The sequence below is a fragment of the Bradyrhizobium sp. LB13.1 genome (genome assembly GCF_054056815.1).
Map to the genome: position 1 here is coordinate 1 of NZ_JBSRYQ010000002.1, position 115,343 is coordinate 115,343.

75 protein-coding genes, 2 tRNA genes, 31 pseudogenes and 2 other annotated features (1 of these 110 running past the window's edge) are annotated in these 115,343 nt (G+C 59.0%); of the genes and pseudogenes, 40 read left to right on the forward strand and 68 right to left on the reverse strand.

Annotated features, from left to right (window positions below; genetic code table 11):
• Window positions 1-1,057: 1,057 nt before the first annotated feature.
• From ACVWYI_RS37340 to ACVWYI_RS37355, 4 genes and pseudogenes are all read right to left on the reverse strand, one after another.
• Window positions 1,058-1,743 (reverse strand): annotated as a pseudogene (locus ACVWYI_RS37340) (glycosyltransferase family 2 protein); the annotation flags it as partial.
• 70 nt (window positions 1,744-1,813) lie between these two features.
• The gene (locus tag ACVWYI_RS37345; RefSeq protein ID WP_456664643.1) at window positions 1,814-1,960 is read right to left on the reverse strand and encodes a hypothetical protein; all 147 of its coding nucleotides are present in this window, start codon (window positions 1,958-1,960) and stop codon (window positions 1,814-1,816) included.
• A gap of 40 nt (window positions 1,961-2,000) precedes the next feature.
• Entirely contained in the window at window positions 2,001-2,258 is a 258-nt protein-coding gene (locus ACVWYI_RS37350; protein ID WP_456664644.1) for a DUF1842 domain-containing protein, read from the reverse strand.
• A 49-nt stretch (window positions 2,259-2,307) separates the two neighbouring features.
• Window positions 2,308-2,745, reverse strand: coding sequence for a hypothetical protein (locus tag ACVWYI_RS37355; RefSeq protein ID WP_456664645.1), 438 nt, complete (start codon window positions 2,743-2,745; stop codon window positions 2,308-2,310).
• A gap of 540 nt (window positions 2,746-3,285) precedes the next feature.
• On the opposite strand from ACVWYI_RS37355, the gene ACVWYI_RS37360 reads away from it, so the two are divergent.
• Together ACVWYI_RS37360 and ACVWYI_RS37365 are read left to right on the forward strand one after the other, a co-directional pair.
• Window positions 3,286-4,569 carry an IS256 family transposase gene (locus tag ACVWYI_RS37360; RefSeq protein WP_456664646.1) on the forward strand — a complete coding sequence of 428 codons (1,284 nt, stop codon included), beginning with the start codon at window positions 3,286-3,288 and terminating at the stop codon, window positions 4,567-4,569.
• 127 nt (window positions 4,570-4,696) lie between these two features.
• A pseudogene (locus ACVWYI_RS37365) lies at window positions 4,697-4,901 on the forward strand (cold-shock protein).
• A gap of 1,292 nt (window positions 4,902-6,193) precedes the next feature.
• Here ACVWYI_RS37365 and ACVWYI_RS37370 read toward each other — a convergent pair.
• The 6 genes and pseudogenes from ACVWYI_RS37370 to ACVWYI_RS37395 all read right to left on the reverse strand — a co-directional run bounded on the left by ACVWYI_RS37370 (window position 6,194) and on the right by ACVWYI_RS37395 (window position 9,761).
• Window positions 6,194-6,349 carry a hypothetical protein gene (locus ACVWYI_RS37370; RefSeq protein WP_456664825.1) on the reverse strand — a complete coding sequence of 52 codons (156 nt, stop codon included), beginning with the start codon at window positions 6,347-6,349 and terminating at the stop codon, window positions 6,194-6,196.
• Between the two features lie 29 nt (window positions 6,350-6,378).
• Window positions 6,379-6,621 (reverse strand): annotated as a pseudogene (locus ACVWYI_RS37375) (IS110 family transposase); the annotation flags it as partial.
• Between the two features lie 167 nt (window positions 6,622-6,788).
• Window positions 6,789-8,332: pseudogene (gene tnpC / locus ACVWYI_RS37380) on the reverse strand (IS66 family transposase).
• A gap of 93 nt (window positions 8,333-8,425) precedes the next feature.
• A pseudogene (gene tnpB, locus ACVWYI_RS37385) lies at window positions 8,426-8,823 on the reverse strand (IS66 family insertion sequence element accessory protein TnpB).
• On the reverse strand, window positions 8,820-9,218 hold the full coding sequence (locus tag ACVWYI_RS37390) for a transposase (protein WP_456664647.1): 399 nt from the start codon (window positions 9,216-9,218) through the stop codon (window positions 8,820-8,822). The pseudogene tnpB and the gene ACVWYI_RS37390 overlap by 4 nt, the downstream one beginning before the upstream one ends.
• 468 nt (window positions 9,219-9,686) lie before the next feature.
• Window positions 9,687-9,761 (reverse strand) — tRNA-Ile (locus ACVWYI_RS37395).
• 220 nt (window positions 9,762-9,981) lie between these two features.
• Here ACVWYI_RS37395 and ACVWYI_RS37400 point away from each other — a divergent pair.
• Window positions 9,982-10,293, forward strand: coding sequence for a transposase (locus ACVWYI_RS37400; RefSeq protein ID WP_456664648.1), 312 nt, complete (start codon window positions 9,982-9,984; stop codon window positions 10,291-10,293).
• A gap of 1,081 nt (window positions 10,294-11,374) precedes the next feature.
• Here ACVWYI_RS37400 and ACVWYI_RS37405 read toward each other — a convergent pair.
• From ACVWYI_RS37405 to ACVWYI_RS37455, 11 genes and pseudogenes are all read right to left on the reverse strand, one after another.
• A complete protein-coding gene (locus tag ACVWYI_RS37405) occupies window positions 11,375-12,766 on the reverse strand; it encodes a M16 family metallopeptidase (protein ID WP_456664649.1) in 1,392 nt (463 codons plus the stop codon).
• Window positions 12,763-14,154 carry a M16 family metallopeptidase gene (locus ACVWYI_RS37410; RefSeq protein WP_456664826.1) on the reverse strand — a complete coding sequence of 464 codons (1,392 nt, stop codon included), beginning with the start codon at window positions 14,152-14,154 and terminating at the stop codon, window positions 12,763-12,765. Before ACVWYI_RS37410 ends, ACVWYI_RS37405 begins: the two co-directional genes overlap by 4 nt.
• Window positions 14,155-14,687: 533 nt before the next feature.
• A complete protein-coding gene (locus ACVWYI_RS37415) occupies window positions 14,688-14,993 on the reverse strand; it encodes an ATP-binding cassette domain-containing protein (RefSeq protein ID WP_456664827.1) in 306 nt (101 codons plus the stop codon).
• Between the two features lie 64 nt (window positions 14,994-15,057).
• Complete coding sequence (locus ACVWYI_RS37420; protein ID WP_456664828.1) at window positions 15,058-15,420, reverse strand: alpha-D-ribose 1-methylphosphonate 5-phosphate C-P-lyase PhnJ; 363 nt, start codon at window positions 15,418-15,420, stop codon at window positions 15,058-15,060.
• Between the two features lie 159 nt (window positions 15,421-15,579).
• Window positions 15,580-16,859: pseudogene (locus ACVWYI_RS37425) on the reverse strand (IS256 family transposase).
• A 221-nt stretch (window positions 16,860-17,080) separates the two neighbouring features.
• The gene (locus ACVWYI_RS37430) at window positions 17,081-19,237 is read right to left on the reverse strand and encodes a peptidase domain-containing ABC transporter (protein WP_456664650.1); all 2,157 of its coding nucleotides are present in this window, start codon (window positions 19,235-19,237) and stop codon (window positions 17,081-17,083) included.
• Between the two features lie 31 nt (window positions 19,238-19,268).
• Window positions 19,269-20,432, reverse strand: a complete 1,164-nt coding sequence (locus ACVWYI_RS37435; RefSeq protein WP_456664651.1) for an HlyD family secretion protein — start codon at window positions 20,430-20,432, stop codon at window positions 19,269-19,271.
• A gap of 1,172 nt (window positions 20,433-21,604) precedes the next feature.
• Complete coding sequence (locus ACVWYI_RS37440) at window positions 21,605-21,766, reverse strand: hypothetical protein (protein WP_456664652.1); 162 nt, start codon at window positions 21,764-21,766, stop codon at window positions 21,605-21,607.
• A gap of 415 nt (window positions 21,767-22,181) precedes the next feature.
• Window positions 22,182-22,340, reverse strand: coding sequence for a hypothetical protein (locus tag ACVWYI_RS37445; protein ID WP_456664653.1), 159 nt, complete (start codon window positions 22,338-22,340; stop codon window positions 22,182-22,184).
• A 578-nt stretch (window positions 22,341-22,918) separates the two neighbouring features.
• Window positions 22,919-24,180, reverse strand: a pseudogene (locus ACVWYI_RS37450) (IS256 family transposase).
• Between the two features lie 297 nt (window positions 24,181-24,477).
• A pseudogene (locus tag ACVWYI_RS37455) lies at window positions 24,478-25,232 on the reverse strand (peptidase S10); the annotation flags it as partial.
• A gap of 7 nt (window positions 25,233-25,239) precedes the next feature.
• Between ACVWYI_RS37455 and ACVWYI_RS37460 the strand changes: the two are divergent.
• Window positions 25,240-25,516, forward strand: a pseudogene (locus ACVWYI_RS37460) (transposase); the annotation flags it as partial.
• Window positions 25,517-25,563: 47 nt separating this feature from the next.
• Here ACVWYI_RS37460 and ACVWYI_RS37465 read toward each other — a convergent pair.
• Window positions 25,564-25,863 (reverse strand): annotated as a pseudogene (locus tag ACVWYI_RS37465) (integrase core domain-containing protein); the annotation flags it as partial.
• Window positions 25,864-25,909: 46 nt separating this feature from the next.
• Here ACVWYI_RS37465 and ACVWYI_RS37470 point away from each other — a divergent pair.
• A complete protein-coding gene (locus tag ACVWYI_RS37470) occupies window positions 25,910-27,316 on the forward strand; it encodes an IS30 family transposase (protein ID WP_456663005.1) in 1,407 nt (468 codons plus the stop codon).
• A gap of 7 nt (window positions 27,317-27,323) precedes the next feature.
• On the opposite strand, the pseudogene ACVWYI_RS37475 reads toward ACVWYI_RS37470, so the two are convergent.
• The 8 genes and pseudogenes from ACVWYI_RS37475 to ACVWYI_RS37510 all read right to left on the reverse strand — a co-directional run.
• Window positions 27,324-28,258: pseudogene (locus ACVWYI_RS37475) on the reverse strand (IS3 family transposase); the annotation flags it as partial.
• Window positions 27,858-27,974, reverse strand: a sequence feature (AL1L pseudoknot). It overlaps the preceding pseudogene by 117 nt.
• A gap of 543 nt (window positions 28,259-28,801) precedes the next feature.
• Window positions 28,802-29,107, reverse strand: a complete 306-nt coding sequence (locus tag ACVWYI_RS37480; protein WP_456664654.1) for a hypothetical protein — start codon at window positions 29,105-29,107, stop codon at window positions 28,802-28,804.
• A 328-nt stretch (window positions 29,108-29,435) separates the two neighbouring features.
• A pseudogene (locus ACVWYI_RS37485) lies at window positions 29,436-30,567 on the reverse strand (IS3 family transposase).
• 496 nt (window positions 30,568-31,063) lie between these two features.
• On the reverse strand, window positions 31,064-31,339 hold the full coding sequence (locus ACVWYI_RS37490; protein WP_456664655.1) for a hypothetical protein: 276 nt from the start codon (window positions 31,337-31,339) through the stop codon (window positions 31,064-31,066).
• A 335-nt stretch (window positions 31,340-31,674) separates the two neighbouring features.
• Window positions 31,675-32,703: an LLM class flavin-dependent oxidoreductase gene (locus ACVWYI_RS37495; protein WP_456664656.1), complete on the reverse strand. Its 1,029-nt coding sequence runs from the start codon at window positions 32,701-32,703 to the stop codon at window positions 31,675-31,677.
• Window positions 32,704-32,919: 216 nt separating this feature from the next.
• Entirely contained in the window at window positions 32,920-33,996 is a 1,077-nt protein-coding gene (gene hisC, locus ACVWYI_RS37500; protein WP_456664829.1) for a histidinol-phosphate transaminase, read from the reverse strand.
• A gap of 1,347 nt (window positions 33,997-35,343) precedes the next feature.
• The gene (locus tag ACVWYI_RS37505) at window positions 35,344-36,063 is read right to left on the reverse strand and encodes a MerR family transcriptional regulator (RefSeq protein WP_456664657.1); all 720 of its coding nucleotides are present in this window, start codon (window positions 36,061-36,063) and stop codon (window positions 35,344-35,346) included.
• A 2,363-nt stretch (window positions 36,064-38,426) separates the two neighbouring features.
• On the reverse strand, window positions 38,427-39,371 hold the full coding sequence (locus ACVWYI_RS37510; RefSeq protein WP_456664658.1) for a LysR family transcriptional regulator: 945 nt from the start codon (window positions 39,369-39,371) through the stop codon (window positions 38,427-38,429).
• A 457-nt stretch (window positions 39,372-39,828) separates the two neighbouring features.
• Here ACVWYI_RS37510 and ACVWYI_RS37515 point away from each other — a divergent pair, with 457 nt between their 5' ends.
• The 13 genes and pseudogenes from ACVWYI_RS37515 (at window position 39,829) to ACVWYI_RS37575 (ending at window position 55,400) form a co-directional block, all read left to right on the forward strand.
• Window positions 39,829-40,227, forward strand: a complete 399-nt coding sequence (locus ACVWYI_RS37515; protein WP_456664659.1) for a response regulator transcription factor — start codon at window positions 39,829-39,831, stop codon at window positions 40,225-40,227.
• Window positions 40,224-40,857, forward strand: a pseudogene (locus tag ACVWYI_RS37520) (NodA family N-acyltransferase). Before ACVWYI_RS37515 ends, ACVWYI_RS37520 begins: the two are co-directional and overlap by 4 nt.
• Complete coding sequence (gene nodB, locus ACVWYI_RS37525; RefSeq protein ID WP_456664660.1) at window positions 40,854-41,513, forward strand: chitooligosaccharide deacetylase NodB; 660 nt, start codon at window positions 40,854-40,856, stop codon at window positions 41,511-41,513. Before ACVWYI_RS37520 ends, nodB begins: the two are co-directional and overlap by 4 nt.
• A gap of 14 nt (window positions 41,514-41,527) precedes the next feature.
• Window positions 41,528-42,886, forward strand: a complete 1,359-nt coding sequence (gene nodC / locus ACVWYI_RS37530; RefSeq protein ID WP_456664661.1) for a chitooligosaccharide synthase NodC — start codon at window positions 41,528-41,530, stop codon at window positions 42,884-42,886.
• The gene (gene nodS, locus ACVWYI_RS37535) at window positions 42,861-43,514 is read left to right on the forward strand and encodes a nodulation methyltransferase NodS (protein ID WP_456664662.1); all 654 of its coding nucleotides are present in this window, start codon (window positions 42,861-42,863) and stop codon (window positions 43,512-43,514) included. The genes nodC and nodS overlap by 26 nt, the downstream gene beginning before the upstream one ends.
• A gap of 35 nt (window positions 43,515-43,549) precedes the next feature.
• Window positions 43,550-45,262, forward strand: coding sequence for a nodulation protein NodU (nodU, locus tag ACVWYI_RS37540; RefSeq protein WP_456664663.1), 1,713 nt, complete (start codon window positions 43,550-43,552; stop codon window positions 45,260-45,262).
• 4 nt (window positions 45,263-45,266) lie between these two features.
• Entirely contained in the window at window positions 45,267-46,181 is a 915-nt protein-coding gene (nodI, locus tag ACVWYI_RS37545) for a nodulation factor ABC transporter ATP-binding protein NodI (protein WP_456664664.1), read from the forward strand.
• Between the two features lie 3 nt (window positions 46,182-46,184).
• On the forward strand, window positions 46,185-46,973 hold the full coding sequence (locus tag ACVWYI_RS37550; RefSeq protein WP_456664665.1) for an ABC transporter permease: 789 nt from the start codon (window positions 46,185-46,187) through the stop codon (window positions 46,971-46,973).
• A gap of 195 nt (window positions 46,974-47,168) precedes the next feature.
• Complete coding sequence (locus ACVWYI_RS37555; RefSeq protein ID WP_456664666.1) at window positions 47,169-49,175, forward strand: carbamoyltransferase family protein; 2,007 nt, start codon at window positions 47,169-47,171, stop codon at window positions 49,173-49,175.
• Between the two features lie 199 nt (window positions 49,176-49,374).
• Window positions 49,375-50,349 (forward strand): nodulation protein NodZ, encoded by a 975-nt coding sequence (locus ACVWYI_RS37560; protein WP_456664667.1) that lies wholly within the window; start codon window positions 49,375-49,377, stop codon window positions 50,347-50,349.
• 986 nt (window positions 50,350-51,335) lie between these two features.
• A pseudogene (locus tag ACVWYI_RS37565) lies at window positions 51,336-52,104 on the forward strand (SDR family NAD(P)-dependent oxidoreductase).
• 260 nt (window positions 52,105-52,364) lie between these two features.
• The gene (gene nifA, locus ACVWYI_RS37570) at window positions 52,365-54,122 is read left to right on the forward strand and encodes a nif-specific transcriptional activator NifA (RefSeq protein ID WP_456664668.1); all 1,758 of its coding nucleotides are present in this window, start codon (window positions 52,365-52,367) and stop codon (window positions 54,120-54,122) included.
• A 411-nt stretch (window positions 54,123-54,533) separates the two neighbouring features.
• Window positions 54,534-55,400 carry an electron transfer flavoprotein subunit beta/FixA family protein gene (locus ACVWYI_RS37575; RefSeq protein WP_456664669.1) on the forward strand — a complete coding sequence of 289 codons (867 nt, stop codon included), beginning with the start codon at window positions 54,534-54,536 and terminating at the stop codon, window positions 55,398-55,400.
• Between the two features lie 486 nt (window positions 55,401-55,886).
• Here ACVWYI_RS37575 and tcuC read toward each other — a convergent pair whose 3' ends face one another.
• From tcuC to gmd, 4 genes and pseudogenes are all read right to left on the reverse strand, one after another.
• Window positions 55,887-57,236 carry a tricarballylate/proton symporter TcuC gene (gene tcuC / locus ACVWYI_RS37580; protein ID WP_456664670.1) on the reverse strand — a complete coding sequence of 450 codons (1,350 nt, stop codon included), beginning with the start codon at window positions 57,234-57,236 and terminating at the stop codon, window positions 55,887-55,889.
• A gap of 980 nt (window positions 57,237-58,216) precedes the next feature.
• Window positions 58,217-60,043, reverse strand: a complete 1,827-nt coding sequence (gene glmS, locus ACVWYI_RS37585; RefSeq protein ID WP_456664671.1) for a glutamine--fructose-6-phosphate transaminase (isomerizing) — start codon at window positions 60,041-60,043, stop codon at window positions 58,217-58,219.
• A gap of 220 nt (window positions 60,044-60,263) precedes the next feature.
• On the reverse strand, window positions 60,264-61,241 hold the full coding sequence (fcl, locus tag ACVWYI_RS37590; RefSeq protein WP_456664672.1) for a GDP-L-fucose synthase: 978 nt from the start codon (window positions 61,239-61,241) through the stop codon (window positions 60,264-60,266).
• Window positions 61,222-62,308, reverse strand: a pseudogene (gmd, locus tag ACVWYI_RS37595) (GDP-mannose 4,6-dehydratase). The gene fcl and the pseudogene gmd overlap by 20 nt, the downstream one beginning before the upstream one ends.
• A 389-nt stretch (window positions 62,309-62,697) precedes the next feature.
• Between gmd and ACVWYI_RS37600 the strand changes: the two are divergent.
• Complete coding sequence (locus ACVWYI_RS37600; protein WP_456664673.1) at window positions 62,698-62,877, forward strand: hypothetical protein; 180 nt, start codon at window positions 62,698-62,700, stop codon at window positions 62,875-62,877.
• Window positions 62,878-62,913: 36 nt separating this feature from the next.
• Here ACVWYI_RS37600 and ACVWYI_RS37605 read toward each other — a convergent pair.
• Window positions 62,914-63,213, reverse strand: a pseudogene (locus ACVWYI_RS37605) (integrase core domain-containing protein); the annotation flags it as partial.
• A gap of 46 nt (window positions 63,214-63,259) precedes the next feature.
• Between ACVWYI_RS37605 and ACVWYI_RS37610 the strand changes: the two are divergent.
• On the forward strand, window positions 63,260-64,666 hold the full coding sequence (locus ACVWYI_RS37610; RefSeq protein ID WP_456663005.1) for an IS30 family transposase: 1,407 nt from the start codon (window positions 63,260-63,262) through the stop codon (window positions 64,664-64,666).
• A gap of 7 nt (window positions 64,667-64,673) precedes the next feature.
• On the opposite strand, the pseudogene ACVWYI_RS37615 reads toward ACVWYI_RS37610, so the two are convergent.
• The 5 genes and pseudogenes from ACVWYI_RS37615 to ACVWYI_RS37635 form a co-directional block, all read right to left on the reverse strand.
• Window positions 64,674-65,608: pseudogene (locus tag ACVWYI_RS37615) on the reverse strand (IS3 family transposase); the annotation flags it as partial.
• Window positions 65,208-65,324, reverse strand: a sequence feature (AL1L pseudoknot). It overlaps the preceding pseudogene by 117 nt.
• A gap of 187 nt (window positions 65,609-65,795) precedes the next feature.
• The gene (gene nolL, locus ACVWYI_RS37620; protein WP_456664674.1) at window positions 65,796-66,917 is read right to left on the reverse strand and encodes a nodulation factor fucose acetyltransferase NolL; all 1,122 of its coding nucleotides are present in this window, start codon (window positions 66,915-66,917) and stop codon (window positions 65,796-65,798) included.
• 1,240 nt (window positions 66,918-68,157) lie between these two features.
• The gene (locus tag ACVWYI_RS37625) at window positions 68,158-68,547 is read right to left on the reverse strand and encodes a response regulator transcription factor (protein ID WP_456664675.1); all 390 of its coding nucleotides are present in this window, start codon (window positions 68,545-68,547) and stop codon (window positions 68,158-68,160) included.
• An 88-nt stretch (window positions 68,548-68,635) separates the two neighbouring features.
• Window positions 68,636-69,265 (reverse strand): response regulator transcription factor, encoded by a 630-nt coding sequence (locus ACVWYI_RS37630; protein WP_456664830.1) that lies wholly within the window; start codon window positions 69,263-69,265, stop codon window positions 68,636-68,638.
• Window positions 69,266-70,744: 1,479 nt separating this feature from the next.
• A pseudogene (locus ACVWYI_RS37635) lies at window positions 70,745-71,878 on the reverse strand (IS3 family transposase).
• 219 nt (window positions 71,879-72,097) lie between these two features.
• On the opposite strand from ACVWYI_RS37635, the gene ACVWYI_RS37640 reads away from it, so the two are divergent.
• From ACVWYI_RS37640 to ACVWYI_RS37660, 5 genes and pseudogenes are all read left to right on the forward strand, one after another.
• The gene (locus ACVWYI_RS37640; RefSeq protein ID WP_456664676.1) at window positions 72,098-77,719 is read left to right on the forward strand and encodes a trifunctional serine/threonine-protein kinase/ATP-binding protein/sensor histidine kinase; all 5,622 of its coding nucleotides are present in this window, start codon (window positions 72,098-72,100) and stop codon (window positions 77,717-77,719) included.
• A gap of 327 nt (window positions 77,720-78,046) precedes the next feature.
• A pseudogene (locus tag ACVWYI_RS37645) lies at window positions 78,047-78,856 on the forward strand (type IV secretory system conjugative DNA transfer family protein); the annotation flags it as partial.
• Window positions 78,857-78,866: 10 nt separating this feature from the next.
• The gene (locus ACVWYI_RS37650; protein ID WP_456664677.1) at window positions 78,867-79,301 is read left to right on the forward strand and encodes a CopG family transcriptional regulator; all 435 of its coding nucleotides are present in this window, start codon (window positions 78,867-78,869) and stop codon (window positions 79,299-79,301) included.
• 168 nt (window positions 79,302-79,469) lie between these two features.
• Entirely contained in the window at window positions 79,470-80,462 is a 993-nt protein-coding gene (trbB, locus tag ACVWYI_RS37655; RefSeq protein WP_456664678.1) for a P-type conjugative transfer ATPase TrbB, read from the forward strand.
• A gap of 44 nt (window positions 80,463-80,506) precedes the next feature.
• Window positions 80,507-80,632 (forward strand): annotated as a pseudogene (locus ACVWYI_RS37660) (TrbC/VirB2 family protein); the annotation flags it as partial.
• Here ACVWYI_RS37660 and ACVWYI_RS37665 read toward each other — a convergent pair.
• From ACVWYI_RS37665 to ACVWYI_RS37690, 6 genes and pseudogenes are all read right to left on the reverse strand, one after another.
• A pseudogene (locus tag ACVWYI_RS37665) lies at window positions 80,623-82,837 on the reverse strand (strawberry notch C-terminal domain-containing protein); the annotation flags it as partial. The pseudogenes ACVWYI_RS37660 and ACVWYI_RS37665 overlap by 10 nt on opposite strands.
• Window positions 82,833-84,225, reverse strand: a pseudogene (locus tag ACVWYI_RS37670) (ParB/RepB/Spo0J family partition protein); the annotation flags it as partial. The pseudogenes ACVWYI_RS37665 and ACVWYI_RS37670, both read right to left, overlap by 5 nt.
• A gap of 82 nt (window positions 84,226-84,307) precedes the next feature.
• Entirely contained in the window at window positions 84,308-85,282 is a 975-nt protein-coding gene (locus ACVWYI_RS37675; protein ID WP_456664679.1) for an addiction module antidote protein, read from the reverse strand.
• Window positions 85,279-85,872 carry a ComF family protein gene (locus ACVWYI_RS37680; RefSeq protein WP_456664680.1) on the reverse strand — a complete coding sequence of 198 codons (594 nt, stop codon included), beginning with the start codon at window positions 85,870-85,872 and terminating at the stop codon, window positions 85,279-85,281. The genes ACVWYI_RS37675 and ACVWYI_RS37680 overlap by 4 nt, the downstream gene beginning before the upstream one ends.
• A 79-nt stretch (window positions 85,873-85,951) precedes the next feature.
• Window positions 85,952-86,260: pseudogene (locus tag ACVWYI_RS37685) on the reverse strand (zincin-like metallopeptidase domain-containing protein); the annotation flags it as partial.
• 118 nt (window positions 86,261-86,378) lie between these two features.
• Window positions 86,379-86,564: pseudogene (locus ACVWYI_RS37690) on the reverse strand (hypothetical protein); the annotation flags it as partial.
• A 40-nt stretch (window positions 86,565-86,604) separates the two neighbouring features.
• Between ACVWYI_RS37690 and ACVWYI_RS37695 the strand changes: the two are divergent.
• From ACVWYI_RS37695 to ACVWYI_RS37705, 3 genes and pseudogenes are all read left to right on the forward strand, one after another.
• A pseudogene (locus ACVWYI_RS37695) lies at window positions 86,605-86,921 on the forward strand (SOS response-associated peptidase family protein); the annotation flags it as partial.
• Window positions 86,922-87,478: 557 nt separating this feature from the next.
• A pseudogene (locus tag ACVWYI_RS37700) lies at window positions 87,479-88,786 on the forward strand (DUF2130 domain-containing protein).
• 54 nt (window positions 88,787-88,840) lie between these two features.
• Window positions 88,841-88,913: transfer RNA gene (locus tag ACVWYI_RS37705), tRNA-Ile, on the forward strand.
• A 149-nt stretch (window positions 88,914-89,062) separates the two neighbouring features.
• Here ACVWYI_RS37705 and ACVWYI_RS37710 read toward each other — a convergent pair.
• Window positions 89,063-90,139, reverse strand: a pseudogene (locus ACVWYI_RS37710) (tyrosine-type recombinase/integrase); the annotation flags it as partial.
• A 278-nt stretch (window positions 90,140-90,417) separates the two neighbouring features.
• Here ACVWYI_RS37710 and ACVWYI_RS37715 point away from each other — a divergent pair.
• Complete coding sequence (locus ACVWYI_RS37715; protein ID WP_456664681.1) at window positions 90,418-90,690, forward strand: helix-turn-helix domain-containing protein; 273 nt, start codon at window positions 90,418-90,420, stop codon at window positions 90,688-90,690.
• A 3-nt stretch (window positions 90,691-90,693) separates the two neighbouring features.
• The gene (locus ACVWYI_RS37720; protein ID WP_456664682.1) at window positions 90,694-91,428 is read left to right on the forward strand and encodes a hypothetical protein; all 735 of its coding nucleotides are present in this window, start codon (window positions 90,694-90,696) and stop codon (window positions 91,426-91,428) included.
• A gap of 39 nt (window positions 91,429-91,467) precedes the next feature.
• Here ACVWYI_RS37720 and ACVWYI_RS37725 read toward each other — a convergent pair whose 3' ends face one another.
• The 5 genes from ACVWYI_RS37725 to ACVWYI_RS37745 all read right to left on the reverse strand — a co-directional run bounded on the left by ACVWYI_RS37725 (window position 91,468) and on the right by ACVWYI_RS37745 (window position 94,440).
• Window positions 91,468-91,707, reverse strand: a complete 240-nt coding sequence (locus tag ACVWYI_RS37725; RefSeq protein WP_456664683.1) for a helix-turn-helix transcriptional regulator — start codon at window positions 91,705-91,707, stop codon at window positions 91,468-91,470.
• A 1-nt stretch (window position 91,708) separates the two neighbouring features.
• The gene (locus ACVWYI_RS37730) at window positions 91,709-91,990 is read right to left on the reverse strand and encodes a hypothetical protein (RefSeq protein ID WP_456664684.1); all 282 of its coding nucleotides are present in this window, start codon (window positions 91,988-91,990) and stop codon (window positions 91,709-91,711) included.
• 331 nt (window positions 91,991-92,321) lie between these two features.
• Window positions 92,322-92,741 (reverse strand): hypothetical protein, encoded by a 420-nt coding sequence (locus ACVWYI_RS37735; RefSeq protein ID WP_456664685.1) that lies wholly within the window; start codon window positions 92,739-92,741, stop codon window positions 92,322-92,324.
• A 174-nt stretch (window positions 92,742-92,915) separates the two neighbouring features.
• A complete protein-coding gene (locus ACVWYI_RS37740) occupies window positions 92,916-93,341 on the reverse strand; it encodes a hypothetical protein (protein WP_456664686.1) in 426 nt (141 codons plus the stop codon).
• Window positions 93,334-94,440, reverse strand: coding sequence for an ImmA/IrrE family metallo-endopeptidase (locus ACVWYI_RS37745; RefSeq protein ID WP_456664687.1), 1,107 nt, complete (start codon window positions 94,438-94,440; stop codon window positions 93,334-93,336). Before ACVWYI_RS37745 ends, ACVWYI_RS37740 begins: the two co-directional genes overlap by 8 nt.
• An 89-nt stretch (window positions 94,441-94,529) precedes the next feature.
• Here ACVWYI_RS37745 and ACVWYI_RS37750 point away from each other — a divergent pair, with 89 nt between their 5' ends.
• Window positions 94,530-95,021 (forward strand): hypothetical protein, encoded by a 492-nt coding sequence (locus ACVWYI_RS37750; protein ID WP_456664688.1) that lies wholly within the window; start codon window positions 94,530-94,532, stop codon window positions 95,019-95,021.
• Window positions 95,022-95,055: 34 nt separating this feature from the next.
• On the opposite strand, the gene ACVWYI_RS37755 is transcribed toward ACVWYI_RS37750, so the two are convergent.
• Both ACVWYI_RS37755 and ACVWYI_RS37760 read right to left on the reverse strand, forming a co-directional pair.
• Window positions 95,056-97,206, reverse strand: a complete 2,151-nt coding sequence (locus ACVWYI_RS37755) for a hypothetical protein (RefSeq protein WP_456664689.1) — start codon at window positions 97,204-97,206, stop codon at window positions 95,056-95,058.
• A gap of 128 nt (window positions 97,207-97,334) precedes the next feature.
• Window positions 97,335-97,910, reverse strand: coding sequence for a hypothetical protein (locus ACVWYI_RS37760; RefSeq protein WP_456664690.1), 576 nt, complete (start codon window positions 97,908-97,910; stop codon window positions 97,335-97,337).
• A 51-nt stretch (window positions 97,911-97,961) separates the two neighbouring features.
• On the opposite strand from ACVWYI_RS37760, the gene ACVWYI_RS37765 reads away from it, so the two are divergent.
• Both ACVWYI_RS37765 and ACVWYI_RS37770 read left to right on the forward strand, forming a co-directional pair.
• Complete coding sequence (locus ACVWYI_RS37765; RefSeq protein WP_456664691.1) at window positions 97,962-98,123, forward strand: hypothetical protein; 162 nt, start codon at window positions 97,962-97,964, stop codon at window positions 98,121-98,123.
• A gap of 1,270 nt (window positions 98,124-99,393) precedes the next feature.
• Window positions 99,394-99,576: a hypothetical protein gene (locus ACVWYI_RS37770; RefSeq protein ID WP_456664692.1), complete on the forward strand. Its 183-nt coding sequence runs from the start codon at window positions 99,394-99,396 to the stop codon at window positions 99,574-99,576.
• A 954-nt stretch (window positions 99,577-100,530) separates the two neighbouring features.
• Here ACVWYI_RS37770 and ACVWYI_RS37775 read toward each other — a convergent pair.
• From ACVWYI_RS37775 to ACVWYI_RS37820, 10 genes are all read right to left on the reverse strand, one after another.
• Entirely contained in the window at window positions 100,531-100,986 is a 456-nt protein-coding gene (locus ACVWYI_RS37775; RefSeq protein WP_456664693.1) for a hypothetical protein, read from the reverse strand.
• A gap of 130 nt (window positions 100,987-101,116) precedes the next feature.
• Window positions 101,117-101,800 (reverse strand): HK97 family phage prohead protease, encoded by a 684-nt coding sequence (locus ACVWYI_RS37780; protein ID WP_456664694.1) that lies wholly within the window; start codon window positions 101,798-101,800, stop codon window positions 101,117-101,119.
• An 80-nt stretch (window positions 101,801-101,880) separates the two neighbouring features.
• Window positions 101,881-102,462, reverse strand: a complete 582-nt coding sequence (locus tag ACVWYI_RS37785; RefSeq protein ID WP_456664695.1) for a hypothetical protein — start codon at window positions 102,460-102,462, stop codon at window positions 101,881-101,883.
• Window positions 102,459-102,902, reverse strand: coding sequence for a hypothetical protein (locus tag ACVWYI_RS37790; RefSeq protein WP_456664696.1), 444 nt, complete (start codon window positions 102,900-102,902; stop codon window positions 102,459-102,461). Before ACVWYI_RS37790 ends, ACVWYI_RS37785 begins: the two co-directional genes overlap by 4 nt.
• Window positions 102,903-103,408: 506 nt before the next feature.
• Window positions 103,409-104,188: a hypothetical protein gene (locus tag ACVWYI_RS37795; protein WP_456664697.1), complete on the reverse strand. Its 780-nt coding sequence runs from the start codon at window positions 104,186-104,188 to the stop codon at window positions 103,409-103,411.
• A gap of 255 nt (window positions 104,189-104,443) precedes the next feature.
• Entirely contained in the window at window positions 104,444-105,349 is a 906-nt protein-coding gene (locus ACVWYI_RS37800) for a DUF2971 domain-containing protein (protein ID WP_456664698.1), read from the reverse strand.
• 147 nt (window positions 105,350-105,496) lie between these two features.
• Window positions 105,497-106,729, reverse strand: a complete 1,233-nt coding sequence (locus ACVWYI_RS37805) for an AAA family ATPase (protein WP_456664699.1) — start codon at window positions 106,727-106,729, stop codon at window positions 105,497-105,499.
• A complete protein-coding gene (locus tag ACVWYI_RS37810) occupies window positions 106,723-107,382 on the reverse strand; it encodes a hypothetical protein (protein ID WP_456664700.1) in 660 nt (219 codons plus the stop codon). Before ACVWYI_RS37810 ends, ACVWYI_RS37805 begins: the two co-directional genes overlap by 7 nt.
• The gene (locus ACVWYI_RS37815) at window positions 107,383-107,724 is read right to left on the reverse strand and encodes a hypothetical protein (RefSeq protein WP_456664701.1); all 342 of its coding nucleotides are present in this window, start codon (window positions 107,722-107,724) and stop codon (window positions 107,383-107,385) included.
• Window positions 107,725-107,786: 62 nt separating this feature from the next.
• Window positions 107,787-108,089 carry a hypothetical protein gene (locus ACVWYI_RS37820; RefSeq protein ID WP_456664702.1) on the reverse strand — a complete coding sequence of 101 codons (303 nt, stop codon included), beginning with the start codon at window positions 108,087-108,089 and terminating at the stop codon, window positions 107,787-107,789.
• A 148-nt stretch (window positions 108,090-108,237) separates the two neighbouring features.
• Between ACVWYI_RS37820 and ACVWYI_RS37825 the strand changes: the two genes are divergently transcribed.
• Both ACVWYI_RS37825 and ACVWYI_RS37830 read left to right on the forward strand, forming a co-directional pair.
• Window positions 108,238-108,540, forward strand: coding sequence for a hypothetical protein (locus ACVWYI_RS37825; protein WP_456664703.1), 303 nt, complete (start codon window positions 108,238-108,240; stop codon window positions 108,538-108,540).
• Window positions 108,541-108,883: 343 nt separating this feature from the next.
• Window positions 108,884-109,141: pseudogene (locus ACVWYI_RS37830) on the forward strand (transposase); the annotation flags it as partial.
• Window positions 109,142-109,143: 2 nt separating this feature from the next.
• Here the strand turns inward: ACVWYI_RS37830 and ACVWYI_RS37835 are convergent.
• Window positions 109,144-110,527: pseudogene (locus ACVWYI_RS37835) on the reverse strand (IS110 family RNA-guided transposase).
• A gap of 222 nt (window positions 110,528-110,749) precedes the next feature.
• Between ACVWYI_RS37835 and ACVWYI_RS37840 the strand changes: the two are divergent.
• Window positions 110,750-111,631 (forward strand): annotated as a pseudogene (locus ACVWYI_RS37840) (IS3 family transposase); the annotation flags it as partial.
• Window positions 111,632-111,833: 202 nt separating this feature from the next.
• Here ACVWYI_RS37840 and ACVWYI_RS37845 read toward each other — a convergent pair.
• Both ACVWYI_RS37845 and ACVWYI_RS37850 read right to left on the reverse strand, forming a co-directional pair.
• Window positions 111,834-112,502: a hypothetical protein gene (locus ACVWYI_RS37845; RefSeq protein ID WP_456664704.1), complete on the reverse strand. Its 669-nt coding sequence runs from the start codon at window positions 112,500-112,502 to the stop codon at window positions 111,834-111,836.
• Window positions 112,484-112,903 (reverse strand): hypothetical protein, encoded by a 420-nt coding sequence (locus ACVWYI_RS37850; protein ID WP_456664705.1) that lies wholly within the window; start codon window positions 112,901-112,903, stop codon window positions 112,484-112,486. Before ACVWYI_RS37850 ends, ACVWYI_RS37845 begins: the two co-directional genes overlap by 19 nt.
• Window positions 112,904-113,521: 618 nt before the next feature.
• On the opposite strand from ACVWYI_RS37850, the gene ACVWYI_RS37855 reads away from it, so the two are divergent.
• Together ACVWYI_RS37855 and ACVWYI_RS37860 are read left to right on the forward strand one after the other, a co-directional pair.
• The gene (locus tag ACVWYI_RS37855; protein ID WP_354052021.1) at window positions 113,522-113,731 is read left to right on the forward strand and encodes a GDCCVxC domain-containing (seleno)protein; all 210 of its coding nucleotides are present in this window, start codon (window positions 113,522-113,524) and stop codon (window positions 113,729-113,731) included.
• Window positions 113,732-114,284: 553 nt separating this feature from the next.
• Window positions 114,285-114,692, forward strand: a pseudogene (locus ACVWYI_RS37860) (N-acetyltransferase family protein); the annotation flags it as partial.
• 15 nt (window positions 114,693-114,707) lie between these two features.
• Here ACVWYI_RS37860 and ACVWYI_RS37865 read toward each other — a convergent pair.
• Entirely contained in the window at window positions 114,708-114,902 is a 195-nt protein-coding gene (locus ACVWYI_RS37865; RefSeq protein WP_456664706.1) for a hypothetical protein, read from the reverse strand.
• Here ACVWYI_RS37865 and ACVWYI_RS37870 point away from each other — a divergent pair.
• Window positions 114,892-115,047, forward strand: coding sequence for a hypothetical protein (locus tag ACVWYI_RS37870; protein WP_456664707.1), 156 nt, complete (start codon window positions 114,892-114,894; stop codon window positions 115,045-115,047). The two genes, ACVWYI_RS37865 and ACVWYI_RS37870, sit on opposite strands and share 11 nt — an antisense overlap.
• Window positions 115,048-115,069: 22 nt before the next feature.
• A protein-coding gene (locus ACVWYI_RS37875; protein WP_354052024.1) for a helix-turn-helix domain-containing protein crosses the window boundary here: on the forward strand, window positions 115,070-115,343 show its 5' portion. It continues 11 nt past the right edge of the window; 274 of the gene's 285 nt are visible here — the first part of the coding sequence; its start codon is at window positions 115,070-115,072; the stop codon falls past the right edge of the window.

Sequence of the window (115,343 nt, forward strand, 5' to 3'; positions counted from 1 at the left end):
AAGAGAAGCGGTGTCGTCATCTCGATATCTAACCGGAGGATAGCTTTGATGTGTTACGTCACACTCCCGCCATCGGTCGTTGACTAGTTGGTCGGCACGAGGCGGCGGATGCCTGGTTCCTACAACGTGACGCTACGTACGAGTCAAATCCCTTCGACAACTATAGCGCGACAATCTGGATGGGACGCACTTCCATCCTGATTTGCCGCGTCGCAAGCTACTCCCTGCCACTTGAGATGGCCTCCAGCAGCAGTGTGCGCGGAGCCAGGCATAGTATGCTGATCCGCGGAGTGGCCACGCCGTGATCGTTGCAGGAAAACGACATTCGTGATGGCTGACACCTGTGGTGCTTCTCTGGGCGGCATTGCCCCACCCGCTGCGGGCAACGAAGGAGACTTTCGGTCGCAGCTGAAACGTGGACGAGACTAGCCGTCTCGCGGCGCACTCGGAGTGCCGTTAGGACCTGGACTATTTGCGCGTCGCTGCGACCGGCAGGCCGTCGCATTGCAGTGCAAGTGGTAGCGTACCCATCCTCTGAGACCGAGGGCTTGAACACACGGTTCTTGCCTTGAGGATGAAGCAGAAGTGGTCCTGCCACCTGTCCCGCGGCCTGTCTGCTGACGAGACGAAACTGTTAGCAAGAGCAGGCGGCCTGTATACCCATCGCTGGGCGATCTCGAAAGAACCGCTGGTTCTCAAAACCAGGACGATGTCTTCTTATTGCCCCATCGAGTGATCTAACCTACGCCTTATGCAGAATTCCGCCAGGTGCTGGGCCGAACCGCGATTCGGTTAGACGAGTAAGAGTTGAACGTCTGATCGAGCAAATCGCCAAGAACGCAGGCGCCATGAATCGGGTCGGACTTGGCTTCACGTGTCGTTCCCTGAGCTAGAACAAGTTTGGCGATGTGCGTACGATTGGCGATAGTTTGGCGATCTGGCGGTAAAGCTGCAACTGCCTGGTCGAAAATATTAGCTAGGATGCGGAGGTCTTCTGGATAGAAGAGGTCACCGTATTGTTTCGCCGGGACTGTTCGTTTGCTGGTGCTCGCCTCGCCTATTGCGCCGAGTTCCGGCTTCGCCGCGACCAGTTCGCTTGTGAGTTCGTCAAGCAGCTTTGACCGCTCGGAGCGCGAATTTGTCCTGGCAGATCAGTTGAGCAACGACCAATCTCCTTCGGCTTGTCGGTTGTCGGGGCCGGGCACAAAAGCTTGCCATTCGTTCCATTTCCGTCGAGCAAACCGGCTGGTCTGCGCGAGAGCCAGTCGCTGTTGCTCAAGGTACAGAGCGCATAGACTTTCATCGGGAGCAGGAGGAAGATGTTGATCGGGGTGTGCAGCGAGAAGCCGATGAATCGAAGCTCGCCGGCACGAAGGGCCGCCACGCTGCATCGAATTATGGTCATTGCGACGATGGTCAGACCGGTCCACCAGGGCACGGTGCCGGTGAGCGCGAGCTGAGCGAGCGCGGCAATCGATGAGATGGCGAGCAGCAGCGGCCCGAGAGCACGTCGAGCGTAAGGTACCGGTCGAGGCCGGGCAACAGGTGCAAACCCAGCAGCGTGTCGCGGTAGGTGCTCCGCGCCCAGCGGAGCTGTTGCCGCAGATACGGCAAGAGCCTGTCCGGGACCACCATGGCGGCGATGGCGTCCGGAACGTACTCGGTTCGAAACCCTGCCTTGAGCATGAGGATCGTCAGATGGCGGTCCTCACCGAAGTCGCTCGGCTTTCCCCGGAAGAACTGTCAATCGGCATTCGACTGGATGCCGATAGGGGGTCCCAGTCGAATGCCGATTGACAAGGCCTAGATCCGTTCATGCGATGGCTGGAGACACCAGCTTGACCGGCGCGGCCTCGATCTGCTGCCAATCGCCGTGGCCGCTACGATACTGGTAGGAGGCGATTCCCGATTGCCAGTTCGGGACCAGGGTCATGCGCAGATCGACGTTGGGCAGAATCACCGGTCCAAGCCCGCCATGCGTCGGCCAGTGGATCGGCGGGTTAGCCAGTAAGGAGTACTAGAAGTAGTGCCGGCGCCGGCGGGAGCGTCGGCAGCTGGCTGTAATTGCCCTGCAGGGAGGTGGCGACATCGAGCGGCGGCTTAACAGCTTGGGTGATGCTGCCGAAGCCTTGGATCCGCCTGTTCGGCGTGTCGACGACCAGATCCAGCTTGAAGATTATGCCTCCGGGGCGGCTTTCGCCAATCTGATAGCAGGCGTGAAACAATCCGACGTGGTCTTTGGTTGTCGTATCGGGCATAGAGCTATCCTTTCCAATTTAAGAGGATTGATCGGGTGATCGGCCGCGGTCATCCGGCCAACTGCCGCACGTAGTCGTCAGATTCTTCCGCCGGGATCGCCTTCACCGGAATCAGGCGCGTGCCATTGCTACCGGACACGACGATTTGCGGCACGTAATGGCCGGGGAAGCTGCCCTTGACCGCGAAGGGCGTGGACCCTTCAGCGAGCGGTCCCGTCCAGCCCATCACGTCGATCTTCAGGCCGCCGACCCAATGCGGATCGCGCACTAGGGTAGTTCCTGTCGCGAAGTTCGGCGCATCAGCCTCAACCTCGACCAGAAATAGCCTGAATCCGTCGGGTCCGTGGATAAAGCTGGCCTTTGCCGTGTTAAACGGCTCGTCTGATAGAAACTCATGATTCTCCTCCTGCTGAGCTGACGACGCTAAGCGTCCCCGCACGCCTGATGACCAGTGCGGTGCTGGGCTGATGTCCGCCGGCGGCCGCAACGCGTTCTCCCCGGCAGGGATCGATCTGGGACCTAACTAGCAATGAGTGTGCCACCAGAAAAGTTGCGCAGTGAAAGCTTTAATGGCGATAGAAAGGTGCGCCTCGCTGGTGCGAGCCCCGCGGCTCAGCGTCGAGTTGCGGATATCGTGTCATCGACCTGACACGGATGAATACGACTACACCGGCGTCAACCTTCTGCGCGACCAGTCTAAGACAACCCGGTTATATGCGAGCTAATCGGGTCGAGCACTTTCAAGCTGCAGCACACGGCTGCTCGCATCATGCCGTTGCAGAACCTAACGATCCCGCCGCGTGATGCCTTCGCGTAGTTCAAACTGATTGAGCTAGCCTGAGAATGTTAGCAGTCACACACGGTTGTCAGCTTTGCGTCCATTGACGTCGACCCGATGCTCACCATCACTGTGGGATCAGCATTTTCGGGAGCTATCGCCCAAAGTTGGTGACGGCGGGAATCGGAAAGGCGGCATATCGTGGGGGTGCTTGACGCCTCCACTTCTCCACCGAAGGAGCGATATGCCGTGTCCAACGATAACGTCATCCATCTGATTCAGCCAGGAATCTTCGACGATCAACTCACAGAAGTCTTGCGCAACGGAGCGCGTGCCCTGCTGGCCCAGGCGGTCGAGGCCGAGGTTGCAGACTTTCTAGGCCAGCATGCCGATTTGAAGACCCGGGACGGCCACCAGCGCGTCGTCCGCCACGGTCACCTGCCGGAGCGCGAGGTGATGACCGGCATCGGTCCGGTCGCCGTCCGCCAGCCGCGTGTACGCGATCGCGAAGCGGACGCCGCCGATCCTGGCCGCATCCGGTTCCCGCCGTCGATCCTGCCGCCCTACATGCGCCGGTCGAAGTCGATCGAGACGCTGCTGCCGATCCTTTACCTGAAGGGTATCTCGACCGGCGACTTCTCTGAGGCGCTGGCTGCGCTGCTCGGCAAGGATGCTGCCGGGTTGTCGGCATCCGCCATCGGTCGCCTGAAGGATGGCTGGCTCGACGAGCACGCCGCGTGGCAGAGGCGCGATCTGTCGGCGAAGCGCTACGTCTACATCTGGGCCGATGGCATCCATCTTCAAGCGCGCCTCGAAGACGAAAAGCAGTGCATCCTGGTGCTGATCGGCGCGACCCTGGAAGGCCGCAAGGAACTGGTCGGCTTCACCGATGGCGCCCGCGAGAGCGCGCAGGACTGGCGCGATCTGCTGCTCGATCTGAAGCGGCGCGGGCTCGACGTGGCGCCGCAGCTTACCATCGCCGATGGCGCACTCGGGTTCTGGAAGGCGGCCGGCGAGGTCTGGCCGAAAACGCGCGAGCAGCGCTGCTGGGTGCACAAGACCGCCAACGTGCTCGCCAAGTTGCCGAAGAGCCAGCAGCCGAAGGCCAAACGCGCGTTGCAGGAGATCTGGATGGCTGAAACGAAGCTCGCCGCCGAGCTGGCGTTCGACGCCTTCATCGAGAGCTACGCGCTGAAGTACGAGAAGGCCGCCGATTGCCTGAGCAAGGATCGAGACACGCTACTGGCGTTCTACGACTTCCCGGCCGAGCACTGGAAACACTTGCGGACGACCAACCCCATCGAAAGCACCTTCGCCACCGTTCGCCACCGCACCATCCGATCGAAGGGCTGCCTGTCCAACAAGACCGCACTCGCGATGGTCTTCAAACTGCTCGAGGCCGCGCAGAGAAGCTGGCGTCGTCTCGATGGCCACAACCAGTTGCCAAAACTCGTTGTCGGTGTGACATTCAATGATGGGATCGAGGTCATCGCCAAGCCGACCGACCGCCAGCCCATAACCGCCGCCGCCTGACCGGCTCCGGCCGTCACCAAAATTTGGCGATAGCTCCATTTTCGGTCCGGCACGCCGGTTGCTCTGTTTCTCGGCACCATTACCCACCAGCGCGCGGACTGGGCGCGGCGGCAAAGGAAGTGATCGTATGGCAACAGGTACTGTGAAGTGGTTCAATGATCAAAAGGGGTACGGATTTATCGCTCCAGACGACGGCGGAAACGACATTTTGTCCACATTAGCGCCGTAGAACGCGCTGGACTCTCTCGTTTGGCAGAAGGCCGAAAGATTTCTTACGAAGTCAAAGTCGACCCCAGCGTGGCAAGAGCTGCGCTGAAAACCTGCGAGTCTGATCACGCCCGCCGGTGATAGGTCTCCAGCAAAAATTGGCAGGACGAATAGGCTGCGTTCTTTTCAGAGATGACGTAGCGAATTAGGAGTTCGGCACGTCTTTGGACTGACCGTGTTCGCCGCTTTTGCGTCTATGTCCGTGTCGGGCTTTTGATCGTAAGTGCAGTAGAGCCACGGCAGCACGGTTTGCAGGTTCGTTGTCACCGCTTTCGGGAGGAGCTTGAGTAATTCGGGTTTGTAAGACCGAGCGCAGCCGTGGGCAGGAAAACCCAGGGAATCACGAACCATGCCTCGTCGAGCAACGTGTCTTCCGTCAGCGTCGAGCCTTGCAACCGTTTTACGGGAGCGCGCGGTTTCGTCGCGCCACGAGTAGAAAATGGCTGTTGCAAACGTTTAGGTAGTATGCAACCGTAGGCTTGGGCTTCAGGAACCCAAGATAGCATCAGTGGCCATCAGCGTTCTAACAGCCCCGTTCGGCGGGGACGGTGCGCCCATGTCCAAGGGGCACCCCAAAAGCACATTGCCCGCTCACGATTACCGTTTCTGAGCCTCGGCAGTCAGTCCGCTACCGGCATCAGAGCGAAAAGCAAAATCCATGAACCATCAGCGAATCTCGCGCCGCGCCGTGGCGATCGCTCGCGTCTGCAACCTTGAGCATTGCACGACAACGAACATCTCAGCAGAGAGCCGACCGGTTGCTGGCGCCGCACAAGCGGCGCAACCGTTCTCCGTCGTCAAATGATTTGAGGCTTAATTAGGCGGCTCGCGAAGCGAAGGGCCTGGCTCCTCAGGGGTAGATTTTAAGCGGCCCGCACTCGTTGCTGCGAGCGACGGTTTGCATTTCATCGGCGCCATCCTGCTCGAGCAGCGCCCATACTTGGAACGGCCCGCGTGGCAAGAGCTTTTTCAGTCGATTTCACACATTGGAACGGTGCGGTCATATATCCGGCCTTTGCGCGCGGCGCATGGCCGCTGGCCTCGATGAGATCCGCGGAACGAGGAGCTAAATCAAGTTTACGCGCTTGAGCGCATTGGGTGCAGTAGCTTCACTCATTTCGGGATTTCGTCGCATGGGTTCATCGCCTGTTGTTGCACCTTGCCCTCTGACGGCCTGCGCCGGTCCAGATCGTTTGCCGGTCACTGGCGTACATCAGACGGCGACCGCGGTAATCGCCACTGGGTCGGGACGCCGATAAATTCCGCCCTTGTTCAGAAGCGCCCAGATGATCCGCGCTGTCTTATTGGCCTGCGCGACAGCGGCAACCTTGAAGGGGCCGTCTGGCGAGAAGCGCCCTCAGCCACGGCCGCGCCCGCGCGTCATTTCGGATACTCCGCACGACGGCCGTTGCCCAGACAACGAGGAGACAGCGGAGCTCCGGATTTCCCATCCTCGATACTCGTCCCAACCACTCTTGCCTCCGCTTGAATGAGACCGCGGCGTCAATCCCAGCCAGGCGGCGAAGTGGCGAGCCGACTTGGCTCGGCTGTCTTAATCGGCACGAAGCGCATGGTCTTTCGGGTCACCGCTTCGTTGACGGCCTCAGCGTCCGCCCCATCCGACTTGCCGCGCTTCACGAAGGGTTTGACATAAGCCGGCGGAATGAGCCGGACCTCATGACCGAGAGCTGCGATCTCGCGTGCGCAATAGTGGGCGCTACCGCATGCTTCCATCGCCACCAGGCATGCTGGCAGCTTTTCAAAGAAACGCATAACTTGGCCCTTCAAGCTCACCACGATCGCATAACCAATGTCGGCCCGACATAGTTCAACACCGATCGGGACATCCGTAAGCGACGTTCGCGTCCCATTTGCAAAGGTTTGGCGTGGGGGGGTGATCAACGTGTTTGCAAATCGTTGGCGGCGGGTATGGAGGCGGCAACGACGGAGAATCACGAGGTGCGGCCGAACGACCAGGGCAGGAGTTTGTCGATCCGGGACTGCGGGTGACCGGTTGCGATCGCTTTGAGCGTCGCTTTCATCGAGGCGTATGGCTCCACGCTGTTGATCTTGCAGGTGGCGATGAGCGAGGCTAGGCGCGCCCATGAACGACCTCCTTCATCGTGACCAGCAAATAAACTATTTTTGCGCGTCAGAGTCAGCGGCCTGATTTGATTTTCGACGGGATTGGTGTCCATCTCGACGCAACCATCGTCAAGAAACAAGGTGAGGCCATCCCAATGGTTCAGGAGATAGGCGATTGCCTTGCCCATCTCGCTGCCCGGCGACAGGCGGGCGGCTTGCTCGCGCAGGAATCTCTCGAGTTCAGTGACCAGCGGCCGTGATCGCTGGTTACGGGTCTTTTGCCGAGCCGGGGCGTCGGCGCCACGGATCTTCTTCTCGATTGCATAGAGTGCGGCGATGCGCGCGAGAACGGCTTCGGCGATCGGCGAGCCAGCTTTCGGAGTTGCTGCGATGATCTCACGCCTTGAGTGGGACCAACATGCGGCCAGCCGCAGTGGCACGCCGCCTTTGCGCTCGGGCCGTGCGAGCCGATGATAGCCCTGGTATCCGTCGACCTGAAGGATGCCGTCGAAGCCCTCGAGGATGCGCTCAGCATGTCCACCACCGCGTCCTGGTGCGTAGTGGTAGACCACGATTGGTGGATCAGCGCCGCCGTGGCCGCGATCGTCGCGCAGGACAGCCCACAGATAACCGGTCTTTGTTCGACCCCGGCCCGGATCGAGCACGGGCGCCCTGGTCTCGTCCATGAACAAGCGGCCTGATTGCTTCATCACAACGCTCATGCGCTCGACCAGCGGCGCGAGGTGGAAGGCGACCGTTCCCATCCTGTCTGCCAGAACGGCGCGATCGATGAAGATGCCATGCCGGGCCAGAACCTGCGACTGGCGATAGAGTGGCATGTGCTCGCTGAACTGGGCGACCGCCACCTGCGCCAGCAGCGCCTCGGTGGGGATGCCACCCTCCACGAGATGGGCGGGCGCCGGCGCCTGAGCAACACCGGCGCAGCCCTTTGCGCAGGCGTAGCGCGGTCGCACCGTCTCGATCACCCGATACTGGGCGGCCATGACATCGAGACGGCGTGAGCGATCCTCGCCGATCTGGACCATCCGCCCGCAGCCGCAGGGACACTCAAGGTTCTCGGGTTCGATCACCTGCTCGATGCGCGGCAGGTGCGCGGGAAAGGCACGGGCAGCGCGGCCGGTCCGCCGGCTGGACGGCGCCGTGCCGGCGCGGCGCGCACGATCGTCCTGGCGCTCCTGGACCTCGGCGATGGCATCTCGACGTCTTCGAGAACCAGTTGCATCTGATCGGGATTGAACTTCTCCGAGCGTTTGCCGAAACGTGCGCGCTCGTACTCCTTCACGAGCAGTTCGAGGCGTTCGACGGTCTCTTTGGACGCAGCCAGTTCGCTCTCGACATGAAGGCGCGCCGAGCATTCATCGTCAGCGCGACGACGCTCGGCTTCAATCATCGCTTACTGCGCGCGGAAGAGCGCTCGCAAATCGGCGGGCAGCGTTGCAAGATGGGCGGGGTCAATCGGGGTCGGCGACACATCCGCAAGCTATCATCCCAAATCCCCGCGCGAAACAGGTTGTCGGGTCTGAGTCAGTTTGCCGCAGCTGGCGTCGCGACAATCCGTTTCGCCCACTCGCTTCCAGTTCAGCCCTTCAAACAGCGCTTCGAACTGCACGCGCGTCAGATGCACGACGCCGTCGCTGATCTGCGGCCACTCGAAACGACCATCGCGGCCAAGTCGCTTGTAGACCAAAACGAGGCCGGTGCCGTCCCATAGCAAAATCTTCAGCCGGTCCGCGCGCTTCGAACGAAAACCACGATCAGGCCCGAATGCGGATCAAGCCCAAGCGTGTTTTGCACCAAGCCGGCCAGCGCGTCGTGCCCACACCGGAAATCAACAGGACGCACAGCAAGCACGATCCGCAGTCCCTGCGTCGGAATGATCATGCGCCGCGCTCGATTGCAGTCACGATCTCCGCGATCCGCACCGCCGACACGTCCGCATCCAGGCGGACCGAAACCTTGCCAATCGTAATCTCGACGGGCCCCTCGCTCTTGCCTGACGCCGCTGGATCGTTCAGCTCGATCGACACGAAATCCGCCGCGTCGTCCGTGACCAATGCGAGCCGGCCAGCACGCGCCAATCTGCGCCACGTCGTCAACTGCTGGGCCTTCACACCATAACGCCGTGCGACATCACATACGCGGGCGTCGGGCTTCATGCTCTCGAAAACAGCCCGCCCCTTGATCTCCGCAGACCACAACCGGCCTCCAGAACGCGTCCGGCGCGTAAGCTTCCCTACAAAGCCATCAGCCTCGGCTTGCTCATCCGATTGCTCCATCGTCTTCAGTCTCCTCTTGGCTCTCTGACCAGCCAAGAATCGCAGAGCGAAAGCCGAAGGGAAACCAATTAATCAAATGGGAGAAAAGCTCCGCTTACGATTGATCGGGGTCGTTTTTCGTCTACTCCTGTATGTTTCGCTCACCAAACGCCGCATCGCGGAGAGCCTTGTGCCACTCCTCGTCCGTAATTGGATGCGACCGTGTAATTGAAAACCCCATGCCGCTAGATTTCGAACCGTTGTTTTCGTTAAAACTCGCCGACCTCGTATAAGATTGGGTCATATGAATGCCTCTCTTTTCGGAGCTGGCATCCTGCCATAGCGTGACTGGAAAACTGTGACACCACCGATCGAGATGAGAACATCCCTGAACCCAAAACACGAACAAAACGCGATAGTTTCTGTTGGCATTTCTGACGGAAAGAAAAAAGCGCCGAGCGATCTTCCGTGAGAAGTTGTTGAAATCATTGGTGGGCCCGGCAGACTCGAACCTGCAACCAGACCGTTATGAGCGGCCGGCTCTAACCCTTGAGCTACAGGCCCGTCCCAATCGTTATGCTGACGCGGCAGGGAAGGGAGGCAATCGTCTAGTGAAAACTAGCTCACCTTGCGTTCGGGCTCATTACCAGCTTCTAGCAAGGGAGGCGCCAAACTGGGAATTTCAGGCATCGACTTGCCGGCTATCGCTTGGAGGTCGCCCACCATCCCGACGGTCGAATCTATCACAGATACAATCTGCGTTTGGCGTTTCGTCGCGGAGATCGTGGCGAGTGGCGACTCGCTGTGTTCCGTAGCTCGACGGCATGGATTGTCGCCGCGGCAGCTGTTTGGCTGGCGACGTCAGTTGCGAGAAGCGGCAGGCGGTCATTCCGAAGCTGACGAAGTACAGTTTGTGCCGGCGGTGGTGGCGGCAGTGGTACCGGCGCCAAGTGCTCACCGGGAGCGCAAAGCGGTGCGCAAGGCAGATAGCGGGATCATCGAGATTGAAGTCGACGGCATCACGATCCGAGCCGGTCGTGGAGCGGATACGGCGATGATTGCGTCGATTGTCCAGGCGCTGAAGGCGAGCCGGTGATCGGTCCGTCAGGTGCGGTCCGGGTGATGGTGGCGACCAAGCCGGTAGACTAGTTTCTTCTCACACTACGTCGTACTCAATCGGGCATGCCTGAGCGAAAGATCGTCGGTTCGAGGCCGCCTCGTTCCTACCGCCGCGACAGGCGGCGTCCGGCGACCATCGGCACCTTCACATCGACCGGCAGTCGCTTCACATCACCCTCGCGCTCACTGCCAAAGCCAAGCTGCTCGGGATCGAGAACCCTCCGACAAAGGACCGCACTTTCATCTTCGCCGGTAATCTCGAACTGGAAACGGCTTGGCAGAACACTGCCGGGGACACTGAGCGCGATTACCTCCCTTCAGCTGGATGACGCGAGCCACCCGGCTCCGAACTACGCCACTCAGATCGAGGTGGAAGTCCAGGAAGGTCTGCAGCTAAGCGACCTGGCCGTCTAGCTAAGCGGCGCATTTCATTTTGAATATCCTGAGTGAGGCAAACAAGGCACCGAGTGCTCTCATCTCGTCCTTGATCTATTTTTTTGCTGCTCTGGTATATTTCTTTCATTTTGCCTGCAATGGCGCATCAATCGCGCGTTTTTCGCAGCTCGGACCTCTTCCCGGCGTAGCTGGCTGCAAAGGTCTTTAGAGTTCTCTCCGTTCGGGAGGGAGAAGAAATTGGCTGAAACGCCAATCGAGCAAGCGATGAAGAACTATCGCGAAATACGTGGCGTCTTGCTCTTTGTATATGTGTGCTATTGATCGTCGTGCTCCTTGCTGCCGGTGTGCATACTTTCTGAAAGGCCTGTGTCTTTTGCCTTTAGGGCTGGCGTCAACCCTGGTGTTCATCAGCAGTTCCGACGGTTCCGACTAAGCCACCGTAGGATTTCAAATCTCGATTTCTTTCGGGCGTCTTGGAAGCTAGGCTTGCGGCAAACAGAGTTGGAGTGGTGGCGATTGGATAACCCCGCGGGGCGGGTCATCAGCTACACCACGCCATGGGGAACGATCGCGCTTAGGTACCGACTGCTCGTCGTCGCGGTGCAGCATCATCAAAGAGATCGATGGCCGGGACGAGCCCGGCCATGATGAAGGACGTATAATCAATTCGACTTCGGTACCGTCGGGGTAGCGGGCTGCGCTGCGGCTTGCGGGGCGCGCCCGACGACAACGGTCAGAAGCCCCTGAGCCCATAGCCGCCTCGCAACCTTTCGGGCGTCGTCCAGTGTCACCGCATCGACGATGGCGTTGCGCTTCTCGATACAATCGATCGGGAGCTTGTCCTGCTGATATTGCAGCAGCGCCTGCGCGAGCTTCGAGGAGGTATCGAGCGCCAGCATCTGCGAGCCCTTGAGGTAGGACTTGGCCTCGTCGAGCTCCTTCTGCGTCGGGCCCTCCTCGGCGATGCGGCGGACCTCCTTGTCGATGACGTCGATGGTGTCGCCGGCACGGTCGGCGCGGGTGCCGGTGTTGCCGATGAAGACCGCCGAATGTTCCATCCAGAGCAGCGATTCGAACACGGAATAAGCCAGCCCGCGCTTCTCGCGGATTTCATGGTAGAGCCGGGAGGACAATCCACCGCCGCCTAGGATGTGGTTGACGATATAGGCGGCCATGAAGTTCGGATCGCTGCGCTTCACGCCGGGCCCGCCGAAGGTGATCACGGTCTGGGGCACCTCGAGCGTCACGAAAGCGCGTTGCGGCGGCTTGGCGGCCTCGACGTCGGGGACCGGCACGAGATTGGCCTTGGCGGGCAGGCTACCAAAGGTGTGGTCGAGCAGCTTGCCGAGGGTTGCCGGATCGACATTACCAACTACCGCGATCTTCAGCGTGTCCTTGGCGAGCACGCGGCCGACATAATCCTTCATGTCGGCAACCGTGATGGTCGGAACGCTGTCGAGGTTGCCGTTGGACTGCCGACCGTAGGGATGATCGCCAAAGGCAACCTCCAGGAATTTGCGGATCGCCAGCGAGGTCGGGTTGGTGGTCTCGTGGCGTAGGCCCGAGACTACCTGCGAGCGAATGCGTTCGACGTCGGCGGTTTCGAAATGCGGCGAGGTCAGCGCGCTTCGCAGCAGGTCGAAGGCCTCGTCCTTGTTGTCGCGCAGCATGCGCAGGCTGCCGCGGAACGTGTCGCGGGTGGCGCTGAAGGAGAGCTCGATGGCGCGGCGGTCGAGCCGCTCGTGGAAGGTCTTGGAATCGAGATCGCCGGAGCCTTCGTCGAGGAGGTCGCCGACCAGATTGGCGACGCCCGACTTGTCCTTGGGATCCTGTGCCGAGCCGCCGGCGAAGGAATATTCCATGGCGATCAGCGGCACGGTCGCATCCTGCACGAACCAGGCCTCGATGCCGCCCGGCGAGGTCAAATGCTGGATCTTTGCAGCCGCCTGCGACGGCGAAACGGTAGCGAGCGCGAGTGCCGCGCCGGTGACGGCGGACAGCGCGAGGTATCTTGTGCGCAGGAACTGTCTTGCACGAAGGAAGGGATAGGTCACGAACGCTTCTCCTGGAGCTTAGTGGTCGCGGTGTCCTTGATCAGATAGCCCGTCACCGAGCGCTTCTTCTCGAGCCATTTCTGCGCGACGGTGCGGACCTGCTCGGCGGTGACGGCCCGAATACGGTCGGGCCAGCTCCTGATGTCCTCGATCGAGAGGCCCGTGGTCAGCGCGCCGCCATACCAGCCCGCCAGCACCGCCTGGTTGTCCTGGGCGTAGATCGCTTCCGCAATGAGTTGGGTCTTGACCCGCTCCAGATCCTCGGCCCGGATCGGGTTCTGCACGATGTCGGCGATGACGCCGTCGATCACCTGCTCGACTTCGGCGAAGCTGACGCCGGATTTCGGCGAAGCCGAGATCGCGAACTGGGTCGGGTCGAGCGAGATGCTCGAATAGCTGGCGCTGGCGGAGACCGCGAGCGGCTTGTCGACCACCAGCGCGCGGTAGAGATAGGAATTGCTGCCGCTGCCCATCAGCTGCGCCAGCACGTCGAGGGCCGCGCTTTCGCCGGCCGTGGCCGTGGTCGCCGAGGGCACCAGGTAATAGCGCCGCAGGCCGGGCCGCTCGACGCGTGGGTCGGACAGCGTGACGGTGCGCGGTGCCGCGGTCTCCGGCTCCTGCGGGCGGATGCGTTGCGCCGGGATCGCGGGCTGCGCCGGGATGGAACCGAAATTGCGCTCGACCAACGGACGGATGTCGGCGGCGTCGAAGTCGCCGGCGATCACCAGGATGGCGTTGTTCGGCGCATAGAAGCGGCGGTAGAAGGCGAGTGCGTCTTCGCGATTGAGCTTCTCGATCTCCTGGTGCCAGCCGATCACCGGACGGCCATAGGGATGGTTGAGATAGAGCGCGGCCATGATCTGCTCGTTGAGGCGCGCGTCGGGGCAGTTGGCGACGCGCATGTTGTACTCTTCAAGCACGACGTCGCGCTCAGGCAGCACGTTCTCGTCCTTGAGGATCAGGCCGGTCATGCGATCGGCCTCGAACTCCATCATGGTCGGCAGCTGCTCTTTCGGCACGCGCTCGTAGTAGATGGTGTAGTCGACCGAGGTCGAGGCGTTCGCATTGCCCCCGACGCGAACCACGGTTTGAAGGAATTCGTCGAGTGGATGCTTGTCGGTGCCCTTGAACATGAGATGTTCGAGGAAGTGCGCGAGTCCGGACTTGCCCGGCGTCTCGTCGGCCGAGCCAACCTTGTACCAGATCATCTCCGTCACCACCGGCGTGCGATGGTCTGGGATCACGACCACCTGTAGGCCGTTACTGAGCGTGAAGCTGGTGGGCGGAGCCGATTTGACCGTGGTTGTGGCGAACAGGCCGCCAGTGGAGAGCGCGCAAGTCGTGAGCAGTACGGCAAGAGGGCGAGCCGCCCATCGATATGAGAACATCGCAATCCTTGTAGAGGCTCGGCCCCAGACGTCAGGGTAGAACGTACGATAGGGCGGCGGGCATTTGGCCCCGGCGTTGTCATCGAGAAGGTTCGTCAGCTGCTGGTTCGGCATGGTTAGATCTCCATAGTAGTTCGTTGGCATGAGGAGCGAGGTTGTGATCGACATCTATTTTCGGCTGCTATCTCTCCCATGAATGCAATGGAACGGCTTTTTACGCGCCACTACTGTCGGTCCGACGCGCTTGCGCATAACCCAGAGCATTAGTCGTGCCAAAGAAACTTCGTTTAAATACAATGGGAGACATCCAGAACAGCGATGTCGCATGTCCAACATCGTCGGATATCGCACACTCTGAATCGACATTGACGTGTTGCGTGCCGCGTCGACAAAAGTGTTCTGCTCATCGAAATGATTGATCAGGCGTGCGAGCATAGTCGTGACCAGCCACACGACATGCGGCATTATGCGGAGCACATGATTGCGCAGAGCGGGTTTTAAGCTGACCGCAGTTTTTCCTTGCTATGAACAGCTTACACCGAAGCCGGATGTGTTTCGGCATGAAGGGCCCCGTTTTCGGGGTGATCGGCATCCAACATATTCCATGCCGAAACACACTGGTGGATGAGCGAGACCGTCGTCGGCAGGAACTGCTCGCGCGAGGCTTCGTCCATCGCCCAGAGATCGACGACGTGATCATCTGACGCAATCATAACTGTGCCATCATCCGGCTGGATCCGGCCGGCAAGGCAGCGGAGAAGCGTCGACTTGCCCGAGCCGCTCTCCCCGACTATGCCGAGAACCTCCCCTGACGTAGCGAGAACGATACCGCGCTGCAGGCTGGTACCCGTCCGAAGGCCTTGGAGAGGCGCTCAGCCCGCAGAATTTCCCTCACCCTTGGCTTCATGCGTCGGTCCTTTCGCCGCGTCGTTCAGCGCAATAGGCGGTATCTGAGCAGATAAAGGCCCGGGTACCGCGATCATCGAGGAGAATTTCATCGAGATAGCTGTGCTTCGAGCCGCAAAGCGAGCAGCACATCTCGAAGTGCTGCACCATGAAGGGATAGTCGGCGAAATCGAGGCTCTTAACGTCCGTGAAGGGCGGGATGGCGTGGATGCGCCGCTCGCGACCGGCGCCAAAGATCGCAAGCGCTCGGCTTTGGTGCAGCTTCGGGTTGTCGAATTTCGGGATCGGCGACGGCGAGGCGAGGTAGCGCCCGTTGACGATGACCTGATAATCGTTCGATAGCTGAACCGGTCGTAACATGGCCCCATCACTTGTATGAGCAAGCCGCCTCATCGCCGCAGCATGGCAATTGCCAAACAGAGCCAACGCAAGCATCGGATCTCAACAAGGAGCAGAAGAAGCTCTTAGGGGAAGTTTGCTGGGGAGCTATCGCCAGATTTTGGTGACGGCCGGAGCCGGTCAGGCGGCGGCGGTTATGGGCTGGCGGTCGGTCGGCTTGGCGATGACCTCGATCCCATCATTGAATGTCACACCGACAACGAGTTTTGGCAACTGGTTGTGGCCATCGAGACGACGCCAGCTTCTCTGCGCGGCCTCGAGCAGTTTGAAGACCATCGCGAGTGCGGTCTTGTTGGACAGGCAGCCCTTCGATCGGATGGTGCGGTGGCGAACGGTGGCGAAGGTGCTTTCGATGGGGTTGGTCGTCCGCAAGTGTTTCCAGTGCTCGGCCGGGAAGTCGTAGAACGCCAGTAGCGTGTCTCGATCCTTGCTCAGGCAATCGGCGGCCTTCTCGTACTTCAGCGCGTAGCTCTCGATGAAGGCGTCGAACGCCAGGCGGCGAACTTCGTTTCAGCCATCCAGATCTCCTGCAACGCGCGTTTGGCCTTCGGCTGCTGGCTCTTCGGCAACTTGGCGAGCACGTTGGCGGTCTTGTGCACCCAGCAGCGCTGCTCGCGCGTTTTCGGCCAGACCTCGCCGGCCGCCTTCCAGAACCCGAGTGCGCCATCGGCGATGGTAAGCTGCGGCGCCACGTCGAGCCCGCGCCGCTTCAGATCGAGCAGCAGATCGCGCCAGTCCTGCGCGCTCTCGCGGGCGCCATCGGTGAAGCCGACCAGTTCCTTGCGGCCTTCCAGGGTCGCGCCGATCAGCACCAGGATGCACTGCTTTTCGTCTTCGAGGCGCGCTTGAAGATGGATGCCATCGGCCCAGATGTAGACGTAGCGCTTCGCCGACAGATCGCGCCTCTGCCACGCGGCGTGCTCGTCGAGCCAGCCATCCTTCAGGCGACCGATGGCGGATGCCGACAACCCGGCAGCATCCTTGCCGAGCAGCGCAGCCAGCGCCTCAGAGAAGTCGCCGGTCGAGATACCCTTCAGGTAAAGGATCGGCAGCAGCGTCTCGATCGACTTCGACCGGCGCATGTAGGGCGGCAGGATCGACGGCGGGAACCGGATGCGGCCAGGATCGGCGGCGTCCGCTTCGCGATCGCGTACACGCGGCTGGCGGACGGCGACCGGACCGATGCCGGTCATCACCTCGCGCTCCGGCAGGTGACCGTGGCGGACGACGCGCTGGTGGCCGTCCCGGGTCTTCAAATCGGCATGCTGGCCTAGAAAGTCTGCAACCTCGGCCTCGACCGCCTGGGCCAGCAGGGCACGCGCTCCGTTGCGCAAGACTTCTGTGAGTTGATCGTCGAAGATTCCTGGCTGAATCAGATGGATGACGTTATCGTTGGACACGGCATATCGCTCCTTCGGTGGAGAAGTGGAGGCGTCAAGCACCCCACGATATGCCGCCTTTCCGATTCCCGCCGTCACCAACTTTGGGCGATAGCTCTTTGCTGGGCGCGGTCGCTGTAGCGAACTAGCACAACAGACGTCACCATCCTGAAGCGCCGCCAGCGCGATCGGTTTATCATAAGATGTCGGAAAAACTCTGCGATGACCCCTCACCCGAACCGTTAGCTGACTCCGGTTTGCGCTCGCCACAAACGCGTGTAAGCGCCGTCAGCTCTGAGCAGTTCAGCATGTCTTCCCTGCGCAATAACCCGCCCCTTGTCCAAGACGACGATCTTGTCGGCCTCGCAGATGGTGCTGAGACGATGGGAGATGACGATGATGATCTTACCGGCTCGACGCAATTCCTCAACCACCCCTACGACAAGCGCCTCGGCGACCGAATCGAGAGAGGAGGTCGCCTCGTCGAGGATCAGGATTTCCGGGGCCCGGTACAGGGCGCGAGCAAGGGCTAGACGCTGCTTCTCGCCGCCGGACAGGCGTACGCCGTTCTCGCCCAGATAGGCCTGGAAGCCACCGGGCCAGCGCTCGACCACCGACCGCAGCCCTATTTGATCGCAGATTTGCAGTATCTTCTCGATGTCAGGCTCGAAATCGCCAAGGGCGATGTTCTCGATCACCGAGCCGGAGAACACGTCGACCGACTGCGGTACCGCAGCGACAACTTTACGCAGGGATTCAGTCGAGAGGTCCTGGAGGTCATGCGGGCCGATCCGGATACATCCACGCTCAAGCGGATAGAGATTCTGCACCAGCGCTGCAAGGGAGCTCTTGCCTGAGCCGCTTTTCCCCACCACGGCCGTCATTTCGCCTCGGCGGAAGGTGATGCTGAGATCCAGGAAAAGCTTAGGCTGCGCGCCATGGCGAAACGTGACGTTCTCCAGGCAGATATCGCCAAGTTCGGACTTGGTGGCATCGATGCTGCCACCGCTTGCCGGCTCCAGGTCGAAGATCTCGAACAGGCGATCCGCCGCGATAAACGCATCCTGGACGATCCGATTGGTTTGGATCAGGCTCGCAACCGGCCGGGTAATATAGCCAAGCAGCGTATAGCAGGACAGTAGTTCGCCGGGCGTGACGCTCTGATCGAGGACAAGCGTCGTACCGAACCACATCAGCACGACGGTGAATAGGCTCGAGAGGAAGGTTGAGGCATTGTCTCCGAAGACCGAGATAAGGCCGGAGCTATAGACGGAGTGCAGCATCTTGATGAAGCGGGTCTCAATGTTAAGATTGGCCAAGCTCTCTATACCGAATGTCTTGATCGTGGAGACCGCTCCTAGTGATTCAACCAATTGTGCCTCCAGATCGGCGGCATTTTCCATAATGGTGCGCTGGCGCTTCCTATTCAGCCAATTGATGGTCCAATAGACCAATAAGTATAGTGGGATAGAGGTCGCCACGACCAAGGCGATCTTCCACGAGTAGACGAACATCAGCCCGAACGAGAACAGTATCACGAGCACGTTAACCAACATGGTGATCGAGACGTCGTTCAGGAAGCTTCTGATCTTCATTGCGTCGTTCATACGGGAGGCGATTTCACCTATACGCATGCTGTCGAAGAACTTCTGAGGCAGGCTTAGGACGTGATTGTAATAGCCGAGGATCAAGCAGACATCGATCTTCTGTCCCGTTTGCAGGAGGAGCCGATTTCTGAGGAGATTGATCAGAGTCTGCGGCACTAGGATCAGCAGCATGGCGACACTCATCAGGTTGAGTAGGTTGTGGTTGCCTGCTGTGATCACATGATCGACGATCTTCTGGACGTAGATAGCCGTCGAGAGGCCAAGGATCGTCGTCACCAGTGACCCGATGAGAGCCTGCACCATCAGCTCCCTATGTGGAGCAAGCAGACGGGCGAAGCGGACGAAGGATGCGGTGGTCTCGTCGCGGCGCTGGAATATGTCTGCCGGAACCAGAAGCACTAAGACGCCAGTCCATTGCGTCTTAAATTCCTGGTGTGACAGCTTGCGGATTTCGCCATAGGCCGGGTCCATGACGACGACCCACCTCGCGTCGATGGCCTGGATGACGACAAAGTGGTGCTGGGCCTTCTTGACGATGACGTGCGCGATGGCGGGCTTGGGAATCTTGTACAGGCTGTCGAACCCACCCTTCACCCCTTTGGCGATGAACCCCAGTTTGTGAGCCGCTTCCGTGAGGCCTGACACCGTGGTGCCGGAGCGGTCTGTCGAGGCATACTGGCGGATGCGCGACAGGGGCAGCTTGTAACCGTAGAAGGCTGCGACAGAAGCAAGACTGGCGGCCCCGCAATCTGTGATGTCGCGCTGCTTGAATTTGATGACGTTGCTGGACATAAAGCTCGCGGGCTATTTGGAAACGGAACAACTAACGGGTTGCAAGGAGCGGATTGAGCCAATCATCGACCTCATTGTAGAGGAGTTGAAGGAGGCTGCGGTCGGTCACGAGGAAGCGGGCTCGCACGGTCATGCCTTTTTTCAACTGACCGATGACCCCGTTCTTGAGCGTGAGATGACTGGCAGAGAGCGCGCAGCGGACCTTAAAGATCGGGTTCTTATCGTGGAGGGTGAAGTCCTGGGCCACGGCGAGCACTGTCGCCTCTAGAACACCCCACTGATTGTAGTTGAAGGCATCCACCTGGAGCCGCACTGACTGGCCGGTTCGCACGAAGCCAATATCGTTGGGGGAGACGTAGATCTCCGCCACCAGTTCGCCATCCGGCGAGACGCGAGCGACAGTTTGCCCCGCCTGGACGTAGCCACCGGGGGTGAGGCCGGAGAATTGCTCTAGAGCACCGGACACGGGAGCTCGAATCCGGGTCAAATCTCGTTCGTTCTCGAGCTGATGCAAGCTGGCAGTCAGTTCCTTCAGGCGCAGGTTCGTGTCGAAGAGCTGTTGGTTCCACTCGGCGGCTTTGCGCCGGGCGAGGATCTCGCCTTTGACCTCAATGCTCTGGAGAGCGAAAGCTCGTTCGTCGACGGCCTTTGCAGGCGCTGCAGCAACGGAGAGCAGCCGCTTGGCGCGCTCGAGTTCTGCCGCGGCGTTACTGCGGGCATATTCGTTCTCCCGCAGCAGGCTCAGAAAATGCAGCCGCTCGGCCGTGGCGGACTCGGTCAGCAGGTGGATCGGGTCCTTGGCTTCTGTTCCGGAGGAGATCAGGCTTTCGAGGTCACGGGCTAGATCGCCCTTCGCGCGAATTTCGCCTGTAACTGCCCTGAGCTTCTCCTCAACCACCACGTCATCGAGGGTGAGGATCTCTTGCCCCAGGGCAACCACATCGTTCTCAACGGCAAGGATACGCGAAATGCGTCCTGAGACGGGCGAGATCAGAGGAGTCTTCTCGATGGTGGGGCGAATGGCGCCGGCACTTTGAACAGAGACCGTTATGGTAATGAGTGGCAACGCCACCAACGCCGCGACCAGAGAAAGCACAATAATCTTGTAAATGAGAAAAGATCGTCCTGACCTTCGTGAGAGGATGCTCTCCGCGGTGTAGCTGAAAATTTCAGCAGGAAGTATGACATTGGTCATATAACAGGTTCATTTCCTGACGACGATTAGCAGTTTCCATGGAAACTGCTAATCTGCGGAGAATGGAGAGTTTGAGCCGCTTACGGTTCAGTAGCGCGGCTTATTGCCAATCCCCCTATAGTTGCAGCTGCAAGGCCTAATATCCCCACAACAGCGAAAGCGATTGCCCAAAAGATCCCTCCTGAAGTTGCGGACGCCTCTTCAGAAGTTAGTTCGGTCACACCATAGGCTGACATATCCATTTTATTGTTGTTTCCATCTATGATTAATTAGTCAGCAACTGCCGCTCAGCAGCTCCTGCCGCCGCAAAAGTAAGAATATCAAGAATCGTGCCAGCGCAGAAGGAGTTCTGGAAAACCGTTCTGTGGTTTGTTCAACGGTTGATTGTGAGCCCGCGGTACGCCGGCCGAACATGACCGTGTCGCGAACGCGACAAATCCGACACCAGGAAGCAAAGGTACGTCGGGAGCGGCTACGGGTAACTCGACTTCCAGCTTGAACGCCTCTCGAGCAAGTTTAAGATCTCGTATCGATATACGATGGGCTCGGTCGGTACGGGCTCCAACGCGAACCGACCAAGACCCGTCTCGTAGACTTCCCGTTCAAGCCAGGTAGGCGTCATCCCGTGATGGCCCGGACCACATTTAACTTTCCTGGCTTTATATGTATGCGGATGAAGGGATGAATGATCCAGCTGCAATGGCTGCCGCTAGCCCCGCCAAAACTCCCGCAAACGCCCAGAACCACCCTCCCGAAGTTGCGGATGCCTCTTCAGGAGTTAATTCGGTTACACCATAGACTGACAAATCAGTCTTCATTGTCGTCTCCTCTTCAAATGAATGGATCAGTCAGCGGTACCGGTCGGCAGCCGCTGTCGTTGAGCGAAGAGAGACTCAAAAGGCGTGCCAACTGCACAGAAGTGATCGAGAAAAGTCATCCTATCGATATTCAACAGCTGAACTGCCAGCACGACGCCACGCCTCATCGTGCTGTCTTGGACGCGACAAACCCGGTAACCGGGGCAACGCAAATGCACGTCGGGCAACGAACAGATCGAGGAAGTCCAGCGCAATGAAGAACGTGCAATCCGGCAATGTCACAGTCATGCGCAGCAGCCCGCGTCGCACGATCGCTGGGTGAACGCGCGACGCGGAAAGTTTGCGCCTTATGTTCTATCCACGCGTGTTACCCAATATCGCTTCCGCGATGGCTGAAGCTGCTAGAGCTAATACCCCCAAAACTCCGAGAGCCACTGCCCAAAACCCTCCTGAAGTTGCAAATGCTTCCTCATGCGTTAACTCGGTTAGACCATAGGCTGACAAATCAGTCTTCATTGTCGTCTCCTCTTCAATGAACGGATCAGTCAGCAACTGCCGCTCAGCAGCTCCTGCCGCCGCAAAAGTAAGAATATCAAGAATCGTGCCAGCGCAGAAGGAGTTCTGGAAAACCGTTCTGTGGTTTGTTCAACGGTTGATTGTGAGCCCGCGGTACGCCGGCCGAACATGACCGTGTCGCGAACGCGACAAATCCGACACCAGGAAGCAAAGGTACGTCGGGAGCGGCTACGGGTAACTCGACTTCCAGCTTGAACGCCTCTCGAGCAAGTTTAAGATCTCGTATCGATATACGATGGGCTCGGTCGGTACGGGCTCCAACGCGAACCGACCAAGACCCGTCTCGTAGACTTCCCGTTCAAGCCAGGTAGGCGTCATCCCGTGATGGCCCGGACCACATTTAACTTTCCTGGCTTTATATGTATGCGGATGAAGGGATGAATGATCCAGCTGCAATGGCTGCCGCTAGCCCCGCCAAAACTCCCGCAAACGCCCAGAACCACCCTCCCGAAGTTGCGGATGCTTCTTCAGGAGTTAATTCGGTTACACCATAGACTGACAAATCAGTCTTCATTGTCGTCTCCTCTTCAAATGAATGGATCAGTCAGCGGTACCGGTCGGCAGCCGCTGTCGTTGAGCGAAGAGAGACTCAAAAGGCGTGCCAACTGCACAGAAGTGATCGAGAAAAGTCATCCTATCGATATTCAACAGCTGAACTGCCAGCACGACGCCACGCCTCATCGTGCTGTCTTGGACGCGACAAACCCGGTAACCGGGGCAACGCAAATGCACGTCGGGCAACGAACAGATCGAGGAAGTCCAGCGCAATGAAGAACGTGCAATCCGGCAATGTCACAGTCATGCGCAGCAGCCCGCGTCGCACGATCGCTGGGTGAACGCGCGACGCGGAAAGTTTGCGCCTTATGTTCTATCCACGCGTGTTAGCCAATACCACTTCCGCGATGCCCGCAGCTGCTAGGGCTACTAGCCCCAAAACTCCGAGAGCCGCTCCCCAAAACATCCCTCCTGAAGTTGCAAATGCTTCCTCATGCGTTAACTCGGTTAGACCATAGGCTGACGTATCGATCGGTGCCGTCCGGGATGTGGTTGGAATCCGGAGTGGGCAATCTCCGACATTGTGGAGCTATCTGATTACGCGGCGAGGTCAATTGGCTGATCGATGGGTTTGGTGGCCAGCGTTTTCCAGCCGTCGACCTTGCACATGTTGATCTGGCCGGAAGCGAGCAAAGCCCAGAACAACATTGCCGCCGTGTCCGCTGATGGCAACACGGTCTGCGTCTTGATCCGTCGCTTGAACTCTTCGTGCAGCCGCTCGATTGCATTCGTGGTGCGTGCGCTCTTCCATTGACTCGGCGGCAGTCGCGTGAAGGTGAAGAGCCGGTCGCCGGCTTCCTGCAGGCTGTCGGCCACCGCACGATGCTTGAGCCGCCATTTGCGGATGAAGGCCTTGCGCCACCTCGATCTCCTCGCGAGTCGCCCCGTAGATCATGTCGTTGTAGTCGGCGGTGATCTCCTCATGCAGGCGCTCGGGCGCATGCGCCAACAGGTTGCGGTGCTTGTGGACCGTGCAGCGCTGCACTGGCACGCCGTCCCATACCGCGGCGATCGCAGCCTCAAGCCCTGGCGCGCCGTCGACGATGAGGAACTCGGGCCGCCGCAGCCCACGCCGGATAAGATCGTCGAGCACGGCACACCAGGCTTCGGTGCTCTCGCCACCCATACTCTTGATCGCGAGCAACACTTTCAGACCGTCCGCACGCACACCGATGATGACCAGCAGCGAAATGGCGGTCGCCTTGGGGTCGAGCCTCACCCGCACCACGGTGCCGTCGAGGAACAATCGCACGATCGGCTCCGCGGCCAGCGAGCGGGCATTCCAGGCGTCCCAGTCGCTCTTCACCTTGCGCCACACCCGGCTCACCGTGTCCTTGCCGACTGCGCCAGCGAACAGAGCGCTGAGCGCCCGGCGCACACGGCGCGTGTTGATGCCGGCCAGGTAGCAGCTGGCGATCAGCGCGTCGGCGGCCAGCGTGCGGCGCTGGTAGGCCCGCAGCGATTGGCTCTTCCACTCGGGGGTCTTGCCGTCGGCCGTGTTGAGCCGCGCGCGCGGACCGCGTCTCAATCGGCCCGAAGCTGCCGGTCGGCGACCGCGGCCGGCTGCCATGCCGATGCCCCGTAATGCCGGCCGTTCCCTCGCGGCCGGCCATCTTGCTGCGCTCGTAGCGCGGGCGCGCAAGGGCCACATCGAGCTCGCTGCGGATCAATTCTTCAATGAATTCCCGCGCTCGTTCCCGCACCGCAGCTTCGATCGGATCGAACCAATCGTCGAAAAGCTGGGGAGCCGTCTCGTCTCCACACTGCGGCGAATGAGTCTTCGTGATATTGCTGCTCATGGCGTGGTCTCCGGTCCGGCGCTCCAACGCCGGATGATTCGAGGTTGATCACCTCGGAGACTACGCCACCTTCAATTCCAACCAACCCCGCGACGGGACCAGCGCGGCCGCGCGATGGACAAACTGCCAGCAGGCTATTGTGCCGCGGTGACGCAGCCTAAGAAGCCGGCCGGCCCTCGAACAAGGTCGATCGCGGCCGGAAATCTCCAAAAATCGCAAGCTCGCGCTAGGATTTCAGTTGCGGTCTTCCGCTAAGAAAGCGGTGAAATACTGCACACGCGAGCGCTTACCTGTGACTTAATTCGCCGCCAGCTTCATCATCGCTTCGACTTCTGCGCGAAAAGCCTGGCGCGATGCGTCACGCGAGTAGAACATGTGGCCGCCCGGATAGACCGCGAGTTTGAGGCGCGGCGCCGACGCAAAGGCGGGCAACTGATCGAGCACGATCTGCGAGCCGAAATAGAGGGCGTTACGAGGTCGAACAGGCCGCGCCCAACCAGCACCTTCATTTTCGGATCCGCCGCAAGGATCTGGCGCAGCTCAAACAGGGGCTGCGGGGGACCGGCGCCAAAATCCCAGGCCCGCCAAACCGCGGCGTTGATCAACCCATAGCAGCCATCCGGCCGCCAGTTCATCTTGCGCGTCAGGAGATCGACGGCGGCACTGGTCAGCGGCGCCTTAAGCGTGTCGCCCGAAGGATCGCCAAATCCGGGGCTACCGAAATCCGGATAGGGATCGAAGCCACGCACGGAGGCGTCGTAGCCGCCGGTCACCTTGCCGTTTTGCGGTCGAGCTCGCGGCTGAATTCGGTGATACCGAAGCGGCCCGCGAGCCTGCGGCTCACCGTCTGGCGACCTTGTCAGCCAGCCGCGTGGCGCCTCCTTGTCCACCTTGCCTTTGACGAGCTCGGTCAGGAACTCGCCGCGCGCGTAAGCTTCGACGTCGGCGAAATCGACTCGCTTCACCGGTCCCTTGGCTTCGCGTACGGTTGCGACATAGCTCGGCAGCGTTGCGACGTATTGAAGAAGGCTCGTGCCGGACTCGCGGTAGTCAAACACGGTCGGCATCATCGACTGGGCGAGCCGTGCGGTTCTGGCGTGGCGGTTGTCGAACACGATGGACGTCTCGTTCTGCGTGGCGGCTCTGGAAGAGGCGCTGGCGAAGTACGGCACGCCGGAGATTTTCAACACCGATAAAGGCAGCCAGTTCGCCAGTGCGGCCTTCACCGGGCGCGTTGGCGGGCGCTGGGATCAAGATCTCCATGGATGGCCGTGGTCGTTGGATGGACAACGTCTTCATCGAGCGGCTGTGGCGGTCGCTTAAGCATGAGGACATCGTGTGCTGTGAACCGCCCCGGGTTTGCCGGAGGCCATTTGGTTTAAGTTATGCCGCCATGGCCGGTTGTTCCAGCATGGCGTAGTAGCGTTGCTCGGCTTCGGCCGGCGGGATGTTGCCGATGGGCTCCAGGAGCCGCCGGTTGTTGAACCAGTCCACCCATTCCAGCGTCGCGAACTCGACGGCCTCGAAGCTGCGCCATGGTCCGCGCCGATGGATCACCTCGGCTTTGTAGAGACCGTTGATGGTTTCGGCGAGAGCATTGTCATAGGAATCTCCGACGCTGCCGACAGAAGGCTCCACGCCTGCTTCAGCCAGGCGCTCGGTGTACTTAATGGATACATATTGGGCGGATTCAAACGGTCGTCGCAACACCAGGAGTTTGGAGGTTGCGATGAACGTTGTAAGGCGCAGATCGGCGCGGTCAGGACGAGCCCCATTGCCGTCGCCAGGACGGCCCTCTGTTGCCGGGCGCGATGAACAGAATAAATTTTGGCGGGCGATTGCCGCTGGGTTAAGCAGCGAAGATGCTGCACTCGAAGCCGGATTGTCACAACCTGTCGGAAGCAGATTATTCCGAAAGGCGGGCGGCATGCCACCAGCGATGTTCAGATCTTCGGCAAAGGCTCTCTCCGGGCGGTATCTCTCGTTGAATGAGCGCGAGGAGATCGCACTTCTCAAGGTGCAGGGCCATTCCATACAGGAGATTGGACGTCGCCTGGGGCGGGCTGCTTCCACAGTCTCCCGTGAACTGCGGCGCAACGCGGCCACTCGCGGCGGCGGGTTGGGGTATCGGGCAATAACTGCCCAATGGCATGCGGATCGATCCGCCCGCCGGCCTAAGCCGACCAAGCTTGCGCTCAATGCAACCTTGCGCACTTATGTGGAGGAAAGACTTGCTGGCGGCGTCGTAGCCCCGACCGGCGCGCCCGTTCCTGGTCCCGCCGTTCCGTGGAAGGGGCGGCGGCATGGCCCGCGCAAGGATCGGCGATGGGCCAAAGCCTGGAGCCCTGAGCAGATTGCCCGACGCTTGCCGATCGACTTCCCGGACGACAAGACGATGCGCATCAGCCACGAAGCTATCTATCAAGCCCTCTTCGTTCAGGGCCGTGGCGCGCTACGCCGCGAGCTGACGGCCTGCTTGCGAACAGGGCGTGTGTTACGGATGCCCAGAGCGCGCGTACGCAGGCGAGGCAAGGGCTTTGTCTCGCCGGAGATCATGATCAGTGAGCGCCCTGCTGAAGCTGCCGATCGAGCAGTGCCGGGACATTGGGAGGGAGACCTCATCCTCGGTGTTGGCAGCTCAGCAATCGGCACGCTGGTCGAGCGCACGACGCGCTTTACGATGCTCTTGCACCTTCCACGGTTGGCGGGGCATGGCGAAGCTCCGCGCGTCAAAAACGGACCAGCCCTTGCGGGACATGGGGCCGAAGCCGTGCGCGACGCGATCACGCGCACCATCATCACTTTGCCCGAAGAGCTGCGCCGTTCGCTAACCTGGGATCAGGGAGCCGAAATGGCTCAGCACGATCGTCTCAAGATCGATGCGGGTATCCAGGTCTACTTCTGCGACCCGCAAAGCCCATGGCAGCGCGGCACTAACGAGAACACCAACGGGTTGCTGCGGCAGTACTTCCCGAAAGGCACGGACCTGAGCATCCACAGCGCCGAGGAGATATCCGCTGTGGCAGCGGCCCTCAATGCCCGACCGCGGAAGACACTAGGCTGGAAAACGCCGGCGGAGGCGCTTGACGATCTTCTGTTATCAGTGAAAGTAACTGGTGTTGCGACGACCGTTTGAATCCGCCTTGGCTGCCCCTGTCGCTGTGGTGCACCAGCCCGCTACGATGGACCGGCCGTCGATCATGCAGTGCCTGCTCCAGCGCATCGAGCACGAAGCCTGCATGCGCCGTGCGAGAGGCTCGCCAGCCCACGATCCTGCGGGCATAGGCGTCGATGACGAAGGCGACGTAGACGAAGCCGGTCCAGGTCGCGACATAGGTGAAGTCGGAGAGCCAAAGGACGTTTGGCCTTGGCGCCTTGAACTGGCGGTTGACGTGATCCAGCGGGCATGGCGCAGCCTTGTCGCTGATCGTGGTCTTGACGGGTTTGCCGCGGATGACCCCTTGCAAACCCATATCCCGCATCAGTCGCGACACCGTGCAACGGGCAACATCGAAGCCCTCACGTTTGAGCTGCCGCCAGACCTTGCGCGCGCCGTAGACGCGGAAGTTCTGATCGAAGACGCGCCGGACCTCGATCTTCAGCGCAACATCCTGCCTGGCGCGCGCCGACAGCCTGGCGGGATCCCGCCGCTTGGCCACATGGGCGTGATAGGTCGAGGGGGCGATCGGCAGGACCTTGCAGATCGGCTCGACCCCATGCGCCCCACGATGATCGTCGATGAAGGCGATCATGGCTTGGACCGGCGGTCGAGCTCCGCCATCGCAAAATAAGCGCTTGCCTTGCGCAGAATCTCGTTGGCCTGCCGAAGCTCCCGGTTCTCCCGCTCGAGCGCCTTCAGCTTCTCGGCCATGTCGGTCGGAACGCCAGCCCGCTGCCCGCTGTCGACTTCAGCTTTCTTGACCCAGTCATGCAGCGTCTGCGGCGTGCAGCCGATCTTGGCCGCAATCGACGTCACCGCCGCCCAGCGCGAGGGATGCTCACTCGCGTGATCCAAAACCATCCGAACCGCACGCGCCCGGACCTCGGGTGAAAACTTGTTCGTTGTCTTGCTCGTCATGGCTCCACCTTCTCAAGAGTTGGAGCCTCCGGCAATCCCGGGGCGGTTCAACCGTCCATTCGGTGAAGGTCCTAGCCAGGCATCGAAGCCATCTTGGAAACGCGAATCATGATGCTTGAGCTGGATCAACTCAAGCACTCAAGCGCTGCTTTCCACGAGCAGAGTCGAGCGTACGCCGCTGCCTAATGACGACACCTGGCCGGTCCTTTCGATGATCAACTTACAGAGCTGGACTCGCACATTGGCTCCACGCAGCGGACCGTTAAAGATGGCGAGAGAAGCTGGTTCGGGATGCTCGAGAAAAACAGCCTGCAGCATTTCGGCAGGTGCCCACCCAAGCCTGCGGGCCGGCAGGACAGATTAGATTGATCAACTAGCGAGGTGCTGTCGCTCCATTCCCATCAGCTTCATAGCTGCTCAGGAGCTCAATCGAAGCCCCTCCGCTAACATCAACCCTGCACAGCCAAGTGTCCGGGCAAGTGATCGCTGGAGCGGGGCATGCATCAATGCATCTTGGGATGAGCGCTGCAGATACCGACTTCGTTAAGAAGGATCCTGAGGGCGGCGCGGTTCGGTGGTCATGAACATTTTCATTGCAAAGTCGAGCGACCTATATGCTCGATCGCGGACCGCCTGCGGCAAGTCAGGAGTTGCGTCAATCGCAGCGCGCGCGTCGCTCATAATCTTATCCTCTGCGGAAAGAAGCTTTGCATCTAACATTACATGAAGCGTCTCTCGAACTTCAGGTGAGATCGCGCAATCGCCATCGATCAATTCTCGAAGTTTCCAAAATATACGCTCGACTGCTACCATCGACCCGAGAACTGACATCAGTCTTGGTGACATCATTGGCGATCTCCTTCTCCAGCCAGACTCTGACGACCATCCCAGCGAAATCGGACCTGTCCCTCTTTGACACCGACGCGCGAGGCGACCCTGAACAGGCGAATGACTGGGATTCATGTACGCTGCTAGCCCCAGCGGGCGTGAGACGGACGTTCAAGATATGCTCAGGGGAACTCGCAAACTGTGCGATTTGCGAGCAAGGCATTTATCTTTTCTGTGCTCCAGGCCGTAACCCGGTAGCGTGCGGTGGCTCACGTGCAAAACTGACATGAGAGCTGGTCCCGGTTGTCTGAACAGAGTTTCCGCGTCGATAGGTGGAGCCTCTGCCGGGTTAGGCTGCCATGCGGAGTGGCAGTGGGGTGAAGTAGGCTTGATCCGGCGTGGTGCCGTCAAGGCTCGAATGGGGACGCCTGGTGTTATAGAAGTCGAGATATCGGCCGATCGAACTGCGAGCCTCGCTGACGCTGTCATAGGCCCGCAGATACACCTCTTCGTATTTGACGCTGCGCCAGAGCCGTTCGACAAACACGTTGTCTCGCCATGCGCCCTTGCCGTCCATGCTGATCGCGATGCCGTTGTCGGCGAGCACGCCGGTAAAAGCCTGTCCGGTGAACTGCGAGCCCTGGTCGGTGTTGACAATCTCCGGCTTGCCGTGACGGGCCAAGGCATCCTCCAGCGTCTCGACGCAGAAGGCTGCTTCCATGGTGATCGACAGCCGCCACGACAGAACACGACGTGTTGCCCAGTCCAGCCCACGGCGAGATAGACGAAGCCCCTCGCCATCGGGATGTAGGTGATGTCCATCGCCCAGACCTGGTTCGGCCGTGTGATCTCCATGCCGCGCAGCAGATACGGATGGATCTTGTGGCCGGGTTCCGGCTTCGTCGCGCGCGGACGGCGGTAGAGCGCCTCTATCCCCATCCGCCGCATCAGCGTTTTGACATGCCGGCGGCCGATCTTGCACCCCTCGGCAGCCAGCAGGCCTCTCAACATTCGCGAACCGGCGAAGGGAAACTCCAGATGCAGCCGGTCGAGACACCGCATGATCGCGAGATCGGCGTCCGGCACCGGACGCGGCAGGTAATAAATGCTGCCGCGGCTGATCTGCAGTACCTCCGCCTGACTGGTGATCGACAGCTCGTGCTCACGGTCGATCATCGCTTTGCGCTCAGAAATCCCGCCTTGGTGAGCGCTCCTTCTAAAAAATCGTTCTCCAGCGTCAGCTCTCCGATCTTGGCGTGCAGCGACTTCACGTCGATCGCAGGCGCGGCCGGCGCAGCGCTGCCAGGTCCAAAAACTCCGCACGCGCCGCCTTCCAGCTGCGCCTTCCACGCCGTGATCTGATTGGGGTGGACGTCGAACTGCTCGGCCAGTTGAGCGATCGTCCGGTCGCCCTTGACGGCGGCAAGCGCCACCTTCGCCTTGAAGGCCGGTGTGTGGTTCCGGCGTGCTCGTCTGCTCATCGTCGCTCCTGATTCGCAGGCATCAGCGTGCCCGCTGTCAGGCAGAAGTCCACTTATCGACCTGTTCAAATTTGCGAAGCCGGCTCTCATGGGGGGCGTGCGCCGCTTTCCATTTGCCACAATACATGCAGCGGCATCGGAGTTGGACTTCTGCCACGCGTCCGTGCTCTTCCGCTTTCTCACTCGGATCGCTCTGTTGACGAGCCCGTATTGAGTGAGTGATCCCGGTCACGCAAAGGTGGTCATCCGATACACCGGTGCTCGGGGCGCCCACCCGTTTTGTGATTGCGTGGACGCATCGACATCGAGCCTCCCGATCTGGAATGGTGTGTTGGTCGTGCGCCGTCGACCTCGATCGCTCTCTTGATTCTCCATCGGCCGTCCGATCGAGCTCAAGAAAACGAGCAACTTGAACGCGCAGATGATTTCCATGTGCTGGATTTCCTATCTCGGGTTGGTTCATTTCGTCTGTCTTACTGTCCTCGCCACTGCACGGCTATGCTGTGCAAACCGTGCATTTCACCCACCAGCGGCCACCGCGCTTCTCCGCGCGCAACTTGCCGCGACGGATCCGAGAGAGCACGCCTTCGGGGCTTATGTGGTTCATCGCTGCGAATCGCTGAACAGTGAGGTAGTCCTCATGCAGAGGTGGAGGGGTGCTAATTCCGTGCGCAGCCAGCAGAATGCGCAGCGAAGCCAACTCCGCCAGCACGATCTCGAGCTTACGCGCGATCTCCTCCGTCTGGTCGGAGCGCTGCCGGAACCGCGTCACGACAGGCCCGCACGTGCGATAAGCCACATCTTGGAGCCGTGTGGAATGCGATCGACGAACTGGCGCGCCAAAGCGGGATGAGCGTGAGCCACCTCATCTGTCCAAGCAAACCAATGCTCGGGCAATGTCAACGCACGCAAAATGAGAGACAGGGCATTTATTGCCGTTGAGACGACTGTTTGGTGATGTAGTCGAAAGGGTCTCATGCGCGTAAGAGCCATTTGAACCATAAGAGAGGTCTGACAAATGCATCCGGTTGCGGTGCTCATGGGCCTCGGTGTTCCCATTTATCGCCTGGTCAAGGACGACTTATTGCAATCGCTGTTGGCTCATCGTCAGTGCTCTGCCGCTATGAGTTCGGAGTGAATCGCAGTTGCTGTGTTGAGGCAGGCATCCAGTGACAGAGATCCAAAGGCGAGCTGGCAAAGGAGATAATTGGCGCCTGCCTCTTCCACGTGATTGAGAAGAGTTTGGCGTACCGAAGCGCGCGTTCCGACAACGCACAGTTCACTCTCAATTGCGGCATCCAAGGTTAGGGGCAGGTTGGATGGAGGCGAGATGTCATTGAGCTCGTACAGGAACTTAAAGCTCTTGAGCCATGTTTCGTAGGCTGGCGCGGCGAGGGAGTGGGCGGCTGCTTCAGAGCTGGCAACTACGATCATGCGGAGTAATGCGAGAAATGGTGCTAAACCGTTGGCGTCATGCTTGGCGTTTCGATGAGCGCGATAGCGATCTGTCACCTTGCGAACGGCAGAAGAGGGCCCCATGCACGCCAGATGAGCGCCATTCGCCGCCGCCCAATGCGCGGACTCTGGCCGATTTGTAGCAATCCATGTCGGGGGACAAGGACGCTGGTGAGGTGAAAGCGTCAAAGGAACGTTGCTCAGCGCAAAATGTTGCCCTTCGTACGAGAGCGGGCCGCCATTCATCGCGTTAACGAAGATTTGGGAAGCTTCCTCGTAACGGCTTGAGGCAACATCGGCTCCAACCCCAAAATAACCCAGTTCGATCGGTAGGGAGCCGCGGCCAAGACCGACCTCGACCCTGCCGCTGCTCAGGTGATCCAACATGCAGATCTCCTCGAATGCTCGCAACGGGTGGTAAAGGTTGAGCAGCATGACCAACGGACCAACGCGAAGTCGCCGTGTGCGTTGTATCACGCTTGACAGAAACAAGTTCGGCGATGGACCTCGTCCATGCGGGGTGCAATGATGCTCCGCCAGATGATAGGCATAGAAGCCGAGCCGGTCGTAGGCCTCCGCCAGCGCGAGGCGGTCCGCATATTGCCGGGCGATATCGGGGCCGTCCTCGTCAAGATGATCAAAGATGCCGCAGGTCAGGTTTGTGGGAAGAACGTTTCTCACTCAGTTATCTCCTACAGAGGGGACCGGAGTCCGCCGGGTTTTGGGGTGCAAGAGGCGCTCGCTGGCACTGCGGTGCATATGCTGCGAAGCCGTTCTCAACAGCTCGTAATGCGCCGACCGGACAAAAACTGACTCCGGCTGCGTCGCGAAGCTGCATTCATGTGTGGGTCCGGATCGATTACGAACGGGGATCTGTGACCTGAGTGGAAGGGGTCATTAGCCACGGCATTCCACTTTCTTAAGAATGCTGCCGACAGCCGCAAGAAACGTATCCATCTGGCGCGTTGTACCGATGCTAACCCGAATGCACTCTTGCAGACCGGCATCCGGAAAGAAGGCAACGAGGACGCTCTGGTCTTGCAACGCCGCCTGCCACCATCTGCCACCCTGACCTACCGGCACACGGGCGAGGAGGAAGTTCGCGTGGGAAGGCGTTACGGAGAACCCAAATTCCGAGAGGGCGGCCGCTACCCGCTGACGCTCAAGCCTGACGTGGCGATGGTTCTCCTCGTAGGCGTCGCGATGCGCAAGGACGCTCATGCCAACGGCATGAGCGACCACATTCATGTTGAAAACATTCTGGATGTTACGAAGCCGCCCAATCAGCTCGGGATGGCCGAAACCGAAGCCCACGCGAATGCCAGCCGCGGAATGACTCTTGGAAAGCGTGCGCAGGACCAGAAGATTCGAATGGCGCTCAATGAGGCGTAGGCCATCCTCAGGTGCGAAATCAACATAAGCTTCGTCCAATACGATCAATCGGTCAGACCGTATAACGAGGCGCTCGATCTCAGCGACCGGAACGAAGGTTCCGGTCGGATTGTTCGGATTGGCCAACAGAATGAACTTGGCATGTTTAGCCGGACCGAAAAGCAGCTCGTCCATCGGCAAGCAGTCGGGTTCAGACCAGGGAATTTCAATGAACCGGGCCCCTTGCAACATGGCAAGCTTGCGATTGAAGGAGAAGCCGGGCGACATCATTGCGATGCCGTCGCCCGGGGCAAGAAAGGCTCTGTAAATGAGACTGAGGAGTTCAGACGATCCATTGCCAGCCATCACGCGATCAGTGGCAATCCCGTAGGCCGCTGCGGCCGCTTGTCTCAAGCTGATATTGTCGTCTTCCGGATAGCGGTATTGCACCTCAAGAGCTGCAATTGCGCTTCGCATCACGATGGCTGGCAAAGGAAATGGATTCTCATTCGTATTCAGTTTCACGCAAGTATTGTCGGGGGTGGGCCGCCCGGACGGCAGAGCATCCAATTGGCGAGCCACCGGCGAGAGCGAGGAAAGCATAGTTTGCAGTTTTGCATCCAATGTGATGTTCTCCCTTTTGTCGACCAGAGCAGTTGACCGCCTTCATCGAGCCTACGTGATGCGCGCGCTGTGTTAGGAGCCTGGAAGCGCAAGGCCTGCATGAATGTGAGGGTGGGGTGCCATAGGCGGGCTCAGATCTAAGCGCCGCACCGGATCAGAGTCCGTCTCAAAGTCCGGCAGCGATCAGCACGGATCAGGCGGCGCACGGGGTTGTCCCAGCGAATACCTGTTTCACGAGGGAGGGATCGCCACGTTCACTCGGCCGAACAGCGCTGCTAACGCTCGGCTTGAACTCGCGTAATCCGCAGACAGACTGCGCACCACTGACATCTTGCCACAAGCTACGTTCCTTCTAAAGAGGTCCTGGCAGCTCACTCCCGAGAGCGAGGTGCGCATCAGTTTCACTAGGTGGAAGAAGTCACCGATGTTCGTCGGCCTTACGAATATGAAAGTGATGCTCACTGTAGTGGCACCAGGCGAATGGGAACGTACTCTTCGGGCGGCCGTTCGGGCGTGCACGACAGCTGTGATAGCGTTGCCGCCAGGGCGAGAAATGCCGCGACTGCGGCGACTGCGGCGCACGTGACCAGCGCGTAATCGCCAGGCCGAGGATGGTTCATCATTCAACGCTCCGTGCGGTGTTGGTGCGGGCGGTCAGGTCTGCGCGACCACTTCGACGGTATTGTCGCGCCAGCGGTAAACGATGAACCCAGGAGCGGCATTGTCTCCCTTGTCGAATCGAACCGTGGCAATGGCCCTTTCGATTGAGCCCGAGGTTCGGCCGCAGCGACCCGCGTGGCATCGACCGTGCCCGCCCGTCTGACCGAGCCCGCCCATGCTTGAACTGCGGCATAAGCGTAGCGTGCAACCTGCGGCAGATTGGCTTGAACCCCTGAGCTTGGCGACATCGGCTGCCCCTGCAGCATTCTTCGTCGAGTGCGGCATGAAGGTAAAGAGCGTGCCGTTTGCGGAGCCGCAGGCAATGGCCAAAAACGTTCATCCACCGACTTGTTCTCGCCCAGCGCTCTCACGGGAACTTCCGAAAGTGGTGCAGATCATTGGAGTCTCCATCGCCTAGCCGGCGCTCTGTCCGTCGCCCCGCCGCTGCGTCGATGCTTTTAGAAGGTACAATCTGACGCTACGTACGAATCAAGTACTTCGAAGCGTTCTCGTCGAGGTCGGCAGAGCGAAAGTCCCCCAAGAGTGCCGACAACGCACATTCGCAGGCGAATTGCTACGGGCCAACGATCCTCAGTCAGACAAGGATCAGCATCAGCTCATTGAGTTGGAGACATTCGAGCTACCGAGTCCGGCGAGCCGCGTGCGTCAACTCTTTCCGAGCTGGTTCTCCAGCGCGGCGAGGGCGAGATCGAGGTATCGCATGAGGCTCGCATCCCAGCCGGCGAGATTGTGTGGTTCAGTCAATCGCGTCAGCACCTTCAGTATCATCGAGACAGTCGAGTCAACTCCTGTGATCTCAGTCAGCAGCGAACGGGCTTGACGGGCGACCGCATTTGGTCGCTCACTGCATGGCGGCTCGCCCCGATCCATGCAGCTTCGTAGCTCGTCCCGAATCTTGCGCCACCGATCTTCGCGGCTAGCGTTAGAGGCGCATGTGCAGATGGCCGAGGGGGTACGCTCCTCAATCCGCGACATTGCATCTAACGTTGCCGGCAGCTCGTCGACACTAACTTCTGTCTCACCTTGCGTCGTCATAATGCGCAATCGATCCCGTAGTAATGTCGCCCGCGCGACTTGAACTTCAATTCGCTCCAGATGGTTGCGCCATAGGTCCGTGAGAGACGTCCGTCCCTCGATAGCTTTGCGGATCTCAGGAAGCGAGAAGCCGAGCTCACGTAGCGCCAGTATCTGAGAGACGCGTTGTAGGCTTTCACGATCGTACATGCGGTGACCGCCATTGGTACGTTCCGCGACCGTCAACAACCCGGTATGTTCGTAATGATGCAGAGTGCGTACCGTTACGCCGGTCGCCTCTGCAAGTTCTCCAATGCGCCACCGGCGCCGTCGTGGTGTGGCGTTTGTCATGGTCCTCAGTTTGCAAGCCTACAACCTCACGTCACGTGAGAATCAAGCTATTTCAATGATCTAGATGATGGTCTCTTGCTGCGAACCCCCGGGAGCACTGACCGCATGCTGTTGATCAACCAGCCGAGACAAGTGCAAGCATCAAGTGCGCCAGCGACGTCAGTTCGTCCCTCGCTGCGCGTTGCATCACAAGTCTGGCGATCGCCGCGCGATTCTCGCTGGTTCGCATGCATGTCGGTAAAGACGCGATTGCTCGATCAAAAAGGTTTCCCAAGCTCGCGAGATCCTCGGGGTCGTAGACTCCGCTCGGCTTCTTCAACAGTAAGCTCCTTTGATTGCCGCACCTTCGCTGCACGTGACGAAGCCGTTTGGCTGTGGTGGGGCAAAAAGGAGACGGAGCGGCGACGTGCGCGAAAGAATGTGACAGGTGCGTTCGTGTGGTGCCGTTGTGCAACACCGGCTTTGCTTCCCTTTTGTCCAACATTGCCCTACCGAAACTGTGCAATTTCTGCTGGACGCTGCCGCAGCAGTGGCCATCTGCTATCTGATCGCCACGCGGAGCGAACAGATACATGCAGCCCCCGCTTGCTCTTGCGACACAGCTTCACGAACGGCGGCGCGGACACAGTACTGATCTGATCAGGTGGGCCTCTTTCGGTCGCGACCGTTGCTGTGATCCATCGTCGAGCCGAGCGTTGATTGGTCAATCATCGCAGAGTGGTCCTACCAGCACATCGTGGCGTGGCCGCCCGCTCGCTAACAGCGTTTTCGACGCGCTGCTAGTCCTGTTGTGAGACGGCTTTTTGGGCGCGAAGGCGTTGTTCGCGCGTGGCAACATCGGGTTTTGGAATGCCACAAGATAATGGCTGCTCTTCAACGGCGCAAGTCTGCGACGCAAAGCGTCGGAGAAGGTGGGCCGCCAAACCATTCCCGGCATGTATCTCAACGCAAGCGCACGACACGCGGCTGGCGAAACGCTACTCGCGATTGAAGACCGAGCCCCGAAGGATCGCTCCAGCATCCGCTGAACGTGGAGGCGCTCAAAACGGCTCAACGGGCCCCGGCGCCGCGCGGCCACGCCTGGGAAAACAAGGACGTGTCATAGCTCCTACAGCAATATCTCGCATATCCACACGTGAGCCGGATCAGTGTTGGGCCGCGCAGTCCAGCTGTCGCGGGTAATGTCTTGCTCGTCCGGAAGCTCACTCACTTTCATCCTCGAACAGTATCGCTTTGGTGTGCGAGCGCTGGACATAGATGCTTTGGGTAAGATAGGCAAATCATGTTACCGCACCGAAGTAGCTCTTCGGGGACAGCGGTGAGGGGCCGCAACTCGGGGCTAACGGCGGCGGCATCCCGCGCGCCACGCGCCACGACACTTTCGAGAATAACACGACTGTCGCGAGATCCGAAAGGATGACCCTGCACCCACGATCCGATGTGGCTGGATTGACCATGTCGCCCGAAACGATCAAAAGCTGTAGGTGGAGCAGGAGTTGGCGAGTGGGAGCGGCGAGCCCTTCCGTGCGCCGGACATTGGCACAGTTGCCGTCCTCTCATCATAAACACTCATCCCCCAAGCACGCGCGCAACGGGACAATGCCGCGAGCTCACGGCGGGTGGATCCAGGTTGATCCTGCGGCCAGCGAGTTTGCGGTTGCGCTCCGTCATGCGGGATCGAGAAGAGCAAGACAAGCGCCATTGAGATGACGTGTCCGAACCTCCACGCCAACCTTGCGCAGACCTCTCACTTGCAGGTTCTGCTCCCCCGAACTACGCCAGCTCGCGTTGCGCTTTCCGGACGCGACTGTGGACAGCGTTGGCGTTCGGCAGAACAAGTTGGTTCGACGCGAACGAGCCGGCATCGACCCTGTGGGGCGGTCCGCCAAGAGGCGTCTAGCTACTGGCGTGCTTCGGCATTACTGGTGCGATCGCCGGGATAGTAGACGGCAAGGAGAATGCCCACCGGCAGGCGAAGAACGGTGCGGGTGCGCTACCAGTGTCCACGTTTGCAGCCTCGATCGCGGGACTTGGTCTACAACCTGACGCGGTGTACGATTCAAGAGATTGTAGTGCCGAGCCCGGATCTCGTTCACCTGACTGGCCGGATCATTTCGCGAGCTCTGAGCTCAGCTCATGTAGAAAGTGTGATGCAGCCGTCGGATCAGGGGAAAGTCATTGCGGAGCGCCGCCGAACGAGCTGTATGACGCGTAAGATCGTCACGCCAGCGCGAGATCAATGGCGCCGCCGACCCGATCAAACTACGCTCAAGCGCGCCAATCCGAACACCAGCGAGGGCCGGAGCTTCGAGCCTAGCGTAGATCTGGTTAATCGAGAGTAGGTCGCAAACGGCCGAACAATCCTAGAACGGGCCGTGACATTGGTGGTTCTCCGACGGAGCGACCATCATGGATGCCTCTTGCAAGAATATGTTGCGCATCCAAATGCTTGCCGGATCAGTATTATGAATGGCCGGCCATTGGACGGCCTCGGTAAATGTGAGAAGTCGCAGCGGAGGTTCGATGACCCGCAGGGGCATCGTGTTTGCGAAATGGCTGACCAGTCTTGAGGGCATGCTCGCTATACGGTTGGTGCCCAACAACATAGGCGGAATCATACCAAAACCCTGCACCGCGACCTCGGTGCGTATCTTGAAACCGTGCTCGAGAAAGAGCCATTCCTGGAAGGAGGGCCTCAGGGAGCGCCCGAACTGGGCTTCCACGTGCCCGATCGACGTGTACATCTCGAACGTAAGTCGCGGCGCCAGCTGCTTGTTCATCGGGCAGCCCACGCAAGCGAAAGTGTCCTCGAACAGCGCCGCCTTGGGATGCGCACTCGACATGAACATCTCCGGATACATGAGAAAATCGACTTCACCGCGCCGGAGAAGTTCATCGGGGTCCTCTACGGGCGGCAGCAACTCGAAATTGATTGTCGGAGCTTCCCGCGCGACGCGGTCCACGATAGGTCGAAGAAACACGACAGTCATGAAGTCGGACAGGATGATCCTGAATCGCCGATTCGATCGAGACGGAGTGAAGCCGTCCGGAGAAATGATCGAGAGCTGAATGTGAGCGAGAGCCTCGCGAATCGGGGCTGCGAGCGCTTGAGCCCGCGGTGTTGGGACAAGCTTCCGACCCCTCATCGTGAATAGCTCATCGCGAAAGTAAGTGCGAAGCCGCGCGACGGCAGCACTCATGGCAGGTTGACTGAGGTTGATGCTTCTTGCCGCCGCAGTGAGATTGCCTTGCGCCAACAGGGCGTCGAATGCGACGAGGAGATTCAGATCGAGGCCCTTGAAACGCATAATCTTGAGTGATCCACGGTGTGAATGTGTTCTATCGATACAATCGATTTTACCATTTGTACCGAATGAGAATAGCAAAGGATAGTTTAGCGAGATGTCAGATCTAACAGCATGGTTACAATCATAGCGCGTTCAGCCCAGCGCCAGGAATCGATCAAGATATCTGGACCGTGCGGTCGCAGTTTCGCGCGTGTTGCGCAACTCATATCTCGGCGAGCTAGCACGGTGGGGATCCGCAACTGTGCGTGGGCGTATAGGACGAGCAAACCTTCGTATGGCTTCGCCAACCCATTCTATACCGGCCGTGTACCGCCGTAGAATTGAGCGAACGCTCACCTGGCCGTAGATTTCCCTCCAGTTGGACCCCTTCGGTTGCGGGTGCCAAATGTGTTTTGGTCGCATCCGATTGCGTCCTTGCTGCGGAGAAATCGTGCGAAGCATGCGAGCGAAGGCGTCCTTGGCGAATCTGATGCGAGTTGCGCACACACTCGACGTCGTATCCATTGTGAATGCACATCGGTCAGTGCGTGAAGCTCTGACAGAAATGGTGTTTTCCGCGGGTTACGTACCCGAACCCTTCGAGAGCGCAGAAGAGTTCTTGAAATCGGGCCGCCGTTTGATCACGTCGTGCTTGATCGCGGACATGCAGTCGAGCGTGATGAGTGGCTTTGAGCTTTTTCATCATCTGGCTGCATCCGGACGCGCGATTCCCATCGTTCTGCTCACAGACAACTCCGAAGACGATATGAGTCGAGTCCTGCAAGCTGGGCTCCAGTTTTTGAGCAAGCCTTTCGAGCGTAGCGAACTGCTGGCCTGCGTCAGGAGCCAGATAATGAATAGGGATTACCCTCTATGAACATGATCGCGTCCGGATCCACACGAGGTGTTTCGGCGCGCCCTCCAGTTCGTTGGAGGCTGTGCTGGGAGAATGAGCTTCAACTTGCTGACCATATTGAATTGTCAGACTTCTTCCGGAAGACCTACGGTCCGACCGGGGCATTCAATGCACAGCCCTTTGAAGGTCATCGAAGCTGGGCCGGCGCAAGGCCTGAGATTCGGGCAATCGGCTACGACGATCGTGGCGTCGCGATTCACATCGGCGCACTGCGCCGCTTCATAAAAGTGGGGTGAGGTCGATCTGCTTGTGGCTGAACTCGGATTGTACGGGGTACGCCCGGATCTCGAGGGGCTCGGAATCAGCCACTCCATCCGCGTGATGTATCCCGTATTGCGAGATCTTGGGGTGCCGTTCGGCTTTGGCACGGTCCGATCCGCCCTGCAGAAACATATTACCAGGCTGCTCGGGCGACAGGGGTTAGCGACTGTTCTGCCAGGGCTCCGTGTCCGGTCCGCTCGTCCGGATATCTATCTCACTGTGCCTCCGACGCGCGTGGAGGACGTGGTCGTCCTCGTCCTGCCGATTGCGAGGCCAATGAGCGAATGGCCGGCCGGTGAGATGATTGAACGGAACGGGCCAGAACTGTGACCGCCGCAGACAACGAGACTGAAGCGCGGAGCGACTACGCCGACGCCGGCGGAGAGCACTCCGTCTATCTGACATTTGATGATGGTCCCAACCCGCATTGCACGCCGGCTATCCTGGATGTGCTGGCGCAGCATCGGACTCCCGCCACCTTCTGCGTGATCGGCGCATATGCAGCGGGTCAGCCGGAGCTGATCCAGCGCATCATTGCAGAAGGGCACGAAATCGCAAACCACACAATGACGCACCCGAATTTATCCAAATGCACACCGGATGAGGTGGAATACGAGATCCTCACAACAAACAAGATCATCGGAATGGCCTGCCCGCGAGCCTCTGTGCGGCACATGCGTGCGCCGTATGGGACTTGGACCAAGGAGGCCCTCGCCGCGTCGGCGAAGGCCGAACTGGCAGCCCTGCACTGGTCAGTGGACCCGCAAGACTGGTCTCGACCTGGCGGCGAGGCGATTGTTGCTGCGGTGCTGGCCTCGGTCCGGCCGGGGGCAATCGTGCTCCTGCACGACGGGTGCCCTCCCGACGAGTTGGAACGCTGCCCTCACTCTGGTCGGCGCGACCAGACTGTGACGGCGCTCGCCCAGCTCATTCCAGCACTGCATGACCTTGGATTTGCAATCCGGTCGCTTCCTCAAACTCACTGAATAGATCAACTCCCATGAGCCTGCTTGCCACTATCAGCACCGCTGCTGTTGCCTCCTACGCGTTGCTCTCCAGCGTCCATAAGAGCGCGCAGGCGCTTTATGCGCTGCGAACCGACGCCTCACTGCCGCCGTACGACCTCGTCGACACCGCAGCTCTGCCCAGCGTGGATGTCATCGTGCCCTGCTTCAACGAGGATCCGCGGACGCTGGCGGCCTGCCTGAAATCTCTCGCAAGCCAGGATTACCCAGGGCGATTGCAGCTCTATGTGGTCGATGACGGCTCTGCAAATGTCGCTGCAGTGGCCCCGGTCCATGGGAGCTACGCGCATGACCCGAGGTTCACCGTCATTCTGCTGCCAAGCAACGTTGGAAAGCGCAAGGCGCAGATCGCAGCGATACGCCGGTCGTTCGGCGATCTCGTGCTCAATGTCGATTCCGACACGGAAATCGCCAGCGACGTGGTCAGCAAGCTCGTACGTAAGATGCAGGATGCAGCCGTCGGAGCGGCCATGGGGCAATTGGTGGCCAGCAACCGCAACGACAGCTGGCTAACCCGATTGATCGACATGGAGTACTGGTTGGCTTGCAACGAAGAGCGTGCGGCGCAGACGCGCTTTGGCGCCGTCATGTGCTGCTGCGGCCCGTGTGCCATGTACCGTCGCTCCGCGCTGCTCTTGGTGCTCGACCAGTACGAGACGCAGTACTTCCGGGGAAAGCCGAGCGACTTCGGTGAGGACCGCCATCTGACGATCCTCATGCTCAAGGCAGGGTTTCGAACCGAGTACGTTCCGGACGCCATCGCCGCCACGGTGGTCCCGGACAGGCTCTTGCCGTATCTGCGGCAACAGCTCCGCTGGGCGCGGAGCACCTATCGCGACACGCTGCTGGGTTTGCACCTGTTGCCCGGCCTGGACCGGTACCTTACGCTCGACGTGCTCGGACAGAATCTCGGGCCGCTGCTGCTCGCCATCTCATCGATTGCCGCGCTCGCTCAGCTCGCGCTCACCGGCACCGTGCCCTGGTGGACCGGTCTGACCATCGCCGCGATGACCATGATTCGGTGCAGCGTGGCGGCCCTTCGTGCCGGCGAGCTTCGATTCATCGGCTTCTCGCTGCACACCCCGATCAACATCTTCCTCCTGCTCCCGATGAAAGTCTATGCGCTCTGTACCTTGAGCAACAGCGACTGGCTCTCGCGCAAAGTAGCGAAATCATCAGACGTCGATGAATCGAAGGCCGCGATCGAAGACGCGACAACTGGACCAAGCCTTAACCCGGCATCGGAAACGCCTCGCTTAATTCGCGGGCCAGGTCTTTCGCGCGCTCCCTCGCAGCTGATCGCGTCTGATGGCATTGCAACCGAGACTGACTGACAGCTTTGTAGGGGATTTAGTGGTGAGCGTGGACAAGACATATCAATCGTTGCAACGGGAGCTGACTAACGATGACCCGTGGCGGCTCGACCACAATCCGTTCGAACGTGAGCGTCACACCCAATTGCTACGGCTATCGCTGTCGAACGGCGCCGTCTCAACCGGCCTCGAGATCGGGTGCGCGGCCGGTGCATTCACAGAGAAGCTTGCTCCTCACTGCAAACGGCTCACGGTCATCGATGTTATGCCGCGAGCGATCGGTCGAGCGGTCCAGCGGACCAAGAGGTGGTCGCATATCAGCTGGGCGGCGACCGATATTCTGCAGTTCTCGACCGAAGAGCTGTTCGATCTGATCGTGGTCGCCGAAGTTCTCTACTATCTCGAAGACATGACACGGATGCGTACCGCCATCGACAAGATGGTGAAGATCCTTGCTCCAGGTGGGCATCTGGTCTTCGGATCTGCACGTGATGCCACCTGCAGGCGATGGGGGCATGTCGCTGGCGCCGAGACAGTCATCACGATTTTGACTGAAGCGCTCATTGAGGTCGAACGCGTGCAGTGCCAGGGGCAGTCGGCTGACGAAGACTGCTTGTTGGTCCGCTTTCGCAATCCGGAGCGATCTTAGATCCATCCTAACGGCCGAGCTTGAAAGGAGTCACTATGCGTATCTGCGGTATCAAATTGACGCATGACGGGGCAGTCGCTCTGATCGAGGACGGCCGGGTGGTGTTTTGTGTCGAACAGGAGAAGCTGAACAACAATCCGCGTTATCAAACCATCGACAACCTGGATGCCGTTGTTAGCGCCTTGGCGAAGCACGGGCTGGATCCGAGCGATATTGATCAGTTCGTCATTGATGGCTGGGATGGAGAGTTCGAGTCGCAGTTTGAAGTCCTTAGTGGGACGACGACCATCAAGCTCAAGGGCGCGCCGTATGTCGAACGGCAAGGCGATAGCCCCCTGACGTCCCGCGATCGGATCGGCCTCATGCTTGATGGGAAGCTATATCCCTATCAAAGCTATCCTCATGTCACCGGGCACGTAGCATCCGCATATTGCGCCAGCTCGTTTGCCAAATCCGCACAATCTGCTTTCTGCTTGGTGTGGGACGGCTGCATGTTTCCACGCCTCTACTATGTCGAGCCCCACGGCATCCGGTTCATCGAGTGCCTGTTTCCGATGATAGGTCACGCCTATGCGACGGCAGGACATCACTTTGGACCTTACAGGCGGACAGACCGGACCAGCTGGGATCTCGGTATTGCCGGCAAGCTGATGGCCTATATCGCGCTGGGATCGCCCGACGAGGACTGTATTAAGACGTTTCATGAACTTTATGAGGCGCACTTTGCCACGGATGCTGAGGGCGCTCGTCCTGAGCTTGAAGAGATCAACAGCTCACAATCGCCACTTGAAGCTCTGCACGACTTCTTCGATGCGTGTGCAATGCGATTGAAGGAAAAGCAAGCCGAAGACGTCCTTGCATCATTTCACGTCTTTCTAGAGCGTCTGCTAGTTCGCACCATTGCTGACGTGGTGGAGCGGCATTCAGATCTTGCGGGGGCGCGTAACCTCTGCATAGCCGGCGGCTGTGGCCTGAATATTAAGTGGAATAGTGCATTTCGTGCGACTGGCCTGTTCAATGCCGTGTGGGTGCCGCCCTTTCCGAACGACAGTGGCTCAGCCATTGGTGCTGCTTGCTCTGCACTGGCGGCACAGCAAGGCTTCAGAGCTCTGGAGTGGTCGGTCTACAGTGGACCGGCCGTTCGTGCCAGCGAAGTCCCGCCCGAATGGGAGGGCGCGCCCTGCACTATGGGCGAACTCGCGGCAATCCTCGCCTGCGACAAGCCCGTGGTCTTCCTTGCCGGGCGTGCCGAGCTCGGACCACGAGCCTTGGGTGGCAGAAGCATTCTCGCGGCTGCTAGCTGGGAAGGAATGAAGGATCATCTCAACGACATCAAACTTCGTGAGCATTTCAGGCCGGTAGCGCCGATATGCCTGGAGGATCGTGCGGCGGAGATTTTTAGCCCTGGAGTACCCGATCCCTACATGCTGTTCGATCACCAGACGCGACCAGAATGGCGGGACAAAATTCCCGCCGTCGTGCATCTCGATGGATCTGCTCGTCTACAGACCGTTGCCAGAACCTCTCAGCATAAAGTGGCCGAGCTTCTCGTCGAGTACGAGAAGCTCACAGCCATTCCGCTGCTTTGCAATACCAGCGCCAATCTGCATGGACGCGGCTTTTTCCCGGATGCTGCCGCCGCGTGCCGGTGGGGTCGCGTCGATCACGTATGGTGTGATGGCCTGCTTTGGACAAAAAAGCGCGCGAGCGAGGAAGCGGCGCGAACAACTTCCGTCGCCATGGCGTAAGCAAATGTCAGCCGCGGCAGTCGACCTTTTCCAGGTGAGCAAGTTCTACGACAACAGGGTCGTCGTAGACGCTCTTTCGTTTACGGTCTCGCCGGGAGAGTGCTTCGGTCTGCTGGGACCAAACGGCGCGGGTAAAAGCACGCTTGCGCGTTTGATTCTGGGTGTTGCATCGCCCGACGCAGGTAGGATATGCGTGCTCGGCGAGCCGGTGCCGGCAAGGGCGCGCTTGGCGCGTCGGGGGGTCGGGGTTGTCCCACAGTTCGATAACCTTGATCTTCAGCTCACGGTACGCGAAAACCTGCTCGTTTTCGGGCGCTACTTCGCCATGAGCGCGGCTGAGGTGGAAGCGGTCACGCCGTCACTGCTCGAATTCGCGCGGCTGGAGAACAAGGCGGATGCCCGCGTCGCCGAACTCTCCGGCGGCATGAAGCGACGCCTGACGTTGGCACGGGCTCTCATTAACGACCCGCAGCTCTTGGTGCTTGATGAGCCGACGACCGGCCTCGATCCGCACGGCCGTCACCTGATTTGGGAACGCTTGCGCTCTTTATTAGGGCGCGGCAAAACGATCCTTCTCACAACCCACTTCATGGAAGAGGCGGAGCGATTGTGCGACCGCCTGTGCGTGCTCGAGCACGGCCGTAAGATCGCCGAAGGTCAGCCTCGCGTGCTGATCGAGCAGCAGATCGGCTGTCAAGTGATCGAGATTTACGGCGGTAACCCGCACGAACTGCTGCCGCTGGTCAGACCCGAAGTGCAGCGCGCTGAGGTGAGCGGGGAGACGCTGTTCTGCTATGTCACGGATCCAGAGCAGGTGCGCCTCCGCCTTGCCAACCGCACGGATCTGCGCTTTCTGCAGCGTCCCCCAAATCTGGAGGATGTGTTCTTGCGGCTAACCGGGCGAGAGATAAAGGACTGAACGATGTGGCAACGGTTTGCACCGGCGCTCCCTGCTAATCCATGGAACTGGATCGCGGTATGGCGCCGCAATTTTCTGGTCTGGCGGAAAGTCGCTCTGGCATCGGTTCTTGGGAATCTGGCCGAGCCGATGAGCTCTCTGTTCGGTCTCGGTTTTGGCCTTGGAATGATCATAGGTGGTGTTGAGGGCACCTCGTACATCTCGTTTCTGGCGGCTGGCATGATTGCCACAAGCGCGATGGTCTCCGCAACCTTCGAAACGATCTATGCGGCTTATGCTCGCATGCAGACAAATTGCACGTGGGAGGCAGTGCTCTGCACGCCCCTTACGCTCGGCGACATTGTTCTCGGTGAAGTGGCATGGGCAGCGAGCAAGGCCTTGCTCGCCGGGACCGCGATCACGATTGTGGCCGTTGCGCTGGGTTACGCAGAGTGGTCATCCATCCCCTATGCGTTACCAGCCATCGCCCTCACTGGCGTTACTTTCGCGAGCCTCGCAATGGTCGTTTCAGCACTTGCACCGAGCCATGACTATTTCATCTTCTACCAGTCGCTCATTCTCACGCCCATGATGTATTTGAGCGGGACGATCTTCCCAATGAGCCAGTTGCCCGGTTCATTTCAACGCATCGCGACCTTCTTGCCGCTGACTCATTCGGTCGATCTCATTCGTCCAGCAATGCTTGGTCGGCCGGTCGACAGCGTCGGATTGCATGTGGGCGCACTTTGCATCTACGCAGCACTTCCCTTCCTGGTCTCGGCCGTGCTGCTTCGGCAGCGCCTGATGCGGTGAGAGGAATAAAACCTAAAGCCGAAGCATCGCGTGTGCGAGATGAGATATCGGGTGTAGCGAACTTCCAATCGCGTGCGACGCTTATAAGCGTCTCGTCAGCGATGCCTGAGCGGCCCCGCGGCCACGTGCGACCTACTCCCAAAGCAAGCGATACGAAATAGGCCAACAGGCCTCTCAGGATTAACGGAGAACAAGATGCTGTGTCTAGGATTGAGTGGCGGCCTCGACAGGGTCTATGAAAACCCCCTTGGACTACCGGACACGTTTCTGCACGACGGCGCCGCGGTACTTGTCAAGGACGGGCGCGTGATCGCTGCCGTGGAAGAGGAGCGCCTCAACCGGATCAAACATTCGAACAAGCTCCCGAGCAGTGCGATCAAATACTGTCTTGCAGCCGCGGGTGTGGAGCTTCGCGACGTCGATCGTATTGCGTTCTACGCTACTGAAGCCTACTGCAATGCAATGCTCGAACGGTTGTTCATCTCACAACCGGAAATCTCAATTCCCCTAGATGCGAATCTGCTGCTACGGCACCTTCTAGCCACGGAGTTCGGTACCCAAGTTGATCCCTCCCGGGTGTCATTCGTAGGCCACCATCAGGCCCACGCCGTGAGCGCTCTGGCGATGTCGGGTTTTGAAGAAAGCCTGGTCCTCGCGATCGACGGTTGTGGCGACTTCCTGTCGGGTCTCTTGGCTGTCGGGTCGGGCAGCGAAATGACCGAACTTGTGACGTTTCCAGAGAATAACTCTCTTGGACTGTTCTATCTGGAGACGATCCGATATCTCGGCTACGGCCTGTTCGACGAGTATAAGGTTATGGGACTGGCTCCTTACGGAGATCCCGCACGCTATCGCGAGCTCTTTTCGCAATTTTATGAGCTCTCCGCAAACGGTGGCTACCGCGTACACCTCGAACGTATCGGCCCGGCATTGCTGCGCAATATCGAGGTCCGGCGAAAGGGAATGCCGTTTACCCAACAGCATCGAGACGTGAGCGCATCGTTGCAGGAGGCGCTGGAGCGGATCGTATTTCACATTCTTCGGCACTTCCGTGAGTCGACCGGAATGAAACGGTTGTGCCTGGCTGGCGGGGTGGCCCACAACTGCACGCTGAACGGAAAACTCCTGTATTCAGGCCTGTTCGAAGACATCTTCGTGCAGCCGGCCGCGCATGACGCCGGATGCGCATTGGGCGCGGCACTGATGGTGTCGAACGGGGCCGGGCAACCTGCGCCCCGCGAGCGATTACAGGCGGTTTATTGGGGGCCAGATGTCGGCAGCGACGACAGCATCGAACAGGAACTGAAGGGATGGGCCGGACACCTCGAGATTGAGCGGACCGCTGACGTCGCAACCAGAGCAGCCGAGTGGATGGCTGATGGCGCCGTGATCGGGTGGGTACAGGGCCGATCGGAGTTCGGCCCTCGTGCGCTCGGCAACCGCAGTATTCTTGCGGACCCGAGGCCCGCGGCGAACAAAGACCGGATCAATGCGATGGTCAAGAAGCGCGAGAGTTATCGACCATTTGCGCCATCGGTTCTGGAGGAGGATGCGGGCGCGTTCTTTGAGTTGCCGGATGGTCGCGCAGAGTATCCCTTCATGAATTTCGTCGTTCGCGTGCGTGAGTCCAAGCGTGCTTTGCTGGGCGCGATCACGCATGTCGATGGTACGGCTCGGCTGCAAACGGTTTCCCGCACGAACAATGCCGCCTATTGGGAACTCATCAATGAGTTCAAGAGCCGGACAGGCGTCCCGATTCTGCTTAATACGTCGTTCAACAACAATGCCGAACCGATCGTAGATTCCGTTGCCGATGCGATTACGGCGTTTTTGTCGACCGAGCTGGATGGCCTTGTGGTCGGTTCATTCCTCGTCAAGAAGCGGGCAACAACACTCGAAAGCTGGACTGCACTCGCTGTATCACTGCCGCCCCATGTATCTCTTTACCGGGTTCGCGCTCACGCCGGCCGAGAACGCCAGGAGACAGTCTGCGAGATCCGCATGGGTCACTCCAGCCAGGACAGCGTGCGCATCTCGCATGACCTGTTCGACATGCTGATGCAAATTGAGAAGGAAGCTGTTCTTGCCGATCTTCTCGCCAGGGTCACCTCTGACAGGGCTAGGCGAGAAGCTCTCGTGAACGAACTGCGCGGGCTCTGGGATCTACGCCGTATTCGGCTGCATCCGTCACAGACTGCGTGATCGTAAAAATGTGCAATGCGGAAGAGGGCTCACTGGAGGCCTCTTGCATGACCTGCCAATCGCGGTGCCGTGGAGGAGGACTTGCAGGTTGATCGCCTTGCGTCTAGGTGACCAGCCGTCCATTGGCGTGGATCGGAATCGCAGATGAGTAGGTGCGCCACACAAAACTGATCTTGCGCAACGAGAAGGGTTTGATAACTTGACCAAGGAACGCTTTGTTATTTCTCGGAGGCGCACCGGCTTTGGTGACTGCCTCTGGTCGCTGGCGTCAGCCTGGTCGTACGCGCAGCGGACCGGGCGGACGCTCGTCGTTGACTGGCGCGGTTCCTGCTACATCGACCGACCGTTCAGCAACGCCTTTCCGGTGTTCTTCGAGCCGGTTGAGGACATCGCTGGGGTACCGGTGATTTGCGATGACCGGATCAACCAGCTCTTGTTTCCCGGACCGTTCTTCCCGCGGTGGTGGAATAGGCCATCGATCGACTGCATCAACCGTCCGGATGAGCAGATCTTCCGAGAACGTGACGAACTGACCGAGCTGTTCCAGGCAAGAGAAGATAACGAAGCCAACACCATTGTCTGTGACGCCTGCCTGATGTGGCGTTGTGGCGAGGCAGCCGAACGACTGATCTTTCGGAACATCAAGCTCAGGTCTGAGATTCAAGCGCGGATCGACGCCTTGTATGAGGAACACTTTAGCGGCCATAGCATCATTGGCGTTCATGTTCGGCACGGCAATGGCGAAGATATCATGGAGCATGCGCCGTACTGGGCCGATTCGGAGCTCGCCCTTCGTCAGGTTTGCATGGCAATCCGTAAAGCCAAGGCTTTGCCATATCCAAAGCCTGTAAAGGTCTTCCTGTGCACGGATAGTGCACAGGTGCTCGATCGCCTATCGGGTCTGTTTGCCGATGTCTTCGCCGTACCAAAACGTTTCCAGGCCGATCGGGCAGGGCCGTTGCATAGTGCGGAAATGGGAATTGAAGGTGGAGCTTCCGCTCTCATCGACATGTATCTTCTTGCGCGATGCGCTACCGTGATCCGCTTTCCCCCCACCAGCGCCTTCACGCGCTATGCCCGTCTGCTCGTGCCACGGATTATTGAATTCGACCAGAGCAATCCGGAGCGCTTGACCATGATCGATAATCCATACGAGCATTTCGCGGCTTCCTGAAGCGCCAGAATCTGGGCCTGAACAATGGCGGGCTAGATCATCGGTCTGATACTGCTGGCTTCGACACGATCGAGTTTCGCAACGTGTCGCGGGAACGTTGGATGGCGACTTCCGTCCCGCAAGCGACGGCTGACCGGCGCACTACCACCGATGCGGTGCGTGGGAGGGCGAACGCCCGAGAAGCGTAAGGCCAATGCCAGCGGGCGCCGGCGGCCTTGCCCGCAATGCTTCCGGCCCTCCGGTGTAAGTCGAGTCGCGAGGAAAGGTTATGGTTCTGTCATCCTCCCGCCGAGTCCGCCATCGCTGGCCAGACGGTGAAAAGCACGCAATGGCGGTCCGGGTCGCCGAGGAAATCTGACGTAACAGACAGTCACGTCAGAATGTCCCAGCAGCAAGGAGGCGCGTCCGGTAGATGGATCGCCTTTGCTGGGCAACCCTTTTGCGGTCAGCTCGTTTTCTGGACGACGGCGCCTTGTTCATGCTAGTCCTTTCGAACGGAGGTGTGATGAACGGCGCGGCCGGCGGCCCATCGATATTGCTCAAGAGCCCTATGTGCGGCCGCGCGTAACCAGGCCGAGAGCGACTTGGACGAACCGGCCATTGAATCCTGATCTTCGCCAAGGACAGCTAATCTATCTTGTCCAGCGCGCATGACCCACAGACCACTCGTGGAGTGGTGACGCAGTCAGCTCGCCATGGAAACACCAGCCTCTCGGCTCGAAGAGCGCACGCAGTGGGCAGTACCCGGGAGCTCGACGACAGCCATTGCTGCGGCGTTGCCGGCGTCGAAAAGCAAACAGGCCAGATGTTCGGAACCTGCCATTTGCGTCGTAAAAGCGCGCCTCCTGTGCCCTGCATCGCTCTGGCCCGGATCCTGCACCAGGTGCACAGGCGTGGGGAGCGGAAGGGAGTCGCGTGTGAATCTAGGTCTACCAGATGACAATGCGGTCGCAGCTAAATCGTCGGAAACGGACCCTCGTAGTCCAATTCACGCCGATGGAGCGGGCCGTCCGCTGCGTGAGCGGAAGACGCTGGTATTGACCGGGGCATCGCGCGGTATCGGTCGCGCCACCGGAAGATTGTTTTCGGAAGCCGGTTGGCGCATCATCTCTTGCGCGCGCCAACCATTCGACGCGGTGCGCTGCCCATGGGACTCAGAGGGGGATAGCTATATCGAAGTCGACCTGAGCGATCATCGGACGCTACCGCGCGTGATTGCCCAGATAAAGGAGCGCCTTGCCGGCGCACCGCTGCAGGGACTGATAAACAATGCCGGAAACTCACCAAAAGCGCCAAACGGTGCCCGGCTTACGTCGCTGGCGACCTCAGTCGATACCTGGATGAGCGTTTTCCACCTCAATCTGGTGGCGCCGATCCTGCTCGCTCAAGGTCTGTTCGATGAGCTAAAAGCGGCTTCAGGCTCGATCGTCAATGTGACTTCGATCGCCGGAGCGCGGGTGCATCCATTTGCAGGCACGGCATATGCCACGTCGAAAGCTGCGCTCGCTTGTCTCACGCGCGAAATGGCGCACGATTACGCCTCACATGGCATTCGCGTCAATGCAATCGCGCCCGGCGAAATCAAGACGGACATTTTATCGCCTGACACGGAAGCGCATCTTGTGCCAACGATCCCACTACGGCCGGGTGGGTACACCCGAAGAGGTCGCCAAGGTCATTTTCTTCCTATGTTCAGATGCGGCAAGTTATGTCACTGGCGCCGAAGTGCCGATCAATGGCGGGCAACACTTGTGAGTGAAGCCGTCCCTGGCGAACCCGGCTAACTGAGCTTCATTGATGGAAGCCATGTTGGCCGGCCTGATCCGCGCAGTGAGTTGGAAAGAATAAGGCGGAGGATCTAGTCACTGTAAGTGCTGCCGGGGTGCCATGAAGAGGCGTCATCTCTCGCCCCCGCCCTGAGAACTGGTTGTCAGATCGAGGCAGGCATGCCACACGAGTCTAACAAGCCCGATCGAGGTGATGGGGAGGATCAAGATAGGAACGGAGAAGTCATTATGCTGGACAGCGTTTCCCTGCGCGAAAGACCAGACTCAACCTCCGACGCGGACTCTTCCGCTTCTATTCTGCCGTCGCAAGAGAAATCGCTAAGCACGATCGTTGAAATAGCGCACACGCTCACCGGCCTATGCCGGCTCGAAGCCAAGCTGGCGAGCGTCATCGAGCGTCTGCCCTCGCTCATGCAGATGCGGCGCGGCATCGTATGTCTGTTCGAACATGACGGGGTGCCCCAGATCATCGTAGATGACGTCCGGAGCGAAGGGCGCGACGCGCGTTGCGGGAGCCGCTTGCCGCAAGGAGCAATCGATCAAATTGTGGCGACGGGGCGGCCCCTCGTCGTCGAGAACGTAGCGCTGCATTCGATCTTCAGTCCTTCGGACGTCGAGATGCTAGACGCAGCCGGTAATACGTGTGTTGCGTTCATCGGCGTTCCGATAGAGATTGACGAGAAAGTTGTGGGTGCGCTGAGCATCGACCGCATCGCAGACAACGGGACGCATGCGCAGCTCGAGGACGACCTCGGCCTGCTGACGATGGTCGCAAGCCTTCTGGGCCAGACGGCGAAGCTGAATTGCATCTTTGTGCGCGACCGCGGGCGGCTTATGGACGAGGAGTTCCGGCTGCAGAAGCAGCTGTCGTCCGAGCTCAAGCCTCATGGGCGGGAGCGTAAGAAAGTCCAAGTCGAGGGAATTATCGGCGAGAGTCCGGCGCTGCGCGCGATGCTTGAGAAGATCGAGCTGATCGCAAAATCGAATAGCACCGTTCTGTTGCGCGGCGAATCGGGTACCGGCAAAGAGCTGGTCGCGAAGGCTATTCACGAGCGTTCAGCGCGCGCCAAACGCCCCTTTATCAAACTCAATTGCGCAGCCCTCACCGAGACAGTGCTGGAATCCGAATTGTTCGGTCACGAGAAGGGGGCGTTTACGGGCGCATTCAACGCGCGCAAGGGTCGCTTCGAGCTCGCCGACAAGGGAACGTTGTTTCTGGATGAGATTGGCGAGATCTCGGCCTCGTTCCAGGCGAAACTCCTGCGGGTGCTTCAGGAGCAGGAGTTCGAGCGGGTGGGCGGCAATCAGACGATCAAAGTCGACGTCCGCGTGATTGCAGCCACCAATAGGAATCTTGAAGAGGCGGTGGCAAGGAAGGAGTTCCGTGCCGATCTCTATTATCGCATTAGCGTGGTTCCTCTGCTACTGCCGCCGCTGCGCGAACGACGCACTGATATTCCGCTTCTCGCCGCTCGATTCTTGAAGAACTTCAACGATGAGAACGGCCGTGCTCTGGTCGTCGATTCAAGTGCGATTGACGTTCTTATGAATTGCGGATTTCCCGGTAATGTCCGCGAGCTGGAGAACTGTGTGCAGCGGACCGCGACCCTGGCGCGCGGATCGTCGATCGCAAGAGACGATTTTGCCTGCTGGCACGGGCAATGCCTGTCCGCCACGCTATGGAAGCCCGGGCCGGAGCAAGTGGCGCGACAGCAGAGCCCGATAATCTCACTTCCCGAGAGGCTGAGCATGCCGCCGACACAAGCTGTGGCACACGTTCAGCCGGTCGGTAGCGAACTGACGCCGCTAGAGCCACCCGGCCGACCTAGCATAGGTGCCGCCAAGGTCACAGATCGCGAGCGCGTAATCGCGGCGATGGAAAGGTCCGGGTGGGTACAGGCCAAGGCGGCGCGCTTGCTTGGACTGACGCCGCGCCAGATTGGCTATGCCTTGAGAAGGCACGGTATCGAGATCAAGCGCTTCTGAATAAAGCGTCGGCTCGCCTCTCTCTCGATCGCCGGGCGCGGTAGGAGAGCGTGCGGAAGAGGCGGTACTCTGGTCCATGAAGCGGTTACGAAACCGATGTGCTCTGCTTGGGGGCGGCCATGCCGGGAGCGTAAGCCCTCTTCGCGTCAGCCGCGTGCTGGTTGTCGTCTGCTTGCAATGTATTCGCTCTATGAGAAATGATTAAGTGTCGAAGTAGCGCAAGCTCGCGGCCGCGCCGTTTATGGCGCGACTCAGATGAGAGAGATCACGTCCGCTTTACGCAGCTCGTCGCAGTCCCAACAGTCTCACCGACAGTCGCCAGCCGTTGCATTCGTCTCATGGGCGAAATGCCTGGGGTGGTATGACAGTTGCTATTCGTGGGGAGCCTACTCAACATCTTAGGAGAAGCATATGCACAGCATCGTCTGCATCAAACAGGTCCCCGACTCCGCACAAATCCGCGTGCATCCCGTCGCGAATACGATCATGCGTCAGGGGGTACCGACAATCATCAACCCATATGATCTGTTCGCACTGGAAGCTGCGCTCGAGCTACGAGACAAGTTCGGCGGCGAAATCACTGTTCTGACAATGGGGCCGCCGTCGGCCGAAGACTCTCTTCGAAAGGCGCTGACATTTGGTGCCGATCGTGCTGTCCTGCTCACTGATCGTAGTTTCGCGGGCTCCGATACGCTGGCGACGAGTTACGCGCTGGCGTGCGCGATTCGCAATATCGGGAGGGAATATGGCCCACCAGACGTCATATTTACTGGCAAGCAGACTATCGACGGCGATACAGCGCAGGTGGGACCTGGCATTGCAAAGAGGCTCGGGGTCCAGCAGCTTACTTATGTTTCCACAATCAAAGCGTTGGACTTCAAAGGACGCACGATCGATGCGGAACGGCGCTGCGAAGGAGGAGTCCAGGTGCTGCGTTCCAAGCTTCCTTGTCTCATCAGCATGTTAGAGGCAAGCAATCAAATTCGTCGCGGTGCGATGATCGACGCTTTGCGTGCGGCCCGTGCCTCAATCGCAAAATGGAGCGCTCAAACTGCCGGCGTGGATGACATGGGCAAATGCGGTCTGAGGGGGTCGCCGACCGTGGTCAAGCGTGTCTTCGCGCCCTCCGCACGAGCGGAGAAGGCCACATGGGTGGAAGCGGCCGAGCAGCCGGCGCAAGCGTTGATCGACGCCATGTTCAAGCGCAACCCTACGCTCGAGACGGAGCTCGCACAGCTTGCGCGCGGTACCTCATCCGCGCAAACTAGTGGTGCGTGAAGTCGCCGCTGATCGAGCGGAGCCGGCGATGGCCTGGGTCGTGGTCATGCATTGGCCCGTCGCTCGGTGCACCAGGCACGATCAAGCTTTTCGATCGCTCGCTAAGGTTTTGCGAGCTGCGATACACCTGTCCACTGGGGAATTCATGCAGCCTCAAGACGTGCCCCGGTAAGTTTGCTTGACAGCGCACGTGGAGCTCGCGCGAGGGATGTATCTCCCTCGCGCGAGCTCTGCCGTATTTCAAGTAACCGCAAAGTGCGAGCGTTATCATCGCGCCGCTCGACCACAGAACGAATCGAGCGTGGCGGTAGTGCTCAGCCATTCCCGGTCAACATCAGCGCCGGCTCGTCCCGATACTGCTCGATGTTGCATGCGAAGAACCGTGACCCGCAGAGTGACACGCGGACCACCGTGAGATCACCGCAAGCACCGCCTCGCACCCCGTTCAGTTCAGTCTTGGACGTGAAGAACCCGGTGGGCGCGCTGCTAATGCGGGGTAAATTGCGGGCTTAAGGCCCGGTTAGACCGCTCGGGTCGCGACAGCTTCGCAACTCTCTTGGTGTTTCCTGGATAAATCAGGAGTGCGGCGATAATACCGAGAAAAGCTGCAAACATCAACCAAAAACCCGGTGAAGCCTTGTCGCCAGTCCGATCGATGAGCCAAGTCGATGCGAGCGGCGTAAAGGTGCCAAAGAGAGCTGCGGCGAGTGCGAAGGCCAAAGAAAAGCAGGTTGTGCGAACGTGCTTCGGCACGATTTCGACCAGAGCGCCCAACATGGCGCCGCTATAGGTGCCAAAGTAGAACGAGAACATCATCTCCACTACCAGCATATTGCCAAAGCTTGGGTCGGTCACAAGCCAAGACAACGCCGGATACACAGTCACGAATGCAAGGCCGGCAATGGTCAGCAAGACTGGCTTCCGACCGATTCTGTCAGAAATCGCGCCGCCAATTGGGTTCCAGATGAAGTTCGTCACGGCGACCAAAAGCGTCACCAAGAGCGTGCTCTGCGAGGACAGCTGCAATACGTGCTTGCCAAACGTAGGCGTGTACACTGTGACGAAATAGAAGGTCGTGGTCGTCAGCATCGCGATCATCATGCCGAGAATGACAATGCGCCAGTTCGCAAATGTGGAGGCAAAGACTTCGCGGGCGGTTGGGTGGGTCTTCATGACCAGAAACTCTGGAGTTTCCTCCAGCGTGCGGCGCAGGAAGAAGATAAGCGGAACGATCAAGCAGCCAAGGAAGAATGGGATCCGCCAGCCCCAGGCAGCAACCATTTCGGCCGGAAGTGCTTCGCTCAAAAAATATCCGATAAGAGCCGCGACAAAGATCGCAACCTGCTGGCTCGAGGACTGAAAGGATGTGTAAAAGCCGCGGTTGCCCGGACTGGCAATCTCGGAGAGGTAGACGGAAACGCCGCCAACCTCAACGCCGGCAGAAAAGCCTTGCAACAGCCGTCCGAACAGCACGATCGCAGGTGCGGCAATGCCGATTGTTGCATAGCCGGGACAAAAGGCGATGATGACGGTGCCAATAGCCATGATCGAAAGCGTGATGATCAGGCCTTGCCTACGGCCAATCTGGTCAATATAGGCTCCAAGCACAATCGCGCCAACAGGTCGCATCAAGGCCCCCAGCCAGAACACACCGAAGGTGTTAAGCAGTGAAGCGGTTTCGCTTCCTGATGGAAAGAATGCGTTTCCGATGGCACTGGCGTAGAACCCGAACAAGAAGAAGTCGAACTGCTCGAGGAAGTTGCCGCTCGTCGCACGTAAGATGGCGCCAATGCGCGATTTGGCATTTGACGCTTGCGCGATGGACGCTGGTGACATGGCGAGTTTCCTCTCGGTTTGAAATGGCCGGGTCCGGAGAAAGTCTCACGCCAGCCGAGTGCAGTTTTATGGCCGCGAATCTGTCATCAGGGCACTATCGACTAACCCGTAAGCGCCTGACGTTTCCGGCATATTTTCGGCAATGCCGCAAACTCGCACAGTTGTTCGGGCGTTATTCCGCTCGCGTCGCAGGAGTGACTCTCAAGCTACTGAAACCTCGGGTAATTCTCGGTGACAAGATTGTTGTCGGTGGCGTGACCGAATTTCTCATTGAGCGACCACATGCAATGAAAGGAAGGACGAGATGCATGGCATACAAGCGGCAGGGAAGAGCTCCGTCAGATGTCGTGCTAGAACAGCTCGCGAGCCTGCGATTGGGGGCGAGGCGCGTTAGCATCTCACCCGATGTCCAGCGATTTGGCCTCGAGTTGCTCAAGTTAACCTGAGGCTTGACGGAAAGATTTGGTGAGCGTGCTGGCGATCGAGCCCGTCCGATAGCGCCGATCGCAATGCTCGGCAAGTGCCACGTTATCCTTCGAAGCGAGGCGCGCTTCGTTCGAGGGGCGCTGCGGTCCTAACCCGGTCCAAACCCGTACTGAGGGGGAGGAACATAGCGGGCCCTCCCCAGCGATAACGGGCATTCGTTTGGATCGATCGAACAGGATCATCTGGCTTCCACGCCGTATGAAACACCTGGATGTTCGTCACGAATCATGATCCAGGTCCAAGCAATCGGACTGCCATGATAAGTCATACGCGACTCCTTGCTTGCCGGAGGCAACGCCACGCCAGCCTCGCAACCTGATTGGCCATGGATTTTGCACATGAGTCTCAGCCTCCGTGAGCAAGGGCTATGAACCGGCACAAACCATGCGGTGGCATCGGGCCAGGAGCCGGGCCGCACATCGTAATTCGATCTGACCGAGGCTTGTGCGCATTCGAAATCTGACCATGATAATTCCACGTCGCGCCACCTTGCCTTATTCGACGGTTACCGATTTCGCGAGATTTCGGGGTTGGTCGACGTCCGTACCCATCAGGATGGCCGTGTGGTAGGCCAGAAGCTGCACCGGAATCGCATAGACAATCGAAGTAAATGTCGTACCCATCTCCGGCAGCACAATCGTCGCGAGTGAATCCATGGATACCTCTGCGGCTCCCCGAGCGTCCGTTATCAAGATAATCTTGCCGCCGCGTGCGGCAACCTCCTGCATGTTCGAGATGGTCTTTTCGAACACCCGGTCGCAGGGAGCAATGACGATTACGGGAACGCTCTCGTCGATCAAGGCGATCGGGCCGTGCTTGAGCTCTCCGGCCGCATAGCCCTCGGCGTGAATATAGGAGATCTCCTTCAGCTTCAGTGCCCCCTCCAGGGCGAGCGGAAACGACGTGCCGCGACCAAGATATAGCACGTCACGCGATTTGGCGATGTGGCGTGCGAGCTTCTCGATCTGCGGCTCGCTGGCAAGCGCCGCTGTAACTAGCCGCGGAATGTCGATCAGCGCTCGCACGAGATCGACCTCGTCGCTCTCCGGCAATGCACCGCGCGCCTTGCCAGCAGCAACCGCAAGCGCGGCCAGGACGACCAGCTGGCATGTGAACGCCTTCGTCGAGGCAACGCCGATTTCAGGTCCGGCGAGTGTCTGCAACACTGTCCCGCTTTCGCGCGCAATGGTCGAACTCAGTACGTTCACGATCGAGAGGGTATGCAGGCCTTGCGATTTGGCATAGCGGAGCGCGGCCAGCGTATCGGCCGTCTCGCCGGACTGCGAGATGAAGATAGCAAGATTTCCCTTGCGCATCGGCGCCTCACGATACCGAAATTCGGAGGCGACATCGAGCTCGACCGGAATACGAGCCAGCCGCTCGAACCAGTATTTGGCGATATGGCCGGCGTAGCCTGCCGTACCACAAGCAGCGATCGAGATATGTCCGATCTCGTTGAAGTCGAACGGAAGCTCCTGCGGCAGTGCCACGCTCTCGGTGGCGATATCGACGTAATGCGCCAGCGTCTGCCCGATCACCTCTGGCTGTTCGTGGATTTCCTTCGCCATGAAGTGGCGGTAGTTTGCTTTGTCGACGAGAACCGACGAAGCGCCAGATTTCATCACCTCCCGGCGGACAACCGTGCCTTGTGCGTCGTAGACCACGCTGAAGTTGCGGTTGAGCACAGCCCAATCGCCATCCTCAAGGTAGGTGATCAAGCCGGTAAGGGGCGCGAGCGCGATGGCATCCGATCCGAGATACATTTCGCCTTCGCCATGCCCGATCGCGAGTGGTGAGCCCTTGCGCGCACCGATCATGAGATCGTGTTGACCCTTGAACAGGATTGCAAGCGCAAATGCGCCGACTAGCCGCGGCAGCGACGCTTTTACTGCCTCCTGCGGCGAGCAGCCATCTTTCAGATAAAAGTCGATGAGATGCGTCACCACCTCGGTGTCTGTTTCAGAGGCGAAACAGGCACCATGCTGTTTTAGCTCCGCCCGCAGCTCGCGAAAATTCTCGATTATGCCGTTATGGACGACTGCAACATTGTCCGTTGCATGCGGATGAGCATTGTGCTCCGTCGGCTTGCCATGAGTAGCCCAGCGCGTGTGCCCAATCCCGACATGGCCTGAGAGCGGATGGCAGCGAACGCGTGTCTCAAGGTTCCTCAGCTTGCCCTCGGCGCGTCGAAGCTCGATATGATTTCCTTTGAGCGTTCCGATGCCCGCTGAGTCATAGCCGCGATATTCCAGTCGCTTCAGTGAATCGATGAGACGATCTGCGACCGGACCGCGCCCCAAGATGCCGACAATTCCGCACATTTGATTAGTTTACCTCAAGTTCAAAACAGACCGTCGCGCAAAGGCGCGCGTGACCAATTCGCTCGCTATAGTTATCGGCCAGTCTAGCCGTGCCTGCCCTTCATCGGGCACGCGGCACCCCGAGGTGCGCGAGCTCCAAGCAACACGTGGAGCCCTGTCGAATTCACCGGAAGATCCTAAAGCAACTTTCTGGCAATCGCACAATGAGCGCCGTCAGCAGTTAGCAGCTGCATGAGTGTCTCGTTTTGTCCGATGTACCCGATACCGCCAAGAAGGCCTGGTAGGTCTGCCGCATTCCATCTACAAGCGATGTCCTCGCGCGCCAGCCGAGGCTGGCGAGACGACTGACGTCGAGCTGCTTGCGCGGCGTGCCGTCGGGGCGCGAGGTGTCGAAGGCGATCTCGCCGCCGTAACCGACGACCTCAGCCACGATCCGCGCGAACTCGGCGATAGTGATGTCCTCGCCGGTGCCGATATTGACAAGGTCCGCGCTCGAATAGCTCTTCATCAGGTGCACGCAGGCATCCGCCATGTCGTCGACATAGAGGAGCTCGCGCCGCGGCGTGCCGGTGCCCCACACGGCAACGCTCTTTGCGCCCGCGACCTTGGCCTCGTGGAAGCGGCGGATCAGCGCGGCAACGACATGGCTCAATTCGGGATGATAATTGTCGCCGGGGCCGTAGAGATTGGTCGGCATCACGCTGATGAAGTCGCTGCCATACTGGCTGCGATAGGCTTCCGCCATCTTGATGCCGGCAATCTTGGCGATCGCATAGGGCTCATTGGTCGGCTCGAGCGGGCCTGATAGCACCAAATCCTCGCGCAGCGGCTGTGCGGCCAGCTTCGGATAGATGCAGGAGGAGCCCAAAAACATCAGCTTTTCGGCGCCGTTTTGATGCGCGGCCTGGATCACGTTCGCGGCAATCGTGATGTTGTCGTAGATGAACTCGGCGCGCAGCGTGTCGTTGGCGACGATGCCGCCGACTTTTGCGGCGGCGAGAAAGATCACTTGCGGCCGCGTTTTCGCGAACCAATCGAACACGGCGGCCTGGTTGCAGAGATCGACCTCGCGCCGATCGACCGTGACGAGCTGCACGTCCTCCCGCGCGAGCCGGCGCGCAATCGCGCTGCCGACCATGCCGCGATGGCCTGCGACGTAGACGCTTTTGCCCTTCAGCTCAAACAGTGCGCTTGCCATGGGCCGCCTCCCGTTGTGCTTCCGCCAGATCGCTCGCCATCATCTCCGCGACGAGCTCTGCAAAGCTCCGCCTCGGCTTCCAGCCGAGCACCTGATGTGCCTTGCTGGCGTCGCCGACCAGGAGATCGACCTCGGTCGGACGGAAATAGGTCGGATCGATCTTCACCACCGTCTTGCCGCTCGTGGTATCGATGCCGGTTTCGTCGACACCGGCGCCGCGCCATTCGATCCGGCGGCCAACCTGCGCAAAGGACAGCTCGACCATCTCGCGCACCGAGCGCGTCTCGCCGGTCGCCAGCACGAAGTCGTCGGGCTTGTCGGCCTGAAGGATCATGTGCATGCCCTCGACATAATCCCTGGCATGGCCCCAGTCGCGCTTGGCCGAGAGATTGCCGAGATAGAGCGTCTCCTCCAGCCCGACCTCGATACGCGCGACGCCGCGCGTGATCTTGCGGGTGACGAAGGTCTCGCCGCGGATCGGGCTCTCATGGTTGAACAGGATGCCGTTACTGGCGAACATGCCGTAGGCTTCGCGGTAGTTCACCGTGATCCAGTAGCCGTAGAGCTTCGCCACGCCATAGGGCGAGCGCGGATAGAACGGCGTGGTCTCCTTCTGCGGGATCTCCTGAACGAGGCCGTAGAGCTCGGAGGTCGAGGCCTGGTAGAACCGGGTCTCCTTCTCCAGGCCGAGGATGCGGATCGCCTCGAGCAGCCGCAGTACGCCGATCCCATCGGCATTGGCGGTGTATTCGGGGGCTCTCGAAACTCACGGCGACATGGCTCTGGGCGGCGAGATTGTAGATCTCGGTCGGCCGGATCTGCTGCACCAGGCGGATCACATTGGTCGAGTCCGTCATGTCGCCGTAGTGCATCAGGAACGGCACGTCCCCGAGATGCGGGTCCTGGTAGAGATGGTCGACCCGCGCAGTATTGAATGAGGACGAGCGCCGCTTGATGCCGTGCACGACATAGCCGAGCGACAGCAGATGTTCGGCGAGATAGGCGCCGTCCTGTCCAGTCACGCCGGTGATTAGAGCGACCCGCCGTTTGCTCTGTTGGTTTGACAAATCGTTGCTCTGCGCAGGCTAATGTCGGTTCCCGATCGACGACGTCAATCGCGTCTGGCCTCGTCGAATGCGGAAGCGTCACGCTCTCGAACTGCCGAGTTCTGGACTCTGTATAGGCATTGCATCAATCGCTCAACTGTACGGAGGTAGCCTTCCACATCGAAAAGGTTTTGAAGGACTATACGAAAGTCTGTTGTCTGGAAGATTTCGCTCGGGCTTCGTCAAGCGTTTCTCTATTGAGTGGGTGCGACTAATGAAATTGCGGCGCGGATGGGAGGTAAGCAGACCCGTTTGACCAAGAAGCGTTCCACAGTCCCTGCGTGGTCAACTCGCGCGTTGAGCCGGCGAGTTTCCCTCATTTCGTGTCCTTGCGTAAGAGTTTTCCAGTCTTGCTGTTCATCCAGTGCAATCGCGAGCAAAGCCGGGCAAACAAAGCGTTGAAATTCGTTCTCTGTCGCGCAGTACTTATCATCATCGATCCATCTCTGGACAATCAACTTGATGATCTGGCAGGCAAAAGTGAAGGCGCGCATACTGTCTCTGTGCTGTTTGAGTTCACAGAAAAATGAACCGCCCCGGGATTGCCGGAGGCCATTTGGTTTAAGTTATGCCGCCATGGCGGGTTGTTCCAGCATGGCGTAGTAGCGTTGCTCGGCTTCGGCCGGTGGTATGTTGCCGATGGGCTCCAGGAGCCGCCGGTTATTGAACCAGTCGACCCATTCCAGCGTCGCGAACTCGACGGCCTCGAAGCTGCGCCATGGCCCGCGCCGATGGATCACCTCGGCCTTGTAGAGGCCGTTGATGGTTTCGGCGAGAGCATTGTCATAGGAATCTCCGACGCTGCCGACAGAAGGCTCCACGCCTGCTTCAGCCAGGCGCTCGGTGTACTTAATGGATACATATTGGGCGGATTCAAACGGTCGTCGCAACACCAGGAGTTTGGAGGTTGCGATGAACGTTGTAAGGCGCAGATCGGCGCGGTCAGGACGAGCCCCATTGCCGTCGCCAGGACGGCCCTCTGTTGCCGGGCGCGATGAACAGAATAAATTTTGGCGGGCGATTGCCGCTGGGTTAAGCAGCGAAGATGCTGCACTCGAAGCCGGATTGTCACAACCTGTCGGAAGCAGATTATTCCGAAAGGCGGGCGGCATGCCACCAGCGATGTTCAGATCTTCGGCAAAGGCTCTCTCCGGGCGGTATCTCTCGTTGAATGAGCGCGAGGAGATCGCACTTCTCAAGGTGCAGGGCCATTCCATACAGGAGATTGGACGTCGCCTGGGGCGGGCTGCTTCCACAGTCTCCCGTGAACTGCGGCGCAACGCGGCCACTCGCGGCGGCGGGTTGGGGTATCGGGCAATAACTGCCCAATGGCATGCGGATCGATCCGCCCGCCGGCCTAAGCCGACCAAGCTTGCGCTCAATGCAACCTTGCGCACTTATGTGGAGGAAAGACTTGCTGGCGGCGTCGTAGCCCCGACCGGCGCGCCCGTTCCTGGTCCCGCCGTTCCGTGGAAGGGGCGGCGGCATGGCCCGCGCAAGGATCGGCGATGGGCCAAAGCCTGGAGCCCTGAGCAGATTGCCCGACGCTTGCCGATCGACTTCCCGGACGACAAGACGATGCGCATCAGCCACGAAGCTATCTATCAAGCCCTCTTCGTTCAGGGCCGTGGCGCGCTACGCCGCGAGCTGACGGCCTGCTTGCGAACAGGGCGTGTGTTACGGATGCCCAGAGCGCGCGTACGCAGGCGAGGCAAGGGCTTTGTCTCGCCGGAGATCATGATCAGTGAGCGCCCTGCTGAAGCTGCCGATCGAGCAGTGCCGGGACATTGGGAGGGAGACCTCATCCTCGGTGTTGGCAGCTCAGCAATCGGCACGCTGGTCGAGCGCACGACGCGCTTTACGATGCTCTTGCACCTTCCACGGTTGGCGGGGCATGGCGAAGCTCCGCGCGTCAAAAACGGACCAGCCCTTGCGGGACATGGGGCCGAAGCCGTGCGCGACGCGATCACGCGCACCATCATCACTTTGCCCGAAGAGCTGCGCCGTTCGCTAACCTGGGATCAGGGAGCCGAAATGGCTCAGCACGATCGTCTCAAGATCGATGCGGGTATCCAGGTCTACTTCTGCGACCCGCAAAGCCCATGGCAGCGCGGCACTAACGAGAACACCAACGGGTTGCTGCGGCAGTACTTCCCGAAAGGCACGGACCTGAGCATCCACAGCGCCGAGGAGATATCCGCTGTGGCAGCGGCCCTCAATGCCCGACCGCGGAAGACACTAGGCTGGAAAACGCCGGCGGAGGCGCTTGACGATCTTCTGTTATCAGTGAAAGTAACTGGTGTTGCGACGACCGTTTGAATCCGCCTTGGCTGCCCCTGTCGCTGTGGTGCACCAGCCCGCTACGATGGACCGGCCGTCGATCATGCAGTGCCTGCTCCAGCGCATCGAGCACGAAGCCTGCATGCGCCGTGCGAGAGGCTCGCCAGCCCACGATCCTGCGGGCATAGGCGTCGATGACGAAGGCGACGTAGACGAAGCCGGTCCAGGTCGCGACATAGGTGAAGTCGGAGAGCCAAAGGACGTTTGGCCTTGGCGCCTTGAACTGGCGGTTGACGTGATCCAGCGGGCATGGCGCAGCCTTGTCGCTGATCGTGGTCTTGACGGGTTTGCCGCGGATGACCCCTTGCAAACCCATATCCCGCATCAGTCGCGACACCGTGCAACGGGCAACATCGAAGCCCTCACGTTTGAGCTGCCGCCAGACCTTGCGCGCGCCGTAGACGCGGAAGTTCTGATCGAAGACGCGCCGGACCTCGATCTTCAGCGCAACATCCTGCCTGGCGCGCGCCGACAGCCTGGCGGGATCCCGCCGCTTGGCCACATGGGCGTGATAGGTCGAGGGGGCGATCGGCAGGACCTTGCAGATCGGCTCGACCCCATGCGCCCCACGATGATCGTCGATGAAGGCGATCATGGCTTGGACCGGCGGTCGAGCTCCGCCATCGCAAAATAAGCGCTTGCCTTGCGCAGAATCTCGTTGGCCTGCCGAAGCTCCCGGTTCTCCCGCTCGAGCGCCTTCAGCTTCTCGGCCATGTCGGTCGGAACGCCAGCCCGCTGCCCGCTGTCGACTTCAGCTTTCTTGACCCAGTCATGCAGCGTCTGCGGCGTGCAGCCGATCTTGGCCGCAATCGACGTCACCGCCGCCCAGCGCGAGGGATGCTCACTCGCGTGATCCAAAACCATCCGAACCGCACGCGCCCGGACCTCGGGTGAAAACTTGTTCGTTGTCTTGCTCGTCATGGCTCCACCTTCTCAAGAGTTGGAGCCTCCGGCAATCCCGGGGCGGTTCAGTTGCACTTATGCCGATCACCGGCTCGACCGGCCGACGACGTCCCAGCCGGATCTGGGTTCGAAGGCTATTGCGGCCGCGTCACAAGTCAACGCTATCGCAATACCCTGCCGTACTCAAACAATCAAATGCATACAGCTAGTTCATTGTAGGTTTGGCTTGCGGAAGCCGTGAGCGTGGCGGCATTCCAAGGACGAGCTGAGACAGATATGGAACGCCGCGAAAAATCGAGCGCACCGTTAGCGCGATCGCAACAATCGTGGCACCGAGCATACCCGCGATGACCAACCGGGTCGTGAGATCCCAAAGTTCCCCGAACTGTACGAAATCCATGAGACGGAACACGGTACCCTGGACCAGGTAGAGCAGCAGCGTGGTCTGGCCCAACTCCACAGCGATAAAGCGGGCCATCCGATTTGAATGGCCAACGCTCCAGCATTGCAGCAGGAGTTCGCTAGCGATTGCTGAGGCAGCTGCAGAGCCAACAAACATCAGAAGCACGTCTTTAGCCGACCGAAAATCGTGAATTACCCCAAGATTATTGTAGACATAGGTGTCCTTGCCCCAAGCTAGAAAGCATACGCAAGTCACTATCGAGAGAAATAAAATCAGGAGCGGCTTGTGATGTCGCGATGTACTCGTCCATCGTTCTCTCCATCGAGCAAGCAAGAAGCCGAAGCAGAAGAATGGGTAAGTGAATCTGATCAGGGGCGATATGGAGAATGTCAGAGGCGCGAGTGCGACCAGTATGGCTAAGCCAGATATGACCCAGGACCGCTGGTTGAGCCTGCTAGAAATCTTGATGAGAAGGTAGGAAACAAACGTTGCCCAGATGAACCAGTATGTGCCAGCGAGATCGTCTACAAACTCCAAAAGTCCACTCGTTAGGCTGGTCGCGCGCCACAATGCCACCAGCTTAACTGTCTCCAGGAACGTCCACCAAAATAGCATCGGCAGCAAGAGCTGCTTCGCACGGTCGCTGGCGGCTCGAGTGAACGACTTTTGCAGCAGCGATCGAGAAGAAAGATATCCGCTTATCGCCATAAAGAGTGGCATGTGAAACATATAGATCGATTTGTAGTACGGCGAATACCAAAACCCGTCGCCTCGGTAGATGACATACTGGATCAGGTGCCCAACGATCACCAAAACAATGAGCGCACCTTTCGCGAAGTCTAAGCTTAGATCTCGATCGTTTGCCTCTGTCGTGCGCGAGCTCGGGGCGATCGTTCCAGTCACGCGTAGCAATGTATCAAACACCTAGATATCTGTTGTTGATGAGCCGGCGGCCCGTTGTCCGCTTCTTCTGCCTCATTTTTGATCCAGATGAAAGGTGATGGCGGGACTTTTTGGAAGGGGAATAAGCTCAGCTTGTTAGGCCTTGAAGAACGAGCTTTGGGCCGAGCGTCTCTGAATGTCTCGCGGAACTTCGCGGCAGAGCACATATCTAATTTGAGGTATTGGTGTAGCAGTACGGCGGCATACTATTTGCAGACGCGGTTCTGGGAGGAAGACTGTCGCGATCAGTCTCCCACTCAGCCCGACGCATCTCAGACCCGGCAGATGCGTCGGGCTTCTTCCGTTCGCCCAGCATAGTTTGCTTAGCCGCGCGCGATCGAAGAATTCGCACATACTGCGCGGTTAGCTTGGAAGCGCTATGTGGGCCGATAGTTCATCGCGACCAGAGGGGCCGATCCGCTCCCGGCGACGGCGGAGCCCGCCAGCCGGACTTGGATGCTCACGCTCACGGCGAGTAGTAGGGAGACGGCCGCCGCGGATCTGGCCCGGCGCAAGGGCTTATCGCGCGTCCAGAGCCAACGCTTTGGGCCTGGCATTGGCCGGGACCCGCGCGGGAGAGTGGTCGGCGTGGATGCGTTCGGCAGCAAAGGAGTGGCTTGAGATCGCTTCGACCAGTGGCATTTGTGTTGCCCTGCAACGGATGCGTAGGTTCGGGCGCTTCGGCCCGCCGAAGGGTTGCTGGTCGCGAACGCAAGTTGGCGAGTTTGGCGTGCACCACTCGATCCTTCGAATGCGCAAGGTCGCCAAAATGCGGCCTTTGCGTTTTCTGTGAACTACCAAGCGATTCGATCGTCTCGACGGACCAAGTGATTTTGGCCGCAATCGTGCGTCCTTCTCCGACAAAGTCCGGTCGTGCAAGTTTCAGGTGAGTTCTTTGTTCTAACGAGGTCCTGCCAGCAAGCCGCTGCCGTGGCACTTTGGCGCTTGGGTCAGCAAGGATCGTGGCACTGATGGTCGGGCGCTACTCCGTTAAAGCGAGGAGGGCCTCGCACTCGTCTGAATACGCGCCATACCACAGGCGCCTTGTCAGGAGCAAGATGTTGCAAGTGCTTCAACCAGATGCCGAAGTGCAACGACAAGAATGCGGGTGGAAAGGCAACGGTCGGCACTGGCACGCGGTAAGCACGCAGACGCGTATCGATCCACATCGTAAGCGCCGCACGGACGGGTGTGGCTTGGCGCGGGGGTGCTTCCGCACCTTTCATGCGAAGCTTCCGCCATGACCCTCGCGAAGCGCTTCATCGAGGCAGGCGATCAACTCCAGACCGTCAAAGGGTTTGGCGAAAAAGCCGGTTGCGCCGGCGCTCAACGCGCGGGCTCGCGTACGATCATTTGCGAAGGCCGTCATCAAGATGAATGGCACAGCGTGGCCCAGGGCGCGCATCTGTTCCAAAAGTTCAAAGCCGCTCATCATGGGCATCTGCACGTCTGCAATGACACAGGACGTGGCGTTCAATTGAGAGGACCGCAAGAATCCCTCAGCCGATGCAAACGTATGAACGATGTGGCCCTGCGATTTCAAAAGGTTGTTCAGTGCGGCACGAATCGAAGGATCGTCGTCAACAACGGAAACAGTTGAATACTTAGACAAGGCGACCCGTTCTTAGTTGGGCGAAGGCTTTGGCAACATGATGGCCAGCGCAAGAGTGCGCGTGTACGAGGCAATTGTAAAATCATACTTAGGTTTGTACGGTGAAACGGTCGGTCCCAATTCCCAGCCTCTCAGCCATCCTGATCAAATCGGCTAGCGATCGAGCTCCCATCTTCTTCATCACGTGGCCGCGATAGATTTTGACTGTAATCTCGGCGAGACCGAGTTCCGCGGCTACCTGTTTGTTCAATAGGCCGCCGGCGACCAGTTTAAATACATCCTGCTCTCGTGGACTTAGGGCCTTAAACAAGGACTGCAGCCTGCCGATCACCTGGTCTACACCTCGTCTCTTCCGATCCTGTTCGATCGCTGCGACTACGCCATCGAGTAGTTCCTGATCGCGAAACGGCTTGCTGAGAAAATCGATTGCGCCCTTCTTCATGGCTTTGACGGTCATCGGAATATCGCCATGAGCGGTGATGAAAATGATGGGAATGTGAATATTCAGTTTGGCTAGCTCATTCTGGAGCTCAAGGCCGCTCAATCCCGGCAGCCTGATGTCGAGCACAAGGCAGCTAGGAACATCAGGGAGTTCGCTCTGGAGCATTTCCCGAGCCGATCCGTAAGCAACGACATCTAGTCCGATCGAACGAAATAGGTTAACCAACGATTCACGCATTGAGAGGTCATCGTCGACGACGAAGACACTCGGCCTCACCTCCGGGCCGACGACATTTGCGGCTTCCTTCCGCGGTTCAGAGCGCTTGATCACGATAAGAGCCTCACTTGTACGATCTACAGTAGAATTGTCGCCTGGACACGGCCGTTGATCGCACGGGTAGCCTTTCGAGCCGTGCAAATCTCTGAGATTTCCAGGTATGTAATTGGTCAGCCATTCGCGCAAGCGAGGCGCATTACACGAAAGTCTAGCAAAAACCGCCCGACTGGTCGAGAACTGTCTTTCGGCTTGGTTTAGCATGGCGGCGCGTGTCGCCTGGCCTTCGGAGTGAGGCTGCAGCCGACGGCTCGCTATGCGGCTGAAGGATCAGAATGCCCGTCGCCTTGGTAGTTGAACGCGCGGGCGCGAGCTGAGCGAATTGACCCGATTGTGCCTGTGCATGCACCGATCCCGCCGGCGCTGAGATCGGCAAGCGGCGTAGACTATCGCACCTGTACTAAGGAAAATAGACATCACAACAAGCAGCAGCAACATAAGCGCATGAACCCTTCTTTTTCCGTCGTCAGATCGCCTGTGACTTGCTCTTTGCGTGGTTGGGGAAAGCACGTTGCGCGCCCCGAGCGGTCAACCTGGATGTGTTGGCGGACCTACCAGTGGCTCATCCATCCGAAGGCCCCACGGCGCAGGCTGCGTCATTTACAGGCGGCCCGACGCACTCCGTCCAGAAAAAAGTGCGTCGGGTTCGCCCCGCATCGCCAGTGCATCCGTGGTGATGCTGGCTCCAATGAAGCAACCAGCGTGGCAAAACTGAGGCTCGCTCAGCAAGGAGAGTAGGTCGTGACTCTCTGCTACTGCGTACCAGCGAGGAAGGGCTTGAATCGTTCGTAGCGTCAGGTTGTGCGATGCCGGTGTAGATCTATCGAAATGCCAAAGGCGTTCCGCCGTTCTTGATTTTTGATTGCATTTCTCTTCACCGGTCTTCGGTTAGCTTACGCGTTGCTTGAACAGCGGTCCAAGCAGCGAGAACTCTCTCGCATCTATTGGGTTCGCACGGCCGGCATTCCCCCTCCTGCGAGCCGCAGTGAGCGGCATCCCGATCTGCGAGCGCCTAGGGGGCTTTGTCGCGGGTCTGTTGCTCCATGAATGGGAGCAGGCCTAAGAGAATAGTTATGGGTCGGTGGCAAACAGTGGCTCGCAGATCTGCCATTCATGCTGTGGTTCGGAGTCTGACTGCATGGCGCCAACGATGGAGCCAGGAGTGAACATCGATTCGAAAGCAGCACCGTGTGTGTCGGCGGGATTTATAGCCTGAGCGCCCTTGCGGCGTTTATGTTCAACCACTCGACCGAGCATCTTCCTTCCCCCGGCCTTAGAAGCTTGCCTTCATGGCCGATTGGAGCAATCGTCTTTGGCGGCAGTGCTGTTAACCGATCAGGCTGTGATGTATTGGGCGTGTAATGAGCTGGTCCCGGTTGTCTGAACAGAATCTCCTCGTTGATAAGTGGAGCCTCTGCCGGGTTAGGCTGCCAAGCGGATTGGCAGTGGGGTGAAGTAGGCTTGATCAGGTGTGCTGCCGTCAAGGCTCGAGTGGGGACGGCGGCGATTGTAGAAGTCGAGATATCTGCCGATCGAGTCGCGCGCCTCGCTGACGGTCTCGTAGGCCCGCAGATACACCTCCTCGTACTTGACGCTGCGCCACAGCCGCTCGACGAACACGTTGTCCCGCCAAGCCCCTTTGCCGTCCATGCTGATGGCGATGCCGTTGCGCGGCGAGCACGGCGGTGAAGTCCGCACCGGTGAACTGTGAACCCTGGTCGGTGTTGAAGACGTCAGGCCGGCCGTGCAGCGCCAAGGCATCCTCCAGGGTCTCGACGCAGAAGGCCGCTTCCATCGTGATCGATAACCGCCATGACAATACTCGTCGGGTAGCCCAATCGAGCACGACAGCGAGATACACGAAGCCGCGCGCCATCGGGATGTAAGTGATGTCCATCGCCCAGACCTGGTTCGGACGCGTGATCTCCATGCCGCGCAGCAGATACGGATAAATCTTGTGGCCGGGCTCCGGCTTCGTGGTTCGGGGGCGGCGATAGAGCGCTTCTATCCCCATCCGCCGCATCAGCGTTTTGACATGCCGGCGGCCGATCTTGCACCCCTCGGCAGCAGCAGGCCTCTCAACATCCGCGAACCGGCGAAAGGAAACTCCAGATGCAGCCGATCGAGACGCCGCATGACCGCGAGATCGGCGTCCGACACCGGGCGCGGCAGGGTAATAGACGCTGCCACGGCTGATCTGCAAGACTTCCGCTTGCTTCGTGATCGACAAATCGTGCTCGCGGTCGATCATCGCTTTGCGCTCAGCAATCCCGCCTTGGTGAGCGCACCTTCTAAAAAATCGTTCTCCAGCGTCAGCTCGCCGATCTTGGCGTGCAGCGACTTTACGTCCACAGCCGGCACGGCGGCCGTCACACTTCCAGATCCGAAAACCTCGGAAGCTCCTCCCTCGAGCTGCGCCTTCCACGCCATAATCTGATTGGGATGGACGTCAAATTGCTCAGCCAGTTGAGCTATCGTTCGGTCGCCATTCACGGCAGCGAGTGCCACCTTGGCCTTGAAAGCCGGCGTGTGGTTCCGGCGCGGTCGTCTGCTCATGGTCTCTCCTGTTCGCGGCGATTATCGCCGCCGTCAGGCAGAAACTCCACTTATCCTCCTGTTCACATTTGCGGGGCCAGCTCTTAAGTCGCGTTTTGGCGTGCCGCGGTCCACTCTTTGGCGGCCCCGATCGGTACTCGCGTCATTTTGCGAATTCCCTTCACAAGCTCGCCCGATATGTGTCAGGTTTTGGCTCAGTCCTTATGACCGGGCGGGCAAATGCCGCGGGACCCCCTCAGCCGAACTCCGTTCGGCTCAAATCTCGACAGTGACATCCTGCCCCTGTGGGAGGATGGTGATCGCGCGTTTTGCCGTGCGTGGCGCGGGCAAATCCAGGGTAGCAGGGCTAACGTGCTTGTCGTGCGGCCCATCGCGGAAGACCCAGCGACGCTCGACCGTCTCGCCCATGAGTGTGAGCTAAGAGAGGAGCTGGACGAGGCATGGGCGGTTCGGCCGTTGGAACTCATCCGGGAAGCTGGTCGGACTATGCTGGTCCTGGAGGATCCATGCGGCGAGCCACTGCTGCACTTACTCGGGATCCGTATGGAGCCCAAGGGCTTCCTGGGCCTCGCTATTAGTATCGCGAGGGCCGTGAGCAAACTTCACCGGCACGGCTTGGTCCACAAGGACCTAAAACCCGCTCACATTCTGGTCAATTGTCCTGACGAACAGGTGCGACTCACTGGGTTTGGTCTGGCTTCCCGTCTTGCCCGCGAGCGCGTGCCGCCTGAGCCTGCCGAGTTCATCGCCGGCTCGCTGCCCTACATGGCGCCAGAACAGACCGGACGAATGAATCGCTCGGTCGATTGTCGCAGTGATCTCTATTCACTTGGCGTGACATTCTACCAGATGCTGACCGGCGCGCTGCCGTTCACCGCCTCAGATCCCTTGGAGTGGATCCATTGTCATGTTGCAAGAAAAGCAATACCGCCCGTCGAGAAATCGCAAAACCTCCCCGAGCCGATATCTCAGATTGTGATGAAACTCCTCGCGAAAACCGCCGAGCAACGCTACCAGACTGCCGCTGGCCTTGAGCACGATCTGCAACACTGTCTCGCAGTATGGGCCAACCACGGTCGCATCGACCCATTTGAGCTCGGCACAGACGACACACCTGATCGGTTGCTCATCCCCGAGAAGCTCTATGGCAGAGCCCTTCAGATCGAGGCTTTGCTTGCCTCTTTCAATCGCGCGGTGAAGAGCGGCGCGCCGAGGTTGGTGCTCGTCGCTGGTTACTCCGGTGTCGGTAAATCTTCGCTCGTCCAGGAGCTACACAAAGCGCTGGTGCCCTCGCGCGGGCAGTTGGTGTCAGGCAAATTCGACCAGCTGAAGCGCGACGTTCCTTATGTGACGCTAGTGCACACGTTTCAGAGTCTTGTCCGTGCTCTTCTCAGCAAAAGTGAGGGCGAACTCGCCACCTGGCGGCAAGCGCTCCGGGAGGCGCTCGGCGCGAATGGACGACTGATGGTCGAATTGATCCCCGATCTGAGCCTGATCATTGGCGAGCAGCCCGCGGTTGCTGAGCTTCCAGCCGGGCAAGCGCAGATTCGTTTCCAGCTGGTGCTTCGCCGCTTTATTGGCGTGTTCGCCCGGCGAACCCATCCTTTGGTGCTCTTCCTCGACGATTTGCAGTGGCATGATGCCGCAACGCTCGACTTGATCGAGGATCTCCTGACCCAGTCGGATCTGCACCTGCTGCTCATTGGAGCTTACCGCAGCAACGAACTTGATGCAGGCCATCCACTCAAACGCAAGCTGGACTCCATCAGGAGAGCCGGCGTAAATTTCGAGGAGATCACGCTCTCGCCGCTCACTGCAGACGATGTCGCGCAGTTAGTCGCGGATACCCTTCGCTGCGGACCCAAACGAGCTGCCCCGCTTGCAAAGCTGGTGCATCAGAAGACGATGGGTAATCCGTTCTTCGCCATTCAATTCCTTTCTGAGCTGGCCGAAGAGCAGCTGTTGACGTTCGATCACGAGTCGGCGCGCTGGCGATGGGATCTCGAGCGTATTCACGCAAAAGCGTACACCGAGAACGTCGTAGATCTGATCCTCGGTAAGCTCATCCGCCTGCCCGAGGAAACGCAGGACGCGCTGCAACAGCTGGCCTGTTTCGGCAACATCGCCGGGACGGCGGAGCTTGCGATCGTGCTCGAAACTTCGCAGGAGCAGGTGCATGCGACCCTGTGGCCGGCGATCCGGCAGGAACTGATCGCGCGCCACGGAACAGCCTACCGCTTCCTCCACGATCGCGTTCAAGAGGCGGCCTACTTGCTGGTGCCGGAATCCTCGCGCGCTCCTGCCCATCTGCGGATCGGTCGGATGCTGGCGGCACACGCCCCTGCGCACAAACGCGAAGAGGCAATCTTCGACATCGTCAGCCAACTCAATCGAGGTGTCGCGCTAATTGCCTCCGGTCAGGAGCGTGAGCAGCTCGCAGAGCTGAATTTGATCGCAGGGCAGCGTGCCAGGGCGTCGGCGGCCTACGCCTCGGCACTCACATATTTCACCGTCGGTGCTGCGCTGCTCGCGGAGCACTCTTGGCGAAGGCGCCACGAACTCGCGTTTGCACTGGAGACAAGCCGGGCGGAATGCGAATTCTTGGTAGGCCAGCTGGACGTTGCAGAGAGCCTTCTGTCCGCTCTGTCGAAGCGCGCCTTGAACGGGCCCCAGCGAGCAACGGTCGCCTGTTTGCGGGTCGATCTTTACTTGACGCTCGGTCAGCACGGGCGGGCAGTGCTCACAGGGCTCGAATATCTTCACGATGTCGGGATCCAGTGGTCGCAGTATCCGACGGACCAGGAAACATTAACCGAATATCAGCGGATGTGGTCACAGCTGCCCGACGCAATCGAGGAACTTGCTAGTTTGCCTGGAATGACAGATCAGACCTCGCTTGGCACGCTTGCCGTCTTGACGCGGATTCTTCCGCCCGCAGGTTTCACGGACGCCAATTTATCCGCGTTGGTCATCTGCAGAGCTGTCACCATCAGCCTCGAATACGGCAATACTGATGCTTCTTGCGCCCACTACGCGTGGTTAGGTCGAATTTTAGCCGGGCGCTTCGGTGACTACCAAACAGCAGAGAAGTTAGGTCTTCTTGCTTGCGGCCTGGTAACTCGCGGTGAGTACTCCCGTTTTCGGGCGCCTGTCTATTTGGCCCTCGGAGGCAACGTGATCCCCTGGACGAAGCCGCTAAGAGATGGCCGAGCTTTGATTCGGCTAGCGCTTGCAGCTGCCGTCAGCAGCGGCGACGTCATCTATGAGGCGTACAGCTTGGTTCATCTAACCTCAAATATGATAATGGCCGGAGATCCCCTGAAAGAGGTGCAGAACGAGATAGAGAAAAGCGTTGCTACGGTACGGAATAGAAAGGCCCGCTTTGCGGCTGATGCGATGGCCGCTCAGCTCGCAATCGTTAGAAGCATGCGGGGCCTGACGCGCTCATTCGGTTGCTTAGATGACCAAGAATTTGACGAGCTAGACGTCGAGCAATCGTTGGCAGGCAGTCCGGAGCTGTCACCTAGCGAACCCGTCTACTGGATCCGCAAACTTCAGGCGCGATTTCTAGCCGGCAATTATGCCGCGGCTGTTGATGCTCGCTCCAAGGCGGAGCCCAAATTATGGACTATGCCGACGGAGCCCTTGATCGCGGAGCTTCACTTCTATGGTGCGCTGTCTCACTCATGTTACTGCGACAAGCTAGGCGAAAGCGAACAACAGCAGCATTGGGATATCATTGATGCCCATTACAGACAGCTGCAGATGTGGGCGACGAATTGCCCTGAAAATTTTGAGAATCGGGCTGCCTTGGTCGGCGCTGAAATTGCAAGGCTCGAATACCGGGATGCAGACGCAATGCGACTATATGAACACTCAATCCAGACCGCAGCACGTAACGGTTTCGCCCACCACGAGGGAATCGCTTGCGAACTTGCAGCGCGCTTTTATGCTGCGCGCGGTTTTGACAGAATCTCCCGGGTTTACCTGCAGGACGCGCGGCGCGGCTACCTTCGTTGGGGAGCAGATGGCAAGGTGCGTCAGCTCGACGAACTGAATCCCCATCTCAGCCATGAGGAGACCACTCCTGCGATGAATGGAATGAGGATCGGAGCTCCGGTTGAGCATCTTGATCTCGCGACGGTGACAAAAGTGTCGCAGGCGATTTCCGGCGAGATTGTTCTCCAAAAACTTATCGACACGCTTATGCGGACTGCCATTGAGCAGGCCGGCGCCGAACGAGGTTTGTTAATTCTGCTGCATGGAGGCGAGCCACGGATCGAGGCGGAAGCCACAACGGTAGCGGATGCGCTGCTTGTAAAGGTGAATGAACAGCCCGTAACTCCGATGGCGCTTCCCGAGTCCGTGCTGCATTTCGTCCTACGCGTCCGCGAAAACGTCATTCTCGAAGACGCTGCCGCCGAGCCTTCATTTGCGGAAGATCCGTATATCCGCGAGCGCAAAGCGCGTTCTATTCTTTGCCTGCCACTGATCACGCAGGGCAAGCTGATCGGTGTACTTTATCTGGAGAATAATCTCGCCGCGCGCATATTCTCGGCTGCCCGCAACTCGGTGCTGAAAATGCTTGCCTCGCAAGCTGCAACAGCGCTGGAAAACAGCCGGTTGTACAGCGAAGTTGAGCAACGGGAGTCGAAAATCCGGCGCTTACTCGACGCTAACGTCATCGGAATATTTATCATTCGCGAAGGAGGCGAGATCATCGAGGCAAATCAAACCTTCCTCACGATGGTAGGATACGACCGAGAGGATCTCGTCGCGGGGCGGGTGAACGGTCTCGACCTGACACCGCCAGAATGGCACGAGCGTACACTGAATGCTGGAAGAGAAGCAAAAAGGACCGGAGCTGTTCAGCAGTTCGAGAAAGAGTATGTCCGCAAGGATGGCAGCCGCGTGCCGGTGCTAATTGGCCTCGCCGTATTCGATGCGCGAGACGACCAAGGTGTTGGCTTCGTCCTCGACCTGACAGAGCGAAAGAGAGCGGAAACGGAAGCCCGTGAAAGCGAACGACGGTATCGCGAGACTCTGATGGGGCTGGCACACGCCAATCGGATCACGACAATGGGACAGCTGGCCGCCTCAATCGCCCATGAGGTCAACCAGCCGATTGCCGCGATCAGCAGTAATGCGGGGGCGGGGCTAAATTGGCTCGGCGCTCAACCACCAAATCTGGAGGAAGTTCGGCAGACCTTCGGTTTGATTCTCCGTGACAGTATGCGTGCAGGGAACGTGATCCGTCGGATCCGCGCTCTTATGAATAAGGCTCCTATGCAAACGGAGCTTCTCGCAATTGACGAATTGATCTTAGAGGTGCTGGCCCTAGTTCGCGCGGAACTTGCGAAAAATGATGTATGGGTGCAAACGCGACGGACTGAGGCGTTGCCGCTCGTCCGCGCAGATCGCGTCCAAGTCCGGCAGGTGATTCTCAATTTGATCACGAACGCCATCGAGGCCATGAGCGAGATCAACGAAGGTGACCGCGAGTTACTGATCAGTGCGCGGACAGATGACTCGAATAACGTAGTGGTCTCTTTTAGGGATACGGGTCCAGGCCTCGATCCGAACAGCGCTGATCGCGTGTTTGAGGCGTTTTACACCACCAAGTCCGAAGGCATGGGCATGGGGCTGGCCATTTGCCATTCTATCATTGAGGCGCATGGGGGGCGGATGTGGGCGGGCGCCAATGACCCTCGAGGGGCCGTCTTCCAGTTCAGCATGCCGGTTGCGCCGGAGGGCGTGGATCGGTCGGAACAGGTCGTCTTCAACGTCTTAGGCTCGAGTTCGATGTCCAGCAGCGCGCTCCAGGAGCCCCGATCATCGTGACCGATGCGAGCGGCGGACCTTGAGGAGTTGAGACAATCGAGTTTCTTAGTGCCGTAGGAGAGTGTTGGAGCGACCGCTGATTGTCGCGAATTGGCAGAAGATATGCAATCTGAACCGCAGCGCCAGATTCAAGACGCTTTGAGGGCTTCCTGCAAGTCCCTGAGATTGCAGGGCGTCAAGCAGAATCAGACGAAAGCTGCACGCGCACTGTTCGAGAGAATGAGGGCAAAAGCTCTCCAAGGCATTCCGGAGCACGGAAACTTGCATCTCTCGGGTCCCGAGCGGTTTGATCCGTACTTCATCGACCGGGCGGCGCTCGACGGCGGTCTGCAGGCGAAGAGCGGCCGGCATCGGCTGCTCCTGATGCTGGACGAATTTCCGGCGCTCGGGCGTCTCGACTTTTTCGAATCTGCGCTCGCGTTCATGGCGGGTTACGGCCTGAAGAGCTTCCTGATCGCCCAGTCGCTCAACCAGATCGAAAAGGCGTATGGGCCGAACAATTCGATCCTCGACAACTGCCATGTCCGCGTCAGCTTCGCGACCAATGACGAGCGGACAGCTAAGCGCGTGTCGGATGCGCTCGGCACCGCGACCGAGATGCGAGCGATGAAGAACTATGCCGGCCACCGGCTTTCGCCCTGGCTCGGGCACATGATGGTGTCGCGGTCGGAAACGGCCAGGCAGCTGCTTACGCCCGGCGAGATCATGCAGCTTCCGCCATCAGACGAAATCGTCATGGTCGCCGGCACGCCACCGATCCGGGCGAAGAAGGCCCGATACTATGAGGATCGCCGGTTTCAGGAGCGGGTACTGCCGCCGCCCACCATAACGAAGCCGGATGTGGTCTCGACCGACGACTGGAGCAAACTGGCATTGCCGCCCTCGCCAGAGATCCTGACAGCGGCGACGGGAGCTAATCCGGACGAGGAGGACACGACCGATTCCGAGCGCCGCCGCCAGCCCGAACTGAGCCGCGTGCAGCCGATCACCAAAGTGGTGCCGATCGACAACGAGTTCGAGATCGACCCGGCGGACGATGCCGATGACGACGCAGCGCGCCTCAGCCGCATGAATCAGAACATGCGGCAGGTCGCGCGCCAAGCTTCGCTCGACCCGGGCGACGGCATCGAGCTGTAGGGGCCCAGCGATGAAGAAATCTCCGAAGAAGCAGCGGCTCTCCGTCTATCTCGAGCCCGACGTCATGAAGGCCCTCTCCGCGCACGCGGCCCGGCGCGGCCACTCGATGTCATTGGTCGCGGAAGCCGGCATCGCATCCTTCCTTTCGCCCGATGCGGCGGAACGCCAGGAGGCGGCGATCACCAAGCGGCTCGACCAGATCGACCGGCGTATGACCCGCGTGGAGCGTGACGTCGGTATCTCCGTCGAGACGCTGGCAGTCTTTGTCCGCTTCTGGCTGACCACGACGCCTGCGCTTCCCGAGCCCGCCGCTCAGGCCGCTCGCGCCAAAGCCGGCGAGCGGTACGAGGCCTTCGTAGCGGCTCTGGGGCGCCGACTCGCAACTGGGCCGAAGCTCAGACAGGAAATTTCGGAGGACATCGATCCCGCCCGCGATGCGGAATAATCGTCGGCAGGCGTTGCGCAAGTATAGAGTGGTTCCGCCGTTTCCCTGTCTTTGTACGCCACAGTACGACAACCACATTTTGGTTGTTGTCATGCCGTGAATTCTGCCTCTTCTACTCATCCCCGATCAGGGCCGCTTTTCGCGGGCCCACAAAAGAACGGGGACGAAGTGGCGGCCACTCACCAGAAATCGGAGGTAATCCTTCGCGGCGCACGCATGCTGCGCACGGCCCTCGGACCGGCGATCGCCCAATTCCTGGAAGACCCGCTTGTCGTCGAGGTGATGCTCAACCCCGATGGGCGGCTCTGGATCGACCGGCTCTCCGAAGGACTCTCCGACACGGGTGAACGGCTGTCGCCGGCCGATGGCGAGCGCATCGTTCGACTCGTCGCGCACCATGTCGGCGCCGAGGTTCATCCAGCCAGCCCGCGCGTCTCCGCCGAGTTGCCGGAAACAGGGGAGCGTTTCGAGGGCCTTCTGCCGCCAGTGGTGGTCGCGCCGGCCTTCGCCATTCGCAAGCCGGCCGTCGCCGTCTTCACGCTCGACGACTATGTCGCGGCCAGCATCATGGTGGCCGATCAGGCCGAGGCGCTGCGGGTCGCCGTTACCGAGCGCCGCAATATCCTGGTCGCCGGCGGCACCTCGACCGGCAAGACCACGCTCACCAACGCGCTGCTCGCCGAGGTGTCGAAAACCGCAGACCGCGTCGTGCTGATCGAAGATACGCGCGAGCTGCAATGCGCCGCCCCGAACCTCGTCGCCATGCGCACGAAGGATGGCGTCGTCTCGCTCTCCGATCTCGTCCGCTCCTCGCTACGGCTGCGCCCTGATCGCATCCCGATCGGCGAGGTGCGCGGCCCTGAAGCGCTCGATCTGCTCAAGGCCTGGGCCACCGGCCACCCCGGCGGCATCGGCACCATCCATGCGGGCACCGCCATCGGCGCTCTGCGCCGCCTCGAGCAGCTTATCCAGGAAGCCGTCGTCACCGTTCCGCGCGCCCTGATCGCTGAAACGATTGATCTCGTCGCCGTGCTCTCAGGCCGTGGCTCTTCGCGACGGCTCGCCGAACTCGCTCGCGTCGAAGGGCTCGGCCCTGACGGCGATTATCGCGTCATCCCCGCCACCAATCACCCTCAGCCCGAACCAGGAGCTTCGCTATGATGCCTGCCATTCAACATATGCGATTTACCCGCCAGCGCCTCGCAATGACCTTATCGGTCGCGACGCTCTCCGTGGTCATGGCCGCGCCTGCCCATGCCTCCGGCTCCTCGATGCCGTGGGAACAGCCGCTGCAGCAGATATTACAGTCGATCGAAGGGGCGTCGGTGAAGCCCGATAGTTCGATGCGGTTGGTCCCCATCACACGGGCGCGGCGCAACTGCATGCCCTCACTGACATCGAGGGTGGTCGTGCCGTCGATCAGCGCTGTGAAGGCGGCTTCTGGCGTCAGGGTGCTGGCGCCCATGGCGCCGGCATTTGCGGCCCAGGCGGGCGAGACGCGGCGACCGATGATGCGCTCGCCCGCGTCGGTCTGGAGCCGATAGACCCGCGTTGACTCGTTGGGCAACCGCTTCCAGATCGGCAGCAGCAGACCGGCGACGATGTGGATGATGCTGTCGGAGAACTCCGGCACCTCGGCCAGCTCGGCTCCCCATGCGGTTACGAAGGTGGGACGGTCGGCTTCCTCCCAATGGCTCTCGTCCAACATGCGCAGCGGCGCGTAGTGCTGCTCCATCAGCCGGATCAGGCAGACGCGCCGTTCGATCTCACCATCGTCGAGCATCATGGATGGCGCTGGGATCTGCACAGCGGCCCGGCCGGATCGGCCGTTGACGAGGAGCCGCGCGCGGAGATCGGCGAGATGGTCGATCGCCATGTCGAGCGTGGTAGGGCGATTGCGCTCACGCCGCGTGATGGTTAGCAGCCGCGTCTCGGCGCCGGTGCCCGGATGCGTGTGGATCACCTGGCTGTCCGTGACGATAAAGCTCTCGGCCTGCAGCGTCTCCAATCCGAGATCATAAACGCCGCTGCGGATCGCGCCCTCGATCTTAGTGGTGAGGAGCTGCTCGAACGCCGTGAAGAGCACGCCCTGCAGATCGATGGTCAACGCCAGGAGCCGGTTCAGGAAGGTGGTGATCGGGGGCAGCTCGTCCTTGATGCCGTTGTCGTCCATCAGCTTCAGGCCGGTGGCGGACTCGAAGCGGTCGAGCGAGCACTTCGACCTTGCCGCGCACCAGCAGGAGATAGAGCTGGCGGAGCGCATCGCGCGCATAGTGCGATTCCAGATTGTCCTCGGGTCGGAACAGGCCCTGTCCACCGGTCTGGCGCTGGCCACGTGTGATCGCGCCGAGCGTGTCGAGCCGGCGCGCGATGGTCGAGAGGAAGCGCTTCTCGGCCTTCACGTCGGTTGCGATCGGCCGGAAGAGTGGAGGCTGCGCCTGGTTCGTTCGGTTGGTGCGGCCAAGGCCCTGGATGGCGGCGTCGGCCTTCCAACCCGGCTCGAGCAGATAATGGACGCGCAGGCGCTGGTTCCGCGCGAGATCGGCGTGATAGCTGCGCCCGCTGCCGCCAGCGTCCGGTGCCGCCAGCGTCAGAGAAGACGAGTACGCGCCTCTGGTCGTCCATGAATGCGGCGGTTTCCGCGAGATTGGCGGAAGCAGCTCGGTTCTCGACGGCAAGGCGTTCGGCCTTGCGTACCACGCGGCGCGAGCGGCCCGTCACCTCGGCCACTATGTCGGTGCCGAAACGCTGGACGATCTGGTCGAGCGCGCCGGGCACGGGCGTCAGCGACGCCAGCCGTTCGATCAGCTCGTCGCGCCGTGCGGCGGCTTCGCGGCTCTCGACAGGTTGGCCGTCGCGATAGACGGGACGCGACGACAGATTGCCTTCGCTGTCGGTGAACGGCTCGTAGAGCTGCACCGGGAAGGAATGCGCGAGGTAGTCCAGGACATACTCCCTGGGCGTGATGTCCACGCGGACGTCGTTCCATTCCTCAGTCGGGATCTCGGCGAGACGCCGTTCCATCAGCGCTTCGCCGGTCGAGACGATCTGGATCACAGCCGAATGGCCATCGGCCAGGTCCTGTTCGATCGAGCGGACCAGCGTCGGGTCTTCATGCTGGTCAACAGATGGCCGAAGAAGCGCTGCTTCGCGGACTCGAAGGCCGCGCGTGCGGCCGACTTCGCCTGCCGGTTCAGCGTGCCGCTTTCGCCAGTGATGTTGGCGGCTTGCATCGCCGCGTCGAGATGATTGTGGATGATGGCGAAGGCGCCGGCATACGCATCGTAGATGCGTGTCTGCTCGGGCGTGAGCTGGTGTTCGAGCAACTCATATTCGACGCCGTCATAGGACAGCGAGCGGGCGGTGTAGAGGCCGAGGGAGCGGAGATCGCGCGCCAGCACTTCCATGGCCGCAACGCCGCCATTCTCGACGGCCTCGACGAATTCGGCACGGTTGGCGAAGGGGAAATCCTCACCACCCCATAGGCCGAGCCGCTGGGCATAGGCGAGATTGTGGACGGTGGTCGCGCCGGTTGCCGGCGACTGCGTCGCGAAGCGCGAGGGTTCGATAGGCGGTGAGTTCGCTCACCAGACGCTCGGGGAGCGGCTTGATCACGTCGTCATCGTCTTCCTCAGGCTCAACGGGCGCGCCACCAATGGTGATGACGGCTCGCTGCACTGTGGGCTCGGCGACGCCGGCTTCAGTGCCGGGTTCGACAGGTTCTCTAATACGTTCCGCGGGCGCTTCGTCCTCGGGTCGAACATAACCTCGGTCGATATCGAGCGAGCCATTGGCGTCTATACTGACGAAGACACCGGCGCGCACGACCTCGCGTCGTAGAGGGTGGGGCGGTTGTCGAGGGCCGCAAGGGACGTCTCGATCTCGCCAAGGCGCTGGTCGACATCGTCGGGCAACTCGTCGGCCCCTTCAAACTCGGCTTCGAGCTTGTCGTACTCGGCCTTCAAGGCCTCGATCGCCGCCTGTTCATCGACAGTCAGGTCGGTGGAGAGCCCGTCCAGCTCGCGCAGGCCGTTCGTGGCGCCGTAGGGAAAGCTAACGGCGACCGCGACCCACTTCCAGCCTTCGCGCGCGATCTCCTCGGCTGCGATCTTGAGCTTGTCGGTGACAAGCTGATCGAGAAGCGCAACATCCTGCAGCCAGCCGCCATCATCGTCCTCGAACAAATCCCGCATGACCGCGCCGCCGGCGGCCTCGTAAGCATCGAGGCCGACGAACACGGCCCGCTTGTCGGAGGCGCGCGCGGTTTGCTCGGTCAGCATGCGGCGGATCTGGTATGGCTCCTTTGACCAAGCGTTCTTGATCGTATCCCAGACCTGTTCCTGTCGGGCGTGATTGCCGGAAACGGTGAAAGCCATAAGCTGTTCGAGGGTCATGTCGTCGGCCTCTCGACCCCCAACAGCGCCGGCGAGACAGTGAGGAGCCGGAGACGCTGCTTGACCACCTGCACCTGAACCAGGAAGGCCGAAGCGATCTCTTCTTCCGACATGCCCTTCGACAGCATCGCTGCGAATGCGCGGAACTGCTCGAGCGGCGTCAACGGCAGCCTGTCGATATTTTCGGCGAGGGACACCTCTTCTGCCAGGATCGGGCTCTTGGCGTCGCCGACAACGCATGGGACCGGCGCGGTCTTGGCGAGGCGCTTCTGCTTCACCAGGAGTTCGAGAGCGCGGTAGCGTCGGCCACCGGCGGGAACGTCGAACATGCCGGTCTCTGCGCCGTCGGCGTCGAGAACAGGGCGCACGTGAATGCTCTGGATCAGACCACGACGGGCGATCGAGGCCGCCAGGTCCTCGATCGAGATGCCGTCCTTTCTGGTTCGGACGTTGGTCTGGGAGAGAATGAGCTTGTTGAAGGGAATTTCGCGCGAGGACGACAGGGTGATCTTCTGAACGGCAGTAGCCATCGGGATGTACTCCGCGACGGGCGGCCGGGAGACTCTCTCTCGACCTCCAACCCGTCACGAAAATCCCGTCACTCCTCTCCCTCTATCGCGCGGTGACGCCTGTTCGGGCGCGCTTCGGCTCGGCGTCGGGTTCGGCCGGCTGGGTTTCCGTCTTCCCTTCGTCGGGCTTCACTTCAAGACGCAGTCCGACCGAAGACAGCACCTTTAGGATCGTGGTGAACTCGGGATTTCCCTTGGAATCGAGCGCTCGATAGAGGCTCTCGCGAGCGAGGCCGGTTTCGCGGGCGACCTGGCTCATGCCGCGATCGCGTGCGAATTGACCGAGCGTCTCCTTGATCGCGCTCGTGTCCGCGCGCGCGAGCGCATCATTGAGCGCCTTGACGACATCGTCGAGTGAGGGCCCTTCGGGAAGCGAGGCTGGGTCGGCCTCGGCCGCGATATCCTCCGGCGCTTCAGCCGGGGGTGCTCCCTCCGCTTCAGCCTTAGGTGCTTCCTCCATCGAGGACAGGAAGGTGGGTTGATTGCTGGTTTCGACCAGCCGCCACTCGTCGGGGGTTGCGCGCTCCTTCACGTCCTTGCGCAGCTCGTCGCTGCAATGCGCGATGAAGTTTCTCCACGCATCCACGGACTTGATATTCACGACATCCTTGTCGGGAACGTTGAAGAGGACGGCGATCTTTCCGGCGAGTGCGAGGCGAAGGACGTTGAGCACGGTGCCCGGGCTCTTGCCATCCCAGATCATCAGGCCGAAGTCGGCTTCACGCGCCATCTCCCGGTCCTTGGCCGCGTAGAACTGGAAGCCTTTAGCGCTCTTGGGCGCATCGACCTGATGGATGACCCAGGGGCCGAGATTGTTGCGTGGCGCGCTACCCGAGCAGAACACCGTGACCTTGTCATAGTGCTTGTCGAGGAAATGCTTCTGGACCGCTTTGTCGGCGCCGTTGGCGTCTCCGACGATGACGCGGTGGCCGCTCGCGACGACATTGTCGAGCCGCTTCTTAACCTCGGGAGGAAGCCGGGAAACGTGTCGCGAGCCGCCTATGAAGATCGTGTTCAATGGTTGCTCCGTGTTTTGGTGATGGTGAGAGCGCGGACCGATGCGGCCTTGCCTGGGCCGAGCAGCTCATCCGTAATGGCGTTCATCGTGGTCCCCGATCGAAAAAGATCGTCGAAGAGCAGGATACTGCGCCCCTGGGTCTGCGTCGCGTCGACCTGATAGAGGCCTTCGACCTGCTTCTTTCGTTCCTCCGGATCGGTCACGTTCTTGAGCTGGGAAGTGGAGCGCGTCGTGTTAATGCAGGACAGCACGGGAACGCCGAGCGCGGCACCGATGCCCTCGGCGAGGACAATGACCGGCTGCAAGGCGCGCTGATGCGACGGGGGGACCGGAACGATGCAGTCGAATTTGTCGCGGTGGGCGGAAAGGAAATTGGCGACCGTTTCAATGATCGGTCCTGCCGCATCTTTGTCCGCGCGGTTCTTCAGAAGATAGAGAAGCTGGGCGATTTCTGGCCGCAGAGTATCGAACTGCATATGGCCAAATTCATTAGGCCCGGTCGGGGTGCTACTGGTCGTATGAAGATCCAGCGCAATTCCCGAGTGCCAGCGGCCCTCGATTTTAATCGGATTGGTTTTGACTATAGCCATCCGCGCTTCCGAACCTCCCCGTTGTAACCTATGGGCTACATATGGGCAAGGCCCGGTCGCGATTCAAGTCTGTGGAAAGTCAAGCTGCTCCGGAAAACGCGTCAGAGGCCTCATCCTCGGGCGCGAGGAAGCTGAGCAGGTAGTCGGCAGCCTTGCTGGCCTGGCTCGCGGCGCGCACGATGGCGCGGTTGTCCTCGCGCAGGACCTCGAGCCAGGAGCCGACATAGTCGGCATGCCTGACGGTCGGCACGATGCCGATCGAGGCGCAGCAAAAGGCTGCGTTAATCTCGGCGACCAGCTCCTCGAATGCGTATTTCTTGGTGCCGAATGAGCCCGAGAGATCGCGCCCGACCCGCGATGTGTGTCCGGTAGCGCCACCTTCGTTCAGCACGGAGCTTGCCCAGCCGCGCAGCGCCCGGATCGGGCCTTGTCTTTCCCTTGTCAGCATCGAGATGGCTCCTGGCGCTCTCGACGAATCCTTGTGGACCGCCTCGCGTTCCGCGCTGCTACCACGGGCCAGGGATTCCGAAATGCAGAAGCTCCTCCACCTGTTCCGCGGCGCTGTGAAGAACCTTAAACGGTGGGCGCCGGGGTCTTCCTTGACGCCCGCGGGCGACTATCTGCAGCGCCCCGTCCGGGAGGGGCCGCTGCAGCTTCAATGCCTCGTCCGCAGGCGCGGTCATCCAGGTCTGCTTCGCGATGGCGGCCCTGGCCGACGAACTCACGCCCGGCTGCGTGGTGCCCTTCAACTCGTTCAGCGAGTTCACAAGACCGAGGGCGGCGACGTCTGGTTCGCGCTCGACGAGACCCGCCCGATGGCCTGGTTCGCCGGCATCTGGCGAGACCACCAACGACCTCGACGCATTCCTCACCAAGGAGCCGAATGCCAAGGTCGGCGCCATTCATCCCAAGACAATGCCGTTGATTCTGACGCGCCGGAAGAAGTCGGGACCTGGATGACCGTGCCTCCGGACGAGACGCTGAAGCTGCAGCGGCCCCTCCCGGACGGGGCGCTGCAGATAGTCGCCCGCGGCGTCAAGGAAAACCTGGGCCAAGCACGAGGGCAGGGGAGCGATCCGCCTGTTCACGAGCGCAATGGACCAGCAGATTGGGGCGCGCCGCGGGACTCGCCGTGCCGACTGGCAGTCTGCGGATCTGCGCATGCCATTCCACGGGTGAAGGCGTCCCTTGCATCCTCGTGCTCAGCCGCCCGGCTGCGCGGTGGCAAGCGCTACCGGAAGCAGACCGCAGCGCGACTGTAGATGGATAGGCGCCTATTCAGCGCATTCAGCGACGCGGAAGGCCCGGCTCCGGGGCGACACGAACGAGCCAAGGCCTTTGCTCGTGTGCGGCCCTCATGGAAGATCTCGATAGAATCCGAAGAAACATAAGAGTTATGGGACTTAAGCATGCTATCTATCGAAAATACCAATTGAATCAGTATTCGCATAACATAGATTATGGAATATATCGACGGATCGGCGCGTTCGGATTTCAGATTTTGAAGCCCACAGGTGGAAATCCCATGTGGACACGCACATTCCGCTCTGGCGCCGACACACCAATACGGTTCAATCGCGACTCAGCGACGAATGAGATCAACGCGATGAGCTTCAAAGCGGCAGCCACGAATGGCGCATACGAGCCTACCTTACATTGTCCGAACTGCAATCACGAAATTCGACTGACGGAATCGCTTGCCGCGCCGCTGCTCGAGCAAACCCGCCAGCGCTTCCAGGAACAGCTCGCGGGAAAAGATGCTGAAGTCGCGCGCAAGACTGAGGCGCTCCGTCTGGAACGCGAACAGCTCACAACGCGAGGCGGTCGAAGACCAGGTCGCGAAACGATTGACGGCCGAACGCGAGCGGATTGTCGCTTCTGAAGCCAAGAAGGCGCGCGAAGCCTCTGCCACGGAACTATCAGCGAAATTAATGAGGCTGCCGAGCTCCGTCAGCTTCTGGAGGCGAATAACCGCAAGCTGGCCGAAGCCCAGCAGGCTCAGGCTGAACTTATTCGCAAGCAGCGCGCGCTGGACGATGAGAAGCGTGAGTTGGACTTGACCATCGAAAAGCGCGTTCAAGCCTCCGTTGCAACGGTTCAGACCAAGGCCAGGCAGGAAGCCGACGACGCTGCCAGGCTTCGCGTTGCCGAAAAGGATCAAACGATCGAGTCGATGGCACGTACGATCGAGGAACTCAAGCGCAAGGCGGAGCAAGGTTCGCAACAGGCCCAAGGCGAAGTCCTCGAACTGGAACTCGATGAGCTTTTGCGCAGCCGTTTCCCAACCGATATCATAGAACCGGTCGGCAAAGGCGAGCTTGGCGCCGACGTCATCCAGCAGGTCAACGGCGCCGTCGGGCAGCCGGCAGGCATAATCCTATGGGAGACGAAACGTACCAAATCGTGGGGCGACGGTTGGCTGGCGAAGCTCAGGGATGACCAACGGCGGTCGGGCGCCGACGTATCGCTCATCATCTCGCACGCGCTACCCAAACACATCGAACAATTCGATCTAATGGATGGCGTGTGGGTCGCTCATCCTCGGTGCGCCCTCCCCGTTGCGGTGGCGCTGCGTCAAGCGCTGGTCGACGTATGCGGCGCACGGCTCGTGCAACACGGCCAGCAGACAAAGATGGAGCAGGTCTATGACTATCTGGCCGGCACCAGATTCCGGCAACGTGTCGAAGCGGTCATCGAAAAATTCAACGACATGAGAGACGACCTCGACAAGGAACGCAAGTTTATGGGTCGCCAATGGGCTAAACGCGAAACACAGATTGTATCTGTGATAGATTCGACCGTCGGGATGGTGGGCGACCTCCAAGCGATAGCCGGCAAGTCGATGCCGGAGATACCGAGTTTGGCGCCTCCCTTGCTAGAAGGCGGTGACGAGTCCGAACGCAAGGCAAGCTAGTTTTCACTAGACGATCGCCTCCCTTCCCTGCGCGTCACCAAGACGATTGGGAACGGGCCTGTAGCTCAATGGTTAGAGCCGGCCGCTCATAACGGTCTGGTTGCAGGTTCGAGTCCTGCCGGGCCCACTAGTATTTTCAAGGGCTTGACCCACCCTTTGGCGCTTCGCCTTCTCGTCAACCAACGAAACAACCAATCCTACGTTCTTGCTGGGTGCCGAGTGCGTTCCAATGGCGTTCGCTGCACCACGCAAATAGTCGGGATGGTGATGGCCATACGTCTCTCTAAGTGTCTTCTCGCTCATCCCTAGGAAGCCCGCAGCTTCCCACAAGGCAACGCCGCGCTGCATCAACCAAGTCGCAGCGGTATGCCGAAGGGTGTGTGGCGTTACATTGCCGGTGGACACATCGAGGCCAGCGATTCGCACCGCGGACGCAAAACCGGTTTTGACCGATGCTACCGGCCGGCCATTCCATTCCACGAAGTAGCTCTTTGCAATGCCAAGCCGAGCCCACCTTCTGAGGTGAGTAAGCAGTCTGTCCGGCAACGGAACCGGCGTCTGACGTTTAGTGCTGGCCCGCTTGCCGATAGCGAGCCGATTGAATATGCCGCCTTCCAGATCTACGAACGATTTGCCCTCCGCACGGAAGGGCGACGCCGTCGCTATCGCACCGGCACGAGTGCCAGTATAGAGGCCAATCAATGCGAACCGCGCCACGTGTCTTAAAGGCCGCTTGTCAGTCTCAATTTTTTGCCCCTTAAGGGGCCCAACGTGAACCGTTTGCGTTTCGCGATATCGCCAACAAGCCCAAAGAAACTTCGCGGCCTCTTTCCGAGTCAGCCACCGTTCGCGCGGCAGGCCCTTCTCCGGCAGAACCACACGAACTATTCCGCGGTGAAAGCCTTCCTTGGCGTGGTGATTAATGGCGGCGCGAAGGTCTTCTAGATCACGGCGCGCCCCACCGTTGCTGCCACGCGACTTAGTATATGCCCGGCAATTAGCACCGTTGACCTCCGAAAGCGTCTTGCCACCCCACCACGTATTGAGGCGCGCTATTCGTCCGTCAAATTTTACCTTGTTCGCTTGCGTTTCGCGGCGGTCGTCATCATAGATCGAAAGCACGTCCGCGATGTCGATTTCCTCAATATCCTTGAGGCGCCGCACCGGGGCGTACTTCTCACCGATGTAAGCGGCTAAGCGCTCCTGCGCCTTTCTATCTTCGCCTGCAAAGCATCCCGTGGCGATATGCTCACGACTGTCGACGATGATCCACGTTCCCTTCGCGGTGATCTTGCCGTCGTTGCGCCGCTCCCTTCGCCACCAAAGGCGCGGCCCTCTACTTTGACGCGGCATAGCTTCCTCATTTCCTCGATAGCGCGGAGACTCGTGAAATCTTTGTTCGCGATTCGCTCGACAACTAGCCGGCCTGCCCTTGCCTCACGGCGTAGGCCACTAACGGACATTCCACCAAGCGGGAAACAGTGCGCGACAGCGTCAGCAAGCCGCATTGGCGCATCCAAACCGATGCTGTCGTTCGCAGGTGCAGGCGATGGACTTGCAGACATAAATTCCTCAATATCAACCTGAATGTATACACGACAAAATGTCGGATTTCAATGTGATCGATCATCATGAGCGCACGAGACTTATCGTTATTGGCGGCGCAAACCAGAGCCGCACGCGGGCTGCTGGGGTGGTCGCAAGCTTATCTAGCGGAGGCCTGCAATATTCATCGCGCTACACTCGTCGATCTGGAGTCCGGTAAGCGCGAGCCGCATGAAGCAACACTCTCGATTCTTATGAATGAGCTCGCTGCAGCGGGGATCGTCTTCACCGAAAAAGGCGTCGAATTTCAGAAATGGCCTACAAAGGCTTGCGTTCCGACTGGGCAAAAGAAGAGATGACTAATGGTTGGTGATGCAAACATCGCAAGCTTCTTAAACATCGCACGCGAGAACGAAGCGGAAGCGATGGATCACCACGACAAATATCTCGCGTTCTTAGAGCGGGTCGATCAGAACTTTCGGAATCTAATGGTCGCAGAGGCTGGCGACAATGTGATGGCCAGAATTATGGTCCTGGCAGCACACGCCTACTTCTTATCTGCGGTCCGTACAGCATTAGGTGGACAGTCACCGGCCACCTTTCCCAACTTGAGAGCTGCGATTGAGTGCGCCCTATACGGCTTGATAATGCAAGAGGAACACGGAGCCGACAGAGCTTGGTTAAACCGTCATATGGATCGGGAGACCTGTCGACGGACCTTTACCGCGGCCAAAGGTATAAGGTTGTTGAAACGCGACCCTAATCTGCGGACGCTCACACAGCAAGTTTACGACGCAAGCATAGACTTCGGCGCGCATCCCAATCCGATTGCTGTAATGAAGAACTTACGGGTTGAAGATGTTGGAGACGCATTTAGCGTGTCCCTTACATCCCTTCACTCCGTCGATTCGTTCCCTGTGGAGCAGGCACTCATTGCGTGTGTAGAAACTGGAGCCGCCTGCGTGCTAATCTTTTCGCGGGTATTCCCCGCAAATTCCATTTCTGAGGAAGTAAATTGCTCGACGGCTAATCTGATAGCTGAATTCCAGACTTGGTTAGAAACGGAAGGCTTTCGCTGGCCCTTGGAAGACGAATAGTCCGAGCTGGCTCGCGTCGGATGGTCATTGCCGCCCGCCCTACGGCGCGAAATCAATAACCTCATCACCGAACGGCGTGCTATTTCCCGAATCAAGAGCATCAAACGCTTTGTCGACTGCCCGCTTGTCCCAGATCGTGCGCCCGTAGGTACGCTTCGGCTTCGGCATCTCGCCAGCAGCAACCATCCTATCCCAGATCGCGTGAGACACACCGACATAGGCTGCCGCGCGTACTCGCGACAGCCCGCGTGGCCAGCATGGATGATCGCGATCATCCATGCTATGCAGGCTCAACGCTGAGGATTCCGTTTAGCTCAATTTTGAAAGCACGAGGCGGCTGCGGCTCGGCTCGGAACTCTAGAACTATGCCGCTTGCTCCTAATCTCTCGGCATTCATCATGTGTTTTGCTGCGGTCGCCTGATCGATGCGCCCGGCTTCGACCAAGCTGGCGAGCAATTCTTCGTTAGCAGCTAGCTGCGCGGTGATGACTTGCATTCTCGTATTCCCCATGCCGGAATCGGCAGGAAACAGATTGATCGAAGAAAAGTAGCCGAACAACACCAGAGATGTCGCTCAAATCGCTAATCTTCGGAACGACGACTTCCCCGGCCGACTCCGTCTGCGTACCAAAAGCCCGTCAAAGGACCGATCAACGGCTACCTTATCCCAGCGATTAGCCGCCGATCTTGGCCGGCTTCGGCATGGTCCCGGCCGCTACCATGCAGTCAAACTCTTTCGGCGTCACATCGGCGTAGGCGGCAGCCCTGAGCCGCGACGGGCCACGGGGCCAATGTGGCGTCGACCTCTTTCATGTCGCTACGCCGATCAACGTTTCTTGCGGCCAACTTCGCCGCAAAGCGCATCGACCCCTCCGCTCCGCAGAGCCCCCGCGTTATAAGTGAGCAAAGCGTACAACGATCCCGAGTAGCGCCAAAATTAATACAAGAGCAGATAGCAACTGTGGCATATGACTCCCCCACACCAATCGAGTTACGTTTGATGGCGCGGGAGTTAGCTTGTCACCAAGGAACAACGTCATCACTTCCGAACGATGCCGATAAACAGTGACAAAGGATATGATCGCCATCATGAATCCGACCGCGAAAAGCGTGATGAACACGCCAACCCCCTTCAATTGAGAATTGCCGTTGTAATCCTTCAGAACGCTCAAGCTGCCAACGAGGCCGGTGCCGTGGGCGGCGAGTAAGTAGCCAACGGATTTGAATTCCGTTTCAAATGTCTCTTTTGCATACTCCTTCTCTGCATTGAACCGTTCCATAGGCGCTAGGTCCGGCATCCTGTCGTCGATCATGAAGCCTCAGCTTACCATTTTTGTTGGACCAAATATTAGCCAGCTAGCCCGACCCCTGCGTCGGTTGCTTACCGCTCCCGTTGTAACGGTTGTCGGTCGACCATCGTTCGCAACCTCCCCGCGCCCTTGCCTCGCGTCGTATTCGCGGGCTATTCGTCCTTCCGCGGCTGTTCGCTATTCGTGTGTCGAAATGTACTCCTCAAACGTAACTGCCTGTATGCCGTCGATGCCGGAGTATCGACGTTTGCGCCTTTCGTCGGTCACCACAACGAGTTTCTCGCATGAGGCAATACCTGCAATCTTCCAATCCACTGCGCTATCGTTTGGCCCTCTTCTTCCAAATGTTGCGTTAGCGCGGTCAGCAATGGCTATGATAGAGGTTCTGTGCTCTTCCGTAAGTTGCTCGCGTTTCACTCCGAGTCCCGTGACTGTTGCCGACTCGTCCTCGTAGACATCGCAAAATTCATTCCAAGCGACTGCGTATATGCGCACTTGGCCCGTACTAACATCCGCTTGCGCCACGGCAAATTGATTGCCGGACGATTTTGACCAAGCCAGCAACCCTTTCACATCGAAGGTAAACGCGGTGCCATTAGGCATCGGGCTCGTCCACCTCGTCCGTCAACGACGCCGTGGGCGCATTGCTGAAATAGTCCGGTTGATATTTCGGCTTGATGCCCGATAAGCGGTAAAAATCTAAGTCGTCGACTATCCCGGCCCGAATGGCAGGATCAAAAATCTCTGCGAGCCGTGATCCGTAACGAGAAAGCTTGTACTTCCATTCAGGTTGCCGATTTTTACCGCCTCCACCCGCCTTGGCGAAATCGGGATTTCCTGAAGCTTTGATGAAGCCGTGCCATGTGGCTATAGCTCTGGCATCGTAGTGTCCCGTCTCGACTAACCGGAGAACGCTAGCATAGAGGGATATCTTCGTGATCTTAGAGAATGCCCTCAATTCGTCGATATCGAACTGTTTTGAAGTAATCGTTCTCTGCGCCGCGAAATTGACAAGTGTGCGCGGCGCCAGGAAATTGATTGCGAAAACATTGCACTTTCGCTCTACCGCGTTTTTGAGAATATCAGGATCAGAGATTCCCGTTTCACCCAAGATGCAATGGTATATCTCGTGAGCCAGAGTGAACAGACGGCGAGAGTAGGACTGCCCGAGTGTGTTCACAACGATAGCATCGAAGGTGTCGTTTCCGACTACTGCAAATCCGACGCCGTCTTCAGTCGAGAAGCTGAATTGAAAAACAAGCGTTTCGAATTGTTCGACCCATCTACGAAGGCGGACGTATAGCTGCCTCGAATCCTCAATGTTCGATTGTAAATCATCAGTGAGCCCGATAACGGCGCGCAACTGGGACGCGGCCTCTTCTGGTTTCCACGACTGCGGAATGATCTTGGTTAGCTGGCGGTTCGCATCAAAAGCTATTCGTGTCAGCGGATCAGCCTGTATGCTTTTGGCAAGATCAATCGCTTTAATCGTGTCTCGTTGATATGCCCTACGGGCCGGAGTAGCCAAACGGAAGTCAGCAATGCTTGATGCTGGGACTAGCCTTTCACCCTCGGCGAACAGGTAGAAATCCGGCACCAGAAGTTCAGCGGCAATTTTCTTTACTACGGTCTCTTTTCGTTTGGGCGGATCGTCGAGCCACTGGTGGAATTCGTCCTGTCGCATACCGACACGCTCGCCCAAGTCGCGCTCAGAAAGACCACGAACTTGTAGTAGTCTAGCTACATTCTGTTTTATTGATGCCAAGACAATTTCTTCCGAGGGCGGTGATCATGAAACTAAGCGATTTCTCTAGTGTATTGCAACTGGGAGTTGGGCTCCATCTCGGAACGGCACTTCTTCAATCGATAGCTGAGTTCGCAAGCTCCCCTCTGTCGAAGCGAATCGAGCGGCTGGCTAAGCTCGCTGCATTGCGGCGAAAGCGGCTCAAAAAGCAGGGCGAGATCGCAGATACGTCGCTTGATCTGGAAAATGAAGTACTGGACCTCCATTCGACTTTAGAACTACGGAAAGTCCAGTTCTTCAACGAGTACCGCATTGCCGCTCAGGTCAACACCATTGCAGCGGTAGGGCTGTTTTGCCTACTGGTGTGGGCTGCGGTGCAAGCAGATGATTCGGCCAGTGTCTATCTCGCTATCTTTCTCATTGGCGCGAGCTTTGCTCCTGCCGTTCTGTCCCTTGGCACGCTATGGTGGCGATGGAATGTCAACACCGCCGATGTGAGAAAGACAACCACGGAGATTGAGCGCAAACTGCTGGGCTAGGACGAAGAGGCGGCCCGGAGACCGCCTTAATCCTTTACAGACGCCGAGTCTGCTTTGCCTTGGTGACTGTGTTTACAATGACGTTCGGCAAGCTCGCCTTCAGGTCCGTTAGCTGCGCCTGAACGCGTGCAAGGCCGGCTTCGTCGGCGCCGCGTGCGTCAATGGTGATCGGCACCGAAACGTGAGTAGAGCCACCATCAGGCATGACGCCATTGGGAAGAATCTTCGAACCCTTATCGAGATAGCGAAGTTCTGGCCCCTTCTCGCCAACGACGGACCAGCCGCCCGGGGCGCTGTCCGTGCCGTCTGCGAACATGGGAAACGACAATCCGCCTGTGCCTGCTCCGAGATCAGAGCCGCTCATGGTTGGCGTGCTACCGCTACCGCCCAACCCGAACAGATTCATTAGTCCGCCGCCACCACCCCCGGGAAACGCCTTCGACCAAAGATTGTCGACGGCCATAGACATGAGTTTGTCAGCGATCTTGTTCAGTGCGTTCGTCCCGGCCGCAGCGAATGAATCCCAAAACGATTTGCCTTGCGCGAGGGCGTGCTCGAAATCGAGAGCAAAGCCCCTCGCTGCGTCCTGTGACGTTGAAGCGAATTCCTTGACTGAATTGTTCAACCGAATTTGAGCAGCTTCGGAGCTGTTCAACGCGGCTGTCACGTCCGGATAGATGTTCTTTAGCGTCGACGCTATCTGTGCGTCCTGAGGAGTCAGAAGTGCCGTTTGACGTGCGAAGCTAATTTGGTTTGCGACTCTTGCCTTTTCCAGAGCTAGAGCGGCATCACCGGCCTGTTGTGCTAGCTCTTGAAATGCTTTCGCGCGCTGGCCCGTAACAGAAACGCCTTCCTTCTCCGCTGCAGCTTCAAGCAAAGCCATAGCCTTGAGGCGTTCGATGTTGTCTGCCGTAGTACCGACCGATTCAGCCGCGGCAAGCGTCGTCTTTGAGTACTTCGTCAGAGACTCGGTGGCTCTGTCGATGGCACTACTGCCGAGGTCCTTTGAAGCCACCCTGGACGGTATCGGGGATTCATAGTCAGACGCAGACAGACCCGGATATGGCTTGGCCCTAGAGCCCGGGTCTGGCGGATTCGCCTTGTCAAATGCCGCGTCCATTTCCGACGCTGTCGGATAACGAGGCTCATTGACCATGCTGGCAGCAACGCCACGAATCTTTTCGGAAGCTTCTTGCTGGCTCGTGTAACTGAAGCCATTCCACAACGCTTTGCCAAACGTAGTCCACGTATCGGATTCGAAAATCGGTGAGTTTTGGAAATCCTTTTGCGCCTGACTCAACGCTTCGGTGTCGATTGCGATTCCCTTTTGAGGGTCTACGCCGGCCGACTTTAGCACTTCCGATGCGGCGCTTGCTGCTACCGCGCCGGCTACGTCCGATGAACCTCTAGCGCGCTCGCGAACCTCCTTGATAAACGATGCCGCTTTATCAATGTATTTGTCGACTTCCGGCAGAAGCTCAGAAATCGCCGCCTTCATATACGTCGACCACTCAACGCTAGACTTTCGCCAGCGTTCGTCGAAGTCCTTGGCCTTCTCAATCGTTTCGTCGCTAATGATTGCGCCTGCGTCTTCTGCGGCGCCTCGGATGCCGTCAAAGCCGTGCGAGGCTTGCTCAAGGAACGGAATCCATTCCTTAGTGTAGCCAAGCATTTGAGCGATGGCGATCTGATCTTGCGGAGTCTGCGCTCGCCGCACAAGATCGCCCGCGGTCTGTAGTAATTGCGTCTCGCTGATCAGTTGTCCGTTTGCATTCTTGATGCTGAATCCGTTCGCTTCAAATTCCTTGGAAAGAGAATTTGCGTTGCGCTGTGCGTCGTTCAGCAACTGCGCGGACTTCGACAGGCCCGCGTTAACCTGATCCAAACTCAGGCCCTTTACCTGCCCGGCAAACGTGACAGACTGGAAATCACGTACTGACAACCCGGCCTGCTCTGCCGTTGTCGCCATGTCGGCAAGCTCTTTGTTAGCTTGCGCGACGTAGTTTAGAAAACCAGCGGCGGCGCCAAACGCGCCGAACCCCGCCAGTGCAGTCGATAGCAAATCGGTTGATGAAGAAACGTTTCCGACAGCATCACCGAGCGACTCGACCGAACGTGTCGTGCTATCTATGCCTTCACCTGTCGCAGTGATTGTTACCCTGCGTACAATATCGCCTTCAGCCATGCGCCACGCCTCGCGCAACAGCTTCGGCCACGGCCTGAAGGGCCGCGGCCCCGTTGGTTTCAGTCATTAGATTTGTTTCCTGAAAGCAGGTGCAGGCTCACAAAATGGGCCTGCACGATTTGGGCTGATCACATTCTAGCCATAACGCTGAATGCGTTCTGCGACGCTACGTTGAAGTTGTTGGCGTTGGTGCTGTCGTCCTGCTCGTTGGCCGAGAACACATGCAGGCCCAGCAGTGGCCCGGCCGCGTAAACGGCGGTTGCACCAACGTTGGTCGTATTAGGACCACCTGCGACAACCCCTTGTCCAATAAATGCGCTGTTCGAATCCACACCAATGCCGAACACCGCCGCCGCTCCATTCGCGACAAGGCTAACGCGGCCGGCATACTGGATCTGGGTCGCATCTTCGGCCAGACCATAAACAACTGATACTTGGTTGCCTGCGGACGCTCTCGCCTGCCGGACGGTCGAGCTGGAGTATGTATAGGGCGCGCCATTATCGATCGTCGCCGCGGACACTGTCACGCGGTTATAGGCATTCCAGAGACCAAGGAAGCCCGCCACGCCGCCCGATCCCGACCCGCCAAGAATCCAATCGAGTTGCGACGAACCATTGCTGCGCGTGGTGCCAACATAGGTTCCGCGAGATGCGGCCGGCCCATTGGTGATGCTGGCATTGTTGAGCAGGATACCGTTGACCACGACCAGCGCCGTGCCGGCTGAACGGGTTGTGCTGTTCGACCAGTCCGGGCCATGCGACAGGCGCAGTGTGCCGGCATCGTTCCGCAGATAAACCAGTCGTTGACGTTGCTGGCTCCGATCGCCGCGGGGTTCTTCGTCGTGTCGGTCGTCGCAATCGACAGCTCGGTAAACGTCGACATTGTGAACTTGGTGCCGTCATATATCGGCGCCTGATTGCCGAGATGCAGCGCGTAATAAAGTGTGGTTTTGCCGCTCTGCGTCGTCGTCATGACGGGCGTTGCGCTTGCCAGCGTCAATCGGCCTTGCGGTGGAGATAGAACACCAAGGTTACCGCGGGAGGTCTGGGCGCTCGTGACATCCGAAAGGTTGTTGGTCGACGTAAGATCGCCCGTGCCTTTCTGAGCAACCAAGCCCCATTTACCCGCTGCCAGATCAGTAGCGAACGTGCCTGATGTGTGAGACACAAGGCACGCGTATGAGGAGCCGCCGTTTGACACGAAACTAGCTGGCGGCCCGGTCACGTACGCCGTTGCTGTCACCCAGCCAGCGATAGGCAACAGAGGCGCAGGCCCTGTAGCGCCATTACTACCGTTTGTGCCAGGGTCTCCCTTTGACGCCAGCAATTGCCAATACGTGGCGTTCGGTGGCGTCTGGTTTGTATGCGCAAGGACGCAGAGGTAAGAAGAGCCACTAAGCGCAACGACATCGCCAATTGCGTAAGCGGTCGCGCCGCTCCACGCTCCCTTTGGAGAGAACCCTTTGTATATCCCCTGAAAGACCCAAGAGCCGCCAGTCTTGAGCCAAAACTTATAAGCTCCCGGCTGAATCGCGTACTGATCGTCTTCACCAAGCGAAGGATCAGGTACAGTTGCAGTTGGCGGAACAATAATCGGCACGCCGTTAGTCTCTAGCGCCGCAATCATCTTAGACACGGAAGCCATAGCATCGCCACCCGCAAAACGCAGGGGCGAACGCTGAACGATTTTGTACGCCGTGCCGGACGTGACGGCCGAATATGGCCACGCGTCAATTGTAAGCGTTGTCGGGTCGACAACATCCATGACAATCATAGTGTGGCCAGCGACAACGATATCATCACCCGGCTTTGCGTTGGCGCCGGACCAGTTAGAGCCGCTTCCGACAATAGATGTTGCTCCGGCACCGATGGCTACGGTGCCGGTTGAGTAGTTGTTAAATTCGGTCATTGATTAGGAATTGGCTTTCTTGTTCGCTTCGCTGATGGGCAGCCACTCGCCGTTGGACTTTCCGCCAGATTTTTCCGGTCGAAGGCTGGTACGCGAAATTGCCACTCGCGTCGGGTGGCGGGGCCGTAATGTCGGCTGGAAGGGATTCAAGTTTGATCAATGGATAGCTTTCAAAAGTCAGGTTAGCGAACGACATCGCCTTCCATCCGTTTAATAATCGATGAGTTGAAGTAAGCCCGCACAGCGGGTAGAAGCGCCGCTCAATCAAAGGAGCGGCAATGGCCAAGAAATCGAAAAAGCGCGTGCGGCGTGAATACACCGCGGCTGACGTCAAGGAGCTTCGCGGCCATTCGCGAGCAAAGACGCCCGTGGCTAAAATCGCAAAAACTATGAAGCGAACGGAAGCGTCCCTGCGCCAAAAGGCGATGGCACTCGGCATGCCGTTGGGACACATGCGCTAGCCCCTAACGTGCGATGCGCGGCCTAGGTTAGAAGACCGCGGCCCGTATTGTGCACCGACGACGGGCGCTGCGAAATGCCTTCAGAATATTAGGTTGTCCACAGGATGGCCCTGTGAATATCCGGGATAAGTTGTACGGATTACGATTGCACGTCGGGAATCATGTTCCACTGATCGTGACGAGTCGGGGAGAACCGCCAGCTTGCGACTGGCGGCCCCGATTTGCCCGCGCAACCCTTCCGGACTGCGGGCCAAAACGCTGATGTTAGCAGCAGCAGCATTACATTCGGTAAGTCCCGAGAGGTCAAGTCCGGTCTTGAACTGACGGAGACCACCTTGGGTTTATATAAAGAAGCGTCTTACCTAAGCGCATCTAGCGATGCGTCATTCGATAAGGACCAGTCGCCCGGAACCGCAGCGCCCCACGCTGGTATTTATCGATGCATGGGATGCCATCGCGAAATCGGAATTGCTACTGGGCATACTCTCCCGCCCCAAGGGCATCACGCGCACACTTCAGCACAGGGTACAATTCGCTGGCGCATGATCGTATGGGCGGATCACAATCCGAAGTAAGCGACCGATAACAACGGAAGTCCGGCTCAGCCGGGCTTCTACGCTCTTGGGGCCCCTAAGTCCCCTGCGCGACGCTTACGGTTGTGCCCAGAGTGGACCAAGCAAAGATAGCATCGGTTGGCGCGTCGAGTTCTCCGTACCAAATTGAACCTCCTTGACCGGCTGATACGCTCGCGCCGTCAAGGCTGATGCCGTCCGTGGCACTGATCGGTGCGGAACCAAACTTAATCGTGCACGGGTTCACCCCGTTGACCACAACACATAGGTGCTTCCTATCGTTGTTTGCGCTCACCAAAGGCGTCGGCGCAGCCGCAGGGATGGTAAGAGAATTTGTTTTGATGGAAATGCCCATTTGAGGCGATGGCCCTGTAAATATGAGTTAGAAATATTTTGCGCTAGCGTCTTCGCTTGACGCTTCATCATCCGGCAGAGACACCTTCGACGAGTCGGACGGTGTCGCTCCAAGCTGAGCAAGACAAAGTCGAAGCAGATTTAAACCGCTCACGCTAACATCCGTACCGGCGATCAATTGCCCTCGAATTTGCGATGCAATTGCGACCAGAGTCCGATGCTGCTTATTGCACCATGGCAGCTCGTCCGAAAACATCCGCCACGCCGCAATCTGGTGCTTGTCAGTCATCCACTTTGGTGGATCACCAAGCGGGCCGTTTGATTTCGGCTCGCGCCGCGATTTGAATCTCTTTGGGTCGTGCAATGTTCGACCCGTGGCTTCAGCCTTAAGTAAGGGCACTCGTCTCCGTGCCATGCAGTTAAATCCTTGAGAAAATAGAAAAAGCAAAAAGTTGGAAATGCGGGAGTGCACGAGTTGGCCCATGTCGGTCCTAATAGGTAGCCAACTGTCATACTTTGGACTCCCACCCTACCCATAGGGATTACCTGCGGCGCGCGCCCCTGTCGGGAGCCCGTTCAAAACCAGACGGGGGAACGCAGCCGCGCAAGCGGAGCTAGTTAAACAGGCTCGCTCTTGCTTGCCTCTGAAGCCGTTCGGTTTCTGCCGTCTGGGATCGATTGGACTCCTCGACGGTAGGCCACCTGACTGGGCGCCTCTGCTCTCGCTCGCCGTACGTGGCGGCAACGCTTGCTTTAAGCTTCCGGACTGTGCGTGCGACCTTGCCAAGCGTACGAGCGGTGTTGAAGAACAACGATCGCGATCCAGCTACGGGCTTCGGTGTTACAGCCTTATCGACGACAAGCGCGAAGGCGTTTTCGCCGGCCGCGCCTTCCTTGCAAAGCGTAATCTCTTTCAGACGCGCCCGCGTAATCACTCGGACTGATTGGCCCGCGATCATCTCACGATGCTCTGCCAAGATATCGGAGCCGTGTGACATGGCCGAACGGCTGTCCACTTCACACATTCGCGCGAGAACATGACCGTTCTTGCATCGCCCAAGGTCGAGACGAAACTGAGCACCTTCGTCATCGATCATCACTTCAACCGCGTCATCCGTGCTACCGACTTCTGTCGATTCTTCGTGATCCACTAAGAACGCTATGCGGAGATTAGATACGCTGCCGAAGCATCCTGGCTTGAGCATTACGATATCATTTCTGTACGGGAACGGCACATTGAACGCCACAAACTGACCGTCTAGCGCAAGGTCATCAACCACGTCGAATACTGCGTTCATGGCGCCGCCACGATCAACCCGAAACGCTTTCGCCTCGCTACGCTCAAGGGAACGCAGATCGGCGGGATCTATAGTAATCATCAGCGGATGGCCTGCGGCATGTCGTTTCGAGAAATGATTCCAGCGTCGACGAAGTCGCGCAAACCGTAATGGTATCCGCCGCATGGATCGCGGGGCGATCCGATGTGTGTGAGAAAGATTCGGTTTAGGCTGGAGACGTTTGTGCCGGTGCTCTCGATTTCGTCGAAATAGCGCTCGTACTCTTGGTTCGCAGCATGCAATTCGAGGAGAGCCTTCGCGAACAACTTCGCCCGCTTTACGACCTCCGGTCTAACGACCTCACATGCGAGCCGCGAGCCAACATCTCGTTCCTTCTGAATCAAGCCGTCCAGTTTGTTGAGCGCTTCATTGATGACGGTCAATTCCTGAAGCAGTGCTTGAAGACGCGGCAAGTCCGGAGCGTCATCTTGAACCAAGGGTTGGCCCAAGATCGCACGCAGTTTATTTTCGGACGCGCTGCCTGTACTGGGCGAGTTTTGGAGGCGCGCTCGGACCACGGCAGCTTCTGCTACCTTAGTCGCCTTTTCCGCGCTGAGGCTGTTTCGCTTGTTTTCGAGTTCCGCGATTAGCGGATGGAGTTCAGTGGGCTTCGGAATTGTCATGACTTGCTCAAATTTGATAGAACGTTGGCGACGACGTACCCGCAGTCGCAGATGAATGCCGCACTATCGTTGGACAGCACGTCGCTGATTGATTTGTCGGGCGGGACGCAGATGACTTTGCTCTTCCCGTCAGGGAGCCCAACAAGCAGCGTCTGGCCCAGAGGATAGAGTTCCCCCACAGGACGGCCGGTGCCACCCTTGTCGCTGAATTCGAAGGCGGCCTTGCCCGCCCTGGACGGAGCGATGCCTAGCCGGGTTAGCTCCGTGGTTAGCGCGATCTGTATGAGGCGCCGGAGTGAGTAGCCGCGGTTTTCGCCGCAACCACGGGACGGAACGTCGCAGGGCTGCAACGTTATGTTAGACTGTCGCAGATACCGTTGCAGCGTTGCCAGCGGCGTGCCGGTTGCCTTTGCAGCAATGCCGGTCGAGTAGGTTTGCATGAATTCCTCGATATGAGTGTGTATCTCGCCTTTCCCTAAGGCCAAAAAGAAGAGCAGCCCGCGGGGTGGCACGGGCTGCTTTGAAGTTGGTCATTTGAGTTAGAGGAAATCTCTTTCCTCTCATTGTTACTATAGCAATCTGACCCCGCGCCCCCCTCAGGGGGTCTTAGGCTGCCATGGCGACGCCGACGGGAGCGTGATTATCGTTGGCATGGGTAGGCTTGGGAGTAAAATGTGACAAACTCGACAGCGTTCCAGCGATAATTTCGTCAACCGACCCCAACTTGAAACGATTTGAGAGGCGCCATTCCGCGGAAGGGATTTGAATCTGCCGTGCGCGGACCTGACTTAGCCAAGCTGAGAAATTACTTTCCTGCCGATTGAGGCGCCTCCTGATAGATTCCGCTAGGCGCAAGCCCTCGATCACACGCGTACGGCCAATGGACGGCGCGATATCTTTCCGCACGTTCTGGGTGCCACCCAGACAGTTCGCCATAGTCGCGTGGTCAGTGGTCGCGCGCTTTACGGGATGCCAAAGCGAGCCTGTTCTCAGCATCAGCATCTTCATAATCTTGATAGCTTCTTGCCGCTGTTTCCGGCCCGGGAATATCGAGCCGCTTTGCTATTGGGTCAGCTTTAAGGATGACTTTGTTGGTGTCGAGAGTAGCTAACTCTTCCGACTCCTTGAAATAGTCCACAAGCGAGAAAAGGTCGTCGTCGGACAATTTGATTGCTAGGCGTTTCTTGTCGCGCTCATCAACTTTGAAGCTTGTGAATCCGAAGCCCTTATTTGTTTCGTCGGCGCAGGCCGCTGGGTCTCTATATTCGGGGCTGAATGCATCGCTCCAACCGTCCGCGCATAGATTCATTGCCTTTACGGCTTCCGCTGGCATCGTGGCCGTACGGATGATTGTGTCTACCCAAATTGCAGTATTCCATAACCGGCTGTTCTCTTCATCATTCCTACCGAGTCGGCCTGCAAGGTATTCCTCCTGCAAATGCCAAGCTCCACGCTTTTCCTCATGAGTCGGTGCGCGTCCCGAAGGAGGGCCGCTATAGCACGGGGGTTTCGTTTGCAGGACTTCGAACGGAGCCCCGTACTCGCTGCGCTCACCGGGCCTATAGAATCCTTCAACCTCGCTGCCTGAACGCCTGTCGGCTAGCAATATCATCGGCGTATCTCTCTTTCTCAAATGACAGTAAGCCCGCGCACCGTTGATCGGCACGTCGAGAAAAAAACAGTATTCGTCCTTCGCCCGCCATTGCGCGCGCTGAGTCTCCTTCAATGCGCGGCGAAGCGCTCGCTCAAGCGAGGCGCTGTCCGACGGTTGGCTTGCTGGTGTCCCCGGGCCGCTAATGGCGGCGAAAATCAGTTATTCAATGTCGACAGCTGCACAGACCATCGCGACGACTTTTTTAGGCCAGTCGCACTTTCTACAATTCGATGGTTGTAGCTAATTTGCCGACAAAAAGCGAGTCTGTTTCCACTTTGAACTCGCAGTATCGAGTTGAATCCCTGCTTGAGCAGGCATCTAGCGCCTCTACACAACGGGCAAATTTGCGAACGCCACATCAGGCGCCGGATCGTAAAGGGCCAAAACGTTTGAAACGTCGCGCTCCGCATTCGTGCCAATCAAGATTCGACGTGGTGTCAACCCGAAGTCCCAGTACTCGCCCAAATCGATGTAGGTCTTCCCAGTGGGTGTCTGACGGCGCCGCTTCACATGGGCGATTCCAGTTAGAAACCGTGGTGTCGCTTGATCAGCCGGGAAGGCAAAGATACGCATTTCACGCTCGTCCTCGAAGCAAGGGTCTTTGTGTCGGGCGCAAAACTCCATCAACTTGCGATGAAGATCGGTTTCACCCCACATGTCTTGGAAAGCCGGTCTGATGGGAAGGTCCGGACGAGCCCTCGCTGCTTGGACCAGCCAAACCTGAGCAAGCTGATAGCACAGAGCTTTGAATTCATCCGTATTGGTGTCAACGCCGTAAGTCACGCGTTTAAGAGAAAGGGCTGCATAGCTACCTTTCTGCAATTCCAGCTCAAGTAAGCGCCGGATGTCCTGCTCCGCAAACTGCAGGCAGTAGCCTTTGTGTTGAGTATAGCGGTCCCACAGGGTCAGCACCCCGCGCCGCTCGTGATCTTCAGTTGAAGAAGTCGCGAAAGAAACGACGTACATCAGACCGCGGTCGCCCGACGACGCTATCAAGTCTCTGAATTGAGCTGTCGATTTTGCAGCGTGACTATCCAAGTCAACTGATGCTGAAATGGACCCGGCAGGCATTTTCTGAATTGTGGCCTTCAAGGCCTCTTTCTGCAAAATTTCCCAAGCATAAAAATACTCGGACGAATCATTGAGCTGAAGGAAACTCGTCGCTCGCAAAGTCTTAGACGTAGCGATGCCTTCGAGACCCTGCCTTGAGGTGTAGTGAGCCAGAAATGGCATAGCGGGTCGCTCCGAGCCCATTAAATAAAGTAACAGAACACGATTCGCGGCCGACGTAACCTAAGTTCCGTCCAAAACCACCGGACATAAGGACAGGTAATAGATACCTGTCCTGTCCTGTCCGGTAGAATGGTCCCGGACAAAAACTCAATGTCCGGACATGTCCGCCAATGTCCGGCTGTCCAGCCAGAACCATTGGCCGGATGAGCCGACCTTGTTGCCTTCGGTAAGCTCAACGAGGGCCCGTCGAAATCGCTTGCTGAGCGTATCTTCGGCGGCCTTCGCCTCTTTCGCCCACGCATCGGCAAGAAACCGACTGCGCCAAGCGTCCCGGGTCACCGCCAAAACGCCCTCTGGAAAGCCGGGCGAGCCCGCTGGCGGGCTTTCGCCGTCCGCCTCGATAGCCGCCTTGAGAGATTCCAGGGCCTTGCCTGCGTTGCCCTTGAGGTTGGAGCCATCATGCTTGGCCGCGTCGACCTGTACGACGAAAGGGGCCGTCGTCACGTTGCCATCCGAGTCGGTGCCGAGTTCTACCGAGTCCAGCCGGAACGATGTCACCGGCCCTTCCTCCCCGTCGTTCGCGCCCGTGCAGGCTAAGGTGAAGACTTTGGACGGCCCAGCGCCAGCCACCGTGACGCCGAACGACACATCAATTGCGCCATCAAGATCAATGGCACCCTTGCCCCTGTCGCCCTCCCAGCCAGAATGGTGGATGGCAGCAACGTGCGCTTCGGTAGCCCGCGTCAGTTCGTCGACGGAGGCAACGTATCGCTGCATATCCTTGGACTGATTTTGATCGCCGGGTCCAAAGGTACGAGTGACGGTATCGAGAATGATCAAGACGCACTTGTGACGGCTCTTTTCCTCCAAACCCTTGATGGTCGCTGCCAACATCTTGGCATCGATCGCACCAGACGTAAGATCAAGCCTCCCGCCGACAACCACGAATGGGATGCCAGAGACGCCATGGGTCTTGCGCCATGCCGCGACGCGGCGTTCCGTTAGCTTTTTGCGTTCAGCCGCGAAAAACACAACCAGCCCTTGCTTGACCTTACGGCCATGCCACTCCCGGCCGGCTGCGATGTGGCATCCAATGTCCCCGACCAGCACGCTTTTGCCGGTGCCGGGCTTGGCGACGAACAAACTAAACTCTCCAGCGCCAAGCACGCCTTTCAGTATTTCTTCCTTCTCTGTCGATTGGTCCACGTCGTCGAACCACGTGGTTTGGAATCTCTCTTTCAGGTCTGCTTTTGCCGCATCAGGTAGCTGCAGCGTCTTCGCTTTGTTGTCGTTCGCCGCCTTAGCGTAGGCATCGATTTCGGCTTTCGCCGCCTCGACTTCGGCGGTTAAGCGCGGATGGATGTCGGCTAGATTCACCACGGGTGCCGCCCTTCCATATCCGCTGCGACACGCCGGCCGTGCCATCTAATCTCTCGTTTATAATATGCCTCTATGGCGCGTGGGGTATCATCGATCTCAAACCGCGCCAACTCGGCTTCGTCGGAGCCAAATCCCCAATCCCATGCCTCTAACGCTGTTTCGATCTTGTTGCATTTAATGATGCCAGCAGCGGCAAGTTCTTTGAGGGCTTTCCGGCTTATCGGCGCGATGTGACAAGCGCCGGTACAGCCAGCTTCAAGCCAATCTATCGGATGCGCGTGAAGCCGAACTACTGGCACGGCTAGGTTTTCACGACCAAGCCATGATGCGCGGCACGTCACGGAAGCGAAATGCATTTGGTCGCTAATAACCAGCAGGTCAACGAATTTGCCATCTTCGAAAATAGGAACGGCTAGCTCGTGCGGGTGCTTTGGACCTATGTGGCTGGAGCCATAGATGACAAACTTGTACCGGCCAATTTCGGGAGTCCACACCACGCCATACTGAATGACCGCGGCTTGCGGCGGAGGCGATGTGTCGACGCCATGTTCAGTTAACCACGTGACTGCCATAGCCTTGTCAGCGCCCCGTTCCTGAAATTCGCACTCAACTTCTTCCGCTGTTGGCAGCGTGTCGTCAAAGGTCGATTCCATCTACGCAGCAACGCTCTTTGACACCGAGAGATTCTGTATTAGCGCCTTAATAAAGCAGTCCAAGTCGCCGTTGCGATTATGAAAGCCCACCTGACGGGCCGTTTGGTTGAGGCCGTCCCTCCAACCTTCTGACGCCCAATTGAAATGGGGCTGCAGTGCGGCCCATTGCTCGTCCGTCAGGTTGACGGCATTAGCGGCGAGTTGATCAAGCAGCGTCACCGCTTGGGCGTTCCGAGGGTCATCGGGCCAGCGAACCGTCAATGACTTCCGCCATGCCGATGTACTGCGCGCGATGTTGCGAATGGAATCTATGCAATCGTTCTTTGTATTGAGTAGTGTCATTATCGTTCTCTGTATTGAAAAGAGAAAGCACCGCCGCTAAACGCGACGGCGCATTATGGTTGTCAGTTCTGAATGTCGGCAGCGAGCATGCCGAAGTACGTGTCAAAGTCAGGCGCTGCCTTCTGACCAGCAATGATGTCTGCGTTCAGATGCATCACGGCTAGCTGCAGTTTGGGGCTTAACGGGTCAAAGAAGGGTGCGATCTGCGCCCAATGCCCATCGGAGACATTGTCTTCCGCCGACCGCACGATCTGATCTAAGCGGCCCGCTGTGGCTCTGTCGGTTGGATTGGCAGCCAGCAGCTTTGCGGAGGCCGCAGCGAGTGTGGACTTAAGGTAGGTAATGAAATCGATTTTGCTGGACATAGTTTCCTTGTTGGTTGTGCGCACAAAAAAAACCGGCGTGCGCAGCCGGGATACGCGAAACAGTTTTGGAAGACGCCGATCAACGTGCGTTGCAGATTATCGGCACCGACGGTAGGGTAGCTGACAATTGGGAATCAGGAGCCGACGCTTGCCCTTCGATCCGGAAAAAAAGCAATTCTCAATGGCTATGCCAGAGAACATGCAAGAGTCTTCGTTGCTCATCACAGCGATGGGCCAATCGATTATGACACTTCTCGATAAGTTGGCAGAGACCCACGGAGACAGGCCGGGACCATGGTTAGACGAAATTGAAAAGACCCTCATCCGCGATGCAAAAGGCACGGTAACTGAGGATATTCATGTTGTAACCGAGGCGCGCGGTATGGGGCTTGGGGTTGAAGCTATCACTGCTCTTATCCAAAGATTGCGGCGGAAGCTGAATACGGAATAGCTGTTGCGCCAACCAATCAATAACCAATACTACGGCGCAACCAAACGCGAACAAACATCGTCATTCGTCGTCGGATTCATCAGCGTTTTCAATATCCTTCGGGCTCCCCTTCCCGCTCATAACGGTCTGGTTGCAGGTTCGAGTCCTGCCGGGCCCACCATACTGGTGATCATCATCATCATGTGCGGACACTTTGATAACGACTCGATTTCCGCTTTAAGAACGACTCGATTTCGTTTTGAGAACGACTCGATCTCACAGAGCTGGCCCCGCAAATTTGAACAGGAGGATAAGTGGAGTTTCTGCCTGACGGCGGCGATAATCGCCGCGAACAGGAGAGACCATGAGCAGACGACCGCGCCGGAACCACACGCCGGCTTTCAAGGCCAAGGTGGCACTCGCTGCCGTGAAGGGCGACCGAACGATAGCTCAACTGGCTGAGCAATTTGACGTCCATCCCAATCAGATTATGGCGTGGAAGGCGCAGCTCGAGGGAGGAGCTTCCGAGGTTTTCGGATCTGGAAGTGTGACGGCCGCCGTGCCGGCTGTGGACGTAAAGTCGCTGCACGCCAAGATCGGCGAGCTGACGCTGGAGAACGATTCCTAAGAAACGGCAGCACCAGCTTTCGGCTCCACGGGCTGGAGAACAAACCCGAATGCCTTGGCACGCCGATGCAGATTGTTGACGACTCGCGTGCGGTAGCGCGTCTCGTAGGATGAGGCCCCCGGATCGACATACTCCATTCCGTGTCGCACCGCGTTGTAGAACAGGACTGCGATCTTGCGGGCCGTGGCGGTCACCGCCTTGGCCTTGCCGATGCGGGACGAGAGGCGCCTGTAAAAGGCGCCGAGCGCGGTGTCAGTGCGTCCGACGGTGACGGCAGCGAGGCGCAGAAGAGCCGCGGCCCGACCGCCGGATCGGCGCGTTCGTGACGAGAGCACTTTGCCGCCGGAGATCTTATTGCTCGGAGCCAACCCCAGCCAGGAGGTAAAATGCTTTGCACTTGGCCATGAGGTAAGGTCGTCGCCGCATTCCGCGATCAACTTCAGCGAAAGGTAAGGGCCGAGGCCGTCGATCATAGTGATGTCCTTTCCGAGCAACACGAACAGCGCCGCCCGGACGTCGAAAGCCAGAGCGTTCGCCTGATCGGTTCTGTTCCGACGCCGCGAGACTGGCGGTGCTGATCCATGATCACGACCCCTGTGGGTGCTGAGTTCCTTCAACACAGCTTCGATCCGGACATCGCAGGCAGATGCCTTCTCGCGATAGGCGTCGTAAAGGGCGAGTGCCTGATCGAGCGCAAACAGATGCTCGGCACGGTAGCTACCGGTGAGTGCCTTCGCGATCGTCTCGGCGCTGGAGTGGCAGCTGTAATAGCGTAAGCACGCCAGCGCCTCAGGGTCGCGCTCCCCGGCAAGGATCGCGCGAATGATGCCCAGGCCGGTCGCACCGGTGATGTCGGCCACAACGTGGTGGAGTTGAAGATTCATCTCAGTCAATGCTTTCTGCATATGCTGGATGTGTGAAGCCGCGTACTCCAGCAGACGCTCCCGCTGACGCACGTAGGCTCGCAGTTCGGCAATCTGCCCTTTGGGTCGAAAGCTGGCTCGCAGCAACCCGAACGAATGGAGCCGCTGCAGCCACTGCGCGTCGCTGACATCGGTCTTGCGCCCCGGCACGTGCTTGGCATCGCGCGCGTTGACAAGAAACACAGTGAACCCCCGTGCATCGAGAAGCTCGAAAATCCGGATCCAGTAGACACTGGTCGATTCCATGACGACGGTCTCGACGCCGCATTCTGTAAACCAGTCGACCAGCCGATGCAGATCAGCCGTGAAGGTACCAAAGCTCCGTACTGGCTCAGGTGCGCGATCTGCCCTGACTGGCAGCCATGGGCATGGTCGCGCCAATGTCGATGGCAGCCGCGTTCGGGTGCACCATGGGCATCGTGCCGTCGGCCCTGGATTTCGATTTGTTGCGGTTCATCTCCAATCCTCCTGCTGACACGGCGGAAGGGCTGGGCTGCGCAATTTATTCGGATTCCTAAACGGGATCGCCGGGACGGCGTCACCACTCTCACGTACGCAACAGCCCATGGACCAGGTTTTTTAGCGGGGTCACATGCCACCAAAATCATATCGGCCGCTCCCTTCCGGCCGCAGTCTAGCGGCAATGCGTTTCTATCCCACAGGGAGCGAGCAGCGCTGAGACCAGTTTTTTAGAAGGTGCGCTCACCAAGGCGGGATTGCTGAGCGCAAAGCGATGATCGACCGCGAGCACGATTTGTCGATCACGAAGCAAGCGGAAGTCTTGCAGATCAGCCGTGGCAGCGTCTATTACCTGCCGCGCCCGGTGTCGGACGCCGATCTCGCGGTCATGCGGCGTCTCGATCGGCTGCATCTGGAGTTTCCCTTCGCCGGTTCGCGAATGTTGAGAGGCCTGCTGGCTGCCGAGGGGTGCAAGATCGGCCGCCGGCATGTCAAAACGCTGATGCGGCGGATGGGGATAGAGGCGCTCTATCGCCGTCCGCGCACGACGAAGCCGGAACCCGGCCACAAGATCCATCCGTATCTGCTGCGCGGCATGGAGATCACACGGCCGAACCAGGTCTGGGCGATGGACATCACTTACATCCCGATGGCGCGCGGCTTCGTGTATCTCGCTGTCGTGCTCGATTGGGCTACCCGACGAGTATTGTCATGGCGGTTATCGATCACGATGGAAGCGGCCTTCTGCGTCGAGACCCTGGAGGATGCCTTGGCGCTGCACGGCCGGCCTGACGTCTTCAACACCGACCAGGGTTCACAGTTCACCGGTGCGGACTTCACCGCCGTGCTCGCCGGCAACGGCATCGCCATCAGCATGGACGGCAAAGGGGCTTGGCGGGACAACGTGTTCGTCGAGCGGCTGTGGCGCAGCGTCAAGTACGAGGAGGTGTATCTGCGGGCCTACGAGACCGTCAGCGAGGCGCGCGACTCGATCGGCAGATATCTCGACTTCTACAATCGCCGCCGTCCCCACTCGAGCCTTGACGGCAGCACACCTGATCAAGCCTACTTCATCCCACTGCCAATCCGCTTGGCAGCCTAACCCGGCAGAGGCTCCACTTATCAACGAGGAGATTCTGTTCAGACAACCGGGACCAGCTCACACATCCCGCTGAAGCCGCTCACGAATTCCGCCTCGATTTTTTCGCCGCTTTTTGACCGCCGAAAAGCCGAGGGGGGTCTTTTCTCACGTTAACGGAGCGGATGAGCTTGCGCCGGCGCAGCGAGGCCGTTCGCTGGAAGCCCTACACAGACCGTTTCCGGGTCGGTCGGCGAGGTGCCGGATTCTTCGTTGGCGGGCTGCTGCCTCGGTCACGTTTGAGCCCCCTCTTGGTTGCTACTGCCGGCGAGATCCGGTTGCCTGGAACCTTCACGACGAGCACGCCGCGACGAATACCGTCGTCGAGGAAGTCGCCCACGGCCGCCTTGAGCAAGGCGCTGATGTGCTGGCCGACGCTTTGGTGCCTTGTCAAATCCAGCGCCATCAGCATTCCCAAGGGGACGTTCGTGTTCTGGTACGCCGCCGTCTGCTCTCCGTAATTCTCCATCAGAACATCGAAGGAGCAATCGTCTGTCTCCCGCTTGATCTCGGTGATGATCCGGACGCGCCCCAGATCATGAAAGACATCCGCGCGCCCCGCAGCTACCCCTCTTACTTCGTCGTGCGTGCCCAGATTCGAGGCACGAAGGAATCGCAAATAGTCCTGCTGCAACTCCTTCTCGAGCGGCATGCTACCGTCCGGATTCTCGAACAGGTAAGCACCCGTGGGATCCTGGGCCGCCGTTGCATCGAGCCGGAATTCGAGAAAGAGCAACGTTTTTAGGGCAAGCGCCAGGAAGTCCGCTCTGACCTCCTCATACTGAGCGAACGCCCCCACTGCCGCGAAATCGGCCATCAAGGCTTCGAGAGGCATTCCATGATCGCATGAGAGATTTTACTGCTCTCGATCTCGTGGATTCTGGCGACCGCGATGGACGCCGCGTCGAACGCACCGAGTTCCTTAGCCCTTGCTTGCAGTGCGGCGAGCAGCGGGCTTCCGCTCGTCGCATCAAGAGGGTTTGGCGGCTGTCGTCCTGCGATGTAGTTGTCGACCAGACCTATCAACTCTGCGGCCGCTGCCGCCTTGTCGGACGTTGAGTTCTCGGACAGCCACCGACGCAATGCCAAGGCCTGGGCGTGATTATGTAACAGGCTCGATTCTATTCGCGGAGCGACGATCGCCTCGACTCCCCCCGCCTGCTGGCCTCCTAGGATCGTCCGACTCCCCGATACGGGGCGCGGCAGCGGCGATCTTTTCAAGTGCTTCGGCGGCACGCCCCAGGCGGGCGTCTTCAGAAAGCGCCAGCAGGTCGGTCAAACTCATTGTTTGGTCGGATTGTTTGGTCATCAGCGGTTCTCTCTAAGTGGGGCGGGTTTGCGAGTGTGAACGCGGAGCTGCCCGGATAGGCCCGCGCGAGTGCGGGTTTTGTGCGCTGCACGATAGTAATTGCCCGCAGGTGTGAGTAATCTTCAGCGTCTGCCAAAGAGACGGCTTCAAGTGCCGCGCACAATCAGTTCCCAAGGATGGAAAGGCCGCTCCTCGGGGCGGCCTTTCTGTCAGCACAGGAGGAAAATCAAATGCATCCGAAAGCGCCCGCTTGCCCTGACACCGAAAGGTCGCGTTCGAGAGCCATTTGGTTGCGTCAACTCGCAGAAGGTGCCGGAGACTCGGAATTCGCGCATAGACTCGAAATTTTGACGGACGAGTATGACGAGCTTGCGAGGTCACTCGGATTTGAAGACAGCGAAGTTGATTAGGACAGGTGTTCAGCGCAGCGCTCCTAGCCGTGGCATGGGCCTTCTACGCTCGCAGCGCAGCGCTCACCGCTGCCGCCCTCGCAATCGCAACCTTGTTTGTTGGTACACCTGTTGAAATTCATGACGCATCGGTAAATGCAGTTGCAGTCTATATTGACCTGTCCGCAGTGTGATCACCGCTCGGCTGAGACAATGCCAACTGACGCCTGCCAATTCTTCTATGACTGCCAGGGCTGCGGCATCCGATTGAAGCCTAAGCAGGGCGATTGCTGCGTGTTCTGCTCTTTCGGTTCAGTTCCTTGTCCGCCAGTTCAGAAGAACGGGAAAGGCGCCTGCTGTAACTGAGCCCTTGTTGCGACCGCGCGGCCTAGTGGAGCGTCGCGCGAACGCCGCGCAGACCCGGGACCGGGTAGACCCGCGCGGCGCATGCCCCATCTGGAAGAACAAGGGCCGCGCGCCCGCACACGCGCCCCTTACCTATGGGTGAAATCGTCCCCGTAAGATTGCGATTTGTTGCGCGGCCTGTTTTCCACGTCCTCTGTCGCTTCCGCCTGACGGCCTGAACGGCTGATAGCCAAGCAGTCGGTCGGTCAGTGCGTATCTCTATATACGCACTAACCGACCAACCGACCTGCGAGGGTCGGTTAGTTAGGGCGGTCGGTCTGAGATCAGCTAAGTAATTGTGAAGTCGGTTAGTCCGGTCGGTCGCTCTTCAGACCGACCGACCACACGTAAAGCGACGGACTGCAAAATCGGACCAACCGACCAGCTAATTTATTGTTCTTGCGATTAATTATGACGCTGCCGCCTCCGAGGTCGGTTTGTCCCGAAATCAGACCAACCGACCAAGCGGGCCGCTATCGCATACGACAAAGGGCGGCCCACATGGACCGCCCCCCATGTGACACCGCACGACCTCCGCCTGCGCTTCTTTGCACCGATGAAGGAATTCACTCACGAATTCATCGCGCGCCTGAGCCAGCTCGACTATGCGCGTGCGATGGCCTTTATCGCGTTCGACGAGGCGACCGGCGAGATGGTGGGCGTGGTCCGCCTCCATTCGGACTCGATCTACGAGAGCGGCGAATACGCGATCCTGCTGCGGTCCGACCTCAAGGGCAGAGGGCTTGGATGGGCTCTGATGGAATTGATCATCGACTACGCCAGAGCGGAAGGGCTGAAGGCCATATCGGGCGACGTGCTGAAGGAGACCACCGTGATGGTCGAGATGTGCCGGCAACTCGGCTTCGAGGTCAGGCCGGATCCGACCGAGCCTGACATCTGCGACGTCCGGCTCAAGCTATGAGCGCGCTCGCGCGCTTTAGGAGCCCGCTTCGGCGGACGTTGCGGCGGACTTCTCCGCCGTCATTCGCAAGTTCTTGGCGACGATCGCGACCAGCGGCACGAGCACCGGCACGAGCATGCTGAGCGGATGCTGAACCGCGCCTGACACTTGAGCCTGAAGCGCGCGCGCCTCAAGCTGAGGGGCTTTCGATGGATGCGCCGTGATTTTCATTGGCAAGCTCAATGTCGCGGCCGGACGGGGCGCACCCGGCGATGACGAAGAGGACCGCCGCGAAACGCTCGATGGCGTGCGTCACGTCTCCGGGTTGATCCATCGCAAGGAAGCGGCGCAGACTTCGCCATATTCTGCGGTTTAGAAAACAAATTGGGATTGGATCAATGTTGGAAGACGTCTTCGCTTTTGCAGATGAGGCATTGCCCGGCACAAAGGTAATGCCGCCATACTCCGAGGCCCAATTTCTGGCCGAACTCGGAAACCGTGTGCGCAGCGCGCGTATGCATTGCGAAATGTCGCGCCGGGAACTTGCTCGCAAGTCCGGCATCTCCGAGCGGTATATTGCACAGATCGAGGGCGGCAAAGGCAATGTCTCCATCGTCCTGTTACTCCGACTTGCCTCGGCGATTCACCACACCCAACCGAAGGCGCGGCGGA

What these genes read in the sequence shown, in the direction of transcription:
- ACVWYI_RS37505 (WP_456664657.1), bottom strand. Translation starts at nt 36,063, where the DNA reads ATGACAAACGCCACACCACGACGGCGCCGGTGGCGCATTGGAGAACTT.
- ACVWYI_RS37815 (WP_456664701.1), bottom strand. Translation starts at nt 107,724, where the DNA reads ATGACACTACTCAATACAAAGAACGATTGCATAGATTCCATTCGCAAC.
- ACVWYI_RS37445 (WP_456664653.1), bottom strand. Translation starts at nt 22,340, where the DNA reads ATGAAGACTGATTTGTCAGTCTATGGTGTAACCGAATTAACTCCTGAA.
- ACVWYI_RS37775 (WP_456664693.1), bottom strand. Translation starts at nt 100,986, where the DNA reads ATGGGCCAACTCGTGCACTCCCGCATTTCCAACTTTTTGCTTTTTCTA.
- ACVWYI_RS37470 (WP_456663005.1), top strand. Translation starts at nt 25,910, where the DNA reads ATGAACGTTGTAAGGCGCAGATCGGCGCGGTCAGGACGAGCCCCATTG.
- ACVWYI_RS37725 (WP_456664683.1), bottom strand. Translation starts at nt 91,707, where the DNA reads ATGGATGATCGCGATCATCCATGCTGGCCACGCGGGCTGTCGCGAGTA.
- ACVWYI_RS37865 (WP_456664706.1), bottom strand. Translation starts at nt 114,902, where the DNA reads ATGAAAATCACGGCGCATCCATCGAAAGCCCCTCAGCTTGAGGCGCGC.
- tcuC (WP_456664670.1), bottom strand. Translation starts at nt 57,236, where the DNA reads ATGTCACCAGCGTCCATCGCGCAAGCGTCAAATGCCAAATCGCGCATT.
- ACVWYI_RS37440 (WP_456664652.1), bottom strand. Translation starts at nt 21,766, where the DNA reads ATGAAGACTGATTTGTCAGCCTATGGTCTAACCGAGTTAACGCATGAG.
- ACVWYI_RS37420 (WP_456664828.1), bottom strand. Translation starts at nt 15,420, where the DNA reads ATGTTACGACCGGTTCAGCTATCGAACGATTATCAGGTCATCGTCAAC.
- ACVWYI_RS37650 (WP_456664677.1), top strand. Translation starts at nt 78,867, where the DNA reads ATGAAGAAATCTCCGAAGAAGCAGCGGCTCTCCGTCTATCTCGAGCCC.
- ACVWYI_RS37680 (WP_456664680.1), bottom strand. Translation starts at nt 85,872, where the DNA reads ATGGCTATAGTCAAAACCAATCCGATTAAAATCGAGGGCCGCTGGCAC.
- ACVWYI_RS37640 (WP_456664676.1), top strand. Translation starts at nt 72,098, where the DNA reads ATGCCGCGGGACCCCCTCAGCCGAACTCCGTTCGGCTCAAATCTCGAC.
- ACVWYI_RS37390 (WP_456664647.1), bottom strand. Translation starts at nt 9,218, where the DNA reads ATGGAGCAATCGGATGAGCAAGCCGAGGCTGATGGCTTTGTAGGGAAG.
- ACVWYI_RS37435 (WP_456664651.1), bottom strand. Translation starts at nt 20,432, where the DNA reads ATGACCAATGTCATACTTCCTGCTGAAATTTTCAGCTACACCGCGGAG.
- ACVWYI_RS37750 (WP_456664688.1), top strand. Translation starts at nt 94,530, where the DNA reads ATGAAACTAAGCGATTTCTCTAGTGTATTGCAACTGGGAGTTGGGCTC.
- ACVWYI_RS37575 (WP_456664669.1), top strand. Translation starts at nt 54,534, where the DNA reads ATGCACAGCATCGTCTGCATCAAACAGGTCCCCGACTCCGCACAAATC.
- ACVWYI_RS37350 (WP_456664644.1), bottom strand. Translation starts at nt 2,258, where the DNA reads ATGCCCGATACGACAACCAAAGACCACGTCGGATTGTTTCACGCCTGC.
- ACVWYI_RS37735 (WP_456664685.1), bottom strand. Translation starts at nt 92,741, where the DNA reads ATGATCGACGACAGGATGCCGGACCTAGCGCCTATGGAACGGTTCAAT.
- ACVWYI_RS37720 (WP_456664682.1), top strand. Translation starts at nt 90,694, where the DNA reads ATGGTTGGTGATGCAAACATCGCAAGCTTCTTAAACATCGCACGCGAG.
- hisC (WP_456664829.1), bottom strand. Translation starts at nt 33,996, where the DNA reads ATGCTTTCCTCGCTCTCGCCGGTGGCTCGCCAATTGGATGCTCTGCCG.
- fcl (WP_456664672.1), bottom strand. Translation starts at nt 61,241, where the DNA reads ATGGCAAGCGCACTGTTTGAGCTGAAGGGCAAAAGCGTCTACGTCGCA.
- ACVWYI_RS37480 (WP_456664654.1), bottom strand. Translation starts at nt 29,107, where the DNA reads ATGATGTCACCAAGACTGATGTCAGTTCTCGGGTCGATGGTAGCAGTC.
- ACVWYI_RS37765 (WP_456664691.1), top strand. Translation starts at nt 97,962, where the DNA reads ATGCGACAGGCGCAGTGTGCCGGCATCGTTCCGCAGATAAACCAGTCG.
- ACVWYI_RS37740 (WP_456664686.1), bottom strand. Translation starts at nt 93,341, where the DNA reads ATGCCTAATGGCACCGCGTTTACCTTCGATGTGAAAGGGTTGCTGGCT.
- nodS (WP_456664662.1), top strand. Translation starts at nt 42,861, where the DNA reads ATGGCATTGCAACCGAGACTGACTGACAGCTTTGTAGGGGATTTAGTG.
- ACVWYI_RS37550 (WP_456664665.1), top strand. Translation starts at nt 46,185, where the DNA reads ATGTGGCAACGGTTTGCACCGGCGCTCCCTGCTAATCCATGGAACTGG.
- nodI (WP_456664664.1), top strand. Translation starts at nt 45,267, where the DNA reads ATGTCAGCCGCGGCAGTCGACCTTTTCCAGGTGAGCAAGTTCTACGAC.
- glmS (WP_456664671.1), bottom strand. Translation starts at nt 60,043, where the DNA reads ATGTGCGGAATTGTCGGCATCTTGGGGCGCGGTCCGGTCGCAGATCGT.
- ACVWYI_RS37555 (WP_456664666.1), top strand. Translation starts at nt 47,169, where the DNA reads ATGCTGTGTCTAGGATTGAGTGGCGGCCTCGACAGGGTCTATGAAAAC.
- ACVWYI_RS37610 (WP_456663005.1), top strand. Translation starts at nt 63,260, where the DNA reads ATGAACGTTGTAAGGCGCAGATCGGCGCGGTCAGGACGAGCCCCATTG.
- ACVWYI_RS37820 (WP_456664702.1), bottom strand. Translation starts at nt 108,089, where the DNA reads ATGTCCAGCAAAATCGATTTCATTACCTACCTTAAGTCCACACTCGCT.
- ACVWYI_RS37810 (WP_456664700.1), bottom strand. Translation starts at nt 107,382, where the DNA reads ATGGAATCGACCTTTGACGACACGCTGCCAACAGCGGAAGAAGTTGAG.
- ACVWYI_RS37845 (WP_456664704.1), bottom strand. Translation starts at nt 112,502, where the DNA reads ATGCCTCTCGAAGCCTTGATGGCCGATTTCGCGGCAGTGGGGGCGTTC.
- nodC (WP_456664661.1), top strand. Translation starts at nt 41,528, where the DNA reads ATGAGCCTGCTTGCCACTATCAGCACCGCTGCTGTTGCCTCCTACGCG.
- nifA (WP_456664668.1), top strand. Translation starts at nt 52,365, where the DNA reads ATGCTGGACAGCGTTTCCCTGCGCGAAAGACCAGACTCAACCTCCGAC.
- ACVWYI_RS37855 (WP_354052021.1), top strand. Translation starts at nt 113,522, where the DNA reads ATGCAGTTGCAGTCTATATTGACCTGTCCGCAGTGTGATCACCGCTCG.
- ACVWYI_RS37510 (WP_456664658.1), bottom strand. Translation starts at nt 39,371, where the DNA reads ATGCGTTTCAAGGGCCTCGATCTGAATCTCCTCGTCGCATTCGACGCC.
- ACVWYI_RS37410 (WP_456664826.1), bottom strand. Translation starts at nt 14,154, where the DNA reads ATGTTCTCATATCGATGGGCGGCTCGCCCTCTTGCCGTACTGCTCACG.
- nodU (WP_456664663.1), top strand. Translation starts at nt 43,550, where the DNA reads ATGCGTATCTGCGGTATCAAATTGACGCATGACGGGGCAGTCGCTCTG.
- ACVWYI_RS37755 (WP_456664689.1), bottom strand. Translation starts at nt 97,206, where the DNA reads ATGGCTGAAGGCGATATTGTACGCAGGGTAACAATCACTGCGACAGGT.
- ACVWYI_RS37780 (WP_456664694.1), bottom strand. Translation starts at nt 101,800, where the DNA reads ATGAACGCAGTATTCGACGTGGTTGATGACCTTGCGCTAGACGGTCAG.
- ACVWYI_RS37790 (WP_456664696.1), bottom strand. Translation starts at nt 102,902, where the DNA reads ATGCAAACCTACTCGACCGGCATTGCTGCAAAGGCAACCGGCACGCCG.
- ACVWYI_RS37785 (WP_456664695.1), bottom strand. Translation starts at nt 102,462, where the DNA reads ATGACAATTCCGAAGCCCACTGAACTCCATCCGCTAATCGCGGAACTC.
- ACVWYI_RS37715 (WP_456664681.1), top strand. Translation starts at nt 90,418, where the DNA reads ATGAGCGCACGAGACTTATCGTTATTGGCGGCGCAAACCAGAGCCGCA.
- ACVWYI_RS37430 (WP_456664650.1), bottom strand. Translation starts at nt 19,237, where the DNA reads ATGTCCAGCAACGTCATCAAATTCAAGCAGCGCGACATCACAGATTGC.
- ACVWYI_RS37770 (WP_456664692.1), top strand. Translation starts at nt 99,394, where the DNA reads ATGGCCAAGAAATCGAAAAAGCGCGTGCGGCGTGAATACACCGCGGCT.
- ACVWYI_RS37800 (WP_456664698.1), bottom strand. Translation starts at nt 105,349, where the DNA reads ATGCCATTTCTGGCTCACTACACCTCAAGGCAGGGTCTCGAAGGCATC.